A 112,424-nucleotide genomic window follows, 5' to 3' on the forward strand; every position below is an offset into this window, starting at 1 on the left:
CGCACATCGTCGGCCGGCTTGATCAGCACGCCGAGGCCGACATCGTTGCTTTCGTCGGCCTTGGCGATCAGCTCGTCGAGGCCGAGCAGCGGTTTCTGCTCTCCGGTCGCCTTCACCTCTTCGGTTTCGATCACCCAGGGATCGTTTTCGACAAAACCGGTTTCTCTCCAGATCTTCGTCATCATCGCCTCCTTATGCCGCTTCCGCGGCCGAGCCATAGAGCGCGGCCTTGAAAGGCTGCGGCCCGACGCGGCGATAGGCGGCAAGGAAGGTTTCGGAAGCATCGAGGCGCAGGCCGAGATAGGTGTCGACGATCGTCTCGATCGCGTCCGTCACCCGGTCCGGCTCGAAGCCGCGCCCGATGATCTCGCCGATCGACGTATGTTCGTCACCGGAACCGCCGAGCGTGATCTGGTAGAGTTCGGCGCCCTTCTTCTCCACACCGAGCAGGCCGATATGGCCGACATGGTGGTGGCCGCAGGCATTGATGCAGCCGGAGATCTTGATCTTCAGCTCGCCGATCTCGGCCTGGCGTTCGGGATTGCCGAAGCGGCGGGAGATTTCCTGCGCGACCGGGATGGAGCGCGCATTGGCGAGCGCGCAGTAGTCCAGCCCAGGACAGGCAATGATATCGGTGATCAGCCCGGCATTGGCCTCCGCCAGGTTGATGGCGACGAGGCCGCGATAGACGGCTTCGAGATCGGCAAGCGCCACATGCGGCAGGATGAGGTTCTGCTCGTGGCTGACGCGGATTTCGTCGAAGGCATATTCCTCGGCGAGATCGGCGACGGCCTCCATCTGCGCGTCGGTGGCGTCGCCCGGAATACCGCCGATCGGCTTCAGCGAGATCGTCACCATGCCGTAATCGGGATTCTTGTGCGGCTGCACATTCTGCTGGACCCAGCGGGCAAAGGCCGGATCGGCCTTCTTCCAGCGGGCAAGGTTTTCCCAGCCCTCGGCGCGCTCGGGCAGAGCGGGCGGCGCGAAATAGGCGGCGATCGCCTCGACATCCTGTTCCGGCAGCTTGAGCTCGCTGTCCTTCAGTGCGGCGAATTCGGCCTCCACCTGGCGCGCCAGCTCCTCGGCGCCGGTCTCGTGCACGAGGATCTTGATGCGGGCCTTATACTTGTTGTCGCGGCGGCCGTGCAGATTGTACACGCGCACGATCGCCGTGGTGTAGGAGAGCAGGTCTTCCTCGGGCAGGAAGTCGCGGATCAGCTTGGCGATCATCGGCGTGCGGCCCTGGCCACCGCCGACATAAACTGCAAAACCGATTTCGCCCTTGTCGTTCTTCTTCAGGTGCAGGCCGATGTCATGAACCTGGATGGCCGCGCGGTCGCGCTCGGCGCCGGTGACGGCGATCTTGAATTTGCGCGGCAGGAAGGAGAATTCCGGATGGACCGACGACCACTGGCGCAGGATTTCCGCATAGGGCCTGGGATCGGCGACTTCGTCGGCGGCTGCACCGGCAAAGTGGTCGGCCGTCACGTTTCTGATGCAGTTGCCCGAAGTCTGCAGCGCATGCATCTCGACGCTTGCTAGGTCGGCCAGCGCATCGGGGATTTCCGACAGCTTCGGCCAGTTGAACTGCAGGTTCTGGCGGGTGGTGAAGTGGCCATAGCCGCGGTCATAGGTGCGGGCAATATGGGCGAGCATGCGCATCTGGCGCGCGCTCAGCGTGCCGTAGGGAATGGCGATGCGCAGCATGTAGGCATGAAGCTGCAGGTAGACGCCGTTCATCAGGCGCAGCGGCTTGAAAGCATCCTCGGCAAGCTCGCCGGAAAGGCGGCGCTCAACCTGGTCGCGGAACTGCTCGACGCGCTCGGTGACAAAGGCATGATCAAATTCGTCGTAACGGTACATCGTCTTCCTCAGACTGCAATGAATTCGGGATCGGCGGGAGCGTAGCCCGGTGCATATTCCATGGTCGGGCCCTGCGCGCGGATGCGCTCGCGGAGGCGAAGCGGCCAGAGAATGCCGTTGGTTTCCTGAACTTCGACAACGGCGACGTCAACAACCTCGTTGTCGGCATAGGACTTCTTGCCGATTGCCTCCAATGCTTCGACGGCTTCGTTGTGACGGGCGACGAGCGCCTCCTGCAGCGAGGTCGACCACTTGCCGTTCGCGTCCAGCCAGACGGCAATGCCATCCGTCAGCCGGTTGGCGGTCAGAACCTTGTCTACCATATTCAGCTCCTTGCAAATTCCTCGAGCCGGGCGTTCGCACGCACCAGCGGCTCGGACAGTTCGAAATTGGCGCCCGCGACCGCATCGCCGATAATGACCATGACCGGGCCGGTCAACTCATCGCGGTGCTGCAGATCGGGCAGATCGGCAAGCGTGCCATGCAGCAGGCGGCGCTCGGTACGGCTGGCGTTCTCGATAACGGCGACCGTCGTTTCGGCGGGAATGCCAGCCTGCATCAGCCGTTCGGCGACGGAGGCGGCAACGGTGCGGCCCATATAGACGGCGATCGTCGCGCCGGAGACGGCAAGGCTCGCCCAATCGGGCAGCACATCGCCGGTCAGATCATGGCCGGTGGTGAAAACAAGCGAGGAGGCGACGCCGCGCAGCGTCAGCGGCAGTTCGAAATCAGCGGCGGCGGCGAAAGCCGAGGTGATGCCGGGCACGACTTCATACGTAATACCGGCGGCGCGCAATGCGGCCATTTCTTCCCCTGCCCGGCCATAGACCAGCGGATCGCCCGACTTGAGCCGGACGACGCGCCTGCCCTGACGGCCGAGCTCGACCAGCAGCTCGTTGATCTCTTCCTGCGACTTCGAGTGGCAGCCCTTGCGCTTGCCGACCGAAAGCCGCTCGGCGTCGCGGCGGCCCATATCGACGATCGCCTGCGGCACGAGCGCGTCAAAGACGATGACATCGGCTTCCATCATCACGCGCTGGGCGCGCAGCGTCAGCAGATCCTCGGCCCCCGGACCGGCGCCGACCAGCCAGACGTGGCCGGCGGCGACCTTGTCCATCGCGCCCAGTAACCGGTCGGCGGCCTGGCGGGCCTGCGGCAGGTTGCCGTTGGCGACCGCATCGGCAACAGCGCCCGAGAAGAAACGGCGCCAGAAGACGCGGCGGGAAACGCCACGCGGAATGAGCTGCTCGACGGCCTTGCGATAGCTCGTCGCCAACGCCGCCAGGCGCCCGAGTGAGGGGGAAAGAAGCTGGTCGATCTGCGCGCGGATCATTTGCGCCAGAACCGGCCCCGCCCCTTCCGTGCCGATTGCAACGGCAACAGGGGCGCGATTGACCAGCGCCGGGGTGAAGAAATCGCAGTAATCGGGCTGATCGACGGCGTTGGCCGGAATTTTCGCGGCACGGGCGGCATCGACGATCTCGCGGTCTTCGGCTTCATTGCCGGTGGCGGCGAAGACGAGCGCGGCCCCTTCGACCTGCTCGGCGGAAAAGCCGGCGCGCACGGTTTCGATGCGATTGGCGATGAGGAAGGCATGATAATCGGCTTCCGGCCTCCCAGCATAAGCGACGATCCGCGCCCGCGTATTCAGGAGCAGCCGCACCTTGGCAAAAGCTTCGTCGCCATTGCCGAAGACAGCCGTCTTCTGGCCTTCCACGCGAAAGAAGGCGGGAAATACCGAAAGCTGTTCAGTCCTGGGAGGCATCATCAATCCACTTCGAAGTTGCCAGAATATGCCCTTGATCGACAAGGGATTGAAGAAACAGAAATTCGAAAGCCCGAGCATGCGCGTATTCTTTTGCTCGTCCTCTCAATGATTTGAGAAAAGTCACCCATGCTGACCAAAACAGCACACCCCGCGCATTTGCTGCAGCGCAGTGTAAAGCCTGTGGCAAATGACGTCCACCGGCGTTTGGCGCATTTCACTCGGGCCGCCAAGACGGTAGACTGGGAGAAAACCGGAGATATCCATGCCTGACAAGACGATCGCCTCTCGCCTGCTTTCGGTCATCGAGGACGATATCCTGCCACTGACCGAGCGCGGCGTTTCCTTGGGCAACAAGGTGTTCGGCGCGGCGATCCTGCGCAAGTCCGATCTGTCGCTCGTCGTCGCCGAGACCAATAACGAGTTGGAGAATCCGCTCTGGCACGGCGAGGTGCACACGCTGAAGCGCTTCTACGAGCTTGGCGACACGCCGGCGACCAAGGATCTGATCTTCCTTTCGACGCACGAACCCTGCACCATGTGCATGTCGGCGATCACTTGGGCAGGTTTCGACAATTTCTATTATTTCTTCAGCCATGAGGATTCCCGTGATGCCTTCGCCATTCCGCACGATCTGAAGATACTGAAGGAAGTCTTCGGGCTTGAACCTGGCGGCTATCGCAGGCAGAACGCCTTCTGGAACAGCTTTGCCATCGCCGATCTCGTCGAGACCGAAGAGGCCCAGCTAAAGACCGCGCTGAAGGCGCAGACCGCGCGCATCAAGGCACGTTATGACGCGCTTTCCACCACCTACCAGTCGTCGAAGAGCGCCAACGACATTCCTCTTAACTGAGGCTCTCAACCGAGGCACCATGGAACCTTCCAAAGACATTTCGCGGCTGATCGAGATCATGGCGGCGCTGCGCCATCCCGAGACCGGCTGCCCCTGGGACATCGAGCAGAATTTCCAGACGATCAAGCCCTATACGATCGAGGAAGCCTATGAGGTCTCCGACGCGATCGAGCGCGGCGATATGGACGATCTCTGCGACGAGCTGGGCGACCTGCTGCTGCAGGTGGTCTTCCATGCCCGCATGGCCGAGGAGGCCGGCGAATTTTCCTTCGGCGACGTGGTCAACGCCATCACCACCAAGATGATCCGCCGCCACCCGCATGTCTTCGCCCGCTCGGCAGCCGATACACCAGACGCCGTGAAAATCCAGTGGGATGAAATCAAGCAGGCGGAAAAACGCGAGCGCGCCGAGCGCCGGGCAAGACGCGGCATCACCGAGGACTTCAAAGGCGGTTTCTTGGGCTCCGTCCAGCGCAGCTTCCCGGCCTTGACGGAAGCGCTGAAGCTGCAGGAACGCGCCGCCAAGGTGGGATTCGACTGGTCCGCCCCCGAGCCGATCCTCGACAAGATCGAGGAGGAGATCGACGAGCTAAGGGTGGCACTGCGGGACGGCGACCGGGCAAAGGTTAGCGACGAACTCGGCGACCTGATCTTCGCCGTCGTCAATATCGGCCGGCATGTGAAGGCCGATCCGGAACAGGCGCTGCGGGGAACCAATACAAAATTCAGGCGTCGATTCAATCACATCGAGAATGTTCTTGATGCGGAAGGTGAGACGCTGGAGGCGGCCAGCCTAGAGCGGATGGAGGAGATCTGGCAGGCGGCGAAGGCGATCGAAAGAGCGCTCGTGGCTGGGTAGGTCAGGCTGAGTCTGGCGAGGAGCCAACTCCACTCTCCGTCGTCCTCGGCCTTGAGCCGAGGACCCATGCCACGACTGTTGGCGGATGCGGCGTGGACGCTCGGCTCAAGGCCGAGCATGACGGAGGGTAGGTAAAGTCGCCGGAGATAGATCGCCTAAGTGCAAGCGAAGGCCAATGAATGGCGTGCCGTGCGCGCCCTCATCCGACCCTTCGGCCACCGACCGGGGTCGAGCCACAGGTCTCGACCCGTCCTTCGGACCCCCGCTGGGGAGAAGGGGTAGCTCACCGCTCCCAATCCTCGCGCTGCGGCTTCGGGCCGTTGCCGATGCGGCGTTCGAGTTCGGCGGCTTCGGTTTCGGAGAGGCGCAGATCAAGCGTGATCGAGCCGTCCTCATTGTCCTCGCGACCATCGACGATCGCGTGGTCGTAGAGCCAGGGCAGCAGCGCCAGCTTGTCGACGGGAAGGCGGATCGTGGTTTCGGTCATCACGCCGGACAGCCTGCGGCTGATCTCTTCCATCAGCGTGTCGACGCCCTCGCCGCTGACGGCCGAGACCGCCACCACGTTGCTGGCGCCGGCGGCCTTCTGCACCATGGTGTCGTGCACCTCTGGCTCCAGCCGGTCGATCTTGTTCCAAACTTCAATCAGCCGTTTGCCAGCTTCGGCCTCGTCGATGCCGAGGTCGTTCAGGATGCGCATCACATCGGCGCTCTGCGCCGGGTTGTCGACATCCGACATATCGCGAACATGCAGGATGAGATCGGCTTCCAGCACCTCTTCCAGCGTCGCGCGGAAGGCAGCGACGAGGTGGGTCGGCAGATCGGAGATGAAGCCGACGGTGTCGGACAGGATGACGGTGCGGCCATGCGGCAGCTTCATGCGGCGCAGCGTCGGGTCGAGCGTGGCGAAGAGCATGTCTTCGGCGAGCACGCCCGCGCCCGTGATGCGGTTGAACAGCGTCGATTTGCCGGCATTGGTATAGCCGACGAGCGCCACGATCGGGTGCGGCACCTTGCGGCGCTTGGCGCGGTGGAGCTGTCGGGTGCGAACGACCTGCTCCAGCTCGCGCTCGAGCTTGATGATGCGATCCTGCAAGAGTCGCCGGTCGGCTTCGATCTGGGTTTCGCCGGGACCGCCCATGAAGCCGCCGCCGCCGCGCTGGCGTTCAAGGTGGGTCCAGCTTCTGACCAGCCGGCCCTTCTGATAGTTCAGGTGGGCGAGATCGACCTGCAGCGTGCCTTCCTTGGTGGAGGCGCGGCGGCCGAAGATTTCGAGGATGAGGCCCGTCCGGTCGATGACCTTGGCGTTCCATTCCTTTTCGAGATTGCGCTGCTGCACCGGCGTCAGCGGATGATCGACGATGACGAGACCGGAATCGCGCTCGTCGAGCAGCGCCTTGATCTCCTCGATCTTGCCGGTACCGAGCAGTGTCGCCGGCCTCGGGTCGTTGACCGGCACGACCTGGCCGTTGACGACATCGAGGTCGATCGCCTGGGCAAGGCCGGTCGCTTCTTCCAGCCGGCTTTCCGGCGTGCGGGTGGAGGCCGATTCGGTCTGGCCGCCGCGACTGCGGGATTTCAGAACCGGCACGACGACGGTCGCGCGCATATCGTCCCTGTGCTTGGCGGCCTCAGGGATGATCGAATCGTTCTTGGTATCGCGTGTCGAAATGACGGCTGATCCTGTTAGGACGCTGCTTCTTCACTCTCGAACATCTGCATCGGCTGACCCGGCATGATCGTCGAGATCGCATGCTTATACACCAGCTGCGAATGGCCGTCACGGCGAAGGAGAACACAGAAATTGTCAAAAGACGTAACAACGCCCGTGAGTTTCACGCCGTTGATCAGAAAGATTGTCAGGGAAATCTTTTGCTTGCGAACAGTATTGAGAAATAAGTCCTGCAGATTCTGAGAACGTTCCGCCATCGCGCCGCTTCTTTCTTTATTGCCGGCCTGAACTGGCCGGTAGAATATCAATCAACCTCTCCATGCAAGACCGGCGGCACCCTCATTCCACCTGTCCAGCAAATCTTGGTATCAAATCGCAATCTTTTCCGCAACGTCGAAAAAGGCTTCGCGGACTTTCTGCGAGACGCTGCCGGGATGGCCGTTGGCGATGGTCTGGCCATCGACGGAAACGACCGGAAAACAAATACTTGTGGCTGCGGTGAGAAAGACCTCGCGGGCTGCGAGCATCTCGGAAACGGAGAAGTTCCGCTCGGCGATCTTCAATCCCAGCTGGGCGGCCACATCCATCAATGTGGTGCGGGTAATGCCGCGCAGAATGCCGTGTTCGGCCGGGCGCGTCACCAGCGTTCCATCCGAATCGACGATCCAGACATTGGTCGCCGCCCCCTCCTTCACCATGCCGTCGGCATCGACATAGATCGCTTCCTGGGCACCGGCCTCCTTCGCCTGCTGGCGGGCCATGGCGTTCGGCAGCAGACCGACCGACTTGATGTCGACGCGGTCCCAGCGGTTGTCGGTCACGGTGATCGCCTTGATGCCGTTGGCGTTCTTGGCCGCGATGATTTTGGGATCGGTGCTCTTGGCAGTGATGACGAGCGAAGGCGGCGTGCCCTCGGCCGGGAAGACATGATCGCGGCGCGCAACGCCGCGCGTCACCTGCATGTAGAACAGGCCGTTGCGGACATGGTTGCGGCGCAGCGTCTCGCGGATGACCTGCGTCAGCGCCGCCCTGCTCATCGGCCAGGCGATGCGCAGCTCGCCCAGCGAACGGTCGAGACGGTTCAGATGACGGGTGAGGTCGACGATATAACCGTGGCGCACCTCGCAGACCTCGTAGACGCCGTCGGCGAACTGGTAGCCGCGGTCCTCGATATGTACGCTGGCATCGGAATGCTTGACGTAACGGCCGTTCACATAGGCAATTCTCGGCATGGGAAATGGTCTTCCGGGAAGCGATGGAGGGATGCAGCGTCTGATATCAGACGCCGAGCGACTTCAGCTTGCGGTGCAGCGCCGAGCGCTCCATGCCGACGAATTCGGCGGTGCGCGAGATATTGCCGCCGAAGCGGTTGATCTGGGCGATCAGATAATCCTTCTCGAACATCTCGCGGGCTTCGCGCAGCGGCAGCGTCATGATGTGATAGTCGTTCTTGGCCGAGACCTTCGGCAGCATGTCGCCGAGATCGGTCGGCAGCATGTCGGCGGTGATCGGTGCATCCGGGCCGTCGGTGCGGGCAAGGATCATCAGCCGCTCGATATTGTTGCGCAGCTGGCGGATATTGCCCGGCCAATCATGGGCCTGCAGCACGGCCATGGCGTCGTCGCCGATGCGGCGCGGACGGATGCCGGCCTGTTCGGAAATCTGGCGCATCAGTTGATCGACGAGGAAGGGAATGTCCTCGCGCCGTTCGGCCAGCGCCGGCACGCGCACCGGCACGACGGCGAGGCGATGATAGAGATCCTCGCGGAACCAGCCTTCGGCGATGCGGCTTTCGAGATTATAGGCAGTCGAAGAGATGATGCGGACATCGACCTTGACGCGCTTGGAGCCGCCGACACGCTCGAATTGCTGGTCAACCAGCACGCGCAGGATCTTGTTCTGCGTCTCGCGCGGCATTTCGCCGACCTCGTCGAGATAGAGGATACCGCGATGTGCCTCTTCCAGCGCGCCGATCTTGCGCGCCTGGCCCGGCGTACCCTCAGTGCCGAAGAGCGCCACTTCCATGCGATCCGGCGTGATGTTGGCGGCGTTCAGCGCCACGAAAGGGCCGTTGGCGCGCGTCGACTTCTTGTGGATCATCCGCGCCACCAGCTCCTTGCCGGAGCCGGACGCGCCGAGAATCATGATGCGGCTGTTGGTCGGCGAAACCTTCTCGATCGTCTGGCGCAGCTGCGAAACGGCGACCGAGGTGCCGATCAGCTCCAGGGCGTCGCCGGTGCGGCGCTTCAGCTCGGAAACCTCGCGCTTGAGCTTGGAATTTTCCAGAGCCCGTTCGGCGATCAGGATCAGCCGGTCGGCCTTGAAGGGCTTCTCGATGAAATCGAAGGCGCCGCGCTTGATCGCCGAGACGGCCGTTTCGATGTTGCCGTGGCCCGAGATCATCACGACGGGCAGATCGGGGTGGCGGGTCTTGATCTCGTCGAGCAGCGACAGGCCGTCGAGCTTGCTGCCCTGCATCCAGATATCGAGGAAGATCAGCCGCGGCACGCGATCGGAGATCGCCGCCAGTGCGCTGTCGCTGTCATGGGCCGTGCGCGTCTCGTGTCCCTCGTCCGAGAGAATGCCGGAAACGATCTCGCGAATATCGTGCTCGTCATCGACGACGAGAATATCAGAGGCCATAAACGCTTTCCTTGTCATTGGCTGCGGGAGCGGCGGGCGTCGGATCCCGGCGTGGCAGATGCACGCGGATCATGGCCCCTCTTCCCCGGTCAAAATCGGCGGGCGCATCGTGCAACTCGAGCTGCCCGCCATGCTCCTCGATGATCTTCTTGACGATGGCGAGGCCAAGACCCGTGCCCTTCTCGCGCATCGTCATATAGGGTTCCAGAATGCTGTGGCGGTTCTCCACCGGCAGGCCGCGGCCATTGTCGATCACGTCGACGGTGAAGCGGTCGCGGCCGGCGTCGAGTGCTGCACGCACCAGAATTTTGCGTTCGTCGCGTTCGTCGCTCGGGACGGCTTCGATCGCCTCCACGGCATTCTTGATGAGATTGCCGAAAGCCTGGCCGAGCATGCGGCTGTCGAACAGGCCCTCGAGCGGCTGATCGCCGAAATCCTGCTGGAAGGTGACGTGATGGTTGCCCATCTCGCGCAGGAAGATCGCGTCGCGCAAGATATCGCGCAGGTCGCTCGGCTCCTTGGTCGGCTTCGGCATGCGGGCGAACGCGGAGAATTCGTCGACCATGCGGCCGATATCGCCGACCTGGCGGATGATCGTATCCGTGCACTGGTCGAAAACGGCCCGGTCGCCCTGGTCGATCTGCTTGCCGTAGCGGCGCTGGATGCGCTCGGCGGACAGCTGAATCGGCGTCAGCGGGTTCTTGATCTCGTGAGCGATGCGCCGTGCGACATCGCCCCAGGCGGTCGAGCGCTGGGCGATGACGAGGTCGGTGATGTCGTCGAGCGTGATCACGTAGGATTCGCTCATGTCGCGCACTTCCTCGCGGGTGACCTGGACGCTCAGCGTCCTGACCGTGCCGCCGCGCACCAGCGCGATCTGCTTGCGGAGATCGCCGCGATGCCGCACTGCCGCCTCGGTCAGCACCTGATCGACCTCCGGCGCGATGTCGGCGAGTTGCTTGCCGAGCATCTGGTCGGCCGACAGCGACATCAGCGTTTCGGCCGAACTGTTGACGATCGCGATGCGGCGATCCTGCTCGACGCCGATGACAGCGGCAGTGACGCCCGACAGCACGGCTTCGATGAAGCGGCGGCGGTCGTCGACCTCGTCCTTGGCTTCGAGGATCTCATCGCGCTGAGTGCGGATTTCCGAGATCATCTTGTTGAAGGTGCGCGACAGATTGGCGACGTCGCCATCGACGGAATGCACCGGCACGACGATATCCATATTGCCCGAAGCGACGCTGTCGGCCGCCGTGATCAGCAGCCGGATCGGCCGGACGATGCGATCGGCGACGGCAATCGCGGTCCAGATTGCCGCCAAGAGCACGATCAGCGCAAAGCCGATGTAAAGCACGGCGAAGGCGATCTGCAGCGAGAAGCGGTTGGCCTCCATCGAGCGGTATTCGGTGGCGTTCTCCTCCATCATGCGCATGGCGCCCATGACCTTGGGATCGACGGCGCGCACCGTATAGAGGAAGGTGCCCTGGATGGCATCGAGCTTGATAATCGCGCCGACGAGATTGGTAACACCGGGCGGAATCAACGTCGGCTGGCCGGCCGCCGCTTTCTCCAGCGCATCCTGCGGAATGGCCGGCAGCGGCTTTTCGGTGGCGATATCGGCCTGGACGATCACCGAGCCGTCGCGTTCGACGAGGAAGGCGCCGAGCAGGCCGCGGCCCCTCGCCTGGCGCGTCATCAATTCGGCGAAACCCGTCCTGTCGAGGCTGTAGAGCGCGCGGTTGCGCTCGAGGTCGTTGGCCATGGAAACCGTCTGCCCCTGGAGGTAGCTGGCGTTCTCCATCATGTAGGCCTGGCCGATATTGCGCGACGAGCTGACGATCGACTGGGTGCGCAGCGCAAACCAGCGGTCGAGACCAGCATTCAGCGTAATACTGGCAAAGATGGCGACGAGAATCGCCGGCGTGATCGCGACGATCGAAAAGAGCACGACGATGCGGATGTGCAGGCGCGCCGCCGCGCGGCCACGCGTGCGCGCCTTGAGTAGCCTCGCCACTTCGCGGCCGATGAGCGCCAGCAGCGTCAGGACGAAGAAGGAGTTGACGATCACCGAGGTGACGACGACATGCGAGGTCGGCGCGATCGGCGTCAGGCCGAGCAGTACGAAAAGCGTGATCGTGGCGCAGAGAAGCGCACCGCCGGCGAGCACGAGGCCGGGCACGGCAAAAAGGGCACGGCGATCGGTCACCGTCGTCACCGCCTCGCCCGCCGCCGGCGATACCCCATCCTGCGTCATTCGGCCTCTCTTCAGACGGCACTTACCGCCCCGCCATCCGATCGAAATCAAACAACGCCGGCTCAAAAAGCCAGCGCCGCAACGACTCGATCGGGAGCGAAATGTCCAAAACCCTTGCGTGACCTTTAAGCAACGCATTGTGGCGAAAATGCAACGCGGCTTGTCACGTTGTCAAGCCGCGCCTGGCCCTCGGACCGTCACAATGGAGTGTTGCCCAGGGCTATTGTCACGCCGCCTGCCGTGTCCGCCGGCAATCGTCCTCGAACATCGGGGACGGGCAAGGATTTGAACGTCCGGAGATTTCCGCGCCTCCGATGACCGGTTTCAGCGATAGATCGCGCCCCGATGAGTCGGCGCTCAGCCCATGCGTTCCGACGCGTAAGATCCGGGTGAAGCCGGGAAGACGACGGTCTTGTTGCCGTTGATGAACACCCGGCCATGGATGTGGGCGTGGATGGCCCGGGCGAGCACCTGGCTTTCGACGTCGCGGCCGAGGCTAACATAGTCCTCGCCGCTCTGCGCATGGGTGACGCGGACGATGTCCTGCTCGATGATCGGGCCTTCATCGAGGTCTGCGGTGACGTAGTGCGATGTCGCGCCGATGAGCTTCACGCCCCGTTCGAATGCCTGCTTATAGGGATTGGCGCCCTTGAAACTCGGAAGGAAGGAGTGGTGGATGTTGATGATCCTGCCGGACATCTTGCGGCACATATCGTCGGACAGGACCTGCATGTAGCGGGCCAGCACGATCAGTTCGGCGCCCGACTCCTCGACGATCTGCATCTGCTTCGCCTCGGCCTCCGGCTTGTTTTCCCCAGTCACCTTGATGCAGTGGAACGGGATGTCGTGGTTCACGACGACCCGCTGGTAGTCCTTGTGGTTGGAGATCACGCCGACGATGTCGATCGGCAGCGCCCCGATGCGCCAGCGGTAGAGGAGATCGTTCAGGCAGTGTCCGAAGCGGCTCACCATGAGGATCACCTTCTTCTTCTCGCTCTCATCGAAAAATTCGGCGCTCGCCTCGAACTTCCCGGCGATCGGTTCGAAACCTTGACGAAGCTGGTCAAGCGTATGTCCGTCATGCGGCTGGAAGCTGATCCGCATGAAATAGCGTCCAGTATCGGCGTCGTCGAATTGTGCGCTGTCGGAGATGTTGCAGCCGTTCTGGGAGAGATAGCCGGCGATGGCGGCTGTCACGCCGCGGATCGACGGGCATGCGACACGCAGAGCGTAGCGAGGGGCCGTGATGGTCATGTCTATCTCCTTGTTCGTCGTCTCAGGCCGCGGTGATCATCGCGTGATGGCTGCGGAATGCGGTGAGCGTGTTGGACAGCAGGCATGCGATCGTCATCGGGCCGACGCCGCCCGGCACCGGCGTGATGGCGCGCGCGTGGCCGGCTTCGCCATATGCCACGTCGCCGACGATCCGCGATTTTTCGCCGTCCTGGATTCGGTTGATGCCGACGTCGATCACGACGGCGCCGGGCTTGATCCAGTCACCCCGAACCAGGCCCGCCCGACCGGCCGCGACGACAAGAATGTCGGCCGCCCGACAGAGCTCCGCGGCGTTCCTCGTCTGCGAGTGAACGACCGTGACGGTACAGTGGGCATTCATCAGCATCTGCGCCATCGGCTTTCCGACGATGTTGGACTTGCCGACGATGACGGCATGAAGGCCGGAGAGGCTCTCGCCGAGCGTATCCTTGATGAGCATCATGCAGCCGAGCGGGGTGCAGGGAACCAAAGCCGGGTTGCCTGTTGCAAGGCGGCCCGCATTCGACACATGGAAGCCGTCGACATCCTTGTCGGGATTGATGGACTGGATCACGGCGTTCGGATCCAAATGCGCCGGCAGCGGCAACTGAACAAGAATTCCATGCACTTCTGAATCGTTGTTAAGGTGATGCACGAGGTCAAGAAGTTCGCCCTGCGTGGTTTCCTGAGCAAGCCGGTATTCGAATGACTTCATTCCGGCGGCAACCGTCTGACGGTGCTTTGAAGCCACATAAATTGCGCTTGCCGGGTCGTGCCCCACCAGAACGACGGCCAGACCGGGAACGGCTCCAGTCGTTGCCTCCAGCGTTTCGACATCGGCCTTTATGCGCTGCAGGAGCGCTGCTGCGTACTCTTTGCCATCGATGTTTGCGGCGCGTGTGAATCTGTCCATTCCCATGGCGTGCTCCATTGCATCCAAGCTCGAACCGGCGAAATGCCGCGCCCGGAGATGTGGGCGGGGCATTTCCGCATGGGTACGTTGCCCTAGTGGCCGTAGACCGGGAACTTCTCGGTCAGTTCCGCGATCTTGGCCCTGGCGGTTCCGACGATCTCCTCGGTCCTGCCCTCTGTCTCGGCGTCGATGAGATCCGCGATGACATGGCCGAGAACCCGGAATTCCTCTTCCTTCAGGCCACGTGTCGTCGCAGCGGAGGAGCCAAGGCGCATGCCGACCCACTCCGGAGGACGAGGGCTGTCGCCGGGGATCGGGTTCTTGTTGGATGTGATGTTCGCCTTGGCGAGAAGCGTCTCAGCCTGTTTTCCAAGCAGTCCCTTGCTCGACAGATCGAGCAGGATGATGTGGGTATCGGTGCCGCCGGAAACGATGCGAACGCCACGATCCGCAAGCGTTTCGGCGAGAACCTTCGCATTAGCCACGACCTGGCGGGCGTAGAGCTTGAAATCGTCGCGGAGAGCTTCGCCTAGGCAGATCGCCTTGGCGGCTAGAACGTTGCTGTGCAGCGATCCCTGGACGCCGGGAAACACCGCCGCTTGCAGCTTCTTGTACCATTCCTCGTTGTTCGTGAGGATCAGGCCGCCACGCGGACCGCGCAGCGTCTTCGTCGTGGTGCAGGTCACGATGTCAGCATGCGGGAACGGCGAAGGATGGACGCCACCGGCAACGAGGCCGGCGATGTGGGCCATATCCACCAGGAAGTGGGCGCCGACCTTCTTTGCGATCTTCGACATGCGCTCGAAATCGAGTTCGCGCGGATAGGCCGAACCACCTGTTATCAGCAGCTTCGGGCGGATTTCTTCGGCGATGCGTTCCATCTCATCAAGGTCGATGACCTCGTTCTGCGGGTTGACGCTGTAATTGTTGGCATCGAACCAGCGGCCCGACAGGTTCGCCTTCATGCCGTGCGACAGGTGGCCGCCGGCCGCAAGGTCCAGCGAAAGCACCTTTTCGCCCGGCTTCAGCAGCAGGAAGAAGACAGCTAGGTTGGCCTGCGTCCCCGAGTGCGGCTGGACGTTGGCGTAGCCGCAATTGAACAGCTGCTTCGCGCGGTCGATTGCGGCCTGCTCGGCAATGTCGACGAACTGCCCGCCACCGTGAAAACGATTGCCCGGATAGCCTTCGAGTGTCTTGTTGGTGATCTCGTGCCCCAAGGCGTCGAGAACCGCACGGCTGACGATATTCTCCGAAGCGATGAGCTCAATCTGGTTCTGCTGGCGGGCCCGCTCGGACGCGAGGGCATCGGCGACGAGTGGATCGGCATCCTGGACGGTGGTGTTGAAATGCACCCTTGCAGCGTTGGTCATCTGAGTTCTCCAATTCCTCGAATTCGTGAGGCGGAACCTAGATCGATCGAAACACCAGAAAAAGTTAATAATATTTGCTTATACGTTCAGACATGCTAATGATTTCGAGGCTGCGAGGAGGTCGTTATGGATGTCGGACGTCTGCGGGCACTGCGCGAACTGTCGATCCGCAAGACCATGGCGGCGGTGGCAGAAGCTTTACACGTCTCGCCGTCGGCCGTGTCGCAGCAAATCGCTCTTCTTGAAGAAGAGGTTGGCATACGGCTCGTCGAGCGGCGCGGCCGGGGCGTCGTCATGACACCCGCCGGCCAGCAACTGGTGCTGCGGGCAGAGAAGATCCTCATCGAAATCGAATCGGCGAAAGCAGACATCGCCGAATTGAAAAGCGTCGTTTCCGGCGAACTTCGGGTGGCGGCGTTTCCTTCCGTGGCGGCCGCCGTCATTCCGAAGGTCGTCTACGATCTCGCCGAACGGCACCCTCACCTCACCGTCCAGTTCGAAGAAATGGAGCCTGGCGAAAGCGTTGCGGCGCTGCGAAGCTGGCAGACGGATGTCGCGATTATCGATGACCTGAACATACCGACCGGCGCGCTCGATCCCAATATCGAGACGATCTTCCTGATGGAAGACGTCTTCAACGTCATGGTCTCGAGAGATCACAGGCTCTCGGAGCAGCCAACGGTTGGCCTGCATGAGCTTCGCGAGGACCGCTGGGCGATCGACACCGCTTCCGACACCTATACGAGGATGCTGGTGGAGGCCTGTCAGGAAGAGGGCTTCAAGCCCAACATCGTCGCCAGATGCAAAGGTTTCGAAGTAACCATCGCGCTGATCCGGCAGAATTACGGCATCTCGATCCTGCCTGGGCTGCGCGCCAGCTACGATCTCGAAGACGTCTGGGTGTGCAGGCTCGTTCCTGAAATACGCCGAAGGATATTTATCGCCTTCCGGAAAGATGAAAAGCGCAGTCCGGCCCTTCAGGCGTTCCTCGACCGGATGGCCGAGAAGCCGCCGCTGTCTTGACGCCGGGTGCCGGCGCTACGTGCCCCATGCCGACAAACTCCCTCATCGGCTACAAAGCAACAGACTTCCTAATGTATAACCTCAGGAGAATTAAGTAGATTTGAATAGACCCCGCTCCTACTGTCCATCTGCCAATTGATGGGGCTGGGAGCGAGGATCGCACGCAGACCTTGGCCAATAGTGGGAACGACGCAGTCAGAATGGCGATAACGCCTCCAGCGTCTTACCGGACTTCGATCGAGCCATCGCTCATTGATTTGGCGTCACCGTCACTATGCGATCCGAAAGGGGAACCTCGATGAAACTACTCAAAATCCTGACTGCCGGTGTTTTCGCAGGCGTTGCGTTCACGGCGGCCGATGCTTCCGCTTCCGTTCTCGACACGGTCAAGCAGCGCGGTGTGCTCAACTGCGGCACCGATAACACCGCTCCCGGCTTCGGCTATCTCAATACCACGACCGGACAGATGGAAGGGCTCGACGTCGACTTCTGCAAAGCGGTTGCCGCCGGCGTTCTCGGCGACGCCTCCAAGGTCAAGTTCATCACGGTGACCGACAAGAGCCGCTTTGACGCAGTCCTTACCGGCCAGGTCGACGTCGTCTTCGCCCACACCACGATCAAACCGGCGCGCGAATCGTCGATCGCGATCGATTTCCTGCCGATCAACTTCTACGACGGTACCGGCCTCATGGTGAAAACCGATGCCGGGATCAAGGAATTCGCAGACCTCGATGGTGCAACGATCTGCACCACCCAGGGATCGGCCACCGAGACCGTTCTGGCTGCTGCCTTCAAGGCGCGTGGCTGGAAGGACTCCAAGGTCCTGACCTATGAAAACCTCGAGAAGCTTTTCTCCGCTCTCAACTCGGGTCGTTGCAATGCGATGAGCACCGACAAATCAGCCCTTGCCGCCTGGGCGGGGAATGCACCGAAGCCAGCCGACTATCTGATCCTCCCGGATACGCTGGACAAGTCCCCGTTCGGCGGCTTCGTGGCTGCCAACGACTCCAAGTGGCGCAACGCGCTGCGCTGGATCGAATACGGCCTCTTCCAGGCCGAGGAGTCCGGGATCACCCAGGCCAATCTGGCTGAAAAGCTGAAGAGCGAAGATCCCTTCGTTCAGAAGTTCCTCGGCGTCGGCGGTGGCTACGGCAAGGACTTCGGCCTCTCCGACGATTTCATTGCTCAGGCGATTAAAGCCGTCGGCAACTACGGCGAGGCCTATGATCGCAACCTCGGTCCGAAGACCAAGATGTATCTCGACCGCAAGGGCACGCCGAACGCCTTGTGGACGCAGGGTGGCGCAATCTACTCGCCGCTCTGGAACTGATGCCTTCCGGGGGTCGGAACCACAACGTTTCGCCCCCAAGCTCTTGGAGCCTGAACATGACAATCCACGAAACGAGTGCGATCCGCGGCATGGCAGAGAGTGATAGGCTGAGGTCGCGGCGCCTGCGCAATCGCATCCGGCACGAAGCGATCCAGCTCGGAATCGTCGCTCTGGTCGTCGTGCTGCTCGGCATGCTGGCATATGCGGTCAAGGCTGGCCTTGCCGAGAAGGGCATACGGTTCAGCTTCTCGTTTCTTGCCAACACCGCCGGCTTCGATATCAGCGAAGGATGGACGCTGACGTCTGGTGAAGGTTTCGTCCCCAACCTCGCCCAGTTCTCTTCGGAGATGTCGATCGCATCGGCTTTCGTCACAGGCATCTTCAACACCGCGAAAATCGCACTGCTGGCAATCATCCTCAGCACGATCCTCGGAACGATGCTCGGCGTCGGTCGTTTGTCGACCAACTGGGTGGTGCGAAACCTCTGTTTCTGGATCGTCGAGTTCGTCCGCAACACGCCGCTGCTCATACAGCTCGTCTTCTGGTATTTCGCGGTCGTCCTGCACTTTCCGCCAATGGCGTCTGCAGCAAAGCTCTATGGCGGCCTTATCGTCAGCCAGCAGGGCATATACGTCCCCACGCTGTCTTGGACCGGAGGCGCATCCACCCTTCCGCTGATCCTGGTCACCGCCACAGGAGTGTCGGCCTTGGGCGCAATATTCGACCCCGTCCGTGGAGCGCGGCGGATATGCGTCGGCGCGGCGGTCGTCTGCCTCGGGCTGCTGGTCGCGACCGGCGGGATGACCGTGAATTTCCCCGTCGCCAACAAGTTCAAGGCCAGCGGGGGAACCAGCATCAGCCCGGAGATGGCAGCCCTACTGCTTGCCATCGTCGTGAACAGCGCTTCCTTCATTGCCGAAACCGTCCGCGGCGCGATCGACGCTCTTCCGAAGACCCAATGGGAAGCTGCGGGGTCGCTGGGGCTCAGCCGGCGCGACACCGTCAATGACATCATCCTTCCTCAAGTGTTCCGCGTCGTTCTCCCCTCCTTCGGCAATCAGTATATCAGCCTGTCCAAGAACACCGCGCTCGGGATCGCGGTCGGATATCCGGATCTGTTCAACATTTACGGGACGATCGCCAATCAGACCGGCCACAGCCTTGAAGGCATCATCATCGTCATGGCGTCCTACCTAGTCCTCAGTTGGATCATCAGTTCGTCCGTCTACTGGGCGAACCGCCGTCTTAACCCCATGGGAGTGTCGCAATGATCGCCACCTCAATAAAATGGACCCGCCACAACCTGTTCGGAAAGCCTTTCGACGTCGCCCTGTCGCTGCTGGTCATTCCCGGCGCGCTCTGGCTCGCCTATTCGATCCTTGACTGGGCGCTCGCCACGGCAAGGTGGGATATCATCGTGCAGAGCCTGCGGGTGCTGATGATCGGCGTTTTTCCAGCCGATCAGGCGTGGCGCGCATGGACGGCGTCGGCGATCATCGCAGCGACCCTCGGCGCCGGTCTCGGCTGCGTGTTTTCGTTCAAGCCTCACCATGGGCTGGTTCTCTCTCTCGTCCCCTTGTTGATTTTGATCGCCGATCATGGCGATCCGCATAACGTCCTGTCTGCGGCAGGCGTCGTTGCCGCAACCTCGCTGGGATGGGTGCTGACGTCGTATGTGCCATTGTCCAGGAAGGCGATGCCTGCTGCGGCGTTTACGGGCTTCATCGTCGTCGTTGCGGTCATGGCCCCTCCGGGCGTGGAGCTCTGGGGCGGACTTCTTCTCAGCGTCCTGCTGACGCTGGTGACGTCGGTCCTGTCTCTGCCGATCGGCATCCTGCTCGCGTTCGGGCGGCAGAGCCGGCTCTCAAGTCTCAGGATCATCTGCACCTGGTACATCGAGGTCATGCGCTCGGTGCCGCTCATCCTGGTCATCTACTGGATCTGGATCCTCATGCCGGTGCTTGCGCCGCAGTGGGGACTGGCCGACGTTGCGCGCGGCATGATCGGGTTCACGATCTTCTACTCCGCCTACGTCGCCGAATATGTCCGAAGCGGGCTTCAGGCGGTTCCGCGCGCCCAGACCGAGGCGGCAAGGTCTCTCGGCATCAGCGAATTCGACATCAACTGCTCGATCGTTCTGCCACAGGCGCTCCGGGTCGTGGTGGCGCCGCTGGTCGGCAACGTGCTCGACATCTTCAATTCCGCGCCGCTCGTCTTCATCATCGGGCTGACGGATTTTCTCCGCGCGGGGCAGATGATCCTGGCGAACCCGCAATATGGCGACCGGACTTTCGAAGTCCTCTCGTTCCTGCTCGTCACCTATTTCCTGGTCGGCTCGATGATCACCTATGCCGCCAGAAAGCTTGAAGACCATATGGCAACGAGCACCCGCTGAGCTGTTCCAACACGGAGACATCACGATGAACGCCATCGTCGAAATGAAAAGCATGAACAAGTTCTACGGCGCCCACCATGTGCTCAAGGACATCGATCTCGCCGTCACACGCGGTGAAGTCATGGTCATCCTCGGGGCCAGCGGCTCCGGAAAGTCGACCCTCATCCGCTGCGTCAACGGCCTCGAAATGTACCAGAACGGCAGCCTCGTCGTGGACGGCTATGAAATGCCCGTCGAGGCCGACCGGAAGCTTGGCGGAGAAGGCGAACTCGCGGCGATCCGCAAGGGCGTCGGCATGGTATTCCAACAGTTCGGCCTGTTCCCGCACAAAACAGTGCTGGACAATATCACCATTGCGCCGATGCGGGTTCGCAAAAAGTCGCGGGAAGAGGCCGAAGCGACCGCCATGAAGCTCCTCGATCGCGTCGGCCTCAAGGCGCATGCGCACAAGTATCCGGACCATCTGTCCGGCGGCCAGCAGCAGCGCGTGGCCATCGCCCGCTCGCTCGCCATGGAGCCGCATCTCATGCTGTTCGACGAGCCCACGAGCGCGCTTGATCCGGAAATGGTCGGCGAAGTCCTCGACGTCATGCGGGAGCTGGCCACCGAGGGCATGACGATGATGGTGGTGACGCATGAAATGGGGTTCGCAAGAGAGGTCGCCGACCGCGTCGTCTACATCGACCAGGGCTCGATCATCGAGATTGGGAAGCCGGACGAGTTCTTCGACAATCCAAAAAACGACCGGGCTCGCTCTTTCCTCGCCCGCGTCCTAAGACACTGACCAACCGCAGCCCGGCTCACGAATGGAAATGTCCATGAACACGATAATGCCCAGTGATCCCGCTCGCGATGACGTTCTCGCGGGCCGACCGACCCTCTGGCTCAATCCGTTTTACCGGAAACAGGCGATCGATACCTCGGACCTGCCCGTTTCACCGGCCGATGTGCAGAGCGCGCGCCAGAACTGGCAGCGCTTGGCGCCGCTTCTTGCCGAATGCTTTCCGGAACTGAAGGACACGGGCGGCGAGATCCGCTCGGAACTGGTGGAACTCAAGGAACTTCGCGAGGCGCTCGGCTATCGAACGAGAGAGTTCGGCAACGTCTTCATCAAGGCCGACAGCCATCTGCCGGTTGCCGGCTCCATCAAGGCTCGCGGCGGCGTTTACGAGGTTTTCCTCTTTGCCGAAGACCTCGCCCGTCAGAAGGGACTGCTCGGTGACGGCGAGGATATCCGGAAGCTGGCAACCGAAGAGGCCCGCTCGTTATTTTCAGCCTATACCGTGGCGGTGGGCAGCACCGGCAATCTCGGCTTGAGCGTCGGCATCGCCGCGCGCGCGCTCGGCTTCAAGGCCACGGTCCACATGTCGTCCGACGCCAAGGCCTGGAAGGTCGAGCGCCTGCGGAAGCTCGGCGTCGATGTCATCCAGCACGAGGCGGACTACACGACAGCCGTCGAAAACGCCCGCGACATCGCCGACGCCGATCCGACGATCTATTTCGTCGATGACGAACAATCGCGGCATCTGTTCCTCGGTTACAGCGCAGCGGCGTCGGAGCTGGCAACGCAGCTCGACGAGCGTGGGATCACGATCGATGAGGAAAATCCGCTTTTCCTCTACCTGCCCTGCGGCATCGGCGGCGCACCGGGTGGCGTCGCCTTCGGCGCCAAGGCAATCTTCGGCGACCATGTGCACGCCTTCTTCGTCGAGCCGGTTCAGTCGCCCGGCGCCCTCGTCCACATGATGTCGGGTTCGCAGGAGCTGGTGTCGGTCTACGACGTCGGCCTGACCAACAAGACCGAAGCCGACGGCATGGCCGTCGCCCGCATGTCGGCCTTCGTGGCCAAGGTGATGCGCGAGATGCTCGCCGGCGTCTACACGGCCGCCGACGACGATCTGTTCAAGCTGCTTCGCATGGCTTGGATCACCCAAAGGCAGAAGCTGGAGCCTTCGGCCGCCGCCGCCCTGCTCGGCCCGGACTTCCTCTTGCGCCATAAAGAGGGCCGGCGTTTCCAAACCCTGAACGGCATCGAGGAGAAGATGTCGCGGGCGACGCACATCCTCTGGACGACAGGCGGCTCGTTCGTCCCGGAGGAGCAGTTCCAGAACTTCCTCCGTCAGGCGGAAGCTCTCGCTTAGTCCCGCAGGCCGAATGGTGCCACAGGCGCGGTCGGGAACGATCCGCGCCTGTCGACCTGATGCCGCAGCCTTCAGGCCTCTGTTTTCATGCATGTCGTCAGCGCACAGTCTCGCCCGACAGGTTCTAGAATCGACGCGGGCCTTCCGGTTTGTTTCCCACAATCCCGTCGATCCGGTCCAGTACCTCGGGCGTCATCTTCTGCCTGTGGGACAGGGCCGCAAGATTGTCCTGCAACTGGCTGGCGCGCGAGGCGCCGAGAATGACTGTGGAGACGTTGCGATTGGCGAGGCACCACAACAAGGCGAGATGGGTGATCGACAGGCCGATCTCGTCGGCAAGCCTGGCGAGTTCGCCAACTTGTTTGAGCTGGGCGCGGCCGGCGTCGCTGGACCACTTCTCCTTCAGCCATTCGTAGCCCGGCAGGTTCATGCGGCTGTCGGCCGGCACGCCGTTATTGTATTTGCCGGTCAGGACGCCGGAAGCGAGCGGCGACCAGATGGTCGTGCCGAGGCCGATGAGGTCGTAGAGCGGCAGATAATCGGATTCGACCTTCTGGCGTTCGAAGATGTTGTACTGCGGCTGCTCCATGGTCGGCGGCGTGATGCGCAGGTCGCGGGCCACGGCATAGGCTTCCGTCAATTGCTGCGCCGACCATTCCGACGTGCCCCAATAGAGCACCTTGCCCTGGGCGACGAGATCGTGCATCGCCCGGACCGTTTCCTCGATCGGCGTGTCGATGTCGGGGCGATGGCAGAAGTAGAGGTCGAGATAGTCGACCTGCAGCCGCTTCAACGCCGCATGGCAGGCGTCGGTCACATGCTTGCGCGACAGGCCGCGCTGGGTCGGCTTCTGGCCTCCCCAGAAAACCTTGCTCGAGACGACGAAACTATCGCGGCTCCAGCCAAGCGACTTCAGCGCCTCGCCCATCACCAGCTCGGACTTGCCGCTTTCATAGCCTTCGGCATTGTCGAAGAAGTTCACCCCATTGTCGTAGGCAAGCTTCATCAGCTCGACGGCATCGCCTCCTTCGACCTGCCTGCCGAACGTGACCCATGAGCCGAAGGAGAACTCGCTCACCTGCAGGCCCGACTTTCCCAAACGACGATATTCCATCATCCAACTCCCAGACGTTATGAACATGTGCGGGGCAACCGGCGTCGACGTCGCACGAGCGATCCGCGTAATCTATGGCATGAACAAAGATATGCGAGGCTTGGCCCCGCCAAATCGACCGGCATGAAACACGATGTCGCAGCCCGCGTCAGCCCCACTCGTAAAGAAAAAGGGCGCTCCGCGACATCAGTCGGGGCGCCCATGGCATGCGGTCGACGACAGTTGCGGCGGAAATCGACAGCAGCAGCGGCAGATGACGAGATTCGGAACGGATAGGCAACATGGAAGCGAAATTGGGGACGCTTTCGCCTGCCGATCGGCCACGTCATCCACCTGCTATCCACAGCTTATCCACAGGAGCGGCAGCGACGATCTCAGCAACTTCAATGACATTCGGCCGGCGGCAAACAATAGCTCGCAAACACTATGTGACCGTAGAATGACACTGCGCTTTTGTTTGCCGTCGCAGATACAAACCGCCATCCTGCTCGGATACATTCAGTTTGTTCCCGACCGTGGCGGCGGATACTGGGGAGGAGGAGGCGGTGGGCAAACGAGGAGCCCACCGCCTTTTTCAGGCGGTGCGGGAGCTTCTATAAACAGAGACGCCCAATTCCCTGATCTTCTTGCGCAAGGTGTTGCGGTTGAGGCCGAGCAGGTCGGCCGCCTTGATCTGGTTGCCGCGCGTTGCCGTGAGTGCTGCGAGAATCAGCGGATATTCCATTTCGGTCAGCACGCGGTCATAGAGGCCGGGCGGCGGCAGGTTTTCGCCGAAGCCTGCGAAATAGGTGCGCATGTTCTCTTCGACGGCTTGCGCGATCGTCATCGCGCCGTTGCGGATCGGCCCCTTGTCGATCGGGCTGTCGGGCACGTCGGAGCGCAGCTCGGCATCGATGATCTCGCGGGTGATGACGTCCTGCGGATAGAGCGCCATCAGGCGGCGGATGAGATTCTCCAGCTCGCGGACGTTGCCAGGCCAGGCATAGGCCTTCATCAGTTCCAGCGCTTCCTGGTCGAATCGCTTGGAGCCGAGGCCCTCCTTTTCGGCCTGCTGGATGAAATGGCGCACGAGATCGGGAATGTCCTCGGCGCGGTCGCGCAACGGCGGCAGGCGCAGCGGCACGACGTTGAGGCGGTAATAGAGGTCTTCGCGGAAGAGGCCCTGGTTGATCGCCTGCTTCAGGTCCTTGTTGGTGGCGGCGACGATGCGCACGTCGGTGCGGATCGGCGTGCGGCCGCCGACGGTGGTGTATTCGCCCTGCTGCAGGACGCGCAGAAGCCGGGTTTGCGCATCCATCGGCATGTCGCCGATTTCGTCGAGGAACAGCGTGCCGCCTTCAGCCTGTTCGAAACGGCCGGTCGAGCGGGTCTGCGCGCCGGTGAAGGCGCCCTTCTCATGGCCGAAGAGTTCGGATTCGATCAGGTCGCGCGGGATGGCCGCCATGTTGATCGCGACGAAGGGACCGTTGCGGCGCTTGCCGTAATCATGCAGGGCGCGGGCGACAAGCTCCTTGCCGGTGCCGGATTCACCGGTGATCATCAGCGTCAGGTCCGTCTGCATCAGGCGGGCGAGCACGCGGTAGATTTCCTGCATCGCCGCCGAGCGGCCGACGAGCGGCATGCCGTCCTGCATATCCTCTTCGAGCTTGGCGGGCTTGCGCTTCGGCTCGGCGAGCGCCCGGCCGATGATGCCGATTAGTTCCGTCAAGTCGAAGGGCTTCGGCAGATAATCGTAGGCGCCCTTCTCGGAAGCCTTGATCGCCGTCATGAAAGTGTTCTGCGCGCTCATGACCAGGACCGGCAGATCGGGACGCGCCTTCTTGATGCGCGGCAAGAGGTCGAAGGCGTTTTCGTCAGGCATCACCACATCGGTGACGACAAGATCGCCCTCGCCCGCCGAAATCCAGCGCCAGAGGGTAGCGGCGTTGGAGGTGATGCGAACGTCATAACCGGCGCGGCTCAAAGCCTGGTTGAGCACGGTCCGGATGGCCGCATCATCATCTGCAACGAGGATCGTAGCTGTCATCGAGAAGGTCCTGTCGAGCTTACGGTAGAGGCGTCTTCAAGCGAGGCATCCTTCGATGCCGGCATGAGAACGCGGAATGTCGTGCGGCTGTTCTGGCTGTCGCATTCGATGATGCCGCCGTGATCGCCGATGATCTTGGCGACCAGCGCCAGGCCGAGGCCGCTGCCGTTCGTCTTGGTGGTGATGAAGGGATCGAAGAGATGCGGCAGCAGGTCGGCGGGAACGCCGGGGCCATTGTCGTGAACGCAGAATTCCAGCGGCAGCGAAATCTTTTCGCGTGTGCCGGCAACAGACAGGCGGATGCCGGGGCGATAGGCCGTCGTCAGCAGGATCTCGCCGTCCGGCCGGTCGCCGACCGCTTCGGCGGCGTTCTTCACCAGATTGAGGAAGACCTGGACGAGCTGGTCGCGATTGGCATAGACCGCCGGCAATGACGGGTCGTAGCTTTCGGTAATGCGGATGTTGCGGGCAAAACCGGCCTTGGCGACCGCCTTCACGTGATCGAGCACGGAATGGATATTGACCGGCATGCGGTCGACCGGGCGTTCGTCGGAAAAGACTTCCATGCGGTCGACCAGCGAGACGATGCGGTCGGTCTCGTCGCAGATCAGCCGGGTCAGCGCCCTGTCGTCGTCGAGCGCGGATTGTTCGAGCAGCTGGGCGGCGCCGCGGATGCCGGAGAGCGGGTTCTTGATCTCATGCGCCAGCATCGAGGCAAGACCGGTCACCGAACGGGCAGCAGCGCGATGCGTCAGCTGCCGGTCGATCTTGTCGGCCATCGACCGCTCCTGGAAGACGATGACGACGGCGCCCGGCTCGCTGAGAACGGGGGCGACGTAGAGATCGACGAGCTTGTCCTGGCCGAGCCGGGGCGAGCTCAGGTCGACGCGATATTCGTTGACCGGCGCCTTGCGCTCGCGCACCTGGTCGATCAGGGCGAGCAGCGGGCTGCCGAAGGGAATGAAGGTCGAGATCCGGTAACGCGCCAGATGCGAGGCGCTGGCGCCGAAGAAAGCTTCCGCCTCCCAATTGGCGAAGGCGACGAAGCCGGATTCGTCGACCATGACGACCGGGTTCTGGATGGCGTTCAGCACGGCCATGGCGACGGTTCCGCCGGCGTGATCGGGCGGAGATATCGTATCCTTCGTCATGCCGCCTCCCGGCTGTCGAGCGCACCTGCATCAAGCGCATCGTAAAGGCGCGCGGCAACCTCACGCGGGTCACGCGAGGTCATGATCGCGGCCTTTTCGCTGCCGGCGAGATCGGGGGCGAAGCGCTCCAGATACCAGCCGAGATGCTTGCGGGCATGGCGGATCGCCACCGCCTCGCCGTAGAAATCGAGCATCATCCGGTAGTGTTCAATGGCGATTTCGGCAATCTTGCCCGGCAGCGGCTCTGCCGCGCCAGCGATGACGCCGGCATGCCACGGCCTTCCCTGGCAGCCTCTGCCGATCATGACGGCATCGGCGCCGGAACGGCGCAATATTTCCTGGGCATCGTCAGCGGTCTCCACATCGCCGTTGGCGATCAGCGGAATGGAGATCACCTCGCGGACGGCGCGGATCGCATCCCAATCGGCGCGGCCTTCGTAAAATTGCATGCGGGTGCGCCCATGGATGGTCACAAGCTGGATGCCGGCCGCTTCGGCGCGGCGCGCAATGTCGGGCGCGTTGATCGAATTCTCGTCCCAACCGAGGCGCATCTTCAGCGTCACGGGGATGTCGACGGCCTTGACCGTCGCCTCGATCAGACCGAGCGCATGCTCGGGATCGCGCATCAGCGCCGAGCCGGAATAACCGCCGATCACCTTTTTCGCCGGACAGCCCATATTGATGTCGATGATATCGGCGCCGTGATCGGCGGCGATCTTTGCCGCCTCCGCCATCCAATGCGCCTCGCGGCCCGCAAGCTGCACCATATGCGGCCGGAAGCCGGCGGCTCTCAGCCGCGACCAGGATTCGGCCGTGTCGTTGACCAGCTCGCGGCTCGCCACCATTTCCGTGACCACGAGGCCAGCGCCGAAGCGCCAGGCAAGCTCGCGAAAGGGCATGTCCGTGACGCCGGACATTGGCGCGAGCACGACGCGGTTCCGCACGGAGACAGATCCGATTCGGAAAGGCGCTGCGAGGTCCTTGGAAATCAACTGATTATCTTTCGGGCACACCATAGAACTGCATTATTTTTAGCCATTGTTCCGCGGCTTGCCAAGAGGGCTGGGATCGAAATCGATATTTTTCGGGCAGATGCTGGAAAAGGCCGAAGCAAGACGTTAGAGCACTCGGGTCAATTCCGGATCTTTCGGGGATTTATGCTGCAAATGCCTTCCAAGCAACCAATATCGGCCGGAATTGTCATCGTCGCCGCCGGCCGCGGCGAGCGTGCGGGAGCCCCGACGGAAGGTCCGAAGCAATATCGCATGATCGGCGGCAAGCCAGTTATCGCGCATACGCTTGAAAACTTCGTGACATGGGAACCGGCAACGCAGATCGTCGTCGTCATCCATCCCGACGATGAGGCGCTGTTTGCGAGAGCCTTCCGCCACATCGTTTCGGCAACGCCGATCGAAACGGTGCTCGGTGGCGCAACCCGGCAGCAATCCGTGCTCGCCGGCCTTCGGTATCTCAAGGACAAGCATGTCAGCCATGTGCTGATCCACGATGCCGTGCGCCCCTTCTTCGATCATGTGCTTCTCGACCGCATTGCCGAGAGCCTCGGCGGGGGAGCACCGGCGGTTCTGCCGGTCATGCCCGTCACCGATACGCTGAAACGCGCCGACAGCGCCTGCACCGTGCTGACGACGGTTTCGCGCGAGCAGCTCTACGCGGCGCAGACACCGCAATCCTTCACCTTCGAAGCCATTCTCGACGCGCATGAAAAGGCGGCGGCGAGCGGACGTAGCGATTTTACCGACGACGCCTCGATCGCCGAATGGATGGGCATTCCGGTGACGATCGTCGAAGGCACGACCGACAACGTCAAGCTGACCGTCAAAAGCGATATCGCCAAGGCTGACGACAAGCTGTCGGCGCCGCCGCTTCCCGATGTGCGCACCGGCAACGGTTACGACGTGCACCAGCTCGAAGCCGGCGATGGCGTCACCCTCTGCGGCGTCTTCATTCCGCATGATCAGAAGCTCAAGGGTCACTCCGACGCCGACGTCGCCCTGCATGCGCTGACGGACTCCCTGCTCGCCACCTGCGGCGCCGGCGATATCGGCGACCATTTCCCGCCCTCCGACCCGCAATGGAAGGGTGCGGCCTCGCGCATTTTCATCGAGCATGCCGCCCGGATCGTGCGCGAGCGCGGCGGCACGATCATGAATGCCGATGTCTCGCTGATCGCCGAGGCGCCGAAAATCGGCCCGCATCGCGATGCCATGCGGGCGAAGCTTTCGGAGTATCTCGGCATCGATATCGAGCGCTGCTCAGTCAAGGCGACGACCAACGAGAAGATCGGTTTCGTCGGCCGGCGCGAAGGCATCGCGGCAATCGCCACGGCGACCGTCGTCTATCGCGGGAGGAAATGATGAGCCTGTTTCCCAAGGAGATAATTTCGGCGGCCGACGCGATCATCCGTGATTTCACCGCCGCCCGTGTGATGATCTCCACCGCCGAATCCTGCACTGGCGGGCTGATTGCAGGCGCCTTGACCGAGATTTCCGGCTCATCCGCCGTCGTCGATCGCGGCTTCGTCACCTATACGAACACGGCGAAGATCGAACTGCTCGGGGTGCAGGAGGCAACGCTCATGCGCTTCGGAGCGGTCTCCGAGGAGACCGCGCGGCAGATGGCGCACGGCGCCCTCTTTCGCTCTCGCGCCGACATCGCCGTTGCCGTCACCGGCATTGCCGGCCCCGGCGGCGGATCGGCGGAAAAGCCGGTCGGCCTCGTGCATCTCGTCGCCAAATCGCGCACCGGCGCGCTCATTCACCGAAAAATGCTCTATGGCGACATCGGCCGCAGCGAAGTTCGGCTGGCGACGATCCGGACGGCGCTGGACATGGTGTGCTTGCTCTTTTCAGATAAATAGCCGCTCAAACCGGAGCGTAGATCTTGCTTGCGCGCGTCTCGAAGGCCTCGGTGAACATCCGGAAGGCCCGATCGAACATCGAACCCATCAGAGCGCCGAGGATGCGGCTCTTGAACTCGTAGTCGATGAAAAAATCGATGGTGCAGCCGCCGGACGGCGTCTCGGCGAAGTGCCAGCGATTGTCGAGATATTTGAACGGGCCATCGATATATTTGACCTCAATGACGCGTTCGGCACGGTTCAGCAGCACCTGTGTCGTGAAGGTTTCCCGGATCGCCTTGTAGCCGACTGTCATGTCGGCGACGAGCAGGATCCTGCCATCGCGCTCCCGGCGGCTCTTGACAACCAGCGCCTCGCAGAGCGGCAGGAATTCCGGATAGCGCTCGACATCGGCAACGAGGTCGAACATCTGGTCGGGTGTGTGCGGGACGGAACGGTGCGTTTCGAATTGCGGCATAGGCGGCACTTAAGCGGGCCGGTCCAGAAGATCAAGAAGCTCGCGCATCCGGCGGCGGGATTTTAGCTGGAGAACCGGCACATCGGGGCCGTGTTCGGCGATACCGGCGGCGACGCGCGGGGCAAATTTCTCCTCGAAGGTCCAGATGTAGCGCAGGAACTCCAAATCGACCTTCTCAATGCAACCCGGGGCCATTTCCGGGCGCGTGCGGCCGATCCATTTCGCCCATCGGCTGACGGCGCCCCAGATGCAGAGAAGCCGTGGCATCCGGACCCAGATGGCGAAATCGGTCCGCGGCAGTCGAATATCAAAGGACGAAGGGTTGGTGCCGTCCATAATCCAATGCTCCTCGAGGATGCGCCCGGCGATGATATTTCTCTGCTCGACCCTGTCGCGCGCCACCCAGCCGGGAAGCCAGAACACGTCGCGATCGAGGGAAATGTACGGAAGCCCGAAGCGCGTGGCGATCTTCAGCGAAAGAGTTGATTTCCCACCACCCGAGCAGCCCACGACGAGAATGCGCCGAGCTATACGAATGCCCTTGGCCGCCTGATCAAGGTCGGTGATCTGCTGACGTAGCGGCAACTCCGCTCTTCGGTCCATCACGGGACTTCCTCAGCTGCAAATGCGCCTCTCGTCGCCCTCCCAAGAGCGGCAAGTTCGCTAGCCGCTTCACGTGATCTTATTGTGACGGTGGAATTTACAAGTCCGTAGTCCCGGAGTGCTGTTTCGATCAAGGGCGCGGCGTCCCGCTCGAAATTCCATATATAAACAAGCGCCTCCAATGAGAGGTGTTCAGGGCAGCCGGCCGGCCGTTCGGGACGGCTACGCCCGAAATAACGAAAGACTCTCGAAATCGCTCCATATAGGCATGCATATCTTGGCATACGAAGCCAAATGACGGCCTCGGCCCGTGGCAGACGAAGATGGAATGAACTGAGCCCGGTTCCATCCATGATCCAGCGCTCTTCCGCCACGGCCGTGGCGATAAGGCTATCTATCTCGTCGCGCGGTCTCTTTTTCCAGCCCGGCAGCCAGTAGAAGTCGCGGTCCATGGAGATGTAACGAAGGCCGAGCGCTTCTGAGATCTGTTTTGCAAGCGTGCTCTTTCCGCTGCCGGGGCAGCCGATCACCAGAATACGGTCCGCTTCGGTTAGTGTCGATTTCAATCCGGATGCGACATTCATCGTCGGCCACTCAAAGAAAAACCGCGGCGAAAATCGCCGCGGTTCGATCAAAAAGCAAGGGCCGAACCTTACTCGGCTGCGATCAGCAGCTTTTTCTCCCGCGCCGCCCTCAGCCTTGCGAAATCGTCGCCGGCATGGTGCGAGGAGCGGGTCAGCGGGCTGGAAGCCACCATCAGGAAGCCCTTGCTGTAGGCGACCGTCTCGTAGGACTTGAATTCCTCGGGCGTGACGAAGCTTTCGACCTTGTGGTGCTTGCGGGTCGGCTGCAGGTACTGGCCGATCGTCAGGAAGTCGACATCGGCGGTGCGCAGGTCGTCCATCAGCTGGAGAACTTCATTCCGCTCCTCGCCGAGGCCGACCATGATGCCCGACTTGGTGAACATGGTCGGGTCGAGTTCCTTCACCCGCTGCAGCAGGCGGATGGAATGGAAATAGCGGGCGCCGGGTCGGACCGTGAGGTAGTTGCCGGCAACCGTTTCCATGTTGTGGTTGAAGACGTCGGGCTTGGCGGCGACGACGCGCTCCAAGGCGCCGGGCTTCTTCAGGAAATCCGGTGTCAGGATCTCGATCGTCGTTGCCGGCGAAGCGGCGCGGATCGCCCAGATCACCTTTTCGAAATGTTCGGCGCCGCCGTCCTCCAGATCGTCACGGTCGACCGAGGTGATGACGACGTGGGACAAGCCCATTTCCTTGACCGCCTTGGCGACGTTCTCCGGCTCGGCCATATCGAGCGCGTTCGGCTTGCCGGTGGCAACATTGCAGAAGGCGCAGGCGCGGGTACAGATCTCGCCCATGATCATGAAGGTGGCGTGCTTCTTGTCCCAGCACTCGCCGATATTCGGGCAGCCGGCCTCCTCGCAGACGGTGACGAGCTTGTGCTCCTTCACGATCGCCCGCGTTTCGGCATAGCCCTTGGAGGTCGGCGCCTTGACGCGGATCCAGTCCGGCTTGCGCATGACTTCCGTATCCGGCCGATGCGCCTTTTCCGGATGTCGCACGCGCTTGGCGTCGGGATTGATCGTGTCGAGAATGGTCACCATTGCAGTATCAGCTTTCCGCCGCCCCTACGCGGCCTCGTCTCTAGCGCCGCACCAGCCGCGCAAGGAATATCAGCAGGCAGGCGCCAAGGAAACCCGTCACGAAATAACCGAGACGCCCTCCAACCAGCTGGACATGGAACTGGGCGAGGATCGCGGTGGCGACGACGGAGCCGACGATGCCGAGCACGATGTTGAGGAAAATCCCGTATCGCGCATCCATCAGCTTGCCTGCCAGCCAGCCCGCAAGCCCGCCGATGATGATTGCCGAAATCCAGCCCACGCCTGCCATACCTGCCCTTGCCCCTACGCGACCGCCCTTGCGACCAGAACCACGATAATGGCGCCGACGGTGGCGTGGATGATCTGTACGACCAACGCGTTGTCAATGCCGAGCGAAATGCCGAGCGCACTGAACAGATAGCCGCCGACGAAGGCGCCGATGACGCCGCTGAGCAAGCATCTGATCAGACCACCGCCACCGACGACGAGGCTAGCGAGGAAGCCCGCGACCAGGCCAATCAGCAAAAACACCAGCAACGCCTGCGTCTCCATAGACATGATGATTTCCTTTCATCTTTTCCACCCCGGACAAAGAGGGCGGCTCCGGAAATTATCAAGCGTTCAGCACACGGCCATAGGCATCGAGCACGGCTTCCTTCATCGTCTCGGAGACGGTCGGATGCGGGAAGATGGTGTGCATCAGTTCTTCTTCTGTCGTCTCGAGGTTCATCGCAACGACGAAGCCCTGGATGAGTTCGGTGACTTCAGCGCCGACCATATGGGCGCCGAGAAGCTCACCGGTCTTCTTGTCGAAGATCACCTTCACCATGCCCTGGTCTTCGCCGAGCGCGATTGCCTTGCCATTCGCCGCGAAGGAGAAACGGCCGACGCGGATGTCTCGGCCCAACTCCTTGGCCTTGGCTTCGGTGAGGCCGACGGAGGCGACCTGCGGATTGCAATAGGTGCAGCCCGGAACCTTGCCCTTGTCGGTCGGATGAACATTCGGCAGGCCGGCAATCTTTTCGACGCAGACCACACCCTCATGCTCGGCCTTGTGCGCCAGCATCGGCGGGCCGGCAACGTCGCCGATCGCGTAGATGCCGGCGACATTGGTCTTGCCGTAACCGTCGGTGACGACGCAGCCGCGGTCGGTCTTCACGCCAAGCGCCTCGAGGCCGAGATTTTCGATGTTGCCCTGGACGCCGACGGCGGAGATCATCCGGTCGGCGGTGATCTGCTGCACCTTGCCATCCGACGTCTCGACATGGGCGGTGATGCTGCCGGCACCCTTCTCGACTTTCGTGACCTTGGCGCTGGTGAAGATCTTCAGGCCGCGCTTTTCCAGCTGCTTGCGGGCGATGGCGGTGATTTCCGCATCCTCGACCGGCATGATCGTCGGCATGACTTCAACGACCGTGACGTCGACGCCCATCGAGCGGTAGAAGCTGGCGAACTCGATGCCGATCGCGCCCGAGCCCATGACGATCAGCGACCTCGGCAGCGCATCCGGCTTCAGCGCCTCGAAATAGGTCCAGATCAGCTTGCCGTCCGGCTCGATGCCGGGCAGTGCGCGCGGGCGGGCGCCGGTGGCGATGATGATGTGCTTGGCGGTATAGGTGCCCTCGCCCTTGACGTTCTTCGGCAGCGGATGCTGCGGCTCGACCACAGGCTTCGACGACTTGCCGACGACGATCTCGCCGGGCTTCGTTAACTTCGCCTCGCCCCAGATGATGTCGATCTTGTTCTTCTTCATCAGGAAGCCGACGCCGGCGTTCAGTCGGGCGGAGACGGCGCGCGAGCGGCCGACAACGGCCTTGGCATCCGGCTTGACCGAGCCTTCGAGAACGAGGCCGAAATCCTTGAAGTGGTTGGCGTGATCGAGCACCTCGGCCGAGCGCAGCAGCGCCTTTGTGGGTATGCAGCCCCAGTTCAGGCAGATGCCGCCCATATGCTCGCGCTCGACGATCGCCGTCTTCAGGCCGAGCTGGCTGGCGCGGATGGCGGCGACATAGCCGCCGGGACCGGAGCCAATGATGATGACGTCGTAGGATTCAGCCATGTGTTTCCTGCCCTTTGTTATGCTGCGCTGCGGGTCATGAGCACCCACGCGTGCCTCTTGCTGTTTTCGAAGAGCGGCACGGCATCCGCACGCGCAGCCTCCAAGAATCCGTTTCTTCCATAAAGCGACAAAGCCGCTTCGTTATCGCTTGCGGTGATCAGGCTGACGGGCCGACGATCGGCCCTTTCGATCTGATCCTCCAGCAACCTTTTCCCGATGCCGATGCCGCGCAGATGGCGATACACGCCGAGACTGCCAATGAACCAGCTTCCGACCACCGTCTTTTGCAAGGCGAGCATCGGCTCGGTCGCCGCAATCGTCGCTTCGATATCGCCTATGCCCTCATCCAGCGCATGACCGATCGCCACGCCCGCGACTTCGCCATAGGCCTCGGCGATGACGGCATCCCGCCAGCCGCCGACGGCTTCCTCCTCGCTCATCTTCCGCCTGCCGCATTCCAGCGGCGTGTCGCTAGCGCCATTCGCCACATCGGCGAACCACAGCCAGGAGGCAACACCGTGCGAGGCGATATCCGCCAGGATCGCTAGCTCCGAAGCATCCCGCCGTGACGCCTGCCGCAGCGCGACGAAGGAAGCCATGCTCAGATCCCCAGCATCATCCGGACGATCGATTCCAGCCCGCGTCCGAGCGCACGGGTGTTTTCCGCATCGAGATGAATGCCGTCGATCGGCGTGGTCTTGGCGACGGAATTGCCATCGAAGAAACCGCAGCCGAGTTCGTCGGCGAGATCGCGGTAAAGCGTTGCGAGCTTTGCCGATTCCTCGATGCCGCCGGGAAAGGATGCGGCGAAGGGCACGTTACCCGTCGCGCAGATCGCCGGCGGCGCCACGATCAGGATTTCTGGCCCGTCGAACTCGAAAGGCCAGGCATGATTGCGGATCAGCCGCACGAGCCGGCTGATGCCCTGGCAGGCGGCAAAGGCCGAACCAGCCACGACCGGCTTCATGTCGTTGGTGCCGAGCAGGAGGATGACGAGGTCGAGCGGCGCATGCGTCTGCAGAATCGTCGGCAGGACGCGCGCACCGTTGCGGTCGCAATCGGCCAGATGATCGTCGAAAGCGGTGGTGCGACCGTTCAGCCCTTCGGCGATGACGCGCGCCTCGCTTCCGAGCGCTGCCTGAAGCACGCTCGGCCAGCGATTCTTGTACTCATGGCGGCCGATCGTCTCGGCGTCATAACCCCAGGTCAGCGAGTCGCCATAGCAAAGAACGGTCTTGGTCATTTCCGCCTCCGCCGAGCTATCAGACGAGCATGCCCATCGGGTTTTCGATGTAGCCCTTGAAGGCCTGGAGCAGCTCGGCGCCGAGCGCACCGTCGACGCAGCGATGGTCGGTCGACAGGGTGACGGACATCACCGTGGCGATCGCCATTTCGCCGTTCTTGACGACGACCCGCTGCTCGCCGGCGCCGACCGCGAGGATCGTTGCATGCGGCGGATTGACGACGGCGGCAAAGTTCTTCACGCCCATCATGCCCATGTTGGAGACAGAGCTGGTGCCGCCCTGATATTCCTCGGGCTTCAGCTTGCGGTCCTTGGCTCGTTTGCCGAGATCGCGCATCTCGTTGGAGATGACCGACAGCGTCTTCTGCTCGGCCTTGCGGATGATCGGCGTGATCAGGCCGCCGGGGATCGAGACGGCGACGCCGACATCGGCGTGCTTGTGCTTGACCATGTTGCTGTCAGTCCACGACACGTTGGCGTCGGGAACGTCGCGCAGCGCCAGCGCCATGGCCTTGATCACCATGTCGTTGACCGAAAGCTTGTAAGCTGGAGCGTTGTCCTTGCGCGGCGCCGCATCGTTCAGCTGGGCGCGCAGCGCCATCAGAGCATCGAGCTCGCAATCGACGCTGACGTAAAAATGCGGGATCGTCTGCTTGGATTCGACCAGGCGCCGGGCGATCGTCTTGCGCATACCGTCATGCGGCACGAGCTCGTAGGAGCCCGGCTCGAACAGTTTGAGCACGGCGTCGTCGGAAGCGCCCTTCGGTGCGGCGGCGGCCGGTGCCGGAGCAGCAGCCTGCGGAGCAGCGGCAGCGGCGGGAGCAGCCTTGGCACCACCGCCCGCAACGGCGGCTTCGACGTCGCTCTTGACGACGCGGCCATGCGGGCCAGAGCCTGCGACAGCCGAAAGGTCGATGCCGGCTTCCTTGGCGAGCCTGCGGGCAAGCGGCGAAGAGAAGGTGCGGTTGCCGCCAGCGGAAACGGATGCCGGAGCGGCGGCCGGTGCCGGTGCTGCAGCCGGAGCGGCCTCAGCCTTCGCCGGTGCAGCTTCAGCTTTCGGTGCCGGAGCGGCAGAACCCGCGCCGCTTGCGGCAGCGGCATCCTCGCCATCGGCGGCGAGAACGGCGATCAGCGCATTGACCTTGACGCCTTCGGTGCCTGCGGCAACGACCAGCTTGGCGACCGTGCCTTCATCGACGGCTTCAACTTCCATCGTCGCCTTGTCGGTCTCGATCTCGGCGATCACATCGCCTGACTTGACCTTATCGCCTTCCTTGACCAGCCACTTGGCCAGATTGCCTTCTTCCATGGTCGGAGAGAGGGCGGGCATCGTGATATTGATCGGCATCGAGATACCCTCCCCTTATTTGTAGCAAACAGCCTTAACCGCATCGACGACTTCACCGACGTTCGGAAGCGCCAGCTTTTCGAGATTGGCGGCGTAAGGCATCGGCACATCCTTGCCCGCAATCGTCAGGATCGGCGCATCGAGATAGTCGAAGGCCTGCTGCATGACGCGAGTGGCGATTTCGGTGCCGACGGAAGACTGCGGATAGCCTTCCTCGACGGTGACGAGACGGCCGGTCTTCTTCACCGATTCGATGACGGTCGGCAGATCCATCGGGCGGATGGTGCGGAGGTCGATCAGTTCGACATCGATGCCGATCTTTTCGAGTTCGGCGGCGGCCTTCGTCGCATAGGTCATGCCGATGCCGAAGGAAACGACGGTCACGTCCTTGCCCGCACGATGGATGCGGGCCTTGCCGATCGGCAGGACGAAATTGTCGAGCTTCGGCACATCGAAGTGCTGGCCGTAGAGGATCTCGTTTTCGAGGAAGATGACCGGGTTCGGATCGCGGATAGCTGCTTTCAGCAGGCCCTTGGCGTCGGACGCCGTATAAGGCATGACGACCTTCAGGCCGGGGATCGCGCTATACCAGGCGGCATAATCCTGGCTGTGCTGAGCGCCGACGCGGGCTGCCGCGCCGTTCGGGCCGCGGAAGACGATCGGCGCGCCCATCTGGCCGCCGGACATATAAAGCGTCTTGGCGGCGGAATTGATGATGTGGTCGATCGCCTGCATGGCAAAGTTGAAGGTCATGAATTCGACAATCGGGCGAAGGCCGGCCATGGCGGCGCCGACGCCGACGCCGGCAAAGCCGTGTTCGGTGATCGGCGTATCGATGACGCGGCGGGGGCCGAATTCCTGCAGCAACCCTTGAGTGACCTTGTAGGCGCCCTGATATTCGGCGACTTCCTCGCCCATGACGAAGACATCGTCGCTGGCGCGCATTTCTTCGGCCATGGCGTCGCGGAGCGCTTCGCGCACGGTCATCGACACCATCTCGGTACCGGCCGGGATTTCCGGGTCGTTCGGAACGACGGCCTTCGGTTCGGCCGGAAGCGGAGCAGAGGCGGAACCGCTATTCGTCGGCTTCTCTTCCTGAGCGACCGCGGGTGCCGCTGCGGCAGCCGGCTTGGCTGCTGATATATCGGAGGCGGATTCGCCATCCTGCAGTAGCACGGCGATCTTGGTGTTGACCTTGACGCCTTCGGTTCCGGCATCGACCAGCAGCTTGCCGATGACGCCTTCGTCGACGGCTTCGACTTCCATCGTCGCCTTGTCGGTTTCGATTTCGGCAATTACGTCGCCGGAAGTGACCTTGTCACCTTCCTTTTTCAGCCATTTGGACAGCGTGCCTTCTTCCATCGTCGGAGAGAGGGCGGGCATGAGGATATCGATAGGCATGGGTTCCCTCCCCGATTAGAGCAGAATGTCGGTGTAGAGCTCGGATGCATCCGGCTCCGGATCGGCCTGGGCGAAGTCGGCGCTGTCGGCGACGATGTCGCGGACATCCTTGTCGATCGCCTTCAGATCGTCTTCGGAAGCCCAGCCCTTCTCGATGAGGCGTGCCTTCACCTGCTCGATCGGGTCCTGCTCGGAGCGCATCTTCTGCACTTCTTCCTTGGTACGATACTTCGCCGGGTCCGACATGGAGTGGCCGCGATAACGATAGGTCAGCATTTCGAGGATGATCGGACCCTTGCCGGAGCGGCAGTGTTCGAACGCCTCATCGGCGGCGGCCTTGACGGCGCGAACGTCCATGCCGTCGACCTGAATGCCGGGGATGCCGAAGCCGGAGCCGCGAAGCGAATAGTTCGACTGCGCCGTGGCGCGCGCCGTCGAGGTGCCCATGGCGTAACGGTTGTTCTCGACGATATAGACGATCGGCAGCTTCCACAGAGCCGCCATGTTGAAGCTCTCGTAAACCTGGCCCTGGTTGGCCGCACCATCGCCGAAATAGGCGACGGCGACATTGCCGTTGTTACGGTAGCGGTTCGCGAAGGCAAGGCCTGTTCCGAGCGAAACCTGGGCGCCGACGATGCCGTGGCCGCCGTAGAAATGCTTCTCTTTCGAGAACATGTGCATCGAGCCGCCCTTGCCGCGGGAATAGCCGCTGCGACGGCCGGTCAGCTCGGCCATGACGCCGCGCGCTTCCATGCCGGTCGCCAGCATGTGGCCGTGGTCGCGATAGGCGGTGATGACCTGGTCGCCTTCCTTCTGCGCCATCTGCATGCCGACGACGACAGCTTCCTGACCAATATAAAGATGGCAAAAGCCGCCGATGAAGCCCATGCCGTAAAGCTGGCCGGCCTTCTCCTCGAAGCGGCGGATCAGCAGCATCTCGCGATAGGCCTTGAGCTCTTCATCACGATCGAAGTCGGCTACCGGGCCGCCATTCGATGCTTTGACTGTGGATTTTGCTGCAGTTTTGCGGCTGGAAACGGTCGCGGTCTTTCGCGGCGCCATTCAACCCTCCCTATGGGTTTATCGGTTCTCGATGGCGCGTACCATAGGGAAGAAATATGACCACAGCAATGCCATAATTGCATGGCTCATATTCTGAGATAAATTGTTGAAAAGATTACATGAATCGCAATTAACTGAATTCCAGTTAATTGGAATAGTGGTTGAATATGACGATCTCGTCCGCGCGCGACATATTGAGCTGGTAACGCGCCTTTTCGTCCAGCATATCCTTGTCGAGCGAGCCGTCACTCAGGAGCGCGACCTGACTTTCCAGATGTTCGCGCTTCGCCTTCAAGACCGCAAGCTCTTTTTCGCGCTCAATCCGCTGGCGCTCGAACGTCTCCGTCGCGCGCAGGCCGTAATCGCCATGGATGCAATGATAACCGAAGTAGGAGAGGAAGGCGACCGTCATGGCCGGAATGACGAAGCGACCGATTCTTCTCTTCTTATGATGCTTTGTCCACATACACGCATGCTCTTGAACGCATTACCAATTCGTTCAATCTAACGCGCAGAGATTAACCGTTCGTTGACTCTAAAAAACGGGCAATAAAAAACCCCGCGCCTCTCACAAGGCGCAGGGCTCAAGCGATTGAAAATCAGATCCGATCAGCCGCGGATGATCGAACGGCCGGCATATTGGGCCTGGGGGCCGAGGCCTTCTTCGATGCGGATCAGCTGATTGTACTTGGCAAGGCGGTCGGAGCGCGACAGCGAGCCGGTCTTGATCTGGCCGCAGTTGGTGGCGACCGCGAGATCGGCGATGGTCGAATCTTCCGTTTCGCCGGAGCGGTGCGACATGACGGCGGTGTAGGCTGCCTTGTGCGCCGTGTTGACGGCATCCAGCGTTTCCGTCAGCGAACCGATCTGGTTGACCTTGACGAGGATCGAATTGGCGACGCCCATGCGGATGCCGTCACGAAGACGGGCAGAGTTGGTGACGAAGAGATCGTCGCCGACCAGCTGGGTCTTCTTGCCGATCAGGTCGGTCAGCGCCTTCCAGCCGTCCCAGTCGTCTTCGGCCATGCCGTCTTCGATCGAAATGATCGGATACTTGCCGGCGAGTTCGGCCAGATATTCGGCCATGGCGCCCGGCTCGAGCGTGCGGCCTTCGCCTTCGAGAACATACTTGCCGTCCTTGAAGAATTCCGTCGAGGCGCAATCGAGGCCGATATACATGTCGTCGCCGGGCTTGTAGCCGGCTTTCTCGATCGACTTCATGATGAAGTCGAGAGCCTCGGGCGCGCTCTTCAAGCCTGGTGCGAAACCGCCTTCATCGCCGACATTGGTGTTATGGCCCTGTGCGGCAAGTTCCTTGCGCAGCGTATGGAAGACTTCCGAGCCCATGCGGACGGCTTCGCGGATGGAATCCGCACCGACCGGCATGATCATGAATTCCTGGAAGTCGATCGGATTGTCGGCATGCGCGCCGCCGTTGATGATGTTCATCATCGGCACCGGCAGCAGGCTTGCGGAAGCACCGCCGACATAACGGTAGAGCGGCAGGCCGGAAGCCTGGGCGGCAGCCTTGGCGACGGCGAGCGACACGCCGAGGATGGCATTGGCGCCGAGGCGCGACTTGTTCGGCGTGCCGTCGAGCTCGATCATGATGTTGTCGATCTGGATCTGGTTTTCGGCGTCGATACCGCCGATCGCGTCGAAGATCTCGGTGTTGGCAGCCTCGACAGCCTTTTCAACGCCCTTGCCGAGATAGCGCTTACCGCCGTCACGCAGCTCGACCGCCTCATGCGCGCCCGTCGAGGCACCCGAGGGAACGGCCGCGCGGCCCATGCTGCCGTCTTCGAGATAGACATCGACTTCGACGGTGGGGTTGCCACGGCTATCGAGAATCTCGCGGGCGATAATATCGGTGATTGCAGTCATGGGTTCTTCCTGCTCGGTGGGTGATAAGTCGTTCGAAGCCTGTCATAATCGAAGGCGTGCAAATTACAATGCTGCAGTTTCACGCCTCCGGACCAGCGCTCCGATGTGGCCTATAACACGATCATGTCAGCCTGTTGAACATCACGCCTTGGCGATCGCATCAAAGGCCAGCAGCTTTTCGAGGAGCCGCGGCATGTCCTTGAGATAGACCATGTTGGGGCCGTCGGAAGGCGCATTGTCGGGGTCCTGGTGAGTTTCGAGGAAGACGCCCGCAATTCCGGTGGCGACGGCCGCGCGCGCCAGCGTTTCGACGAATTCCCGCTGACCGCCGGAGGAATCGCCCTGCCCGCCCGGCTGTGCCACCGAATGGGTGGCATCGAAGACGACCGGCGCGCCCATCGCCGCCATGATCGGCAGCGAGCGCATGTCGGAGACCAGCGTGTTGTAGCCGAAGGAGGCACCGCGCTCGCACAGCAGCACGTTCGGATTGCCGCTGGCATTGAGCTTCTTCAGGACGTTCTTCATATCCCAGGGAGCGAGAAACTGGCCCTTCTTGACGTTGACGACGCGGCCGGTCTTGGCGGCGGCAATCAGAAGGTCGGTCTGGCGGCAGAGGAAGGCCGGGATCTGCAGGACATCGACGGTCTTTGCCACTTCCGTGCACTGCTCGGCGGTGTGAACATCGGTCAGAACGGGAAACCCGAATTCCTTCTTGAGATCGGCAAAAACCTCCATGCCCTTTTCCAGCCCGATGCCGCGTTCGGCCGAAAGCGACGTGCGGTTCGCCTTGTCAAAGGAGCTCTTGTAAATCAGGCCGATGCCGAGCTTGCCGCAAAGCTCCTTCAGCGTCTCGGCCACCATGAAGGCGTGATCGCGGCTTTCCATCTGGCAGGGGCCGGCGATCAGCGACAGGCGGCCGGTATTGGAAAAGGTGACCTGACCGTTGCCTTCGCCGATCTTGACTTCGGAATTCGTATTGGAGCTCATCGTGGTTCCTCGAAGGCGAAGAGCGTGCCCTGCCCGGGCGCGGGCTTCACCAGAATGCGATTGTTCTTGCGCGTGTAGGTCACCCCGTTAGCAGCCAAATGCGCTTCTGTCACGGCAAGATCGGCGACATTGAAGAGGACGGCCCGCCCGCGCAGGCCGCGTTCGGCGTGCGAAACGGCGATCTCAAAATAAGCTTCCAGCCCTTCCGGCGTCATCAGGTTGATCTTTGCATTCGACGCCGCGATCTTCACGCCGAAGCCGGTTTTCTCGATCGCCGATTGTCCCGCGGCAAGGCCGACGAAAGTTCCGAATGCCGCAGCGTCCGGCGCGCTAAGCGCCACCTCGGCAATGCCTGTGACGCCATTTGCATGCGCCTCCAGCGCGCCGCGATCTGCCGGGAGCGGACTGATACGCTCGACACTGAAGAGGAAGAAGTCAGGTGCGCGCAGGTCAGCGGCAAAGGCGAGCTTGAAGCCGGCGATGCTTTCAGATCCATCCGGCATCGTCATCGGCCGGCTGAACTGCAGCATTTCACCGGCGCTCGATGCCTTGCCAACGAAGTTATGATGATCTCGGCCAGCATCCGCAGTGCCGAAAGCCACCGCCGAAAGCCCCTCATCGCCGCAGCGGAAGCGGAAAGCTTGGTTGCGGGCGATAAACACATTGCCCTTCCGCGCCGATGCCTCGCTCTCCTCGACGCTCGCTACCCCGAGCGGCTCCAGATAGGTCTTGTCGGCAAAGAAGACGCAGGCATTCTCCGTCCCGAAGGGATGGCGCGCATCGGCGGCGACGGTGAAGCCGAGCTTGCCGAGCCTCTCTCGCGCCAGATCGATATTGACGACGGGCAGCACCAAGTGATCCAGCGGATGCGGGTTGGCGGAATGCCTGTTCATGATATCCCCTCCCGAAACAGCTAGAGATGTGCGCCAGTGCTCATCTCAATTCAAGGCCTGCCCGGCGATCCGGCGAATGAAAATAAAAATCTCAACGAGTTGGAGCCAAGTTTTACGGAAATTTAGCTACTTGCGGAACACATATGGAACATATAGTGTCTGTTCTGGATTTGTTTCAATCACGGGGTCTGACGTCGATGCTCACGCGCAAACAACAGGAGCTTCTCCTTTTCATTCATGAGCGCATGAAGGAATCCGGCGTTCCGCCGTCTTTCGACGAGATGAAGGATGCCCTGGATCTGGCTTCCAAGTCCGGCATTCACCGGCTGATCACGGCGCTCGAGGAGCGCGGCTTCATTCGCCGCCTACCGAATCGCGCTCGCGCCCTTGAGGTCATCAAGCTTCCGGAAGCCTACAGCCCCAGCATCCAGCCCCGGCGCGGCTTTTCGCCGAGCGTCATCGAAGGCAGCCTCGGCAAGCCCCAGCCTGTGGCCGCGCCCGCTCCAGCAAAGCCCGTTGCCGATAACGGCAACTCGGTTTCGGTGCCGGTCATGGGCCGCATCGCCGCCGGCGTTCCGATCTCGGCGATCCAGAACAACACCCACGACATCGTCGTTCCAGCCGATATGCTCGGCAATGGCGAGCATTATGCGCTCGAGGTCAAAGGCGATTCGATGATCGATGCCGGCATCTTCGACGGCGACACCGTGATCATTCGCAACGGCAGCACCGCCAATCCCGGCGACATTGTCGTCGCGCTCGTCGACGACGAGGAAGCGACGCTGAAGCGTTTCCGCCGCAAGGGCGCATCGATCGCCCTGGAAGCGGCCAACCCGGCTTACGAGACCCGTATCTTCGGGCCTGATCGCGTCAAGGTTCAGGGCAAGCTCGTCGGTCTCATCCGCCGCTATCACTGACATCGATTACGCCGGATTCGGCGAAATTGCCGGTGCGCCAGTCATAGGCGCGATGGCGCGTCCATGGCCTCGACAGCAGGCCGAATGCGGTGACGGTTTGCGGACCGTCATCCGTAAAGCGCAATTCGACGGAACCGCTCTTGCGGAGCGTCTCTCCGGTGAAAAGCATTGCGCCTGAGCGGCAACGGTCGAAGCGCAGCCGCACCGACGTCACGACGATGTTGCCCACATCGCAGGCCGGACCGAGATAGGCGGCATTGTCGATGACGGTCAGGACCTTTCCACTGGCAAGCCGCGATATGCACCAGGCCTTTTTGACGCAGGAAAAGCGGTTTGTTTCGCCGCCCGTTGCGGCGGCCTGCATCGCGGTCCTCACCTCCTCCTGCTGATCTGCGGAAAGCTTGAGGCGCCGATCTTCTCCTTCCGGAATCGCCGGGCCTTCCAGCATCTTCGGAGGATGATGCGTGGGCAGGACCAATGCTCGCTGCCACTGATCGAAGATGAAATCCGAAGGCTTCGGGCGATTGGAAGCCATAGCGGTCGCCTCCACGACCGCGACCAGAGCGCCATCCTCCGAAATCACCAGATCCGGGGCGCGAGGAGCCGGCAGAAGCAGCAAAACAAGCGTCGAGCCGGCAATGACGGCAGCACCGATATGCCGCAACCGGGTGCGTAGCAGGGTCACGAGCAGGAAGCCGGCGACAGCCACTGCAAAGTACCAGCCGGGCAACCGTCCGACCCCGATGTCGCCGCCCCAGCCGGAAACCGTCTTTGCGACCGCGATCACCAGATCGAGGCCGAATCCAACCACCTTCCAGGGCACGGCATCCAGGCCGAAAGGCATGAGCAGCATCGCCAGCAGCCCGGCCGGCATGACGATGAAGGAGATGATCGGCATCGTCGCGAGATTTGCCGGCAGGCCGTAAGCGGTCAGGCGATGAAAATGCTCGATCGAAAACAGCGCGGTCGAAAAGCCGCCGATCAGCGAGGTCAGGAAGACGCCGATGAAGAACCCCGCCACCGGAACGATGGGCCTGATGATCGGCAATTTCAGAAAGGCGTTTTCCCGGACGCGCCGGTCCTTCCACATCTGATACCCGGAAACCAATGCCAATGTCGCAGCAAAGGACATCTGGAAGCTCGGGCCCAACACCTCGGAGGGCGAAATGGCGATAATGACAAGCGCGGACAGCGCGACATTGCGCAGGCTGATCGACGGCCGGTCGAAGAAGACGGCAATCAGCATCACGGCCATCATGATGAAAGCGCGCTCGGCCGAGACGGCGAAACCGGAGATCAGGAAGTAGGCCGTGACGGCAAGGAGCGCGCCGGCGGCGGCGATCTTCTTCGTCGGATAGGCCTGGGCGACGACGGGAAAGAGGCTGAGCAGCATTCGAAAGCCGACGAAGAAGATGCCAGCGGACAAGGCCATATTGAGACCCGATATGGCGATGATATGGGCAAGGCCAGACTGGCGCAGCGCCTCCGTCGTCTCGTTCGAAATGGCGCGCCGTTCGTCCGTCACGAGGGCGGCCGCAAAAGCGCCGGTGTCGCCGGGCAGCACCGATCTTATGCGATCGCCGATGCCGCTGCGCAGCCGGTAGAGCCATTCGAGCAGCGCCTCGGGCACTGATGCCGCGGCCTGCGGGCCTGCCTGCAAGTCGACCTTCTCAGGCGCGCCGTAGAAGAAACCGTTCGCGCCGATGCCGTCAAAATAGGCGCCGAAGGAGAAATCGTTGAGTTCGGGAAGCGCCGGACCTGACGGCGGCGTCAGCCGCGCCCTGCCGGTAATGATGTCGCCGATCTCGAAGGGTGCGCCGGTGCTGCGGGCGATTGCGGTTACACGCTCCGGCGGCCGCTTCAGCGTCGGCGCCTCGGTGGCGGTGACGGCGAGAATGTAGCGCCATCGCCCGCGGTCGTCGCCCTCGCGCCGCTCGACGCGGCCTGTCACCGTCGTCGTCACGGCGGAATCGAGGATCACCGTCGAGGCTCGCCAGGTCTCCAGCTGCGCTGACAGCATGCCGCAGACCACGAAAGCAAGCGCCAGCAGCATTGCCCGCAAAACCACCCTGCTGCTACCGATCACGAGGATCGCGACCGCCAGCGCCAACAGGCAGAGCAGCAATGCAACGACTGGAAAATCCGATGCCGCGAGAAACCAGAAAGCGGCTCCTGCGCCGAGAAAGACCGGCGAGAACAGCAGCAGGCGGCCATGATCAGCCTCCTCGCCCAGCATGCGAAGGCCGGCACGCAGCGCTCGCGCGGCTGCGGCCGGCAGCCGGTGACGCAACGGCGCCGCCGCCTGCGTTCTTGCCGGCCGCGTCACCACGAGCGCCGAAAGACCTGCGGAATCGGCAGGCCGAGCGCCTGCTTCCGGCCGCAATTCGACTGTCTTCAACCCCTGCATGCGTCGCCCAAAATCACCCGCCAAGGCAGCCAGAATGCAGCGTCCTCTCAAATCCCGCAAGGATAATCGATTGAAATATGAGGGAAAATCGCGAGCACCAAAAGACCAGTCGAATCATCGGCTTCCGCTATGCACGCAGTTCATCGCTGCAGTGCCTAAAAGGTGATGCCGCAATGCACAAAATGGCGTCACGGTAACTTGGCATTAGCTTCGCGATCATATAGCTATCGGTGAGGACGCTTAACCCCTATGGCGCTTTTGTGGCGCCACCGACATTTCGGAGGATCAGTATGACGGATCAAAGCGCTACAATAAAAATCGGTGACAAATCAGTCGACCTCGCCGTCAAAAGCGGCACGATCGGCCCGAGCGTCATCGATATCGGTGCTCTCTACAAGAACACTGCCTCCTTCACGTACGATCCGGGTTTCACCTCGACCGCATCCTGTGAATCGAAAATCACCTACATCGATGGCGATGAGGGCGTTCTGCTGCATCGCGGCTATCCGATCGAGCAGCTTGCAGAACACGGCGACTTCCTGGAAGTCTGCTATCTCCTGCTTTACGGCGAACTGCCGACCGCCGCTCAGAAGAAGGATTTCGATTATCGCGTCACGCACCACACGATGGTGCATGAGCAGATGAGCCGCTTCTTCACCGGCTTCCGCCGCGATGCGCATCCGATGGCCGTCATGTGCGGCTGCGTCGGCGCGCTGTCGGCCTTCTATCACGACTCGACCGACATCACCGATCCGCACCAGCGCATGGTCGCCAGCCTGCGCATGATCGCCAAGATGCCGACGCTGGCCGCCATGGCCTACAAGTACCATATCGGCCAGCCCTTCGTTTACCCGAAGAACGACCTCGACTATGCGTCGAACTTCCTGCGCATGTGCTTTGCCGTTCCTTGCGAGGAATATGTGGTCAATCCGGTGCTTTCCCGCGCCATGGACCGCATCTTCATCCTGCATGCCGATCACGAGCAGAACGCTTCGACCTCGACCGTCCGCCTCGCCGGCTCGTCGGGCGCCAACCCGTTCGCCTGCATTGCAGCTGGCATCGCCTGCCTCTGGGGCCCCGCCCACGGCGGCGCCAACGAAGCGGCGCTCAACATGCTGACGGAGATCGGCACGGTCGACCACATTCCTGAATATATTGCCCGCGCCAAAGACAAGAACGATCCGTTCCGCCTGATGGGCTTCGGTCACCGCGTCTATAAGAACTACGATCCGCGCGCCAAGATCATGCAGAAGACGACGCATGAAGTGCTCGGCGAGCTCGGCATCAAGGACGATCCGCTGCTCGAAGTGGCGATGGAGCTGGAGCGCATCGCGCTCACCGACGAATACTTCATCGAGAAGAAGCTCTATCCGAATATCGACTTCTACTCCGGCATCACGCTGAAGGCGCTGGGCTTCCCCACGACCATGTTCACCGTGCTCTTCGCGCTCGCCCGCACCGTCGGCTGGATCGCGCAGTGGAACGAAATGATCGAGGATCCGGAGCAGCGCATCGGCCGCCCGCGCCAGCTCTATGTCGGCGAACCGAAGCGCGATTACATCCCGGTTTCGAAGCGCTGAAGGCTGACCAAGACAAAAGAAAACCCGGTCAGAGATGGCCGGGTTTTTTATTGGCGAGAACGTCGAGCAATATCTGCGCCGCGTGCTCTCCCGGCGGTCTTTCCGTCTGCATCCGCTGCCACATGAGCTCGTAGCCTTCCTTCATCGCCTTGAGCTGATAGGTGTCGGCCGACAGCCTTTCCATCCAGCGTGCGAGGCTTGCGCCGCGAACGACATCGTTCAGATATTCCGGTACGACCGCATAATCGGCAATCAGGTTCGGCAGGGCGCCGGTCCAGGTCTTGATACTCGATGTCAGCATGCGCATGATCCAATCGACCTTATAGGCGGAAACGACGGGAACATTGGCAAGCGCCAGTTCGAGTATGACAGTTCCGGACGCCGCCATGGCCGCATCGGCTTCAGCGAAGGCCTTCCATTTCGCTTCCGCGCCGACGACGATCTCCGGCTGCACCGCCCATCCCGCCGTCATTTCGCGAACGAGCGCTTGCCTGTGCGGCACGGTGGGCAGAATGAAGCGCTTCGAGCCGTTGCGGGCGACAAGCTCGTTCGTTGCGGCCTCGAAGTAAGGCAGCAGCTTCTTGATCTCGGAGGAACGCGAGCCGGGAAGAAGAAGGATCGGGCCGTTGCCGGGCTGCCTGCCGGCGCGCAGGCGACGGGTCTCCAGCAATGCAGGCTCGGCAGTCAGGCGATGCCCGACATAGGTCGTTGCCGGTCCGCCGAGCGCACGCATCACTGCCGGCTCGAAGGGCAGGACGGCGAGCACGTGATCGACATAGCCGAGCATGCGCGTCGCGCGATATTCCTTCCAGGCCCAGACGCTTGGACAGACATAGTTGACGACAGGCAGATCGGGCAGCGCGGTACGCACGCGCTTGGCCACGCGATGGGTGAAATCCGGGCTGTCGATAATGAGCAGGATATCCGGCCTAGCCTCGATGATACCGGCCGTCGTCCTGCGGATCAGGGTGAACAGCCTCGGCAGCCGGCTCAGCACCTGGGTGATGCCCATGATCGACAGCTCGGAAAAATCAAACAGGGATTTCAAGCCTTCGGCCTGCAGCCCCTCGCCGCCGACGCCGACGAGCTCCACCGGTCCGGCATGAATGCGCTTGAGCGCGGCGATGAGATCGGCGCCGAGCAGATCACCCGAGACCTCGCCGGCGATGACGGCGATCTTCAGCGGCACGCCACTCATTCGAGCCCCCATGCCGGCAGGCCGCGATCGATACCGCAGACGAAAAGCCCGGCCTCATCGGCAGCCTTGATGACGGCGGCGCGATCGAGCACCAGCGACCGCCCGGCCTCGACGGCGATGCCTGCAAGACCGGCTTTGCCAGCATTCAAGACCGTCGAAACGCCGATCGCCGGCAGATCGGCGCGAATATCCTGCTGCGGCTTGCAAAGCTTGACGAGCCCGCCGCGGCGGCGCGGCGAGATGCGCCCGGCGGCTCTGAGACCCGCGACACGTTCCAGCATCTCGTCCGTGCCCTCAAGCCCCTCCAGGGCAACGACGCGCCCGCCGATGCTGACGGCGCCCTGCCCGATATCGAGCCGGCCGAGCGTTTCGGCGGCTTCGGCAGCGCGGGCGATATCGCGGCGATCTTCCTCACCGGGCGCCACCGCGCCGAGAGGACCGATGGAGGCAAGAAGATCAGGAGCGATCTCATGGGCGCCGACGACGCGCCGGCCGTTTCCCTCGATCAGCCGGATCACCATCTGCAGAACCGTATCATCACCGCCAGACAGCAATGTACGGATGGCGGCCGGAACCTTCATCAGGATGCGCAGGGTCGGCCGCACCTCACGCCACTCCGGCCGGCGGCGCACGCTGCCCGACATGACGACGCGGCTGACACCGTAGCGGTTGAAGAGGCTGTCGAGGGCGGCGAAATCGCCGATGCCGACGACCGCGTGGTCATAGCCTTCCCAGCGCCGGTCGCTCTCGTCCTTCAGCGCGACGATAACGGGATTTTCGCCAGCCGCTCGCGCGGCCTCGGCGACATAGGAAGGCAGAAGGCCGCCGCCGGCGATGATCGCCAGCCGGCCCGCCGCGGTGTCGCCTGATAAAGCCACGGGCTAGCCCTTCTGCCCTCGGGTCGGCGAGGACAGGGCGCGATCGCTATCGGCAGCGATGAAATCGAGGATCTGCATCACCTGCTCGCAATCGGCATATTCCTCGCGGATAGCGGCGGCATTTTCACGGACGGAGGCAGTTCCTTCGAAGATCGCCTTATAGGCGCGGCGCACCCTGTGGATGACGGCGCGGTCGATGCCGGCCCGCGTCATGCCGACGACATTGAGACCGCTCAGCAGGCCGGGATTGCCGTTCAGCATACCATAGGGGATGACATCGTAGCTCACCGCCGAAAGGCCGCCGACGAAGGCTTGCCGGCCGACACGGGTGAACTGGTGAACCGCCGAGCCGCCGCCCAGGATGACGCGATCCTCGATGACCACATGGCCGGCGAGCATGACGTTGTTCGACATGATCACGTTGTTGCCGACATGGCAGTCGTGCGCAACGTGGGAATTGGCGAGGAAAAGATTGTTGTCGCCAACGGTCGTCTTGCCGCCAAAATCCGCGGTGCCGGTGTTCATCGTCACGCCTTCACGGATCGTGCAATTGGCGCCGACCGTCAGCGTCGTCTCCTCGCCGCCATGATGCACGCTCTGCGGATCGCCGCCGACGACGGCCATCGGGAAGATGCGCGTACCCTTGCCGATCACGGTCCGGCCGGTGACGACCGCATGCGTCAGAAGCTCGACATTCGCATGCAGGACGACATGCGGCCCGACATGGCAGAAAGGACCGATTTTGACGCCCTCACCGATGACAGCCCCGTCTTCGACGACGGCCATCGGATGAATACGGGCGCTTTCGGCGATATTGCTCATGCCTGATCCTTACGAACGATCATCGCGCCGATATCGGCTTCGGCAACGAGCGCGCCGTCGACCTTGGCGTCGCAATGGAATTTCCAGATATTGCCGCGCTGCTTGTGCTTCTTGACGTGGAACTCGACACGGTCGCCGGGCACGACGGGCTTGCGGAAGCGCGCATTTTCGATGGTCATGAAGTAGACGAGGTTGCCAGGCTGACCTTCCTTCTTGGCGCAGATCGCGCCTGCCGTCTGAGCCATGCCCTCGATCAGCAGAACCCCAGGCATGATCGGCGCTTCCGGAAAATGGCCGGTGAAATGCGGTTCGTTCACCGTGACGTTCTTGATGCCGATCGCCGTGTTGTCGCCGTCGATCTCGATGATCTTGTCGACCATGAGAAACGGGTAACGATGCGGCAGCAGCTTCATGATCTCGGTGATATCAGCCGAAGAAAGCGTCGTCGTGGCTTCCTCAGTCATCTTGCTTGCCTCCAGGGTTCCTTCCGCGCAACTTGGACTTCGACACCTGTTGCGCAGCCTCTCTCAGATAGTCTTTTAGCGGACGTGCCGGCACACCGCCATATTGTCCGCCGGCGGCAAGGTCAGTCATGATACCGCTTTTGGCAGCGATCTGCACGCCGTCCCCGATGGTCACATGCCCCTTGATGCCGGCCTGGCCGCCGATCTGCACGCCGTTGCCGATCTTGGTGCTACCGGCGATGCCGACCTGCGCGACGATGGCGCAATGGCGCCCCATCTGGACGTTGTGGCCGATCTGCACCTGATTGTCGATCTTGGTGCCCTCGCCGATCACCGTGTCGTCCATGGCGCCGCGGTCGATGGTGGTATTGGCGCCGATCTCGACATTGTCCTGGATGATCACCCGGCCGATCTGGACGATCTTGATCATGCCGCGCGGGCCCGGCGCATAACCGAAACCATCCTGGCCGATGCGGACACCATTGTGGATGATGACGCCGTTGCCGATCAGCGCACAGAGAACGCTCGCGCCGGCCGCGATCGAACAATCCCGGCCGATCTTGACGTTCGGGCCGATGACGCTGTTGGCGCCGATGCGCGTTCCTTCGCCGATTTCGGCATGCGCGCCGATCACGGCCAAAGGCTCGACGATCACACCCTTTTCAAGCTTGGCGCTTGGATCGATTACCGCGCTCGGCGCGATCTCACTTTCACCCGGAATGACGACCGGACGCAATGCCGCGGGATAGAACAGACCGCCGGCCATCGCGAAGGCCGCATGCGGATTGGATGACAGAATGACAGGAAGATGCGGAGGGACGAGATCTACGAGCGCCTTGTCGCAGATCACCGCCGAGGCCTCGCATGTCGCAAATTCCTCGCGGCTGCGGCGCGACAGAATATAGCAAACATCGCCCGCCCGCGCCCTGCTGATCGGGGCCACGGACCTGACGATGACGTCTGCATGATCGGAATTGGCAAGTTCCGCCCCAAGAAACTCTGCAAGCTCAGCGAGCCTCAGACCTTCATGGGGCAGAAAAAAAACGTTTTGCTCCATCGGCAATGCTCCAGAACGGAATTGAGTCTTACAGTTCCGGACTGCCGATATCAGAATTGGTTGTTGATGCCAAACTTGAAGTTCTGCGTCTTGTCGAAGTCTTCCTTGAGGACCGGGATTGCGTAATCCAGACGCAATGCGCCGAAGGGAGACTGCCAGACGACGCCGACACCGACGGAAGCGCGCAGCGAAGCGCTGGTGCCTTCAGCCTGGTCGGCACCAAGAAGATCTACGTCATTGCCGAACAGCGTACCGGCATCGGCGAAGACTGCACCGCGCAGGTTGAAGTCACGCGGGAAGCCCGGCATCGGGAAGGTCGCTTCCGCGGACGCCGTGAAATAGGTCGTGCCGCCGAGCGGGTCATCGTGGGTGCCGGTGATCCGCGGACCGATGCCCTTGTTTTCAAAGCCGCGAATATCGGCATTGGTCAGGGTGAACTGGTCGAAGACGTTCAGATTATCGCCGAAGCCGACGACATAGCCCGCCGAAGCGGAGAGCGAGCCGATGATATCGGCATCGTCTGCGAGCAGGTGATAATAACGCGCCTTGCCATAGATCTTGTAGAACTGCGAGTCGCCGCCGAGGCCGGCAATTTCCTGGGTCGCCGTCGCGTAAATGCCTTCACGCGGCAGGACGGTGTCGTCAAGCGTGTTGTAGGTCAGCGTCTGCGAGACGGAAGAACGCGTCCACGGGCTCTCGTCAACCAGATTGGCGTACGTGGCCGAAAGGTCGGCTGTATCGCCGTCGTACTTCATCTGCTTGTAGTTATAGCGGAAGGTCGTCGCCAGATCCTCGGTGATCGGCGCGGTTACGCGCAGGACGACGCTGGTTTCCTCGTAGTCGTAGTCATCATTGCTCGACGTTTCGCTATGGTTGACGTCGAAGCCGGCCGCCAGGCGGTAGCCGAGGAAATAGGGTTCGGTGAAGCTGACGCCGTAGGCGCGCGAGCCTTCCTGGCCGCCACCGGCCGAGATGCGGATGTACTGACCACGGCCGAGGAAGTTCTTTTCCTCGATCGATGCTTCGAGCAGGAGACCATCGCCACCGGCGGCATAACCTGCACCGACGCCGAACGAACCGGTCGACTGATCCTGCACGTCGACGACGACCACGACGCGATCCGGCGAGCTGCCAGGCTGCGTGGAGATGTTGACGGAGGAGAAGTAACCGAGCGCCTCGAGGCGGCGCTTGGCCTTGGTGATCATCTGCTGATTGAAGGCGTCGCCTTCGCTCATGTCGAATTCGCGGCGGATGACGTAATCGCGGGTGCGGCTGTTGCCGCGGATTTCGATGCGCTCGACATAGGCGCGCTCGCCCTGGTCGACCAGGTATTCGACGCCGATCGTGTTGTTGTTCAGGTCGCGGTTACCGCGCGGCGTGACGCGCGCGAAGGGATAACCGGCAGAGGCCACCTGATCGGAGATGGCCTCGATCGACTTCTGCACTTCCTTGGCGCTGTAGAGCTGGCCTTCCTTCGTGCGCACGAGCGGCAGCAGCTGGTCGGAGCCGACGCCTTCGACGGTCGACTGGACGGTCACCGCTCCGAAATCGTAGCGCTGGCCTTCTTCGATGTTGAAGGTCAGGGTGTATTTGTTGGTCGCTTCGTCGAAGGTGGCATCGGAAGAAACGATGCGCATATCGGCGTAGCCGCGGTTGTAATAGAACTGGCGCAGCGCTTCCTCGTCGGCGTGGAGCTTGTCTTCGTTGTAGACGTCCTTGCGGGTCAGGAACGACAGGAAGTTCGAACGCTTGGTCTGAATGACGGCAGCCAGGCGGCCGGCGCTGTAGGCATTGTTGCCGACGAAATTGATCGCATCGATCTTGGTGCGGTCACCCTCGTTGATGACGAAGGCAAGGTTGACGCGGCCCTCGCCGAGCGGCACCACCTGCGTCGTCACTTCGACTTCGCTGCGGCCGGTAGCGGCGTAGGCATCCTTGATCGACTGGATGTCGGACTGGATCTGGGTGTCGCTGTAGGGGCCGGCAGCATGCGTCTGGACGATCGTCGCGAGCTTATCGTCCTTGATCTTGCGGTTGCCGTTGAAGACGACCTGATTGACGAGCTGGGCTTCCTGGACGTTGACGACCAGCGTGCTTCCGGAAACCGAGATCTTGACGTCCGAGAAGTAGCCGGTGCCGTAGAGCTGCTTGACCGAGTCATCGATATCGGTGTTCGAGAAACTCTTGCCGGGAGCGATGGTGAGGTTCGAGCGGACGGCTTCCGCGCCGACGCGGCTTGCACCGCGCACATCGATGCGCTGGATAACCGCGGCCTCGGCGGCCGTAGCAGAAACGAACGTCACAGCACCTGCGCCCGAAGCAACAACACCAGCAGACAGCGCAACCGCCGATACTGCGTTCAAAAACTTTGAACCAGCCTTCATTTCACCTATTACCTTTTTTCCCTCGTCCCCGTCCCCGGGAAACCCCGATTCCGGTCACGTGTGTCGTTTTACCCGCTTTTGACATACAAGCAAGGGAGGTCGTTAATTTCTGTTTACTTCATTTCCAAGCGTGACCCATTCGCCACTACAGCCTTGAAACATCGTAAATAAATAGTAATTCCCTCGCCTTGCGCGTTTATCCTATCAGCGCGCTAATGTCGTTCCAGGTCGCAAAAACCATCAATGTCAGTACCATCGCCAAGCCGATGCGAAATGCAATTTCCTGAGCACCGGAGCCCAGGGGTTTCCCCCTCACCGCTTCCACCGCATAGAACATCAGGTGGCCGCCATCAAGTACCGGAACCGGCATCAGGTTAAGCAATCCTATCGAAACCGAAAGTACGGCAGCAAGCTGCAACACCGCACCAATACCAAGCGTGGCCATCTGGCCCGAAGCTTGTGCGACGCGGATCGGCCCGCCCAGTTGGTCGGCCCGCATCGATCCGGTCAGCAGATTGCCGATATATTTGAAGGTGCCGGTGACGATATCCCGGGTCTGGATCACGCCCTCGCGCAGCGCCTGAAGCGGCGTGTAGGTCTGCAGGCGGAAGTGGCCGACCTCCTGATTGGTGACGATGCCGATCAGACCCACTTCGATCTTGTTGCCGAACTGATCGGTCATATCGGTCCGTTGCGGCACCATCGGCAGATCGAGTGTCTGGCCGCCGCGATCGATCGTCACGACGATCTTCTGGCTCGGGCGGATGCTGACGTAGCGGCGCACGTCGTCGAAGGTCTCGACCTTGCCGCCGTCAATGGCAACCAGCAGATCGCCGGGGAGGATGCCCGCTGCGGCGGCCGCGCTATCCGGCTTGACCTCGGCCACGACAGGATCGGCGACCGTGCGGCCATAGACCGCGAAAAGAACGGTGAAAATGGCGATCGCCAGCAGAAAGTTGGCGATCGGGCCGGCCGCGACGGTTGCGGCACGTTTCCACAGCTTTGCGCCGGCAAAAGAACGCGCTCTATCCTCCTCGGACATGGCGGCGAGCTTGTCGGTATCGGGCTTGCTCGAGGCATCCTCATCGCCGAAGAACCGGACATAACCGCCGAGAGGAATCACTGAAATCTTCCAGCGTGTTCCGTGCCGGTCGGTAAAGCCGAATATCTCGGGACCGAAGCCGACCGAAAAAGCAAGGATGCGGATGCCGCTCCAGCGCCCGACGAGATAGTGGCCCATCTCATGCACGAAGACGAGCAGCGAGAGCACGAGGATGAAAGGGACGATATAACCCGTCAAAAATCCGAATATGCCGGTCACCGCTTCCATGAGTTCCTTCCGTCAGGCTGCCGCTTCATCACAGGCCGAACAACGCCGCACCAAGCGACGTCATCCCATTCCCCTTTATCAGGGAAAATAGCCCAGCAAGCAAGAACGCCGAAAAGCAGGCAAAAATCAGCCCGTCGACCCGGTCCATGACGCCGCCGTGGCCTGGAATGAGACGGCTGGAATCCTTGACGCCGAATTTTCGCTTGATGAAGGACTCGAAAAGGTCGCCCGATTGACTGCAGACCGACAGAACGAGGGCCACGCCGGCAGCGATGATTTCAGCGCCGGGAACAAGAAAATGGACGAGAAGGACGCCGGCCGCGACTGCCGAAACGGCGCCGCCGATTGCGCCCGACCATGTCTTTCCAGGCGAGATCGAGGGGGCAAGCTTCGGTCCGCGAAGCGTCCTGCCGACGAAATAGGCAAGGATATCGGTGGCCCATACCACAGCGAAGACGAAGAGCATGGCGTAGAGCCCCGGCTGATCGTCGCTTCTGATCGCGGCAAGCGCCACGCCGGTGGCGCCGGCATAAAACAGGCCTGCCGGAAACCAGCGGCTCGTGCCGTGCAGGATGATGAGGGCAATACCGACGGCGGTGACGCCGACCAGCATGCCGGTGGCGAATTCGAAATTGCCGACGAGCACGAGGAAGGCGATTGCCGCCTCGCCGATCCAACCGACGGCATTGGCGACCCAGTCACGCGCGATGCCAGTTATTTTCGTCCACTCATAATAGATCAGCAGGCCGATCACGGCTGCCAGGATGCGGAAGGCAGGACCGCCGTACCAGGTGGCGGCAAGAACGACGACCGCGAGAATCAGTCCTGAAACGATGCGGAGTTTCAGTTCCCGCTGCATCAGGTGCCGACCGCAGCTGCTTGCGACGACACGCCGCCGAAACGCCGGTCGCGGGAAGCGAATTTCTCGAGCGCCGAACGAAAGATCTCGGGGCTGAAGTCCGGCCAATATTCCGGAAGGAAGACGAATTCCGAATAGGCGGCCTGCCAGAGCAGGAAATTGGAAAGCCGCTCCTCGCCGCTGGTGCGAATGATGAGATCCGGATCGGGGATACCAGCAGTGTCGAGACGGGCATCGATAAGCGCCGGGGTGATGTCCTGCGCCCTCAGGCGGCCGGCTTCGACGTCTTTTGCCAGGCTCACCACGGCGCGGGAGATTTCGTCACGCGAGCCGTAATTGAAGGCGATGACCAAAGTCAGCGATGTGTTGTCCTTGGTCGTCTCCTCCGCCTCGAGAAGCAGGCCGAGGATATCGCTGCGCAGGCTGTGACGGTCGCCGATCACCTTGACCCTCACGTTCTGGCGATGAAGTTCGGCGAGGTCGCGGCGGATGAAGGCCTTGAGCAGACCGAGCAGATCCGAAACCTCGGCCTCCGGCCGGCGCCAGTTCTCCGAGGAGAAGGCGAAGAGGGTCAGATATTTTATGCCGGCGGCGCCGGCGGCGCGCACCGTCTCGCGCACCGCTTCGACACCCTTGCGATGGCCCATCGTGCGCGGCAGGCCGCGCTGCTTGGCCCAACGGCCATTGCCGTCCATGATGATGGCAACATGCTCTGGCACAGTTACAAATACAGATTCCGACATTTCCCGTCCGGTCTTTCCAGGCAAAGGCACAGATCCCTTAGACCTGCATGATTTCCTTTTCCTTCTCGCCAAGCAAGCGGTCGATCTCGGAAATCGTCTCGTCCGTCATCTTCTGTACACGTTCGGACTGCGCCCTGCTCTCGTCCTGACCGATTGCGCCGTCCTTCTCGGCCTTTTTAAGGCCGTCCATGCCATCGCGGCGGACATGGCGAATCGCCACCTTGCTCTTTTCGGCGTAATCGTGAGCCACTTTGACCAGCGACTTGCGGCGCTCCTCGTTGAGCTCGGGCAGCGGGATACGCAGGCTTTGGCCGTCAACGATCGGGTTGAGGCCGAGATTGGATTCGCGGATGCCGCGCTCGACGGCGCTGACCATCGACTTGTCCCATACTGAAACCGTGAGCATGCGCGGCTCGGGCACGGTGATGTTTGCGACCTGGTTCAGCGGCACACGCGAACCATAGGCCTCGATCGTCACCGGATCGAGGATGTTGGCCGAAGCGCGGCCGGTGCGCAGCGATGCGATGTCGCTCTTGAATGCGGAAACCGCGCCATCCATGCGGCGCTTCAGTTCCTTGATGTCGATACCTTCACTCATGTCGATGCTCCCGTCCAGATCATGATGCCGAAAGGTGTCCGCGGCTTTCGGACGACATCATGCTCTCTAACTATCAAATGTAGACCATGAATCGGATTTCAGGCCAACCGGACCCAAACCATCATGCTCTAGCGAGACTGCGCCAAAGGCGACGCCGCTTTTATCAGTTGTCGGAGACGATGGTCTTGAGACCACCGCCCGTCAAGATTTCAGCAAAACCGCCTTTCTCGTGGATCGAGAAGACGATGATCGGAATGGAATTCTCCCTGGCGAGCGCCACGGCGGCAACGTCCATCACCGCGAGCCCCTTGTCCAGCACTTCCTGGTGCGTCAGGCGGTCGAAGCGGGTGGCGTCGGGATATTTCTTCGGATCGGCGGTGTAGATGCCGTCCACCTGCGTGCCCTTGAAGATCGCTTGTGCGCCCATTTCGGCGGCGCGGAGTGCCGCGGCGGAATCGGTGGTGAAGAACGGGTTGCCGGTGCCGCCGGCAAAAATCACCACGCGTCCCATCGACAGATGATAGAGGGTCGCGCGCTGGGAAAAGCTCTCGCAGATCTCCGGCATGGAGATTGCCGAAAGCACCACCGTATCGATGTTCAGCTTGCGCAGCGACGTCGCGAGCGCCAGCGCATTGATGATGGTGCCGAGCATGCCCATATGGTCGCCGGTGACCCGGTCGCCGCCCTTGGACGCCACCGCAACCCCGCGGAAAATATTGCCGCCACCGACGACGACGCCGACTTCCACGCCCATATGCCTTGCCTCGGCTATGTCAGATGCGATGCGGTCCGCCACCGCGACATCGATCCCGAAACCCTGGCTACCCATGAGCGCTTCGCCGGAAGCCTTGAGCAGAACGCGTTTATAGACAGGCTCTAAAGACATCTTGGCTCCTCGTAAATTGCCGTGAATGCCCGATACACGAAGGGCACCGCGTTGTCACGCGATGCCCTGGCGTTTTCCCAATTATGGCTGGAAGATCAACCCTTGACGGCAGCCGCGACTTCGGCTGCGAAATCGGTCTCTTCCTTTTCGACGCCTTCGCCGAGGAGAAGACGGGCCATGCCGGCGACTTCGATCGGTGCGCCGACGGCCTTTTCAGCTTCCTTGACGGCGGCTGCGACGGTCAGGTCGGGGTTGATGACGAAAGACTGCGAGAGAAGAGCAACTTCCTCGAAGAACTTGCGCATGCGGCCTTCGACCATCTTCTCGATGATGTTGTCCGGTTTGCCGGAAGCGCGCGACTGCTCGATGAAGACGTTGCGCTCACGCTCGGCGACGGCGGCGTCGACTTCCTCCGGACGGATCGCCAGCGGCGCGGTCGCGGCGATGTGCATGGCAACCTGGCGGCCGATAGCGTTCAGGGCTTCCTTGTCGCCGGTCGACTTCAGGGCGACGAGAACGCCGAGCTTGCCGAGGCCGTCGGAAACGGCATTGTGGATATAGGTGGCGACGACGCCGTCTTCGACGGAGAGCGCGGCCGAGCGGCGCAGGTTCATGTTTTCGCCGATCGTTGCAACCGCATCCTTGATCGTGTCGGAAACGGACTTGCCGGATGCCGGATAGGTCGCGGCAGCGATGGCATCGACCGTGCCGTCAGTGGCAACGGCGACCTTGGCGACGCCGCGCACGAGATCCTGGAAGGCGTCGTTGCGAGCGACGAAGTCGGTTTCGGAGTTGACTTCGACGACGACGGCCTTCGTGCCTGCGCTCGAAACACCGATGAGGCCTTCTGCGGCGGTGCGGCCGGACTTCTTATCGGCCTTAGCGATACCCTTGGCGCGCAGCCAGTCGATCGCCGCTTCCATGTCGCCATTGGTTTCAGCAAGAGCCTTCTTGCAGTCCATCATGCCTGCGCCGGTCTTCTCGCGCAGTTCCTTCACCATTGCAGCCGTAATCTCGCTCATTAGCTTCCTCTTGTCGGTTCACACGGTGGGCCGCTAAGCGCGGCGCGGCACCGGATTGACGCACGAAATGTACCTGTATCTATGACAGCGTGATGAAGACGCGTCACAGCGAAACTTATCTGGCAAAGAGCCTGAAGCCTTTGCCCTGAAACAGGCAAGGCCGCCGAACTTCGATGAGTCGCGAGCGGCCTTCCCCAATCCCTAAAAGCTTTGGCGGAACTTTCGCTCCGCCTACTTTCATCAGCCTTCGGCTGCTTCTTCGAGAGCCGGCTCGACCGGAACTTCGGAGGATGCACCGAGATCGCGGCCAGAGGAGCCCTGCTGACGCGCGATGCCGTCGATGGCGGCGCGGGAGATCAGCTCGCAGTAAAGAGCGATTGCGCGCGATGCGTCGTCGTTGCCCGGGATCGGATAGTCGATCAGGTCGGGATCGCAGTTCGAATCGATGATGGCAACAACCGGGATGCCGAGGCGCTTGGCTTCGTCGATCGCGATCTTTTCCTTGTTGGTGTCGATGATGAACATCAGGTCCGGCGTGCCACCCATATCGCGGATACCGCCGAGAGCCTTGTCGAGCTTTTCGCGCTCGCGCTCGAGGTTCAGACGTTCCTTCTTGGTGAAGCCCTGGGCTTCGCCGCCGAGGATCTCATCGAGCTTGCGCAGGCGCTGGATCGAGTTGGAGATCGTCTTCCAGTTCGTCATCATGCCGCCGAGCCAGCGCGAGTTGACGTAGTACTGGGCCGAGCGCTTGGCGCTGTCGGCAATGATCTCCGACGCCTGGCGCTTGGTGCCGACAAAGAGAACGCGGCCGCCGCGGGCAACGGTGTCGCTGACGACCTGAAGGGCGCGCGACAGCATCGGAACGGTCTGGGCCAGGTCGATGATGTGAATGTTGTTACGGTCGCCGAAGATGTACGGCTTCATCTTCGGGTTCCAGCGATGCGTCTGGTGGCCGAAGTGAACGCCTGCTTCAAGAAGCTGGCGCATAGAAAAATCAGGCAATGCCATGCCTTTATACTCCTTTTCCGGTTGAACCTCCGCAAGGCGAACAGCATCCTCTTCGAGGACGCCACCGGCGGAACAGCCCGGATTTCTCCCAGACGATCCCATGCCTTACGTGTGGAATGCCGGTGCCCATACATTCCGTTCGGCATAAATGCAAGCAAAACATTCCGTTTGGAATATTATACTGAGAAAGCGCCCCGCATTCGCCCACGCGCCCGTCACGCAAAATGGGGAGATGACGAATGCAGGAAACATCCGGCGCCGCGAATGCCGCTGCGAGATGGATCTATGACAGCCGCAGACGGCTCAGTTGCAAGCTTCGGCCTTGCGGTCGAGCAGCTCAAGCTTGGCGAGCTTTCCCGTCAGGACGAAATCGCCGTAATCCATGGTCAGATCGCGGGTAATGCCGTTCTCATAAAGCTTGAAGGACATGCGGTAGACCGGCACCGCATCGGTTTTGGCGTTCTCATTGAAATAGGCGATCGTCACCGGCCAGAAGGCGGCCTTGGAGAAGGCGCCGGCATTGCCGGCATCGGCCTCGTCGGTCACCGGTGTTTCCTGCTTGCCGACGATCGTCGTCGTCACCAGCGACTTATCGCCGTCATCGGAACCATCGAAGACGCGGGCTTCGAAGAAGCGCTTGCCGTCCTTGGCGTTCTGGATCACATCCAGCATATGTTCCGTGGGAAAGCGGCTTTCGGCCAGCTGGAGCTCGCGGCTTGCCGGCTGCTTGAGATCGACCTTGACTCCATCCGGCCGATCTTCGGCTGCGCCGTTGACCTCCTTGTCGAGCTGCTGGTCGGTGAAGGACTTGGTGTCGAAGGTGAATTTGCCGTCCTTCAGGTTCTCGAAGGTCTTCGTCTGCTGGTCGCTGACGCGCACGCTGTCGCCGGTATCGATCTGCGTCACGAAGCGGAAATTGGTGGTGAAGCCCTGGCAATAGTTGCCGTCGAATTCATAGACCATCCGGCCGTACATGGCGGCGATGCCCGAGCGGTCCGAGGCGTCCTTCAGCTCCAGATCGTAGACGGCGCGATGGGCGACGAGGCCGGTCGCAATCGCCGCGCTCGCCGCAGGCGCGCCCGCCCATGCATTGGCGGAAACGCTGGCGAGAAGCAGAGCGGCAAGCGACGATCGGAACATTCATTCACTCCTGTTGGACTCGGCCGCAATGTTATATGAACTCTTTCGGCCAAATCGAGGCTCGAAGCTGTCATATTAAAGATTCTAGTCTTGATGCATAATTTTTGAAACATTGACAACAAAAGCGGAGACGAAAATGTCCAATGAAATTGCAGCGCGCCTCAGTGAGATGGGGATAAACCTGCCCGAGGCCGCAGCCCCTGCCGCAAACTACGTTCCCTATGTCATCAGCGGCAATCTTCTCTACATCTCCGGCCAGCTGCCGCTCGAAGGCGGCAAGGTCGCCGTATCCGGCCATCTCGGCAAGACGGTCGACGTTGCAGGCGGCCAGCGCGCTGCCGAACTCTGCGCCATCAACATCCTCGCCCAGGCGAAGGCGGCACTTGGCGGCGATCTCGGCCGCATCCGGCGCGTCATCAAGCTGAACGGCTTCGTCGCCTCGGCGGCTGATTTCGTCGAGCAGCATCTCGTCATCAACGGCGCGTCGAACCTGATTGCCGGCGTGCTCGGCGAGGCGGGCAAACATGCGCGTGCCGCCGTCGGCATGGCGGCCCTGCCGCTGAACGCCGCCGTCGAGATCGATGCTATCATGGAAATCGCAGAATGACGAATGCGGCCTGGATCAAGGACGTGCCGGTCGCCCATCGCGGCTATCACGACCTCAACAAGCACGTCTGGGAAAACACGCTTTCGGCCTTCTCGCGTGCGGTCGAAGCCGGCTTTGCGATCGAATGCGACCTGCACTACGCCTCCGACGGCGTGCCGATCATCTTTCACGACGAGGATCTGAAGCGCCTGTGCAATCTCAACGGCGACGTTCGCGAGCGCACATCGAGGGAACTTGGCCTGATCGCCGTCGGCGGCACGAGCGACAAGATACCGACGCTCCGTCAGCTCCTCGATCTCGTCCAGGGGAAGGTGCCGCTGGTGCTGGAACTCAAGGGCCGCGAGGCCGATGACGAGGGATTTGCCGAAGCCGTGCTCGAAGTGCTTCAGGACTATGATGGCAAGGTCGCGCTGATGAGCTTCGACCACTGGCTGCTGCGCGATCTGAAGGCGCTCGATGCACCCTACCCGCTCGGACTGACCGCCAACGGCAATACGCCGGAAGAGATCAAAACGCATGCCGCGGCAATGGAGATCGGTCTCGATTTCATCTCCTTTTATTATGGCGACCTACCGAACGTCTTCATCACAGGCGAACGCGAGAAGGGCATTCCCGTGATCACCTGGACGGTGCGCGACGAAGAGGCACGCCGGCGCACGTTCGAAAATGCCGATCAGATGACCTTCGAGGGCTTCGACCCGCGTGTGGCGGTTTGACGCTCGCTTTTTGGCCAAGATCATGCGCAGACTGAGGCAGAGCCGAACCATCTCCCCACAGGCTTCGCATTTGCCCCATGACTGATGAACTATCCATTCGTGTAGAACGCTCCTTCACCGCGATTTCCCCGGAGAGCTGGTCCAGGCTTTCCGGGGCGTCGAAGGACTGCAGTACGCTTGCCTACAACCCGTTCGTTTCCCACGCCTTTTTGTCGGCGCTGGAGGAATCAGGTTCGGCCACTGCCGAAGCCGGCTGGCTCGGGCACCATCTGCTGCTCGAGACCGATCGCGGCGAACTGATCGGCGCCCTGCCCGGCTACCTCAAGAGCCACAGCCAGGGCGAATATGTCTTCGACCATGGCTGGGCCGACGCCTTCGAGCGGGCCGGCGGGCGGTATTACCCGAAGCTTCAGTGCTCGATCCCGTTCACGCCGGCGACCGGGCCGCGCCTTCTCGTCGCCGAAGGGCTGCAGCGGCTGCCGATCCAGAGCGCAATCGCCGAAAGCCTGAAAGAGGTCGTGCGCCGGCTCGGCATCTCCTCGGCCCATATCACTTTCGTGCCTGATGACGAGATCGGCGTCTTCGAGATGGACGGCTATCTGCACCGCACCGATCAGCAGTTCCATTTCATCAATGACGGCTATGCCAATCACGAGGAGTTTCTCGAAACGCTTGCCTCGCGCAAACGCAAGGCCTTGCGCAAGGAGCGCCGGGCCGCGCTCGAAAACGGCATCAGCATCGACTGGCTGACCGGGAAAGACCTGACGGAACACATTTGGGACCAGTTCTTCAAATTCTATATGGACACCGGCGGCCGCAAATGGGGCCGGCCCTACCTCACCCGCAAGTTCTATTCGCTGATCGGCGAGCGCATGGCCGACGACATCCTGCTCGTCATGGCCAAACGTGACGGGCGTTACATCGCCGGCGCGATCAACTTCATCGGCGGCGAAACGCTCTACGGCCGTCACTGGGGCTGCATCGAGGATCATCCCTTCCTGCATTTCGAGGTCTGCTACCACCAGGCGATCGACTTCGCCCTTTCGAAAGGGCTGAAGCGGGTCGAGGCCGGCGCGCAGGGTGAACATAAGCTCGCCCGCGGCTACCTGCCGGTGACGACGCATTCAGCCCATTATGTCGCCCATGCCGGCCTTCGCCGGGCGATCGGCGACTATCTCGCGCGCGAGCGGGCCGATGTCGAGCATATGGGCGAGATCTTGAGCGAGCACAGCCCCTTCCGCAAGGGCGAGCGCCTGCAGGAGGATTGACGCGGCCCCGCCGACCGCGCTACCCGATCAAGCAGAAAACGAGGAGATTTCGCGATGACCAGATCGGCCGCCTATGACGATAACAACATCTTCGCCAAGATCCTGCGCGGAGAGATCCCCTCGCACCGTATCTATGAAGATGAGCATACGGTCGCCTTCATGGATGTCATGCCGCAGGCGCCGGGCCATGTGCTCGTCGTTCCGAAGGCGCCTTCCCGCAATATCCTCGACGCCGATCCTGCGACCCTCGCCCATGCGATCACAGTCGTCCAAAAGGTCGCCAATGCGGTCCAGGACGTCTTTGACGCCGACGGCGTGTTCGTCGCCCAGTTCAACGAACCGGCCGCCGGGCAGACGGTGTTCCACCTGCATTTCCACGTCATCCCTCGCCATGAGGGCGTGGCGCTCAAGCCGCATTCCGGCAAGATGGAGGATGGCGCCGTGCTCGCTGCCAATGCCGAAAAGATCAGGGCCGCGCTGGCGTAAGGCCGATCATCGCCTTAACAAGAAGCTTTCTGCGCACCGACCGTCACGATTTTTGCGGCCAGAAGGGAACCGCAATATGGAATCGATTATCGAGATTGCGACGATAAAAGATGTCGAGCCCTGGGCGCAGCTTCGCGCTGCGCTATGGCCGCATCACTCGCTTGAAGATCATCGAGCCGAGTTGAGCCGGGCGTTTCTTTCAGAAAATGGAGAAGCCATCGGGTTCATCGCTCGCAATGCTGCGAATGAAGCTGTCGGGTTTGCCGAAGCCACTTTGCGGCATGACTATGTGAATGGATGCAGCAGCTCGCCGGTTCTATTCCTCGAAGGAATTTATGTCCGGTCCATCGACAGACGAAAGGGCATCGCACGATTGCTTTGCAATGCCGTTGCCGATTGGGGGAAGTCGCTTGGGTGTGTTGAGTTTGGCTCAGACGCGCTGCTTGAGAATTCCGCCAGCCATGCGATGCATGCCGCTTTGGGATTTGAGGAGACACAGCGCGTCGTGTTCTTCCGAAAGCCACTATAGGCCGGTGCTGCGTTTCCGCGATAATGGCTTATCGCGAAACTCACACGCAGTTAAGGGCCGGGGGAAACCCGGCCCTTTTCCAATTCGGTGACATATCACTTCTTGCGCGGAACCTTCGGAACCGCGCTACCCTTTTTCGGAGCGTCGCGGACCTCCGGCTCGGCCCGCGGGACGGTCTTGGCGCGGGTCTTGCGAGCCGTCTTCGTCTTCAGTTCGCCGTCGTCCTCGTCATCGGCTTCGGGATGCACGACCTCGGCCTCCGGCTTCGGCTTGATCGGGGCCGTATCCGGTATGGCCTCCAGCACGATACCCGGCTTGCCGTCTTCCTTCGGACCGACGGTGACGTTGACGACGCCGCCCTTCTTCAGCTTGCCGAAGAGGATTTCGTTGGCAAGCGGCTTCTTGATGGTGTCCTGGATAACGCGGGCAAGCGGGCGGGCGCCCATCTTCTCGTCGTAACCCTTTTCGGACAGCCAGGCGATCGCGTCCTCGTGCAGGTCGAAGGTGACGTTCCTTTCGGAAAGCTGGGCCTCCAGCTGCATGATGAACTTCTGCACGACCTTGTGAATGACGGCCGTCGGCAGCGCAGCGAAGGGAATGATCGCGTCTAGACGGTTGCGGAACTCCGGCGTGAAGAGACGGGTGAGCGCCTCCTCGTCCTCGCCGGTGCGCTTGGACGAACCGAAGCCGATCGCGGCCTTGGCCATTTCGGACGCGCCCGCATTCGTCGTCATGATCAGGATGACGTTGCGGAAGTCGATCTTCTTGCCGTTATGGTCGGTCAGCGTGCCGTGGTCCATCACCTGCAGCAGGATGTTGTAGATGTCGGGATGCGCCTTCTCGATTTCGTCGAGCAGGACCACGCAATGCGGATGCTGATCGACGCCATCGGTCAGGAGACCACCCTGGTCGAAGCCGACATAGCCGGGAGGTGCGCCGAGCAGACGGGAAACCGTGTGCCGCTCCATATATTCCGACATGTCGAAGCGCAGGAGCTCGACGCCGAGCGACGAAGCCAGCTGCTTTGCCACCTCGGTCTTGCCCACACCGGTCGGGCCGGAGAAGACATAGGCGCCGATCGGCTTGTTCGGCTCACGCAGACCCGCACGCGCCAGCTTGATCGAGGTCGAAAGGGCTTCGATCGCGATATCCTGGCCGTAGACGACCGAGCGGAGTTCCTGCTCGAGATTGGCAAGCACCGCTTCGTCGTCCTTGGAGACAGTCTTCGGCGGAATGCGCGCCATCGTGGCGATGGTCGCCTCGATCTCCTTTTCGGTGATCAGCTTGCGGCGCTTGGAGGGCGGCAGCAGCATCTGGGCCGCACCCGTTTCGTCGATCACGTCGATCGCCTTGTCGGGCAGCTTGCGGTCGGAGATGTAGCGGGCCGACAGCTCAACGGCCGACTTGATGGCGTCGTTCGAGTAGCGCAGGTGGTGATATTCTTCGAAATAGGGCTTCAGGCCCTTCATGATCTCGATCGCATCATTGATCGACGGTTCGCTGACGTCGATCTTCTGGAAGCGACGAACCAGCGCCCGGTCCTTCTCGAAGAACTGACGATATTCCTTGTAGGTGGTCGAACCGATGCAGCGGATCGCGCCCGACGAGAGGGCCGGCTTCAAGAGGTTGGATGCATCCATCGCACCGCCTGAAGTAGCGCCGGCGCCGATCACCGTATGGATTTCATCGATGAAGAGCACGGCGCCCGGATATTCTTCCAGTTCCTTGACCACCTGCTTCAGACGCTCTTCGAAATCGCCGCGGTAGCGCGTTCCGGCAAGCAGCGTGCCCATGTCGAGCGAGAAGATTGTCGCATCGGCGAGTGCTTCGGGAACCTTGCCTTCGACGATGCGCTTGGCGAGGCCTTCGGCGATCGCCGTCTTGCCGACACCCGGATCACCGACGTAGAGCGGATTGTTCTTCGAACGGCGGCACAGAATCTGAATGGTGCGGCTCACCTCTGCGTGACGGCCGATCAACGGATCGATCTTGCCGCCCTTGGCCTTCTCATTGAGATTGACGCAATAAGCCTTGAGCGCATCCTGCTGCTTCTTGGGTCCGCCCTCTTCCTCGCCGCCGCGTGCGGTCGGCTTGCTTTCCGATTCTTCCTCGGCGCCGCGCGGCGGACGGGAGTCCGAAGCGCCCGGCCGCTTGCCGATGCCGTGGGAGATATAGTTGACCGCATCGTAGCGGGTCATCTCCTGCTCCTGCAGGAAATAGGCGGCATGGCTCTCGCGCTCGGCAAAGATCGCGACGAGCACGTTGGCGCCGGTCACTTCCTCGCGGCCGGAAGACTGCACGTGGATGACGGCGCGCTGGATGACACGCTGGAAACCGGAGGTTGGCTTCGAATCCTCGTCATATCCGGTGATCAGGTTGGAAAGTTCGTTATCGACATATTCGACGAGCGTCTTGCGCAGCGCGTCGAGATCGACATTGCAGGCGCCCATGACCGCGGCCGCATCGGCATCGTCGATCAGGGCGAGCAGCAGATGCTCGAGCGTGGCATATTCATGATGCCGCTCGTTGGCAAAGGTCAGTGCCTGATGGAGCGCCTTCTCTAAGCTAGGCGAAAATGTTGGCACGTTGAGATCCTCACTTCTTTTCCATGACGCATTGCAGCGGATGCTGGTGCTGCCGGGCGAAGTCCATCACCTGGCTGACCTTCGTTTCCGCTACCTCGTATGTGAATATTCCGCATTCGCCGACGCCGTGGTTGTGGACATGCAGCATGATGCGGGTGGCACTTTCACGATCCTTCTGAAAAAAACGCTCCAGAATATGAATGACGAATTCCATGGGAGTGTAGTCGTCATTCAAAAGCAGTACGCGGTAGAGGTTGGGCTTCTTGGTCTTCGGCTTGGTGCGCGTGATGACCGAGGTTCCGCGATTTCCGTTGTCCCCGTTCCTTTCGCTGTCGTTCTGCATCCGGATCGGCTTTGCGATCATTGTCATTCATTCCTCGATCAATCCGGCAGAGCATGGGAGGGTGCTTTTCCCGCCGAATATCTGAAACACTAACTTAGTTCATAATGGGCCGATTTTAAGCCCCCTGTCAGACACTGCAATCAAGAAATGCCGGCATGCACGGGAAAGACTAAAAAAGTCCCCGGCCGATCTCAGGCGGACGCAGCAATGAAAGTGGAAACAAAAAAAGACCGGCTACAGATGCGTAGCCGGTCTTCGTTTTTCAATATGTAGCGGAGGTTGCGCTACCGAATTTACATCATGCAGCGGCGGGTGTCGCCGGCTGCGGCGATTTCGGCGACTTGACGGCGGTAGCCGCAGCAGCGATCGGCGCCTCATAAGGTTTGTAGGCGGATTTCGCGAGATCGGCATACATTTCGCCGAGCTTCGTCGTTTCGGAGACGAAGTTTTCATAGGCGGACTTGACGTAGCTCGTCTGCAGTTCGAAAGCGGCCTCGAAGCTCTTGGCGCCGGCCAGCGTTTCGAAATGCGTCACCGCGTCCTGAAAGGACTTCTTCGAATATTCGGCGGCTTCGGTGGCGATCGCCTGAAAGCCCCTCGCCGTGTCGGAATAGGTTCTCAGGGCCGTATCGACGGCTTCCTTGCTCTTCCTGTTGGCATCGTCGAAGTTGAACATGACCGTCCTCCGTTGGGCTGTTGGGGTGGCGGCAGGGTAGCTGCAACGCACAAATAGTCAAGTAGTCTTGTGCGATGCAAAACACTAAAAAGTTGCATGACGATTATAAAACAAAGCCTGCGCGCCGGGGCACGTACTTCTTTAATTGATTTTGCTAATATATATCAGAATGCCACAACCGGAGGCTTCAAATAAATTTTCACTCGACGGCGAAAAAACGAAAAAAGGCCGGGCGGATCGCGCCGCCCGGCCTTCTTGAAGCTTTCGAACGCGATTAAAGATCGACGTCGAGAATGGCCATCGAAAAGTTGTAGGAGCGGTCACCGTCCTCATCATCGACGTAGACGACGCCCAGAAATTCTTCGCCGAGATAAACTTCCGCAGAATCATTCTTGCGCGGACGCGCCTTGACGACGATCTGCGGGTTGAGCGTACGTTTGAAATAGGCGTCGAGCTTCTTGATTTCTTCTGGCTTCACTCTGTCATCTCCGTAAGCGGTCTTGATTGGCCGCTTCTTGCACAGGAAAAGCAGCGGTGTAAAGGCAAGGTTGCCACTTGGCGTGGTCTGTCCCCGCCCGGTTCCCGCCGACTTCCTATTCCTTTTCCAATGGCGCTCAGATATCGGCGCCGATCACCTGGTCCATGTTGCGCGACGGCTCGGAACAACCAGCTTCGCCGACGACCTTGGCCGGAACGCCTGCGACCGTCTTCTTCGGCGGCACCGCCTTGAGCACGACGGAACCGGCGGCAACGCGCGAGCAATAGCCGATCTCGATATTGCCGAGGATCTTCGCGCCGGCGCCGATCATGACGCCGCTGCCGATCTTCGGGTGGCGGTCGGCGCCTTCCTTGCCCGTGCCGCCAAGCGTGACGCCATGCAGGATCGAGACGTTGTCGCCGATGACCGCCGTCTCGCCGACGACGAGGCCCGTCGCATGATCGAGAAAGATGCCCTTGCCGATACGCGCCGCCGGATTGATGTCGGTCTGGAAGACGCTGGAGGAGCGGCTTTGCAGATAAAGCGCGAAATCGCGCCGGCCGCGGTTCAGGAGCCAATGAGCCAGACGGTGCGTCTGCAGCGCATGGAAGCCCTTGAAATAGAGCACCGCCTCCATGAAGCGCAGGCAGGCGGGATCGCGGTCGTAGACGGCCTGGATATCGACGCGCAGGATGGAGCTCCACTCCGGCCAGTCGAGGAGCATTTCCTCAAAGGTCTGGCGAAGCAGGTTCGCCTGCATATCGGGATGATCTAGACGTTCGCAGATCCGATGGATGACGCATTCCTCAAGCGAACGGTAGTTGATGACAGTCGAATACAGGAAGGCGGCGAGAACCGGGTCGTTTTCGGCCGCGATCCGTGCTTCCTCGCGCAGGCTGTCCCAGATGGGATCCATCACCTTCAAGGGATGGCCAGCCTCAAAAGCACGAATGTCTGTCTTTGCGACCATCGCCGCTCTCCTTGCTGCCAACAGGAATGCCGTTTTCGGAATGCCAATATATAGAGGAAAACGCCAATAACATAAATGGGTGCCGCCGCCATGGTTTTTTAGCATGGCTGTTCGCCATCACGATCATGTCACCGGCGATGTCACCCCTCGGCGACCTTTGCGTAGAAGGCCAGCACCGCCTGCTTGAAAACCTTGTCGCCGACGGCGAGCATATGATCGCGGCCGGGAATATCGAGCGCTTCGGCATTCGGCATCAGCGCCGCCAGTTCCTGCGGCGAGCCGGCGATATCATCCTTCGTGCCGACGCCGATCAGAGTGGGCATGTCTAGCCTGCCCATGTCCGATCGGGCGACGAGATCACGCGAGCCGCGAATGCAGACGGCAAGGGCGACGCGGTCGCTCTTCGTCTGCTCGGCGAAGGCGCGGAACATCCGGCCGCGGGTATGCGTCACCTCGTCGAGCGAGGGAGCAAGCAGCGCATCGGCGATCGGGTCCCAGTCGCCGACGCCGTCGGTCATGCCGATGCCGAGGCCGCCGAGCACAAGGGACCGGACACGATGCGGATTGGCGAGCGCCGTAAAGACCGAAATGCGCGCGCCCATCGAATAGCCCATGATATTGGCCTCCGGGATGCCGAGGTGATCGAGCAAGGCGATCGCATCGCCGGCCATGACCCAGGGGCGATAGGCTTCGGCGTCGTGCGGCTTGTCGCTTGCGCCATGACCGCGATTGTCGATGGCGATCACCCGATAGCCGGCATCCCCCAACGTCTTCAGCCAGCCCGGATGCACCCAGTTGACGTTCGCCGTCGAGGCGAAACCGTGGATCAACAAGACAGGCACGCCGGACGGATCGCCTTCGTCGAAAAAGGCAAGTTTCAATCCGTCGTGGGCGAAGCTTGAAAAGGCAGGCGTGTTCAGGTTCATCGGGTCTTCCTTTTTGGCGTGACCATAATCGAGCCGCCAGTCAGCGTGAAGCCAAAACTGTGCCCAAAAACTGTGACCGGCGCGGCGCTTTGGCTCTACACATTTGCGGCGAAGGCTTATAAAGTCCGCCCACATTTCTAAGCATTCGGAGAGCAATATGGCCGGCCACAACATCCCCCACTTCCAGAATGACGGCGGTCACCGCGTTATCGAAGTCGGCGTCAAGGAATTCATGTGCACCGGCGCTTCGGCTCCCTTCGACCACCCGCATATCTTCATCGACATGGGCGACGACAACGAGAAGGTCTGTTCCTACTGCTCGACGCTCTATCGCTTCAATTCTTCGCTCAAGCCCAGCCAGACCAATCCGGCCGGTTGCGTCTTTCACGTGAAGGCGGCGTAATCCGTCCAGAATCTGGATCGGACAGACAATGCCTGCCGAACATGCCGCCATCATCGGCGCCGGTATATCAGGACTGGCCGCGGCCCTTTCGCTTTCGCGTCGCGGCATCAGCTCGGAAATCTTCGAGCAGGCAGGCGAATTGACCGAGGTCGGCGCCGGGCTGCAGGTATCGCCGAATGCTTCCCGCATCCTTGACGAACTCGGCATTCTGGAAGGGCTGTCGAAGATCTGGCTCGAGCCGGACACGATCCGGCTGATATCGGGCAGTTCGCTGCGCCAGCTCGCGGCGGTGCCGTCGGGCAAATTCGCGCGGGAACGCTGGGGGGCGCCCTATGGCGTCCTGCATCGCACGACATTGCAGAAGGCCCTGCTGGCAGCGGTCGAGGCCGATCCGCTTTGTCGGCTTCATCTCGGCGTGCGGTTCGAGGCAGGCCTGCCGCCGCTGGAGCGCGCCGCCGATCTCGTCATCGGCGCGGACGGCGTCTGGTCAAAGCTCCGGCAATCCGTTCCCGGCAGCCCCTCGCCGCGTTTTTCCGGCAATATCGCCTACCGCTTCACCATTGCCGGAGCGGAAGCGCCCGCCTTTCTCGATCCGACATCCGTCTCGGCGTTCCTCGGCGGCTCGGCGCATCTCGTCAGCTATCCCTTGAAGGAAACCGGCAGCTTCAACATGGTGGCGATCACCGCCGGCAACCTCACGCCGCAGACCTGGCAAAGCGAGCCGACGGCCGAGCAGCGCGCGCAGCTGCGGAAGCGTCTTTCCGGCTGGAACGCCGCCATCCTGTCGCTGTTCGAAAGACAGGCGAACCTGACCTTCTGGCCGCTGTTCGAAACCACCGCAGGCGCGTGGCACGACGGCCGAAGGACGGTGCTGATCGGCGACGCCGCCCATGCGATGATGCCATTTGCCGCGCAGGGCGCGGCCATGGCAATCGAAGACGCTTACGAGCTTGCCGGCTTTCTTTCGGACCGCCCGATATCGGAAGCGCTGGCGCTTTTCGAAAAACATCGCGCGCCGCGCATCGCAAGGCTTCGCCAGCGCGGCGCCTTCAACCAGTTCGCCTATCATGCCAAGGGGCCGATCCGGATCGGCCGCGATCTCGTGCTCGGCCTCAAACCGCCGCCAAGCCTGGCGGCGGATCTCGACTGGATCTACGGCTACAAGGCCGTGCGCCTGCCCTAAAGCGCCGCGGTCAGACGGCGCTTGCGGCGGCAAAACCCCGTTCGATGTCGGCCTTGAGGTCTTCCACATCCTCGATGCCGATCTGCAGACGGATGACCGGGCCTTCCGTCGGCGCCTTGGCGACCTTGCGGTCGTTGAGGTTGGCGTGCAAAGCGAGGCTTTCGAAGCCGCCCCAGGAATAGCCGAGACCGAAAATCTGAAGCGCATCGAGGAAGGCGTGCGCCTTCACCCTGGACTTCTCGGGATTGCCAGCGGCAAGCACGAAGGAGAAGATGCCGCTCGCACCCTTGAAGTCGCGCTTCCAGATATGGTGGGAGGGAAAACTCGGCAGGGCCGGATGCAGCACGCGGGCAACGTCCTCCCTGCCCTCCAGCCATTCGGCGATCGCGAGCGCGCTTTCATAATGCCGCTCGAGGCGCAGGCCCATGGTGCGCAGTCCGCGCAGGATCTGATAGGCATCGTCGGGAGCGCCGCAAATGCCAAGCACGCCGTTCGCCTCCTTCAGCCGCTCCCAGTGCTCGGCATTGGCCGAAACCGTTCCGAGCAGGATATCGGAATGACCGGACGGATATTTCGTCGCCGCATGGATGGAAATGTCGACGCCGTGGTCGAGCGGCCTGAAATAGAGCGGCGTCGCCCAGGTATTGTCCATCATGACGACGGCGCGATGGCGATGCGCAACCGCCGAGATCGCCGGAATATCCTGCATCTCGAAGGTATTGGATCCGGGCGCCTCGGTGTGGACGATCTTGGTGTTCGGCCGGAACAGCGCTTCGATGCCGGCGCCGATCGACGGGTCATAATATTCGACCTCGACGCCGAGACGCTTCAGCATCGTATCGCAGAAATGACGCGTCGGGCCGTAAACCGAATCGACGACGAGCGCATGGTCGCCGGTGGCGACGAAACCCAGGAACGGAATGGTGACGGCCGCAAGGCCCGACGGAACGAGGATCGTGCCGGCCGAACCTTCAAGCGCGTCGATCGCCTCGCAGAGCGCATCCGTCGTCGGCGTGCCGCGGGTGGCGTAAGTGTATTTTTGCGCTCGCGTCTCCATCGTGCGGGCATTCGGAAACAGCACCGTCGAAGCATGCACGACCGGCGGATTGACGAAGCCGTGATAATCGAAGGGATCGTTGCCGATATGGGTCAGGCGGGTGTTGATGCCGGCGTTCTGCAGCAAACTGTCTTTATCTTTCATGTCGGAAATGGCCTTTGGCGAAGGAGCGCGAAAGCGAACATTTGGACGCCTCGCCGGTTCCGGTCAACCCCTCGAGGACAGCGAACAGGCAACGCGCGTTTTCACGAAAATTTGGATTTTCGCGTTATTTTTCCGCAAGCGGACGCCTATTTGGTAGCCAGCAGCCCAGGAATGCGGCGCAATATACCAAAATCCCGAAATTTGCCGCAATTATTGATGGCGACACTTGACCATGGTGACATTTGCGACTGTGATAGAGTCACTCGCGCCGGGAGGGTGTCGAGACAATGGGGGCGGCAGAGTTTTTCGCCGGAACTCCCCACAAGAAAAGATAAGACAACGGAAAAGGTTGGGAAAAAAATGAAGAACAAGCTTCTGTCGGCCGCGATCGGCGCAGCAGTTTTCGCTCTTGGCACCTCGGCTGCTTCAGCCACGACCCTTGGAGATGTAAAGGCAAAGGGTTTCATTCAGTGCGGCGTCAACACCGGTCTCGCCGGCTTTGCCGCGCCTGACGCTTCCGGCAATTGGGCCGGCTTCGACGTCGACTTCTGCAAGGCTGTCGCCGCTGCCGTCTTCGGCGACCCCACCAAGGTGAAGTTCACCCCCTTGAGCGCCGCCAATCGCTTTCCGGCTCTTCAGTCCGGCGAAATCGACGTGCTCGCCCGTAACACGACCTGGTCGATCAACCGCGACACCGCTCTCGGCCTGAACTTCCGTTTCGTCAACTACTATGACGGCCAGGGCTTCATGGTCCGCAAGAGCCTGAACGTGAAGTCGGCGCTCGAACTCTCCGGCGCGTCCGTCTGCGTGCAGTCGGGCACGACCACGGAACTCAACCTCGCCGACTACTTCAAGGCGAACAACCTTCAGTACAACCCCGTCGTCTTCGAAAAGCTGGACGAGGTCAATGCCGCCTATGATGCCGGCCGCTGCGACGTCTACACGACCGACCAGTCCGGTCTCTATTCGCTGCGCCTGACGCTGAAGAACCCGGACGAACATACGATCCTGCCGGAAATCATCTCCAAGGAGCCGCTCGCTCCGGCCGTTCGCCAGGGTGACGACCAGTGGTTCGATATCGTCAGCTGGGTCGGCTATGCCATGATCAATGCCGAAGAATTCGGCATCACTCAGGCGAATGTCGACGACATGAAGAACTCGCCGAACCCTGACATCAAGCGCTTCTTGGGCGTCGAGGCCGATACCAAGATCGGCACCGATCTCGGCCTGACCAACGACTGGGCCTACAACATCGTCAAGAACGTCGGCAATTACGGCGAAACCTTCGAACGCAACATCGGCCAGGGCAGCCAGCTGAAGATCGCACGCGGTCTTAACGCTCTCTGGAACAAGGGCGGCATTCAGTACGCACCGCCGGTTCGCTGATCGGCATCAGGCATGAAAGCCGGAAGGGCGGGCGACCGCCTTTCCTCCTCCTATAAAAAAGCTCCGAAAAGGAGCGCATAACGTGGGGAATTGGCCAGGTATGACGCACCAGATTGCGGGTTCAACACCTATACCCAGGAGTGGCTGGAGTTTTCAGTCCGCCCTCTACGACCCGAGAGTTCGGGGTATCTTCTTCCAAGTTCTTACCATCGTGTTGCTGGTCACCTTCGTGTGGTGGGTCGCGCACAACACTGCCGTCAATCTGGCGCGCGCCAACATCGCATCGGGCTTCGGCTTCCTGAACGGCCGCGCCGGCTTCGAAGTCGGCCAGTCGCTGATCGCCTATTCAAGCGATTCGACCTACGGCCGGGCGCTGCTGGTCGGCCTGCTGAACACGCTGCTGATCGCCGTTACCGGCATCATCACCGCTACCATCATCGGCTTCATCGTCGGCGTTGGCCGTCTGTCGCGGAATTGGCTGATTGCCAAGCTGTGCACGGTTTATGTGGAAGTATTTCGCAATATTCCGCCGCTGCTCGTGATCTTCTTCTGGTATTCGGGCGTTCTGGCGGTTCTGCCAAACGCGCGCGAGTCGCTGCATCTGCCTTTCGGATCGTATCTCAACAATCGCGGCCTTTCCTTCCCCAAGCCGATTTTCGGCGAAGCTTTCTGGCTCGTCGGCGTCGTCTTCGTCATCGCGATCGTCGCCGTCATCGTGACGGCTCGATGGGCGCATCGCCGGCAGGCAGCAACGGGTCAGCCCTTCCATACGATCTGGGTTTCGACCGGACTGCTGATCGGCCTGCCGCTTGTTGCGTTCCTGCTCGCAGGCATGCCGCTTTCCTTCGATTATCCGATCGCGGGCAAATTCAACCTCACCGGCGGTTCCATCGTCGGGCCGGAGTTCATGTCCCTCTTCCTGGCGCTTTCCTTCTATACCGCCGCCTTCATCGCCGAGATCGTGCGCGCGGGCATTCGCGGTGTGCCGAAGGGACAGACGGAAGCTGCGGCCGCACTTGGGGTGCATCCCTCGTCGATCACTCGCCTCGTCGTGATCCCGCAGGCCTTTCGCATCATCATTCCGCCGCTGAGCAGCCAGTATCTCAATCTCACCAAGAACTCGTCACTGGCGATCGCCATCGGTTTTGCCGATCTCGTCGCGGTCGGCAGCACGACGCTGAACCAGACCGGTCAGTCCGTCGAGGTGATTCTCATCTGGATGGTCATCTATCTCAGCCTCAGTATCGTGACCTCGCTGTTCATGAACTGGTTCAATGCCAAGATGGCGCTGGTGGAGAGATAAATGAGCAACAGTTTCGTCAGAACCGCCATGCTGGCGCCGGAGCCGCCTCCCGCGGGAGAAAAGGGTGCCGGAGCCTGGATCCGCCGCAACCTGCTTGCGACACCGACGGACATGGTCCTTACCATCGTGGCCCTGGTCTTTCTTTCCTGGGCTCTCTTTCATGCGATCGACTGGCTCTTCGTGCAGGCGGTCTGGACCGGGTCGGATCGCACCTTCTGCGCCACGACCGTTCAGGGCGGCATTCAGCCGGACGGTTGGAATGGTGCATGTTGGGCCTTCATCAACGCCAAGTTCGACCAGATCATCTACGGTGGCTACCCGATCGACGAACGTTGGCGGCCGACACTGGTCGGCATTCTCTTCGTACTCCTGCTGGTTCCGATGCTCATCCCTTCGGCGCCGCGCAAGGGCCTGAACGCCATTCTGCTCTTCATCGTGCTGCCGATCGTTTCCTTCGTTCTGCTGTACGGTGGATTCGGCCTGGAAGTCGTCGAGACTCCGCGTTGGGGCGGACTGATGGTGACGCTGGTGCTCTCCTTCGTCGGCATCGCGGTCTCCTTCCCACTCGGCATTATCCTGGCGCTCGGAAGGCGCTCGCAGATGCCTGTTATCCGTACGGTCTGCATCATCTTCATCGAAGTCGTCCGCGGCGTGCCCCTAATTACCGTCCTCTTCATGGCGAGCGTCATGCTGCCGCTTTTCCTGCCGGCCGGCTGGACGGTCGACAAGCTCCTGCGCGCGATCATCGGCGTATCGATCTTCGCCTCCGCCTATATGGCTGAGGTTATCCGCGGCGGTCTGCAAGCAATTCCCAAGGGTCAGTTCGAGGGTGCGGATTCGCTCGGCCTCGGCTACTGGCAGAAGATGCGGCTGATCATCCTGCCGCAGGCGATCAAGCTGGTGATCCCGGGCATCGTCAACACTTTCATCGGCATGTTCAAGGATACCTCCCTGGTGTCGATCATCAGCATGTATGACCTGCTCGGCATCGTTCGCTTCTTCTTCACCGATCCGAATTGGGCAACCGCAGTAACGCCGCTGACGGGACTGATCTTCGCCGGCTTCGCCTTCTGGCTTTTCTGCTTCGGCATGTCGCGCTATTCGGCGTTCATCGAACGTCACCTCGACACCGGCCACAAACGATAAAATGAGGGAAAACAATCATGGCTGAAGCTCCAGCTAAAAAGCTCACCGTTTCCGCAACGGAAGTGGCGATCGAAATCATCAACATGAACAAGTGGTACGGTGATTTCCATGTGCTGCGCGACATCAATCTGAAGGTCATGCGCGGCGAGCGCATCGTCATTGCCGGCCCGTCGGGTTCCGGCAAGTCGACGATGATCCGCTGCATCAACCGCCTGGAAGAGCACCAGAAGGGCAAGATTATCGTCGACGGCACCGAGCTCACCAACGATCTGAAGAAGATCGACGAGGTCAGGCGCGAAGTCGGCATGGTGTTCCAGCACTTCAACCTCTTCCCGCATCTAACGATCCTGGAAAACTGCACGCTGGCGCCGATCTGGGTGCGCAAGATGCCGAAGAAGCAGGCGGAAGAAATCGCCATGCACTTCCTCAAGCGCGTCAAGATCCCGGAGCAGGCCAACAAGTACCCGGGCCAGCTCTCCGGCGGCCAGCAGCAGCGCGTGGCGATCGCCCGCTCGCTGTGCATGAACCCGAAGATCATGCTGTTCGACGAGCCGACCTCGGCGCTCGACCCTGAAATGATCAAGGAAGTGCTCGACACCATGGTGGGCCTTGCCGAAGAAGGCATGACCATGCTCTGCGTCACCCATGAAATGGGCTTTGCCCGCCAGGTCGCCAACCGCGTCATCTTCATGGACCAGGGGCAGATCGTCGAACAGAATTCGCCGGCCGAATTCTTCGACAATCCCCAGCACGAGCGCACCAAGCTGTTCCTCAGCCAGATACTGCACTGAGAAAGCGTCCGAAGCTTTTGAAGACCCGCCGAGCCAAGACTCGGCGGGTTTTTCATTTTCAGCGGGAAGCCGACACACGCAGCAGGCTGCAGAGACCGGCAAGACCGGAATCAGCGCCGCCAGAGGAAATGTCGACGCAACGGATGAGCATCTTGCGCCGCTGGTCGGCAGGCATTTCACGGAAGGCCTCGAGGGTGCGGGCCTGTGAGGCGCTGACGGCGCCATCAGGCTCAGCAGTTGTTCCTATACGCCCAGCCTCGTTCACGTCGCCAATGGCAAGATTGGCGTTCACGCCGCTTCCGCCACCAACTGACGCCGTGGCTTTGGCATCGATGCCATTGGAGCCGCCGGTCCGGGCGTTGATATCGGCGTTGACGCCGCGACCGCCGCCGAGCCTGGCTTTGGCGCGGGTCCCGAGACCGTCGCCGCCGCCGATTCCGGCATTGACGTCGGCATCGATACCGCGACTGCCGCCGACGCTGGCGTTCGCATCCGTGTTGATGCCGCTTGAGCCGCCGATGGACGCATTGGCCGTTGCATCAACGCCGTTTCCGCCGCCGAGCGAAGCCCCGACATCGGCGCTGGCGGCATTCCCCGCGTTCACAGACACGCCGATGTCGAGCGCATGTGCCTGACCTGCCGGCATGGCAAGGGCCGCGCACACGGATGCAAGCAGGGCAACCGGCAGTCTAAGGTGCATGTGGGTCATGATCTTCCTCCGTTTCCATGTGCCGAACAGTGTCCGGCAGCCGAAAATCGAGGAACGCGCGTGCCTTCGATCGATCGGACGCCTGCTCTCCAGGACGTCCATGCCAAGCCAACGTGAAGGAGTAATCAATGTTTCCTGTCGGCGCTTCTCGAACCGTCGTGACGACCGAAAATAACCAATAGTGGTTATCACAAGGCAAGCGGCGCGGAAACGACTGTGCCAAAAGCAGACATCCGAGGCAAATCCCGGCCTATATCGCGGCCCTGTCGAAAGTCTGAAGGATTGGCGCCAGGATCGCTTCCAATAGGACGACAGCCGGATCGATCACACTGGCCGCGGTTATGTCGATCTCTTCTCCCTCCACTGAGGTGGCAAAAATAAACTTCCGCTCTTCTGGATATGGCTTGCTGGAACGCCATGTTCAGCATGTCCTAATTTACGAAGCCGGAGGTTCACGAATGGGCATTTTCGACAAAATCAAACATGCAATCTTTGGAGAAGCCAAAGCTGCCGAGCCCGCTGCCGCCAGCGCGCCGAAGGCAGAGCCGGTCCAGGCTCCCGTCTCACCGTCGCCCGCGCCCAGCCAGGCGCCGACGGCTTCTCCGGCGCAGAGTAAGGCGCCCCCGACCCCGGCAGCAGCAACAGTCGATATCGTCCCCATCCTCGACGCCGCCGTGAAGAAAAACGGCCAGAAACTCGACTGGCGCCACTCGATCGTGGACCTGATGAAGGCTGTCGGGATGGATGCGAGCCTCGCCGAACGCAAGGAACTCGCCGCCGAACTCGGCTATACCGGCGACACAAACGATTCCGCGAAGATGAATATGTGGCTGCACAAGGCACTGATGAAGCGGCTCTCGGAAAATGGCGGCAAGGTTCCGGCCGATCTCCTGGATTGAGTGATGACGGATGGCTGCCGCCGTTTTCGGCCGCAACCATCCGGCCATAGAGGCTCGGACATGCAAATTCTCATTTTCCGGCCGCACGACCAAAAGTCACGCGCCAATGCGGATGCTATTCACAAGTCTCCTTGCTCATAAACGCAGGAACCAATAATATCGTACTCGATTACTTCGTATGAGCGACACGGGAGACTGTCCAATGAGATTGATGGCAGCAGTTGGTCTTACGCTTAGCCTGGGCTGTATTTCGGCCGCAGAATCCCCTTCAAACTATCAGTCCTATCATGGCGGCATCCGGGTCGACACCGACCCCGTGCTCCTTGCACGATACGACAAGGCGCTTCAACGCTGCGTGCCGGAAGCAAGCTCATTGCGCAGAGGCTCACCGGATCCACAGAGCCTGGAATACAATGCGGCGCTGAGAAGCTGCCTCTACAGGTACAGCTTCGTCGATAGAGGCGTCTACGCCTATCCCATCCCCAAGGTCTATTTCGATCATTTCCTGGATCGCTGAGAAGAAGCTCTCGGCTACGACATCAGCAATTTATTCCACCTTTCAGCGAAATTAGTATGATTTCGCGCTTGCCCTTTTGTGCGCCGCGCGAATCGAAATAAACATCAGGCGCCATCAATTGTAATTAGACTAGAGGACAATATTAAATGCGCGCTCGTACCGTAACAATAATGATTGCCATTGGACTTCTGACCGCATGCGTCCCAACGCGTCAGGACTACGAAGCTTACGTCACATTGCTGCAAGGCAGTTCAAGGGCAAGAAGTGAAGTCGTGAAAGACTGCGCGAAGGGATTTGATGCGAATGGCCGCCGCGGTGCAGGACTTGTGACAAGCGTTTCGGACAAGGACGCTCCAAGGGTTGCGTGCGAGCGATTTGTTGCAGCCCTGGTTTCGGGCCGCCTTACCTATGACGATGTTGTCGACGTCAGACAGCATCGATTCACGCGAAAGGTAATCAAGATCTTTCAGGGCCGCTAAGCACGCGGCGGCTTGCAGCGCCCGGCTTGCAAGCCGCCGAGAGACCGTCCAGCGGATCCGCTGTTAGCGTTGGATTGAAATATCAGCCATGAGTTGCACTTTGTCGTATAGTGGTCATAGGACGGCCGCGACAACGTCGGTCCGCATCCGCATGAGAGCGTGGTTTAAATCACCTACGTCTTCAGTATGAACAACGAAAAGATGGCGACCCCTGCAGGAATCGAACCTGCGACAACCTGCTTAGAAGGCAGGTGCTCTATCCAGCTGAGCTAAGGGGCCGTCTGCTGGCCGCGCTTGGGAAGCGCGACCGGATGCGGCATATGTGGACGAGAAATCTCAGTGCGTCCAGGGCTGCGTACGGGTATAACGGAAATTGTCCGGATAGGCGACGACCTGGCGGGCCGGATCTTTCGGCGCGATGACACGGTATTCGATGCCGTTGCGCTGGGCGTAGGCTTCCGCAAGCGCCTGCGTCTCGAAGGTGAGCTTCACCTGCTGGCGCGTGTCGCGGGAGGAAGTGTAGCCCATCATCGGATCGATCTTGCGCGGCGACTCCTGATCGAATTCGAGCACCCAAAGATGGGTCTTTGCCTTGCCGGACTGCATGGCGGTCTTGGCTGGACGATAGATCTTGGCAGACATGACTGCGGCGTCTCCGAAAATAGGGTCTCGATCCCGTTGCCGGGCCTTTGCTTCACCACGAAGGGATAATGCAAAGAGATGAATTTTGCTTATCCGCGAATCCCCGGTTTTTCAAGAAAAAAGGCGGCTGGTGATACAGGCGCAGATTTCGCCTTGTGGCAGGCGGCGGCGTGGTGAAAAGTCAGTCTTGGCCGCTGAATCCGCTGGGGATATGTTGCCCATCCCGGCCCCGCAACACCTTGAAATGCGGGAGATTCGCGGGTCGAGTTCCCGAATGTTACCGGCTGTCTCATGTTGTGATTGTAACGAGATTGCCGCACACAACGCTCGGCACTAGTTTACGCCCCAGTCGGGTTCAGCGGATTTTGCAGTTATGATGAGACGTTCGGCAGAGTTCAATGCGATTGTGATCGGCGCTGTCATTACGGCCTTCTTCTACGTTGCCATCAGCTACGCACAATATATCGGCTTGATCGGTCAGGGCTGAGACGTCCGATCGCGCCTTGAGCGCTAAACAGGTCGCATCACCAAGATTTTCTGTGGGGCATCCATATCCCGGCGAGGAATCTCCTGGCCGGGCAGGTTTTATGGGTTGCGACAGCAAAGCGAACCGTGTATTCCCCCTGCCATTCACGGCACGGAGTGTAGCGCAGTCTGGTAGCGCATCTGGTTTGGGACCAGAGGGTCGGGAGTTCGAATCTCTCCACTCCGACCATTCAATATCCTGATATTGTTGAATTCCTTGAGGGCCGCGCGCTCACGCGCCGCCGTCACTTCGCCTTGGTCGTCGTGGCGCTTACGATCCTGTCGCCGGTTTTAATCCCGAGCTTGGCGACGATGCCGGCGTTGAGTTCGACGACGTATTTCACCTCGCCCATCGAATCGATGACGTCGCGCGAATAGGGTTTGGCGTTTTCCTTGATGTGGCGGATAGTGCCGGTGTCGTCGGCAAAAAGCATGTCGAGCGGCAGGATGGTGTTTTCCATCCACATGCCGACGCGCCGCGACTGGCCGAAATCGAAGATCATGCCGGCGTCATCGGCCATCGCCTTGCGGAACATCAAGCCGCGCGCACGCTGATCGGCTGACGAGGCGACCTCGACGGTGAAATGCAGCGTCTTGCCCGCGGCGGTCTGGATGAGCAGCGGCTCCTTGTCGAACCGAATCTCCTCCTGGGCCAAAGCCGGCAGGGCGGCGGCCATGAAAAAAAGCGCCAGAATGGCGCTTCTTATCGCATGAAACAGAATGGAGCCGCGCATATCAGTGCGACCGGCTTGCCGGGCTCGGAACGTCGGGATGGATTTCCGCAGCCATCAGGCCTTTTTCGCCGTCGCCGAAGCGCACGAGGACGACCTGGCCGGGGCGCAGTTCCGTCAGGCCGAAGCGGCGCAGCGTCTCCATGTGCACGAAAATGTCTTCCGTGCCCTCGCCGCGCGTCAGAAAGCCGAAGCCCTTGGTGCGATTGAACCATTTGACAAGCGCACGTTCGAGCCCGCTCGTCGCGGTGACCTGCACATGTGTGCGCACCGGCGGCAGTTGCGAGGGATGAACCGCCGTCGACTGATCCATCGAGAGGATCTTGAAAGCCTGGTAGCCGCGCTCGCGGCGCTGGACGAGGGCGACGATGCGCGTTCCCTCGAGGATCGTCTGGTAACCGTCGCGGCGAAGGCAGGTCACGTGCAGGAGAACGTCCTGCATGCCATTATCCGGGACGATGAAGCCGAAACCCTTGGCAACGTCGAACCACTTGACGACCCCGGTGATTTCAACAAGATCGACCGCCTCGCCCGATAGCTCGTCGAGATCGGAGTATTGGTTCGATGAAATCCTGTCAGCCATGTCGCCAGCCCCTCGAATACGCGTCACACTGTTACGGTTAACTGATTCTTGAAATCAAGATTAACATCTTGGTAACGGATAAGCGCAAGTCCTAGTTTTCGGTTATTCCCAGGTGCACATTTTATAATGATGACTTGCCCGAAGCTGACCACGGCTAGCCGAAAAGGGCCAGCCCCAATAAAGGAGTAAATAGAATGCGTTATCTTCATACTATGGTGCGCGTCAAAGACCTGGACACCTCGCTCGCCTTTTATACCACCCTTTTCGGCCTGGAAGAGATTCGCCGCCATGAAAACGAGAAGGGCCGCTACACCCTGGTTTTCCTGGCCGCCCGCGACGATGTCGATCGTGCACGCAGCGAAAAGGCACCCTGCCTCGAGCTGACCTACAACTGGGATACGGAGGATTATAGCGGAGGACGCAATTTCGGCCACCTCGCCTATGAGGTCGACGATATCTATGCAACCTGCCAGAAGCTGATGGACAACGGCATCACCATCAACCGGCCGCCGCGCGACGGGAACATGGCCTTCGTACGCTCGCCGGACGGCATTTCGATCGAAATCCTGCAGAAGGGCAGCCCTCTTCCGGCCGCCGAACCCTGGGCTTCGATGGGCAATACCGGCGCCTGGTAAGGTTTTTTGCCGCAAGGCTTTTGCGAAGCTTGCGGCTTTTGCGATTTCGGGTCCGGCCGGCGCCTTGGCGCTTGCCGCGATCCGGCCCCACAGGCAATCTCCGACCGACTCGAAGCGGTAAAGGGCGTTTCGGCCCTTTTGCCGCTCAACTGGAGACCGGTCGCTTGCGTAATACTGAGATGCGGATGCCCCTGGCGGGCGCTTTGCTGATCGCCACCTCGGTGCTGGCGCTGGCGGGTTGCGTGTCGAACAAGAAGGCGCTCGATTCCGCCGCAGCCATTCCGGCGGCACCGGCAGCGCAGGCCGCGGCGTCTCAGCCTGCCACCGCAGCACCTGCAGCGACCGCCAAGCGCTCAATTTACACCGATCCCCAACTCGTGAATGTTTCCGGCGCCCAGGCCGCGCCCCAGGTCGCCGCGCAGGATCCGAATGCCGCCGTCCCGCCTGCGGATCCCGCCGCGGCGGCGCCTGCCAACATCGGCGGTCTCGTCATGCAGTCGACCCGGATCAATGCGCAGGCGATGAGCATCTTCTCCGACCGTCAACCGGCGCCGCAGAACAACAGCACTTCCACGATCATTCAGCCGCAGGGCGCAAACGCTTATGCGCCGGTGGACGGCGTTTCGCCCTCGAGGAGCAGCGTCTATAGCCAGCCGCCCGCACTGGAGCTGCCGGCGGAGCCGGTGCCGCCGCAGCAGTCCTCACAGAATACCAGCACGCAGCTTGCGCCGGTTCAAACCGCCTCGCTGGCAACCGGCAGCATTCAATCCTCGACGATGAACGCACTCTACAGCGCCCCGAAGCAGAACCTGCTCGGCAGCCTTTCCGGTCTCCTGCACAAGGCGGCCCTGCCCGGCATGACGCGCATCGCGCCGAATGGGCTGCATCTTCAGAATGACAAGGTCGAGGTCGGCTGCTTCAAACCCGATCTGCTCAATATCATCAAGGCGGCCGAAACCCATTTCGGCCGGCCCGTTGTCGTCACATCAGGCCATCGCGACGAAGAACATAACCGTCTGGTCGGCGGCGCCGACGAATCGATGCACAAAAGCTGCGAAGCCGCCGACATCCAGATCGAGGGCGTCTCGAAATGGGATATTGCCGCCTATATCCGCTCGCTGCCGAACCGTGGCGGCGTCGGCACCTATTGCCACACGGATTCCATCCACGTCGATACCGGCAAAACCCGTGATTGGAACTGGGGCTGCGGCGGTAAACGCGCGCCAGTAGCGACCGCAAGAGCGATCTGATCGCACACGGGCGACAAGGCATAACGCAACGTCAGCTCCACCGCAGATGCCTGCGGCAATGCGCACAAGCTATTGATTCGGCTGTCCTAATCCTCCGCGTTATGCCAGCCGAAATAATTGTCATTATTCTGAAAAAAATCGAATTTGCCGCTTGCGGGATTGAAAGTGCCTGACTATAAGGGCGCCACCACGAAGGAAGCGCCCTTCGTCTATCGGTTAGGACACCAGATTTTCATTCTGGGAAGAGGGGTTCGACTCCCCTAGGGCGTGCCACTCCTCTTCACTATTGAAGCATTCGTGATCTGCTTGCAGATATCGCTTCCCTTTCCTATTTTAACGAAAGCGGCACGCGCCCTTCGTCTATCGGTTAGGACGACAGATTCTCATTCTGTAAAGAGGGGTTCGACTCCCCTAGGGCGTACCAGCTCGGTTAGCGCAATCCGACCTAAGCCATCCTGGAATGCCGGATTTTTTCCGACTGCATACGCTCTCGGCGATGGGGTTTTCCACAGCGGAAAAAAATCGGCGAAAACGGTGATTTTTTCGCGTCTTGGCGCTTGCGGCTTTCGAAGGTGCTGACTATAAGGGCGCCACCACGAAGGAAGCGCCCTTCGTCTATCGGTTAGGACACCAGATTTTCATTCTGGGAAGAGGGGTTCGACTCCCCTAGGGCGTGCCACTTCTCTCTCCAAATTTCATGTCGTTCAGCGCCTTGCGACGCGATCTATTTCGCCGGCGCGGCGTCGCAGACGCGCAACTGGATGCGGCGCGCGCCCTGATAGTGCTCGGCGCCCAGCGAGCCTGCGACGTGCAGGCTGGCGCCGCGGGAATTGAGGAGCAGGCTGCCAAGCGCCGTCTCGGCGGCACGGAAAGCGATGCCGTCGAGTCTCGATCCGTCCATCGCCTCCAGCGTCACCTTCACATGTCTTTCGCCGACCAGGCGCGCGTCGCGCACGCGATGCGCAGGCACGGCAAAAAGCGGTTGCGCATGGCCGGAGCCATAGGGGCCGGCGGCCTCCAGGCGGTCGATGAGCTCCAAGGTGGCGCCGCTCGCACCGATGGCCCCGTCGATCTTCAACGTCTCGTTGGCGACGAGGTTTGCCACCGTCCTTTCCGCCTTCTCCGTGAAGAAAGTCCTCAGCCTGCCGAGATCGGCGCGTTCGACCGTGAGCCCTGCGGCCATGGCATGGCCGCCGCCCTTGACGAGGATGCCTTCTTCGACCGCTGCGCGCACCATCCTGCCCATGTCGAAGCCGTTGATGGAGCGGCCGGAACCGGTGCCGCGGCCGGAAGGATCAAAAGCGATCGCGAAAGCCGGCCGCTTGAACTTCTCCTTCAGGCGCGCCGCGATCAGCCCGACAATGCCGGGATGCCATTTCTCATGGGCCGTGACGATGACGGACGCGCCCTCGCCGTCGCCATATTCGGCCAGCGCCTCGGCTTCCGCCTCCTGCAGCATGAGGGCTTCCATCGCCTGGCGCTCCCGGTTGAGCTCATCGAGGCGCTGCGCGATCATCTCCGCCTCACCGGCATCGTCGAGCGTCAACAGGCGGCTTCCGAGTGCGGCATCGCCGATCCGCCCGCCGGCATTGATGCGCGGGCCAATCAGGAAGCCGAAATGATAGGGCGTGACCGGTCCGGCGAGCCCGGCCTTGCGGAAGAGTGCGGCAAGGCCGGCATTGCTCTGGTGGCGGGCGGCGACCAGCCCCTTCACGACATAAGCGCGGTTGAGGCCCTTCAGCGGCACGACATCGCAAACCGTCGCCAGTGCCACGATATCCAGCCATTGCAGCAGGTCGATCGCCAGGATGCGCTTGTTGCCGGCCGCACGCAGCAGCCTGAGCGTGGCGACCAGCACCATGAAGACCACGCCGGCCGCGCAGAGATGCCCCTGCCCCGACAGATCGTCTTCGCGGTTCGGATTGACCAGCGCATGGCAGGGCGGCAGCTCATGTGTCACCTGGTGGTGATCGATGACGACGACATCGATATTGCGCGCGGCAGCGGCGGCGAGCGCTTCGTGACTGGTGGAGCCGCAATCGACGGTGACGATCAGCCGGGCGCCGTTATCGATCAGCTGATTGATCGCAGCCGGATTGGGTCCGTAACCTTCGAAGACGCGGTCGGGAATATAGATATTGGCCTTGACGCCGAAGTGGCTGAGAAAGCGGAACATCAGCGCCGAGGAAGCCGCACCGTCGACGTCATAATCACCGAAGATCGCGACGTTCTCGCCGCGCTCGATCGCGCTTACGAGGCGCGTCGCGGCCTTTTCGCAATCGGTCAGCTTATGAGGATCGGGCATCAGGCTGCGGATGGTCGGATCGAGGAACTCGATCGCTTCGTCCACCGTCACGCCGCGCCCGGCCAGCACACGGGCGATCAGATCCGGCAGCCCGTGGATCTGCGACATGGCCAGAGCACGGTTCTGCCCGGCCTGATCGAGCCGCGCGACCCAGCGATTATCGAGCGCGGATTTCTCCACGCCGAGAAACGCGCGCTGTACGGGATCGACGAGATCTGCCATGCCAAACTCCGCTGACTTCATCTGCTCTTTCTACAGGAGCAGCGGAGATAACATAGCGACGGGTTTGCAGACACGGATTTTTACCAGAATATCGCCCAGATGATCAGGGCGATGCCGGCCAGTTGCACCAGCAGGAACGAAAACAGCGTCAGCAGAATGGCCCAGTTTCGGCCTTCCCTATCGTCGCCGTCGGTCTCATCCCGAGCCCCCCGGCGAACTTCATGGCGGGCCGGCTTGAGGATTTCCTCCATCGCACCGGGATCGTCCCGCGGCACCTCATCCGTGTAGCCATGCCCCTTCCCGGCATGGCTGTCCTTGCTCATGAAAAATCTCCACCCGGCGACTCACTGTCTTCCTGTTTATTTATATCAATATTTCGGTATCTGTTAATATAGCCTTCCGTTAGGGAAGGTTAGACAAATCACAGTAAGTTTACGGCTAAAAGTTGCGGGAGTTGACCTGATGTGAATAGCCGGAACCGCGTTAATAGGTTGTGCGACGGTCCACACGGTTCCTAGACAGCCATTGGATGACAATCGCCAGAAAACGCGAGGGGAGCTTCGATTGGTCTTTTCAGGAAGCCTGCGTCTCAATACTGCCGAAAAGTAATAATCAAAACGAGCTCAGCGATCGGACGGTCCGATCGCTGAGCGAACGGCGCCCTGAAAATCGACCTCAGAAACGTCTGCCGCTGCGTTGTCATGATGCTTCTCGACGAAGGGCTTCCATCTCCTTGCAATTGACCGCCGTCACAGCGCTGTGACGCGCATTAATGTTAATAATATCAATAATGCAGGATAGATTGACTTCGCTATATTACGAGAGGCTAATTAAGACATAACAGCCATGTGGGAGTTAGCGTAATGAAGAGAGTTCTAGTAGCAGGCGGAGCTGGTTTCATTGGTTCGCATATGTGCGACAAGTTGTTGCTGCGCAGCAATATCAGCAAGCTCGTCGTCGTCGACAATCTCTGGACCGGCCGGGCGGAGAATCTGGCCCACATCAAGGATCCGCGTCTGCATTTCGTGCGCTCCGACGTCGAAACACTTCAGACTTCCGACACGTTCGACGAAATATACCACTTCGCTTCTCCGGCCTCGCCGCCTTGGTACATGAAAGAACCGAAGCGGACGATCTCGGCCAACCTGCTCGGCGCCTTCCGCCTGCTCGACCTCCTGAAGAAGGGCGGCCGCTTCTGCTTCACCTCGTCATCCGAGGTCTATGGCGATCCGCTGGTCTCGCCCCAGCCGGAAAGCTACAAGGGCCAGGTCGATTGCACCGGGCCGCGCTCCTCTTATGACGAAAGCAAGCGCTGCACCGAATCGCTGCTGTTCGAGCTGCAGCGCACCCAGGGCCTCGACGTCCGGGTCGTGCGTCCCTTCAACTGTTATGGGCCGCGCACGCGGCCGGATGACGGCCGGGCCGTCTCCAACTTCATCACCCAGGCGCTGACCGGCCGCTCGATCACCGTCTTCGGCGACGGGCTGCAATCGCGCAGCTGGGGTTATGTCGACGACATCACCGAGGGCTTCGCCCGTTATTTCTGGATGAACGAGACCGATTACCGGGGACCGCTCAATGTCGGCAACGACCGCGAGATCTCGGTGCTCGACGTCGCCAAATATGTCTCCAGCCTGATGGGCGGCGTGCCGATCGTCTTCAAGCCGTCGCCGCCGCAAGATCCGACCAACCGGCGCCCGGATCTGACCAACGCCAAGCACGTGATGCCGGAATGGTCCTGCAAGGTCAGCTATGAAGAAGGTGTGCTGAAGACGCTCGACTGGTTCAGGGCGGAATTGAAGCCTCGCGCCCCGAAAGCCAGCGCTATCGGCGCCCGCAGTCCACGCCAGCGCAAGCCCATGCAACTGAGTGGTTTCTCGAGTCTCTGAGGTGAGCGTGACGATAAGGGGAACGATCCCGCGCGACATGAAAGACGTCGTCTTTCCAATGCCCACCCAATACCTGGGTCCCTCCTCGTATGCAGTCGGTACGGAAGCTCCAACGATCGGCGCCGGGCTCGTGGTGTTCATGTCCGAAGGTCTTCCCGTAGGCCAGGCCTATGTTGAAAGCCCCGAGAATCCGGCTGCCTTGTTTGCGAAGACCGTGCAGCCGGATATCGTCGAAAACGCGCGGCGGGTGACACAGGCGCCGATCGTGAACCGCGATGTCAGCGTTCTCATTTGCACCAAGGATCGGCCTGAAGAACTTGCCCGATGTCTGGCATCCGTGCCGAAGCAGTCGCTCCCTCCGGTCGAGATTATCGTGGTCGACAATGCGTCGGCCGGCGATGCGACGCGTCGTGTCGTGGAGGCAGCCGGCGCCACCTATGTCAGGGAAGACAAGATCGGGCTGGACCATGCCCGCAATGCCGCCGTGCGCGCTGCAAAGACCGAATTTGTCGCATTCACCGACGACGATGTGGTGCTTCACGAACGATGGCTCGAAAATCTGATGAAGGCATTCGATCGACCTGACATTGGATGCGTCACCGGACTTGTCCTGCCTGGAGAGCTTTCCACCCCCGCCCAGCTGATATTCGAAACCCATTGGGGCTTCGGCCGGGGTTATCAGCGCAAGGACTTCGATCAGGATTTCTATCGCCAGCACGAACGATATGGAGCCCCGGTCTGGCTGGTCGGTGCGGGAGCAAGTCAGGCCTTTCGCCGAAAGGTATTCGATGAATCCGGTCTGTTCGACGTCCGGCTGGACATGGGAGCGGCCGGATGCTCCGGCGACTCCGAATTCTGGAATCGCCTCCTCCATCACGGCCAGACCTGCCGCTATGAGCCGACGGCGGTTTCATGGCATTTCCACCGCAAGGAGATGGAAGGGCTGGCGAAACAGATCCACCAATATATGAGCGGCCATGTGGCGGCTCTGCTGGTGCAGTATCAGAACACCGGCAATCGAGGAAATCTGCGCCGCATCTTCGTCTCGCTTCCCGAATATTATTTCAAAAGGTGGAAAAGACGGCTCAGGAAGGGAACGACGTCGCACGACTTTTTTCTGAAGGAAGAGGTTCTGGGCAGCCTGCATGGCGCCTTTTATCTTCTCAGCCGCTGGAAAGTGCAGCCATGGTGACTGCGCCGAGGCCCGCAATTTCATTTCTCATCCCGGCCTTCAACGCCGCTGCTACGTTGGCGGATTGCCTGGGAAGCCTGAAAAATCAGACGATCACAAGCTGGCAGGCAGTGGTGGTGGATGACGGTTCGCGCGATGAAACCTGGGAGGTGCTTGAAAGCCTGGCCAGGACGGACAGCCGGATCACGATCCACCGTCAGCCGAATGGCGGCGCCGCCGCAGCACGCAACGCGGCGGCCGAACTTGCCATTGCCCCCCTGCTCTGCATGCTCGATGCGGACGATTGGCTGGATCCGGCTTTCATCGAAAACATGCTGCCGGTCGCCAAGGACCAATCTCAGCCGCTTATAGCCCATTGCAGCTATCGCCGTGTCACAGCCTACGGCCGGATGCTGAAGATCGAGGACGCGCCCGATCTCACCGGCGATCGTGCAATCTCCGAATTGTCGTCATTCTGTGCCCTCGCCATTCATACGGCCGTTTTTCCGCGCAGCCTTTTCAAGCAAGTCGGCGGCATGGATGCCTCGCTGCAAACCTGCGAAGATTGGGATCTCTGGCTTCGCATGGCGTTCGCCGGGGCTCGCTTCCAATCGGTGGACAAGTGCCTCGCCTTCTACCGCATGAAGGCAGACTCTCTGTCGGCCGATCCGGTCAAGATGGTGCGGGACGCGGTTTTCGTGACGAAAAGGGCGCAGGCGCTGCAAGCGGAACACGGATTGCCGACGCAGCGTGAAGATGCCGCCTGGCTGACGCCGGCGCTCAGCCAGCTTCGGATGCTGGTCTGGGTCGCGGCGGCCAATCTTTGCCCGGAGGACCATCTCACGGAACTGGCGCGGATTCTGCCGGAATTTCCTGATGCTTCAGGTTCCGAGGACCTTATGGCGCTGGTGATCCTTCATGGATTGCAGACGGGACGGCTGGTCCAGACTACCGCTGAATTGGTCGATGTCATCGACGCCTGGGCGCCCACGGTTGCGCATCTCCTCAGCCTGATCGAAAGCCATTCGTTTCCCGGAACGGCACGCAAGATAGAGCAGCTCATTGCCTGGCGACTATCGTCAGAAGCCCTCTCGCGTTCCTTCAGGCTTGGGCGCGTTCAGACGGTCGGCGTCGACGCCAGGCATCTCGCCCCGATTTCGAAGGCAGCCGAAGCCGATACGCTGCTGCTGCAGCTTTCGTCCGGCCAGGAGCATATCGGCACCCATGTCGGACCGCTATGGGGAGATCTGTCCGTCGGCGCGCTCGTGCATCTGATCGTCCGGGAAATGCATGCGGGCAATCGGCTGCCCGCGCCGGTGACATTCGCCTATGCGCGCGATTGGTCTTCCGAAGTCGTCCGCAACTACCGGGGCTTCCTTGGAATCCTTCGCCGGGGAGGAAGACGGCGGGGCCGGCTCCGCCGCCTTGTTCGCTCGACCCACGAGAATGCTCTCATAAAATCCTCGGCGGACGGCGGTAGAAACAACGGTCCGCTTCCTTCCGCGGCAAAGCCGGTTGGCGAGCCGCACAGTGCCGTCGCAGCCGAGCGCCCAGAAAAACAAATCGGAAAAAATGCCGTTCCGTCCGAGGCCGTTTCCAAGGAAGAATATTGGGAGCGCGTCTTCGAACGCCCCGATCCCTGGAACTATCTCTCCGTCTATGAACAGGTCAAATACGAGCAGACACTGAGCCTTGTCCCGGAAGGGATAGGCAGAGCCTTGGAACTTGCGTGTGCGGAGGGGATATTCTCCGCAAAGCTTGCGCGGAAGGTCGCAACACTGACGGCGACGGATATTTCGCGGCGCGCGATCGAAAGAGCATCCCAGAGATGCCGGGAGAGCAGCAACGCCGAATTTCGTGTCCTGGATTTCACAGGTGACGACATTCCGGGTGGGCAGGACCTGATCGTCTGCTCGGAAGTCCTCTACTACATGGACGATGAAAAAGTTCTGGAACGGGTCTGCCGAAAGATCGCCGCAGCCTTGAAGCCGGACGGCTATCTGATCACGGCGCACGCCCATCTCAGGCGTGACGAGCCCGATAGAACCGGTTTCGATTGGAGCAATCCGTTCGGTATCGGCACGATCCGGAAAATTCTTTCAGAACTGCCGGAGCTGGCGCTGGAAGAAACGATCGAGACCGAGCTTTACGCCATTCATCGGTTCCGCAAGCGCGAGACGTCTGCCCACACGATGCGAGTCGAACAGCACGGCGTTCCCCTGGAAAGCGACGTGGCCAAGCACATCATCTGGGGACTTGCCGGCGTCGATCGAGCGGCGGCCTGGTCGAAGGAGACGGCGACGTCGGTCCCGGTGCTGATGTATCACAGGGTCTCTGACGAAGGGCCGGATCGGCTGCGGCGCTACCGGATCGCCCCTGATGCATTCCGGCAGCAGATGCAGTTTCTCCGGCGGCAGGGTTACTACACGCTGACGGCGGATGGTCTGGCCGAACTGCTGCGGGCCGGAAAGCCGATCCAGGGACGACCGGTCGTCCTGACCTTCGATGACGCCTATCTCGATTTCCTTGCAAATGCCTTTCCCATCCTTGCCGAGAACGGCTTCGGCGCGGAAGTTTTCGTGGTGACGGACAGGGTCGGCGGCCGATCGGATTGGGATGCTTCCTACGGGCAACCGGCCCCGCTGATGTCATGGAACGATATCGAGGAGCTTCATCGTCAAGGCATCCGGTTCGGCTCGCATCTGGCCTCCCACAGGCCGGCAAGCGCGTTGGACAACAGCGCGTTGCTCGCCGAAGCAGCCCTTTCCCGCAACATGCTCGAAAATCGCCTTGGTGCTGCGGTGAGTTCCATCGCACTTCCCTACGGCAGCACGGATTTTCGCGTTCCCGGCATTCTGGCCGAGGCTGGTTATGAGATTGGGTTCACCACGAGGCCGGCGAAAGCGGGGCTGTTCGACAATGTGCTGTCGCTTCCGCGCCTGGAGGTTCGTGGCGATCTCCCCATCAAGGCGTTCGCCGAAATGATGGGCCAAGCCGAGGCGTTTATCGGATGAGCGCCATGAACACCGGCACCCCTTTGGTTAGCGTCGTCATTCCCGCATACAATGCGGAAAAGACGCTGGCGCAAACGCTTCGAAGCATATTGGCCCAGACTTACCAACAGCTGGAGATACTCGTCGTGGACGACGGGTCCCGGGACGGCACTTTCGAACTGGCGAAGGAATATGGTCTTTCCGATCCTCGCATCCGCGTTCTTCGCCAGGAGAACGGCGGCGTTGCGCGCGCGCGCAACCACGGTGTCCGGGAGGCACGCGGCAGCTATGTCGCACCGATCGATGCGGATGACCTCTGGCATCCTCGGAAAATCGAGCTGCAGGTGCAGGCGATCGGGACGCTCCCCATGGGCCTCGGCGTCGCCTATAACTGGTATGCGGCGATTGACGGCAACGACGTGATTTTCGGGCATTCGAGACCCGTGCTCCATGAGGGCGATGTCTTCGAAGCGATGGTCAGGGAAAATTTCATCGGGAACGGCAGCACACCCCTTATGCCGCGCGCGGAGGTTCTGGCATGCGGCGGCTATGATGCCGGCCTGCGCGATCAGGGAGCCGAAGGATGCGAGGATCTGAAGCTTTATCTCGCATTGGCGGCAAGACTGCCCTTTGCGCTGGTTCCTGATTTCCTCACCGGATACCGCTTCACCGCCGGCAATATGTCGAGCAACGCCACGCGCATGCTGAAATCCCACGCGCTTGTCATGGCAGACATCAAGCGGCGCCATCCCGCTCTTGCCGACACGGCGACGCTCGCGGAATTCGACACTGCGCGCTGGTATTTCAAGAAGGCGTTTAGCGGCGGCGACTACGGGCAGGCTAGGAAACTGGTGCCCATTCTGGTCCGGGAATTTCCCTCGATGCTTGCCGTCCGCGCCGTCAGGGATCTCTGGCGCTCGGCGAAACGGCAGCGCAGAAGATTGTTGAAGCGTCTGTCCGGTAAATCTCCCGTTTCGCCGAAAGGGGCAGCACCGATAGACGTGGCGCTCCCCGTCAGCGGCACTTCCTTTTACGGCCTCATCGCCGCCGCACCGGCCAGGCAGAATGGCTCCTTCACGGAACCCCGGGCGGACCGTCTATGACGAAGCTACGGAAACCCATTCGCGGCAGACCGGCGAGCGCGTTCAACATCATTGTCGCGGCGCGTTTCCGCGAACTGCTCGAGCTTGTTCCGTCGCTGCGGCTGAAGACCTCGGTCCTGATCGTCATCGGCATCCTGACCGGCCTGTCGGAAATGGTGGGGATCACTTTGCTGGTCAGCCTGGTTTTCGTTCTCAGCCAGCAGGGTCCACTGTCCGGCCCGGCCGTCGCCTGGCTTCCGGCCTTCTTTGGCGGATTCGAATCTTCCGTGACGAAGCCGATGCTGGTGGGCGTCCTGGTATGCGCGATCATCCTCAGGATCGTTCTCGGCTTCGCCAACGAGATCATTGCGAGCACAGTCAGCCATCAGATCAGCGAGAGTATCCGTCAGCGGCTGTATTCAAAGATCCTGACGATCCCATTCCAGCGTTTTCAGCATTATGAGCGCAGCGATCTGATCAATGTGATCGCCACCGAATCCTATTCGGTAGCCTCGGCTCACGCCAGCCTGGTGCGACTTGGGGTCAACCTCGGTACGATTGTCATTTTCGGCGTGGGAATGGTCGTCATGGCATGGCCGATCGCCGTGCTCGCAGTCGTGTTCGGCGTCATCCACAATCTGAGCCTCGGGTTGTTTGCCGCTGCCTATCGGCGTCTCGGTGCCACCAGCCTTTCAGCGGTGGAGGAACTCACCCATCTGACCTGGACGACGCTGCAAACCATGAAGGCGGTCAAGAGTTTCGGGCTGGAACATCGCTACAAGAGCCTGTTCGAGAGCCTATCCCGGAAGGTGGGGGAAACCTGGCGCCGCTCGGACCGGATGGGAGCGGCGACCTCGCTCCTCAGCGAGACGCTGACATTCGGCGTGATCCTGACGATCATCCTCTCCTCACAGTTCCTGCCGGTGGATTTCCAGGCCGCCTTATCCGCGACCATCCTTCTTTACAGGCTTCAGCCGCATATCAAGCAGTTCGATTCGCAGCTGCTGCGCCTGCATGAAATCGAAGCTTCGCTGCAAAACGTGCTCGCGCTGACGGCGGAACAGGACGACGCCAGGAAAATCGCGGGCGGAGCGCAGCTGCCGCATCTGAAACATGAAATCGTCTTCCACGACGTGTCCTTCTTCTACGACGCGGCCAAGATGCCGGCCGTAAACCACGCCAGCTTCTCGATCAAAGCCGGCGAGACGACGGCGCTGACCGGCCCCAGCGGCTCCGGCAAGACGACGATCATCAACATGCTTCTCGATCTCATTCAGCCGACGGATGGCCGAATCACGATCGATGGCCAAGACCTCTCGGCAATCGAACGTTCCAGCTGGCTGCGGCTGCTCGCCGTCGCCGGCCAGGATGTCGAGCTCATGGAAGGCACCGTCCTCGACAATATCAGCTTCCGCCGTGATATCCCCGAGGAGGATGTTCGCTGGGCCGCGGATATGGCCTGCGCGACTGAGTTCATCGAGACCCTGCCCTATGGTTTCGACGAATGGCTGGGGGACGAAGCGATACGGCTTTCGGGCGGCCAGCGGCAGAGGATAGGCTTGGCGCGTGCGCTTGCAAGCCGTCCTGAAATCCTGCTGCTGGACGAAGCCACCAGCGCCCTCGACGAGCCGACCGAAGCGCGCGTGCTTTCCAACCTGCTCAAGGAATACGATTCCCGCACGCTGATCATCGTCAGTCACCGGTCGGCGACCACAGCCTTGATGCAGAACCAGATTCGTCTTCATCCAACCGCGGTTGGGGAGGGGTAGTGGGATGGAAGCCTCCGCTCTCTCTGAAATACCGGTTTCGGTCATCATCCCCGCCTACAATGCGGCGCGCTATATTGCCTCCACACTTCAATCAGTGAGAGAGCAGACACACGCAAAGCTCGAAATTCTCATCATCGACGACGGCTCCACGGACAGCACTCCGGATATCTGTCGTCAGATCGCAGCCGACGATCCCCGGATCCACATCATTTCGACGGAAAATCGAGGCGTGGCCGCAGCGCGTAACATCGGCATCGAGGCGTCGACATCCGATTATGTCGCCTTCGTGGATGCGGATGACCTCTGGCACCCCTCCTATGTCGAGGCCTTGTTATCGGCCCTTCATCCCCTGCCCTCCGACTGGGGCGCCGTATACGCCCTTCACCGCATCATCGATTCCGAGGGCTACTGCACCAAGGCCAGCTCCGGCTTGAGCGCAAGGGGGATGGTCTTGGCCCGTCATCTCATCTTCCGCTTCGTCGGAAACGGCAGCGGCCTGATGATCCGCCGCGCGGTTTATGACGCGGTGGGCGGCTATGACCCGAGCTATGCGGAACGCGGGATCGGCGGCTGTGAGGATCTTGATTACGAGCTACGCGTGGCCGAAGCGTTCAAGATCGAGGCTGTCCCCCTCGGTCTGGTAGGATACCGGATTCATTCGGCCGCCATGTCTTCCGACAGTTCCAGAATGGCCCGATCGCTTCTGGCGGTGTACGAAGGCGCTATGGCCCGCAATCTGCAGCTTCCGCGATGGGTCGTCGATTGCGCCTTCGCCTCGGTTCATCTCTATGCCTTTTCGAAATTCACCGCAGCGAAGAACTGGAAAAATGCGGCCAGTTCGCTGAAGCAGATCTTCCGTTTCAGCCCACGCCTCGCCTGCATCGTCTTCTTCGGCTTGATCCTGTCAAAACTGCGCAGGGCGGCAAACAGGATGCGGTCGAAGCTGGTAACGACCCCAAAAAATCTCATGAGATTCGATCAGCTGGATCCGCACGCGCCTTTAGGTGCCGGCCTGTCGAGCTTTCGAACGAAAAAGCTCTTGATGCAGCTTTCTGAAGTCGATCAGGCGCTCGACATCTCGCACCGCCAGCAGAAACGCGGCAGGTCTTTCACCGGGAATGGGCCGATCGGCGATGGCGACCCATTCGCTCTCTGATATCGAGCGGGTTCTTCCGTCTCCGCCTGAACTCAGCCTTCCTCTTTCGGCCGCTCGATACGAATGACCTGCGGCTCGCCGAAAAGATAACCTTCCGACTTGATAGAGGCGACTGCCCTGCGCACCGACTCTTCGGTCGTCGCGTGGGTGACGAGGATGATCGTCTGGTGGTGCGACGGCGCCAGATGCTGCTTGGAACGCTGGACGATCGATTCCAGCGAGATGTGGTTTTCGGCCATGCGGGTGGCGACGCTCGCAAAGACGCCGGTGCGGTCGAGCACGGTCAGGCGAATGAAATAGCCGCCCTCATGGCTCTGCATCTGCGCCTTTCGATAAGGCTCCAGCGCCTTTGCCGGATGGCCGAGCACCGGCACGCGCTGGGCGCCGGGCTGGCTCTTGGCGATATCGGCGATATCGCCCAGCACCGACGAAGCCGTGGCATTGCCGCCGGCGCCGGGGCCGACCATCAGCAATTCGCCAAGCACATCGGATTCGATCGCCACCGCATTGGTGACGCCGTCGACCTGGGCGATGACCGAATCCACAGGCACCATGGTCGGGTGCACGCGCTGCTCGATGCCGGTATCGGTGCGCTGGGCAACGCCCAGCAGCTTGATGCGGTAGCCGAGTTCGGCCGCAGCATGGATATCCTCGATCGAGATATTGGTGATGCCTTCGAGATAGATGTCGTCGGCCGCGATGCGATTGCCGAAGGCGAGTGTCGTCAGGATGGCAAGCTTGTGGGCCGTGTCATTGCCCTCGATGTCGAAGGCGGGATCGGCCTCGGCATAACCCAGCCGCTGCGCTTCCTTCAGGCATTCGGCGAAGGAAAGCCCCTCCTTCTCCATTTTGGTCAGGATGTAATTGCAGGTGCCGTTCATGATGCCATAGATGCGCGAAACGGCATTGCCGGTCAGCGATTCACGCAGCGCCTTGATGACGGGGATACCGCCGGCGACCGCCGCCTCGAAGTTCAGGAGCGAGCCCTTCTCTTCCGCGATCGTCGCAAGCTCGACGCCGTGATAGGCAAGCAGCGCCTTGTTGGCTGTCACCACATGGAGACCACGCTGCAGTGCCGTACGCACCGAGACGTTGGCCGCCCCTTCGGCGCCCCCCATCAATTCGACGAAGACGTCGATGTCGCCCTTTTCGGCAAGCTCTTCCGGCCGGTCGAACCAGGTGACGCCCGAAAGATTGACGCCGCGATCCCGCGTCTTGTCGCGCGCGGAGACCGCCGTGATCGTGATCGGACGCCCGCAGGTGACGGCAAGCTCGTTGCTCTTCTGCTGAATGATGCGGACAAGCGAGGCGCCAACGGTGCCCAAGCCCGCAATGCCGATTTTGAGGGCATCTGCCATGGATCGATCCTGAAATGTCTGTGTGGCGGCAGCCGCGGAAAGCGGCTGCCGGAGAGTTGGATTAGCGGTGAGCGTTCAGCGAAATGACGTTGTGCATCGTTTCGTCCGCGGTCGACATGAACTTCTTGATGTTGCGCGCAGCCTGGCGGATGCGGTGTTCATTTTCGACAAGCGCCAGACGAACGTAGTCGTCTCCCTGCTCGCCGAAGCCGATGCCCGGGGCAACGGCGACGTCGGCCTTCTCGACCAGCAGCTTGGAAAACTCAAGCGAGCCGAGATGACGGAACTTTTCCGGGATCTTCGCCCAGGCGAACATGGTGGCAGCCGGTGGCGGCACGTCGAAACCGGCCTTGCCGAAGCTTTCGACCATGACGTCGCGGCGACGCTTATAGACGTTGCGGACTTCCGCAATGTCGGAACCATCGCCGTTCAGCGCGTGGGTCGCCGCCACCTGGATCGGCGTGAAGGCGCCGTAGTCGAGGTAGGACTTGACGCGGGTCAAAGCGGCGATCAGCCGCTCGTTGCCGACGGCAAAGCCCATGCGCCAGCCGGGCATGGAGAAGGTCTTCGACATCGAGGTAAACTCGACCGTCACATCCATTGCACCCGGCACTTCGAGAACCGACGGCGGCGGAGCGCCGTCGAAGTAGATCTCGGAATAGGCAAGGTCGGAAAGCACGATGATGTCGTGCTTCTTGGCGAAGGCGACGACGTCCTTGTAGAAATCGAGCGTCGCGACGAGGGCCGTCGGGTTCGAGGGATAGTTGAGGATCAGCGCCAGGGGCTTCGGGATCGAATGCTTGACGGCACGCTCGAGCGGCGGGAAGAAGCTCTCGTCCGGTTCGACCGACATGGAGCGGATCACGCCGCCTGCCATCAGGAAACCGAAGGCGTGGATCGGGTAGGTCGGGTTCGGGCAGAGGATGACGTCGCCGGGCGCGGTGATCGCCTGCGCCATATTGGCGAAGCCTTCCTTGGACCCCAAGGTGGCGACGACCTGGGTATCCGGATTGAGCTTGACGCCGAAACGGCGAGCATAATAGGCAGCCTGGGCGCGGCGCAGGCCCGGAATGCCCTTGGAGGAGGAGTAACGGTGAGTGCGCGGATCCTGCACGACCTCGCACAGCTTGTCGACGATCGACTGGGGAGTGGGAAGGTCAGGGTTTCCCATGCCGAGATCGATGATATCGGCGCCGCCCGCTCGCGCGCTTGCTTTCAAACGGTTGACCTGTTCGAAAACATAAGGCGGCAAACGCCGGACTTTGTGAAACTCTTCCATTTCATTCCCCATGGAAAGGCGGCATTTCGGGCCGCGGTCGAAGTTCGTTCCGTCTCCCGGCGGCTGCGACACGAACTTCAGAATCGCAACGCCGTATTCACATCAGACCCAAGTCACGCGGCAAATCTTTGACGGAAAGGCCGCGCTGGCACGCATTATCGGGAAAATTGCATCTTCCGATCCCTGTCGAAGGCTTTGCGTCCAAATTGCCTGAAAGGCAAGGTTTATTTGGAGATTTCGGAGAGCGTCTCGGTGCCGTGTTCGGCGGCGAGCCGGCGCATCTCGGCGACCTTGGCCTGATATTCGGCTTCCGAGATCGCGCCGGTCTTGCGCCGAGCGGCGAGTGCGGTCAGCTGATGCTGCAATTCGGCCGCCTGCTCGTCGCTCATCTGCACGTTGGCAGCCGTCAGCGGCGCGCCGAAATTCGGATAACCGTCCGGCGACTTCGCAAGCCCGCCTTCGACCGCTTCGCCCTTGGTGGCCGGCATGACGACGGCGGTCGGGGCCGCTCGCTTGGCCGCGGCTGCCGCCTTCTCTTCCGCGGTCAGATTGCATCCGGCAAGCGCCATCGCCGCCGCGGCGCAGATCAGTGCGGTGCGGTTGAAGGTTGCGATGCGCCGGATGCTGTTGTTCGTCATGCCTCAAAAATCCAGTTCTGACTGCTTCGACTGTTAAATTTGTCGCAGCCACAAAGCAATAGCACGAGCCGATGCGGGTGGAACTTGTTTTCTCGCTCGGTCACGATGTACAACAAACGGATAAAAAGAGTGCTGCCGCCGGAGGAAATGGTGACCGACAGCAAGCAGGAGAGTGGCGGCCAGAAGAGTGGCGGCAAAGCCGGTTTCGACGCGACCGATCTCGATCCTTATCTGTTGAAGGATCCAGAGGCCATGACGATGAATTTCGCCCGGGCGCTCGAAAATCTCGGGAAAGCCGCCGCGGCATGGCTTGCGCCGCGCGAGCGCGGCGAGATCGCCGACACCGTTGTCGATCCGATGACCGACATGGTCAAAACGCTCTCCAAGGTCACCGAATACTGGATTTCCGATCCGCGCCGCACCCTTGAGGCGCAGACGCAGCTGATGTCCTCGTTCTTCGGCATCTGGATGCGCTCGATGCAGCGCATGCAGGCCATGCAGGGCGAGCCCTTGCCGCCCGAGCCCGACACCCGCAAGGACAAGCGCTTCGCGGATGAGGACTGGCAGAAGAACCCTTTCTTCGATTTTCTGCGCCAGGCCTATTTCGTCACGACCGATTGGGCCGAGAAGATGGTGTCGGAGACCGATGGCCTCGACGAGCACACCAAGCATAAAGCCGGCTTTTATGTGAAGCAGATCACGGCAGCGCTTTCGCCGACCAATTTCGTCGCCACCAATCCGCAGCTCTATCGCGAGACGATCGCGACCAGCGGCGAAAACCTGGTGCGCGGCATGAAGATGCTCGCTGAGGACATCGCCGCCGGAAACGGCGATCTCCGCATCCGCCAGACCGATATGACCAAATTCGCCGTCGGCCGGGACATGGCGCTGACCCCGGGCAAAGTGATCGCCCAGAACGACATCTGCCAGATCATCCAATACGAGGCATCGACGGAAACAGTGCTGAAGCGGCCGCTGCTGATCTGCCCGCCGTGGATCAACAAGTTCTATATTCTCGACCTCAATCCGCAGAAATCCTTCATCAAATGGTGCGTCGACCAGGGCCAGAGCGTCTTCGTCATTTCCTGGGTGAACCCGGATGCGCGCCACGCCGAGAAGGACTGGGGCGCCTATGCCCGCGAAGGCATCGATTTCGCGCTTGATACAATCGAGAAGGCGACCGGCGAGAAGGAAGTCAACGCCGTCGGCTACTGCGTCGGCGGCACGCTGCTGGCGGCAACGCTGGCATTGCACGCCAAGGAAAAAAACAAGCGCATCAAGACGGCCACGCTCTTCACCACCCAGGTCGATTTCACCCATGCCGGCGATCTCAAGGTTTTCGTCGACGAGGAGCAGCTTGCCGCGCTCGACGCGCATATGAAGTCGGCCGGCTATCTCGACGGTTCGAAGATGTCGATGGCCTTCAACATGCTGCGCGCTTCCGAGCTGATCTGGCCTTATTTCGTCAACAACTACCTCAAGGGCCAGGAGCCCCTGCCCTTCGACCTCTTGTTCTGGAACGCCGATTCGACCCGCATGGCGGCGGCAAATCATGCCTTCTACCTGCGCAACTGCTATCTCAGGAACGCGCTGACACAGAATGAGATGATCCTCGACGGCAAATCCGTGTCGCTGAAGGACGTGAAAATCCCGATCTACAATCTCGCCACCCGCGAGGATCACATCGCCCCCGCCAAGTCCGTCTTCCTCGGCAGCCAGTTCTTCGGCGGCAAGGTGGAATTCGTCGTCACCGGCTCGGGACATATCGCCGGCGTCGTTAATCCGCCCGACAAGAAGAAATATCAATTCTGGACGGGCGGTCCTGCCAAAGGGGACTACGAAAACTGGCTCGAACAGGCGACCGAGACGCCGGGGTCGTGGTGGCCTCATTGGCAGGCCTGGATCGAGACGCAAGATGGCAGACGCGTGCCCGCGCGCAAACCCGGCGGCGATGCGTTGAACGCGATCGAGGAAGCGCCGGGAAGTTACGTGATGGAACGGGCCTGAAAAGGCCACCTATCTCTTTTCGAGACGGCTGCGAAAACAGCCGCGCCGCGTAAACAAATTAGAAACCATAATTCGTCATCCTTGCGAAACAGTCGGCAAGTCGCATTTGGTCTAAATTCGGCCCATTTGCGCCTTTACCGGCCCCGGCGAAGTTTTGTCAGTCAGTGCCGCCGGCCTGCGTAGCGAGTTTGAAAGACGAGTGTAGTATGGCGTTTGCGGTCGGGACGTTGGATAACGTCGCCCCTCTTAGCGGATCTGCTCTGCGTTCGCGCAGATCTCGCGGTTTTCTTTACGGTGTCGTCGGCGCCGGACTTCTGACCTCCACATGGCTGATCGCGACCTTCGCGACAATGCATTCAGTGAGCGTGCCGGCTTCTCCGTCCGACAGCTTCACGCAGCTTGTATCAGCGCCGAAGCTCAAGCCGGCAGCGAAGCCTGAACGACTGATCCATGTGGGCAAAGCCGATCGCCTGGCGGCCTTCGATGCCAAGCCGGTGGTCGCCCTGACGGCCGACCTCATCCATTCGCATGCAAAAAAGACCAATGCTGCCGCGACGGCATCGCTGGCGCTTGCGAAAAACAGCCGACTCCTTACAGCTGGCGAACCGGCGGTCGCCGTTGCCGCCGCGCCCGCCGATACCGCCAAATTCGCCAAGGACGATATCGTCACCTCCTCGCCGGAAGTTGCGCAAGTCGAGACCGATGGGGAAAACGAAGACCGCATCATCATTCCGTCCAAGGAAACTGTCGCAGCCGTCGAACTTCCTTCCCTGCTCGCACTTGCCGATGCGGGATCGAAGCAGATTGCGCCGGCACCGGTCGAGCCGGCGGCACTTTCCGCCAAGACGGCATCGCAGCCGCAGGAAAATCCAGCGCCGGTCGTCGTCGCCGAGGCCGAAGAGCAACAGCCGTTCGATCTCGTGCTGGCGCCGGATGCCGGTTCGGTGCCGCTTCCGATGGCGCGTCCTGATGGACTCATCGGCAAACCGGCGCCGGCCGCCAAGGGTGCTCAGCGCTCTGCCGAGCCTGCGCTTGCCTATGCCCAGCCGAACGCGCCGATCGAAGATGACGAGGACGATGCCGTACCGCGCTACGACAAGCCGCTCTTCTCGCCGAAACTGCGCGCAGGTGTCGCGATCTACGATATCGAAAACAGCACCGTCTATCTGCCGAACGGCGAACGGCTGGAAGCCCATTCCGGACTTGGCAAGATGCGCGACAAGCCGCGCTTCGCCGACAAGAAGATGCGTGGACCGACGCCGCCGCACACCTATGTCCTCACCATGCGCGAGAGCCTTTTCCATGGCGTTGAAGCGATCCGGCTGACGCCGGTCGAGGGCTCGGACGCCATCTTCGATCGCGTCGGCCTGCTTGCCCACACCTATATGCTCGGCAAGAACGGCGATTCCAACGGCTGCGTATCCTTCAAAGATTACAAGCGCTTCCTGGCCGCCTTCAAGCGCGGTGACATCAAGCAGCTCGTGGTCGTGCCGCGGCTGAACAACAAGCCGGGCTCGACGCTCGCCTCGTTGTTTTCGTCACGTAGCTGACCGGCAGGCTACTTCAACCAAACTGCTATTCGCTCCACCGCCTCCGCGATCTCGGCTTGAGAGCCTGCGTAAGACAAACGCAGCGTACGATGCCCTTCCAACGGATCGAAATCGAGGCCCGGCGTTGCGGCGACATTGATTTCGGCGAGCATGCGTTTGGCAAAGCCCATGCTGTCATTGGTGAATCTGGAAATATCGACATAGGCATAGAAGGCGCCGTCCATCGGTGAAGCAGGCGCCAGGCCGATCTGCGGCAGGCGGTCGAGCAGCAGGTTTCGGTTTGCGGCATAACTTGCCTTGACGCCATCGAGCTCTTCATGCGCGCCCAGAGCGGCAGTGGCGGCGATCTGGGAAAGTTCGGGCGGCGAGATATAAAGGCTCTGCGCCACGCGCTCGATCGGCCGGACCAGGCGTTCCGGCAGCACCATCCAGCCGATTCGCCAGCCGGTCATGCAATAATATTTCGAGAAGGAGTTGATGACGATCGCCTCGTCCGTCAGTTCGAGGGCGCTCGCCTCCTCTCCGGCGAAAGTCAGCCCGTGATAGATTTCATCGGAGATGAAGGCGATGGAGTTCGCCGCACAGTAATCGGCAAGCGCCTTCAGCCCGTCGCGGCCGGTCACCGTGCCGGTCGGATTGGCGGGGCTGGCGAGCAGCACGCCTTTCAGCCTCACGCCGCTTTCCCTTTGCGCCGCATCGAGGCTTTCGGGCGTCAGGGTGAAATGGGTTTCGGCCGTTACCGGCACCTCACCAACCTTCAGCCCCAGAGCGCCAAGGATATTGCGATAGGCCGGATAGCCGGGCCTTGCGATCGCGACCGAATCGCCGGCGTCGAAGAGCGACAGGAAGGCGAGATTGAAACCGGCCGAGGAACCTGTCGTGACCGCGATACGCGCCGGATCGATCTCCAGGCCGTGCCGATCCCTGTAGTGGAGGGAAAGCGCCGATTTCAGCCGCGCCGTTCCCAGCGCGTCCGTATAGCCGATCCGCCCTTCAGCAAGCGCTTCGCGCGCAGCTTTGAGAGCAGCCTCAGGCGCGGGATGGGAGGGCTGACCGACCGCCATGGAGATGACGGGATGCCCGCCAGCACGCCGCTTCGTCGCCTCCGCCAATACGTCCATGGCGTGAAAAGGTTCGACTTCGCTGCGTTTCGATATGGAAAACAAGATCGTTTCTCGCTCGGCTTCTTCAATGACGGCCCGACAATTGCCGCAATAATCGGCTCATCACAATCCCGCGATAGCGTCGCGTGGATGAAAATTCCTGTTTGAGCAGAACCGAACGCACCGTACCTTGACGCGACGCATTCAAGTCCATTAACCCGGCGACGGTCTTCTCGATCAGGAGACGATCATACCGCCGATGACGAGGATATCATGGCCTTCTTCCCGAAAACCTTCACCGCCCTAGCGCTTGTCGCATCGATCGCCCTTCCCTTTCCGGCAGCAGCGCTCGACGACCAGCAGAAGAAGGAATTCGGCGAATTCATCAAGCAGTATCTGATCGAGAATCCCGAGATCATGCTCGATGTCCAGGAAGCGCTGCAGAAGAAGCAGGAAGCCGCGCGGCTGGTGAAGGCCAACATGGCGATCGAAGAGAACAGCACCGATATCTTCGAATCGAAGAACGACGTGATTCTCGGCAACCCCAAGGGCGATGTCACGGTCGTCGAATTCTTCGATTATAACTGCAGCTATTGCCGCCATGCGCTTCCCGACATGCAGGCGATGCTGAAGAAGGACAAGAATGTCCGCTTCGTGCTCAAGGAATTCCCGATCCTCGGGCCGGATTCGGTCGCCGCCCACAAGGTCGCCGATGCTTTCCGCAGGGTCGCGCCGGAGAAGTACGCCGATTTCCACATCGCCCTTCTCAGCAGCGAAGGCCGCGCCTCGGAAGACAGCGCGATCTCGGTCGCGGGTACTCTCGGCGTCAGCGAAGACAAGCTTCGCGCCGAGATGGCAAAGAGCCCGAATGACGAAATCGTTCAGGCGACCTACCAGCTCGCCTCCAGCCTCGGCATCAGCGGCACGCCCTCCTATGTGATCGGCACCGAACTCGTGCCGGGTGCAGTCGGGCTCGATGATCTGGAAACCAAGGTCAAGAACATGCGCAGCTGCGGCAAGACCGCCTGCTGAACGGGCGGGCCGCCGGCCGGCCTCTCATCAAATCGCCAAAATCGAAGCGTTTCAGCCATGTGGACAAATGTGGCGCGATTCCCGCCGGCCAATTCGTAAGGGCTTTCATTCGGCCCTCGCGGAGTCTATAGGTTGCCGTCGTGCATTTTACGGAACATTCGATGACGCAAACGATTTTTGTCCTGAACGGCGCCAACCTGAACATGCTGGGTAAAAGAGAACCCGGCATTTATGGCGGCAAGACGCTCAAGGACATCGAGGCGGACTGCAGGGCCGCCGGCCGCGAACTCGGCTTCGATATCGATTTCCGCCAGAGCAACCACGAAGGCACGCTTGTGGACTGGTTCCATGAAGCGGACGAAAAGGCTGCCGGCGTTGCCATCAATGCGGGCGCCTACACGCATACATCGGTTGCGCTCCATGATGCGATCCGCGCTATTTCCATTCCCGTCGTCGAGCTCCACATATCCAACGTCCATGCACGGGAAGAATTCCGCCACAAGTCGATGATCGCCCCGGCATGCAAGGGCGTGATCTGCGGCTTCGGGCCTCACAGCTACATCCTGGCGCTCCACGCGCTGAAGAACATCACGGCATAAAAAGAAGACAGGGCAACACCATGGCTGAAAAGAAATCGGGTATCGATCAGGCACTGATCCGCGATCTCGCCAACATCCTCAACGACACGGATCTGACCGAAATCGAGGTCGAGCAGGACGACCTGCGCATCCGCGTTTCGCGCGCCGGCGCGATGCAATACGTCCAGGCGCCGATCGCAGCACCTGCCTTTGCCGCGCCCGCAGCCGCCCCGGCAGCAGCAACTGCCGCTCCCGCCGCAGCGCCCGGCCGCAACCCGGCCAACGTGGTCAATGCACCGATGGTCGGCACCGTCTATATGGCGCCGGCTCCGGGCGCGCGTCCCTTCATCGAGGTCGGTGCGACCGTCAAGGAGGGCCAGACGCTCATCATCATCGAAGCGATGAAAACGATGAACCAGATCCCTTCGCCGAAATCCGGCAAGGTGACCGAGATCCTCGTCGATGACGGGCATCCCGTCGAATACGGCCAAGCCCTCGTCGTCATCGAATAGGTCGATGCCCATGATTTCGAAAATCCTCATCGCCAATCGCGGGGAAATTGCCCTTCGCGTGCTCCGGGCCTGCAAGGAGCTCGGCATCGCCTGCGTCGTAGTTCATTCCACCGCCGACGCCGATGCCATGCATGTGCGCCTTGCCGACGAAAGTGTCTGCATCGGCCCGCCATCCTCGCGCGAGAGCTATCTGAACATCCACCAGATCGTCGCGGCCTGCGAGATCACTGGGGCCGATGCCGTGCATCCGGGCTATGGCTTTCTGTCGGAGAACGCCAAGTTCGCCGATATCCTCGATGCTCATGGCATTACCTTCATCGGCCCGACGGCGGAGCACATCCGCATCATGGGCGACAAGATCACCGCCAAGACGACGGCGCTGGAACTCGGCATCCCCGTCGTTCCGGGCTCGGACGGCGAAGTGAAGACCGAAGAGGATGCGCTGAGGACGGCCGCCGAAATCGGCTATCCCGTCCTGATCAAGGCGACAGCCGGCGGCGGCGGACGCGGCATGAAGGTCGCCAAGAGCGAAGCCGACCTGATCGAAGCCTGGTCGACGGCGCGCACGGAAGCGGCCGCCGCCTTCGGCAACGATGCCGTCTATATGGAAAAATATCTCGGCAAGCCGCGCCACATCGAGATCCAGGTGTTCGGCGACGGCGAAGGCAACGCCATCCATCTCGGCGAGCGTGACTGCTCGCTGCAGCGCCGCCATCAGAAGGTCTGGGAAGAGGCGAATTCACCGGCGCTCAACGTCGAGCAGCGCATGAAGATCGGCCAGATCTGCGCCGATGCCATGAAGAAGCTGAAATATCGCGGCGCCGGCACGATCGAATTCCTCTACGAAAACGGCGAGTTCTATTTCATCGAAATGAACACCCGCCTGCAGGTAGAGCATCCGATCACGGAAGCGATCACCGGCATCGACCTCGTGCACGAGCAGATCCGCGTCGCTTCCGGCGGCGGTCTGTCGGTGACGCAGGACGAGATCCATTTTTCCGGCCATGCCATCGAATGCCGCATCAATGCCGAGGATCCGCGCACTTTCGTGCCTTCGCCCGGCACGATCACGCATTTCCATGCGCCGGGCGGCCTCGGCGTGCGCATCGATTCCGGCGCCTACCAGGGCTACAAGATCCCGCCCTATTACGACAGCCTCATCGGCAAGCTGATCGTGCACGGCCGCACCCGCGTCGAATGCATGATGCGCCTGCGCCGCGCGCTCGATGAATTCGTGGTCGACGGCATCAAGACGACGCTGCCGCTGTTCCAGGAACTCGTCTCCAACCAGGATATCGCCAACGGCGATTACGACATCCACTGGCTGGAACACCATCTCGCCAACACGCCGGCGGCATAGGACAGGAATGGCAGGACCGCGCAGGAAGTCACCAGGTATTACCCCTGAAATCCTCCTGCGCGCCTATTCCATCGGCCTATTCCCGATGGCCGAATCCGCCGACGACCCGGAGATCTTCTGGGTCGAGCCGGAGCTGCGCGGCGTGCTGCCGCTCGATCGGTTCCACGTGTCGAAGAGCCTCGCCAAGACGGTGCGCCGGCAGCCTTTCGAAATCCGTTTCGATCACGACTTCGATTCCGTGATCGCCGCTTGCGCGGAGGAAACATCCGGCCGCCCGAGCACCTGGATCAACAGCACGATCAGATCGCTCTATTCGACACTCTTCGACATGGGCCATGCCCATACCGTCGAAGCCTGGGACGGTGACAAACTGGTCGGCGGCCTTTACGGCGTCTCGCTCGGTTCGGCCTTCTTCGGCGAAAGCATGTTTTCACGCCGGACGGACGCCTCGAAGATCTGCCTGGTGCATCTCGTCGGCCGGTTGCGGGAAAAAGGCTTCACCCTGCTCGACACGCAGTTCACCACCGAGCATTTGAAAACATTCGGAGCGATCGACGTGCCGAAGGCCGATTATGCCGTTCTGCTGGCCGCAGCAATGGAATCGCCACACCTCAAGTTTTAAACGCAATCGTTTCAGCCCTGCGTTGATTTTTTGGCCGGTCTGAATAGGTTCGGGAACGCAACGGGGGATAGAATTTTGAAACGATATTTTGCTGCGGCGATCCTTTTCGCTTTGTTCACGGGCGAGGCTCGCGCACGCCCTTACCAGGAGATGTTTCCGAACCGGACCGATTTTTCCGAGGCGGAAAAGCCATTGCTGGAAAAACTCGATTTTCAGCAGGGCGCGATCAAGCTGCCCGAAGCGAAGGCGACACTGAACGTGCCTGCCGACTTTTACTATCTCAATCCTGCCGATACGAAAAAAGTGCTCGTCGACATCTGGGGGAATCCGGCGGAAGCGGCCGAAGGCACGCTCGGCATGATTTTCCCGGCGAAATATGCGCCGACCGATGCGGAATCCTGGGGCTCCATCGTCGGCTACAGCGCCGACGGCTACGTCTCGGATGCCGACGCCGCAACGACGAATTACGACGAACTGCTACAGAATATCAAAGATTCGATCAGGGAAAACAACGTCGAGCGCGAGAAGCAGGGTTTCCAAAAGATCACGCTTGTCGGCTGGGCTTCGCCGCCGCATTACGACACATCCGCGCATGCCTTGCATTGGGCCCGCGACCTGATGTTCGGCGATGATCCGCAAGTGCCGCACACACTGAACTATTCCGTGCGCGTACTTGGCCGCGAGGGTGTATTGCAATTCAATTTCGTTGCCGGACTCGCGCAGCTGCCGGAGATCAAGGGCGTCATTCCTACCGTCACGAAGCTCGTGCAGTTCGACAAAGGGAAAGCCTATACGGACTATGTCGACGGCGACAAGATGGCCGCCTATGGCATGGCGGGAATGATCGCTGCCGGTGCGGGCGCCAAGGTCGCTGCGAAAGTCGGGCTGTTGGCCCTTGCCCTAGCCTTCTTCAAAAAGGCCGGCATCCTCGTCGTTGTTGCGCTCGCTGGTGCGCTCCGTTTCGCCAAGGGGCTTTTCACGAGGAATAAAACACCCAACGCATGAGGTTTACGGCTCGGGCCAAGGCGCATCGCATCAATCAGCTGCATGCGCCGCGCTTCCGATATTGGCTGGAGCTAGAGCATCGGATTGAAAATCTGAATCGTTGGATTCCGCTTTGCGACTGATTGTGATTCACTTGGCCAGGAGGTGCATCCATGGCCAAGTCCTATTCTTCAGACCTTCGCTCCCGCGTTGTTGCCTACGTTGAGGCAGGGCATTCCCGCCGCGCGGCGGCTCGCCGCTTTGGCGTCAGTGACAGCTTTGCGGTCAAGCTGCTGCAACGGGTTGCCGCGCATGGCTCTCTTTCTCCCGGTCGCCAGGGGCGCCCTCGCGGCGGGAGGCTTGCCCGGTTTGAGAGGTTCCTCATCGATGCCGTTGAAACGCAGCCCGACATCACCATGCCGGAACTGGCGTTGCGGCTGCTTGCGGAACACAAGATGAAGGCCGATCCGGCGGAACTTTCCCGAT

108 protein-coding genes and 5 tRNA genes (1 of these 113 only partly in view) are annotated in these 112,424 nt (G+C 61.1%); 48 read left to right on the top strand and 65 right to left on the bottom strand.

Annotated features, from left to right (window positions below; translation table 11 throughout):
• The 4 genes in view from ATY76_RS07210 to cysG are tightly spaced (at most 10 nt apart) and all read right to left on the bottom strand, a layout consistent with a single transcriptional unit that may run on beyond the window.
• Positions 1 to 182, bottom strand: partial view of a DUF934 domain-containing protein gene (locus ATY76_RS07210; protein WP_088674096.1) — the beginning only. Its footprint begins 331 nt before the window's first position; only the first 182 of its 513 coding nucleotides appear in the window; its start codon is at positions 180 to 182; its stop codon lies beyond the left edge, outside the window.
• A gap of 10 nt (positions 183 to 192) precedes the next feature.
• On the bottom strand, positions 193 to 1,863 hold the full coding sequence (locus tag ATY76_RS07215) for a nitrite/sulfite reductase (RefSeq protein WP_088674097.1): 1,671 nt from the start codon (positions 1,861 to 1,863) through the stop codon (positions 193 to 195).
• A gap of 8 nt (positions 1,864 to 1,871) precedes the next feature.
• Complete coding sequence (locus tag ATY76_RS07220) at positions 1,872 to 2,186, bottom strand: DUF2849 domain-containing protein (protein WP_049735587.1); 315 nt, start codon at positions 2,184 to 2,186, stop codon at positions 1,872 to 1,874.
• A gap of 2 nt (positions 2,187 to 2,188) precedes the next feature.
• Complete coding sequence (gene cysG / locus ATY76_RS07225; protein WP_088674191.1) at positions 2,189 to 3,628, bottom strand: siroheme synthase CysG; 1,440 nt, start codon at positions 3,626 to 3,628, stop codon at positions 2,189 to 2,191.
• 129 nt (positions 3,629 to 3,757) lie between these two features.
• Here cysG and ATY76_RS33645 point away from each other — a divergent pair, with 129 nt between their 5' ends.
• From ATY76_RS33645 to mazG, 3 genes are read left to right on the top strand one after another with little or no spacing between them, the layout of a single operon-like run.
• Positions 3,758 to 3,901 (top strand): hypothetical protein, encoded by a 144-nt coding sequence (locus ATY76_RS33645; RefSeq protein ID WP_190233611.1) that lies wholly within the window; start codon positions 3,758 to 3,760, stop codon positions 3,899 to 3,901.
• Entirely contained in the window at positions 3,894 to 4,481 is a 588-nt protein-coding gene (locus ATY76_RS07230; protein ID WP_088674098.1) for a nucleoside deaminase, read from the top strand. Before ATY76_RS33645 ends, ATY76_RS07230 begins: the two co-directional genes overlap by 8 nt.
• Positions 4,482 to 4,500: 19 nt before the next feature.
• On the top strand, positions 4,501 to 5,340 hold the full coding sequence (gene mazG, locus ATY76_RS07235) for a nucleoside triphosphate pyrophosphohydrolase (RefSeq protein ID WP_088674099.1): 840 nt from the start codon (positions 4,501 to 4,503) through the stop codon (positions 5,338 to 5,340).
• 283 nt (positions 5,341 to 5,623) lie between these two features.
• Here mazG and hflX read toward each other — a convergent pair whose 3' ends face one another.
• The 8 genes from hflX to glyA form a co-directional block, all read right to left on the bottom strand.
• A complete protein-coding gene (hflX, locus tag ATY76_RS07240; RefSeq protein ID WP_088674100.1) occupies positions 5,624 to 6,949 on the bottom strand; it encodes a GTPase HflX in 1,326 nt (441 codons plus the stop codon).
• A 77-nt stretch (positions 6,950 to 7,026) separates the two neighbouring features.
• A complete protein-coding gene (gene hfq / locus ATY76_RS07245) occupies positions 7,027 to 7,269 on the bottom strand; it encodes an RNA chaperone Hfq (RefSeq protein WP_003539403.1) in 243 nt (80 codons plus the stop codon).
• Positions 7,270 to 7,380: 111 nt separating this feature from the next.
• Complete coding sequence (locus ATY76_RS07250) at positions 7,381 to 8,244, bottom strand: D-amino-acid transaminase (RefSeq protein WP_088674101.1); 864 nt, start codon at positions 8,242 to 8,244, stop codon at positions 7,381 to 7,383.
• A gap of 46 nt (positions 8,245 to 8,290) precedes the next feature.
• The gene (locus ATY76_RS07255) at positions 8,291 to 9,655 is read right to left on the bottom strand and encodes a sigma-54 dependent transcriptional regulator (RefSeq protein WP_004674822.1); all 1,365 of its coding nucleotides are present in this window, start codon (positions 9,653 to 9,655) and stop codon (positions 8,291 to 8,293) included.
• Positions 9,645 to 11,912: a PAS domain-containing sensor histidine kinase gene (locus tag ATY76_RS07260; RefSeq protein ID WP_088674102.1), complete on the bottom strand. Its 2,268-nt coding sequence runs from the start codon at positions 11,910 to 11,912 to the stop codon at positions 9,645 to 9,647. Before ATY76_RS07260 ends, ATY76_RS07255 begins: the two co-directional genes overlap by 11 nt.
• Positions 11,913 to 12,269: 357 nt before the next feature.
• On the bottom strand, positions 12,270 to 13,166 hold the full coding sequence (gene purU / locus ATY76_RS07265; RefSeq protein WP_088674103.1) for a formyltetrahydrofolate deformylase: 897 nt from the start codon (positions 13,164 to 13,166) through the stop codon (positions 12,270 to 12,272).
• Positions 13,167 to 13,188: 22 nt separating this feature from the next.
• Positions 13,189 to 14,085: a bifunctional methylenetetrahydrofolate dehydrogenase/methenyltetrahydrofolate cyclohydrolase FolD gene (gene folD, locus ATY76_RS07270; RefSeq protein WP_088674104.1), complete on the bottom strand. Its 897-nt coding sequence runs from the start codon at positions 14,083 to 14,085 to the stop codon at positions 13,189 to 13,191.
• A gap of 86 nt (positions 14,086 to 14,171) precedes the next feature.
• Complete coding sequence (glyA, locus tag ATY76_RS07275) at positions 14,172 to 15,449, bottom strand: serine hydroxymethyltransferase (RefSeq protein WP_088674105.1); 1,278 nt, start codon at positions 15,447 to 15,449, stop codon at positions 14,172 to 14,174.
• 126 nt (positions 15,450 to 15,575) lie between these two features.
• On the opposite strand from glyA, the gene ATY76_RS07280 reads away from it, so the two are divergent.
• The 6 genes from ATY76_RS07280 (at position 15,576) to ATY76_RS07305 (ending at position 22,338) form a co-directional block, all read left to right on the top strand.
• Positions 15,576 to 16,472, top strand: coding sequence for a LysR family transcriptional regulator (locus ATY76_RS07280; RefSeq protein ID WP_088674106.1), 897 nt, complete (start codon positions 15,576 to 15,578; stop codon positions 16,470 to 16,472).
• Between the two features lie 298 nt (positions 16,473 to 16,770).
• Positions 16,771 to 17,802, top strand: a complete 1,032-nt coding sequence (locus tag ATY76_RS07285) for a transporter substrate-binding domain-containing protein (RefSeq protein ID WP_088674107.1) — start codon at positions 16,771 to 16,773, stop codon at positions 17,800 to 17,802.
• Positions 17,803 to 17,858: 56 nt separating this feature from the next.
• Positions 17,859 to 19,073: an ABC transporter permease subunit gene (locus ATY76_RS07290; RefSeq protein ID WP_088674108.1), complete on the top strand. Its 1,215-nt coding sequence runs from the start codon at positions 17,859 to 17,861 to the stop codon at positions 19,071 to 19,073.
• Positions 19,070 to 20,197: an amino acid ABC transporter permease gene (locus ATY76_RS07295; RefSeq protein ID WP_088674109.1), complete on the top strand. Its 1,128-nt coding sequence runs from the start codon at positions 19,070 to 19,072 to the stop codon at positions 20,195 to 20,197. The genes ATY76_RS07290 and ATY76_RS07295 overlap by 4 nt, the downstream gene beginning before the upstream one ends.
• Before the next feature lie 25 nt (positions 20,198 to 20,222).
• Entirely contained in the window at positions 20,223 to 20,981 is a 759-nt protein-coding gene (locus ATY76_RS07300; protein WP_088674110.1) for an amino acid ABC transporter ATP-binding protein, read from the top strand.
• 34 nt (positions 20,982 to 21,015) lie between these two features.
• On the top strand, positions 21,016 to 22,338 hold the full coding sequence (locus ATY76_RS07305; protein WP_088674111.1) for a D-serine ammonia-lyase: 1,323 nt from the start codon (positions 21,016 to 21,018) through the stop codon (positions 22,336 to 22,338).
• Positions 22,339 to 22,462: 124 nt separating this feature from the next.
• On the opposite strand, the gene ATY76_RS07310 is transcribed toward ATY76_RS07305, so the two are convergent.
• From ATY76_RS07310 to dusB, 4 genes are all read right to left on the bottom strand, one after another.
• On the bottom strand, positions 22,463 to 23,452 hold the full coding sequence (locus ATY76_RS07310) for an aldo/keto reductase (RefSeq protein ID WP_088674112.1): 990 nt from the start codon (positions 23,450 to 23,452) through the stop codon (positions 22,463 to 22,465).
• A gap of 574 nt (positions 23,453 to 24,026) precedes the next feature.
• Positions 24,027 to 25,478 carry a nitrogen regulation protein NR(I) gene (ntrC, locus tag ATY76_RS07320; protein WP_088674113.1) on the bottom strand — a complete coding sequence of 484 codons (1,452 nt, stop codon included), beginning with the start codon at positions 25,476 to 25,478 and terminating at the stop codon, positions 24,027 to 24,029.
• Positions 25,475 to 26,629, bottom strand: coding sequence for a nitrogen regulation protein NR(II) (locus ATY76_RS07325; protein ID WP_088674114.1), 1,155 nt, complete (start codon positions 26,627 to 26,629; stop codon positions 25,475 to 25,477). Before ATY76_RS07325 ends, ntrC begins: the two co-directional genes overlap by 4 nt.
• The gene (dusB, locus tag ATY76_RS07330) at positions 26,626 to 27,645 is read right to left on the bottom strand and encodes a tRNA dihydrouridine synthase DusB (RefSeq protein ID WP_088674115.1); all 1,020 of its coding nucleotides are present in this window, start codon (positions 27,643 to 27,645) and stop codon (positions 26,626 to 26,628) included. Before dusB ends, ATY76_RS07325 begins: the two co-directional genes overlap by 4 nt.
• A gap of 141 nt (positions 27,646 to 27,786) precedes the next feature.
• Between dusB and ATY76_RS07335 the strand changes: the two genes are divergently transcribed.
• Both ATY76_RS07335 and ATY76_RS07340 read left to right on the top strand, forming a co-directional pair.
• Entirely contained in the window at positions 27,787 to 29,004 is a 1,218-nt protein-coding gene (locus ATY76_RS07335) for a bifunctional 2-C-methyl-D-erythritol 4-phosphate cytidylyltransferase/2-C-methyl-D-erythritol 2,4-cyclodiphosphate synthase (protein ID WP_088674116.1), read from the top strand.
• A complete protein-coding gene (locus ATY76_RS07340; protein WP_190233612.1) occupies positions 29,001 to 29,507 on the top strand; it encodes a CinA family protein in 507 nt (168 codons plus the stop codon). The genes ATY76_RS07335 and ATY76_RS07340 overlap by 4 nt, the downstream gene beginning before the upstream one ends.
• Positions 29,508 to 29,511: 4 nt before the next feature.
• On the opposite strand, the gene ATY76_RS07345 is transcribed toward ATY76_RS07340, so the two are convergent.
• The 16 genes from ATY76_RS07345 to ATY76_RS07420 form a co-directional block, all read right to left on the bottom strand.
• Complete coding sequence (locus tag ATY76_RS07345) at positions 29,512 to 29,964, bottom strand: type II toxin-antitoxin system RatA family toxin (protein ID WP_088674118.1); 453 nt, start codon at positions 29,962 to 29,964, stop codon at positions 29,512 to 29,514.
• 9 nt (positions 29,965 to 29,973) lie between these two features.
• Entirely contained in the window at positions 29,974 to 30,570 is a 597-nt protein-coding gene (locus ATY76_RS07350) for an AAA family ATPase (protein WP_190233613.1), read from the bottom strand.
• Positions 30,567 to 31,151 (bottom strand): AAA family ATPase, encoded by a 585-nt coding sequence (locus tag ATY76_RS07355; protein WP_088674120.1) that lies wholly within the window; start codon positions 31,149 to 31,151, stop codon positions 30,567 to 30,569. The genes ATY76_RS07350 and ATY76_RS07355 overlap by 4 nt, the downstream gene beginning before the upstream one ends.
• A 68-nt stretch (positions 31,152 to 31,219) precedes the next feature.
• Positions 31,220 to 32,191, bottom strand: a complete 972-nt coding sequence (gene lipA, locus ATY76_RS07360) for a lipoyl synthase (protein WP_088674121.1) — start codon at positions 32,189 to 32,191, stop codon at positions 31,220 to 31,222.
• Positions 32,192 to 32,231: 40 nt separating this feature from the next.
• Positions 32,232 to 32,480: a GlsB/YeaQ/YmgE family stress response membrane protein gene (locus tag ATY76_RS07365; RefSeq protein ID WP_088674122.1), complete on the bottom strand. Its 249-nt coding sequence runs from the start codon at positions 32,478 to 32,480 to the stop codon at positions 32,232 to 32,234.
• Positions 32,481 to 32,494: 14 nt separating this feature from the next.
• Positions 32,495 to 32,749 (bottom strand): GlsB/YeaQ/YmgE family stress response membrane protein, encoded by a 255-nt coding sequence (locus tag ATY76_RS07370; protein WP_088674123.1) that lies wholly within the window; start codon positions 32,747 to 32,749, stop codon positions 32,495 to 32,497.
• Between the two features lie 55 nt (positions 32,750 to 32,804).
• Positions 32,805 to 34,250, bottom strand: a complete 1,446-nt coding sequence (gene lpdA, locus ATY76_RS07375) for a dihydrolipoyl dehydrogenase (protein ID WP_088674124.1) — start codon at positions 34,248 to 34,250, stop codon at positions 32,805 to 32,807.
• A gap of 17 nt (positions 34,251 to 34,267) precedes the next feature.
• On the bottom strand, positions 34,268 to 34,849 hold the full coding sequence (locus tag ATY76_RS07380; RefSeq protein WP_088674125.1) for a GNAT family N-acetyltransferase: 582 nt from the start codon (positions 34,847 to 34,849) through the stop codon (positions 34,268 to 34,270).
• 2 nt (positions 34,850 to 34,851) lie between these two features.
• On the bottom strand, positions 34,852 to 35,493 hold the full coding sequence (locus ATY76_RS07385) for an SGNH/GDSL hydrolase family protein (RefSeq protein ID WP_012483686.1): 642 nt from the start codon (positions 35,491 to 35,493) through the stop codon (positions 34,852 to 34,854).
• 19 nt (positions 35,494 to 35,512) lie between these two features.
• Positions 35,513 to 36,841, bottom strand: coding sequence for a pyruvate dehydrogenase complex dihydrolipoamide acetyltransferase (locus ATY76_RS07390; protein ID WP_088674126.1), 1,329 nt, complete (start codon positions 36,839 to 36,841; stop codon positions 35,513 to 35,515).
• A gap of 15 nt (positions 36,842 to 36,856) precedes the next feature.
• Positions 36,857 to 38,242 (bottom strand): pyruvate dehydrogenase complex E1 component subunit beta, encoded by a 1,386-nt coding sequence (locus ATY76_RS07395; protein ID WP_088674127.1) that lies wholly within the window; start codon positions 38,240 to 38,242, stop codon positions 36,857 to 36,859.
• A 15-nt stretch (positions 38,243 to 38,257) separates the two neighbouring features.
• Positions 38,258 to 39,304, bottom strand: a complete 1,047-nt coding sequence (gene pdhA / locus ATY76_RS07400) for a pyruvate dehydrogenase (acetyl-transferring) E1 component subunit alpha (protein WP_088674128.1) — start codon at positions 39,302 to 39,304, stop codon at positions 38,258 to 38,260.
• 145 nt (positions 39,305 to 39,449) lie between these two features.
• Positions 39,450 to 39,770 (bottom strand): septum formation initiator family protein, encoded by a 321-nt coding sequence (locus tag ATY76_RS07405; protein ID WP_088674129.1) that lies wholly within the window; start codon positions 39,768 to 39,770, stop codon positions 39,450 to 39,452.
• 143 nt (positions 39,771 to 39,913) lie between these two features.
• Positions 39,914 to 41,188, bottom strand: a complete 1,275-nt coding sequence (gene eno, locus ATY76_RS07410; protein ID WP_088674130.1) for a phosphopyruvate hydratase — start codon at positions 41,186 to 41,188, stop codon at positions 39,914 to 39,916.
• A gap of 141 nt (positions 41,189 to 41,329) precedes the next feature.
• Positions 41,330 to 42,175 (bottom strand): 3-deoxy-8-phosphooctulonate synthase, encoded by an 846-nt coding sequence (gene kdsA, locus ATY76_RS07415; RefSeq protein WP_088674131.1) that lies wholly within the window; start codon positions 42,173 to 42,175, stop codon positions 41,330 to 41,332.
• Positions 42,172 to 43,068, bottom strand: coding sequence for a VOC family protein (locus ATY76_RS07420; protein WP_088674132.1), 897 nt, complete (start codon positions 43,066 to 43,068; stop codon positions 42,172 to 42,174). Before ATY76_RS07420 ends, kdsA begins: the two co-directional genes overlap by 4 nt.
• A gap of 197 nt (positions 43,069 to 43,265) precedes the next feature.
• On the opposite strand from ATY76_RS07420, the gene lexA reads away from it, so the two are divergent.
• A complete protein-coding gene (lexA, locus tag ATY76_RS07425; protein WP_088674192.1) occupies positions 43,266 to 43,985 on the top strand; it encodes a transcriptional repressor LexA in 720 nt (239 codons plus the stop codon).
• On the opposite strand, the gene ATY76_RS07430 is transcribed toward lexA, so the two are convergent.
• Complete coding sequence (locus ATY76_RS07430; RefSeq protein WP_088674133.1) at positions 43,966 to 46,392, bottom strand: ComEC/Rec2 family competence protein; 2,427 nt, start codon at positions 46,390 to 46,392, stop codon at positions 43,966 to 43,968. The genes lexA and ATY76_RS07430 overlap by 20 nt on opposite strands.
• 290 nt (positions 46,393 to 46,682) lie before the next feature.
• Between ATY76_RS07430 and gltA the strand changes: the two genes are divergently transcribed.
• A complete protein-coding gene (gene gltA / locus ATY76_RS07435) occupies positions 46,683 to 47,972 on the top strand; it encodes a citrate synthase (RefSeq protein ID WP_038688692.1) in 1,290 nt (429 codons plus the stop codon).
• Positions 47,973 to 48,000: 28 nt separating this feature from the next.
• Here gltA and lpxB read toward each other — a convergent pair whose 3' ends face one another.
• The 14 genes from lpxB to ATY76_RS07505 form a co-directional block, all read right to left on the bottom strand.
• A complete protein-coding gene (lpxB, locus tag ATY76_RS07440) occupies positions 48,001 to 49,170 on the bottom strand; it encodes a lipid-A-disaccharide synthase (RefSeq protein WP_088674134.1) in 1,170 nt (389 codons plus the stop codon).
• A complete protein-coding gene (locus tag ATY76_RS07445) occupies positions 49,167 to 50,048 on the bottom strand; it encodes an LpxI family protein (RefSeq protein ID WP_088674135.1) in 882 nt (293 codons plus the stop codon). Before ATY76_RS07445 ends, lpxB begins: the two co-directional genes overlap by 4 nt.
• Before the next feature lie 3 nt (positions 50,049 to 50,051).
• The gene (gene lpxA / locus ATY76_RS07450; protein WP_088674136.1) at positions 50,052 to 50,870 is read right to left on the bottom strand and encodes an acyl-ACP--UDP-N-acetylglucosamine O-acyltransferase; all 819 of its coding nucleotides are present in this window, start codon (positions 50,868 to 50,870) and stop codon (positions 50,052 to 50,054) included.
• Positions 50,867 to 51,334 carry a 3-hydroxyacyl-ACP dehydratase FabZ gene (gene fabZ, locus ATY76_RS07455; protein ID WP_088674137.1) on the bottom strand — a complete coding sequence of 156 codons (468 nt, stop codon included), beginning with the start codon at positions 51,332 to 51,334 and terminating at the stop codon, positions 50,867 to 50,869. Before fabZ ends, lpxA begins: the two co-directional genes overlap by 4 nt.
• Complete coding sequence (gene lpxD, locus ATY76_RS07460; protein ID WP_088674138.1) at positions 51,327 to 52,391, bottom strand: UDP-3-O-(3-hydroxymyristoyl)glucosamine N-acyltransferase; 1,065 nt, start codon at positions 52,389 to 52,391, stop codon at positions 51,327 to 51,329. The genes fabZ and lpxD overlap by 8 nt, the downstream gene beginning before the upstream one ends.
• Before the next feature lie 50 nt (positions 52,392 to 52,441).
• The gene (gene bamA / locus ATY76_RS07465; protein ID WP_088674139.1) at positions 52,442 to 54,775 is read right to left on the bottom strand and encodes an outer membrane protein assembly factor BamA; all 2,334 of its coding nucleotides are present in this window, start codon (positions 54,773 to 54,775) and stop codon (positions 52,442 to 52,444) included.
• A gap of 196 nt (positions 54,776 to 54,971) precedes the next feature.
• Positions 54,972 to 56,105: an RIP metalloprotease RseP gene (gene rseP / locus ATY76_RS07470; RefSeq protein WP_088674140.1), complete on the bottom strand. Its 1,134-nt coding sequence runs from the start codon at positions 56,103 to 56,105 to the stop codon at positions 54,972 to 54,974.
• 28 nt (positions 56,106 to 56,133) lie between these two features.
• Positions 56,134 to 56,964, bottom strand: coding sequence for a phosphatidate cytidylyltransferase (locus ATY76_RS07475; RefSeq protein WP_088674141.1), 831 nt, complete (start codon positions 56,962 to 56,964; stop codon positions 56,134 to 56,136).
• Entirely contained in the window at positions 56,964 to 57,707 is a 744-nt protein-coding gene (locus tag ATY76_RS07480) for an isoprenyl transferase (protein WP_088674142.1), read from the bottom strand. Before ATY76_RS07480 ends, ATY76_RS07475 begins: the two co-directional genes overlap by 1 nt.
• Positions 57,708 to 57,744: 37 nt before the next feature.
• Complete coding sequence (gene frr / locus ATY76_RS07485; protein WP_039619546.1) at positions 57,745 to 58,305, bottom strand: ribosome recycling factor; 561 nt, start codon at positions 58,303 to 58,305, stop codon at positions 57,745 to 57,747.
• Positions 58,306 to 58,468: 163 nt separating this feature from the next.
• On the bottom strand, positions 58,469 to 59,191 hold the full coding sequence (pyrH, locus tag ATY76_RS07490) for a UMP kinase (protein ID WP_088674143.1): 723 nt from the start codon (positions 59,189 to 59,191) through the stop codon (positions 58,469 to 58,471).
• 95 nt (positions 59,192 to 59,286) lie between these two features.
• A complete protein-coding gene (gene tsf, locus ATY76_RS07495) occupies positions 59,287 to 60,213 on the bottom strand; it encodes a translation elongation factor Ts (RefSeq protein ID WP_088674144.1) in 927 nt (308 codons plus the stop codon).
• 240 nt (positions 60,214 to 60,453) lie between these two features.
• Positions 60,454 to 61,221, bottom strand: coding sequence for a 30S ribosomal protein S2 (rpsB, locus tag ATY76_RS07500; RefSeq protein ID WP_088674145.1), 768 nt, complete (start codon positions 61,219 to 61,221; stop codon positions 60,454 to 60,456).
• 303 nt (positions 61,222 to 61,524) lie between these two features.
• Positions 61,525 to 62,361, bottom strand: coding sequence for a cell envelope integrity EipB family protein (locus ATY76_RS07505; protein WP_088674146.1), 837 nt, complete (start codon positions 62,359 to 62,361; stop codon positions 61,525 to 61,527).
• Positions 62,362 to 62,497: 136 nt separating this feature from the next.
• On the opposite strand from ATY76_RS07505, the gene ATY76_RS07510 reads away from it, so the two are divergent.
• From ATY76_RS07510 to aac(6'), 5 genes are all read left to right on the top strand, one after another.
• A complete protein-coding gene (locus tag ATY76_RS07510; RefSeq protein ID WP_088674147.1) occupies positions 62,498 to 62,968 on the top strand; it encodes a RidA family protein in 471 nt (156 codons plus the stop codon).
• Complete coding sequence (locus tag ATY76_RS07515; protein ID WP_088674148.1) at positions 62,965 to 63,684, top strand: glycerophosphodiester phosphodiesterase; 720 nt, start codon at positions 62,965 to 62,967, stop codon at positions 63,682 to 63,684. The genes ATY76_RS07510 and ATY76_RS07515 overlap by 4 nt, the downstream gene beginning before the upstream one ends.
• A gap of 77 nt (positions 63,685 to 63,761) precedes the next feature.
• Complete coding sequence (locus ATY76_RS07520) at positions 63,762 to 64,952, top strand: GNAT family N-acetyltransferase (RefSeq protein ID WP_088674149.1); 1,191 nt, start codon at positions 63,762 to 63,764, stop codon at positions 64,950 to 64,952.
• A 54-nt stretch (positions 64,953 to 65,006) separates the two neighbouring features.
• A complete protein-coding gene (locus ATY76_RS07525; RefSeq protein ID WP_088674150.1) occupies positions 65,007 to 65,438 on the top strand; it encodes an HIT family protein in 432 nt (143 codons plus the stop codon).
• Positions 65,439 to 65,514: 76 nt separating this feature from the next.
• On the top strand, positions 65,515 to 65,967 hold the full coding sequence (gene aac(6'), locus ATY76_RS07530; protein ID WP_190233614.1) for an aminoglycoside 6'-N-acetyltransferase: 453 nt from the start codon (positions 65,515 to 65,517) through the stop codon (positions 65,965 to 65,967).
• A 95-nt stretch (positions 65,968 to 66,062) separates the two neighbouring features.
• Here the strand turns inward: aac(6') and clpA are convergent, their stop codons facing one another.
• The 6 genes from clpA to ATY76_RS07560 form a co-directional block, all read right to left on the bottom strand.
• Positions 66,063 to 68,552 (bottom strand): ATP-dependent Clp protease ATP-binding subunit ClpA, encoded by a 2,490-nt coding sequence (gene clpA, locus ATY76_RS07535; protein WP_088674152.1) that lies wholly within the window; start codon positions 68,550 to 68,552, stop codon positions 66,063 to 66,065.
• A gap of 10 nt (positions 68,553 to 68,562) precedes the next feature.
• Positions 68,563 to 68,916: an ATP-dependent Clp protease adapter ClpS gene (gene clpS / locus ATY76_RS07540; RefSeq protein WP_008526939.1), complete on the bottom strand. Its 354-nt coding sequence runs from the start codon at positions 68,914 to 68,916 to the stop codon at positions 68,563 to 68,565.
• A 277-nt stretch (positions 68,917 to 69,193) separates the two neighbouring features.
• On the bottom strand, positions 69,194 to 69,571 hold the full coding sequence (locus tag ATY76_RS07545; RefSeq protein WP_088674153.1) for a phasin family protein: 378 nt from the start codon (positions 69,569 to 69,571) through the stop codon (positions 69,194 to 69,196).
• A 274-nt stretch (positions 69,572 to 69,845) separates the two neighbouring features.
• A complete protein-coding gene (locus tag ATY76_RS07550; RefSeq protein ID WP_008526943.1) occupies positions 69,846 to 70,049 on the bottom strand; it encodes a DUF3126 family protein in 204 nt (67 codons plus the stop codon).
• A gap of 136 nt (positions 70,050 to 70,185) precedes the next feature.
• Complete coding sequence (gene cysE / locus ATY76_RS07555; protein WP_088674154.1) at positions 70,186 to 71,019, bottom strand: serine O-acetyltransferase; 834 nt, start codon at positions 71,017 to 71,019, stop codon at positions 70,186 to 70,188.
• Between the two features lie 140 nt (positions 71,020 to 71,159).
• Entirely contained in the window at positions 71,160 to 71,945 is a 786-nt protein-coding gene (locus tag ATY76_RS07560) for an alpha/beta hydrolase (RefSeq protein ID WP_088674155.1), read from the bottom strand.
• A 157-nt stretch (positions 71,946 to 72,102) separates the two neighbouring features.
• Between ATY76_RS07560 and ATY76_RS07565 the strand changes: the two genes are divergently transcribed.
• On the top strand, positions 72,103 to 72,348 hold the full coding sequence (locus tag ATY76_RS07565) for a zinc-finger domain-containing protein (protein WP_008526950.1): 246 nt from the start codon (positions 72,103 to 72,105) through the stop codon (positions 72,346 to 72,348).
• Between the two features lie 28 nt (positions 72,349 to 72,376).
• The gene (locus ATY76_RS07570) at positions 72,377 to 73,531 is read left to right on the top strand and encodes an FAD-dependent monooxygenase (RefSeq protein ID WP_088674156.1); all 1,155 of its coding nucleotides are present in this window, start codon (positions 72,377 to 72,379) and stop codon (positions 73,529 to 73,531) included.
• A 10-nt stretch (positions 73,532 to 73,541) separates the two neighbouring features.
• Here the strand turns inward: ATY76_RS07570 and ATY76_RS07575 are convergent, their stop codons facing one another.
• Positions 73,542 to 74,732 (bottom strand): cystathionine beta-lyase, encoded by a 1,191-nt coding sequence (locus ATY76_RS07575; RefSeq protein WP_088674157.1) that lies wholly within the window; start codon positions 74,730 to 74,732, stop codon positions 73,542 to 73,544.
• Positions 74,733 to 74,746: 14 nt separating this feature from the next.
• Between ATY76_RS07575 and ATY76_RS33125 the strand changes: the two genes are divergently transcribed.
• The 5 genes from ATY76_RS33125 to ATY76_RS07595 all read left to right on the top strand — a co-directional run bounded on the left by ATY76_RS33125 (position 74,747) and on the right by ATY76_RS07595 (position 79,358).
• On the top strand, positions 74,747 to 74,962 hold the full coding sequence (locus tag ATY76_RS33125; protein ID WP_141104993.1) for a hypothetical protein: 216 nt from the start codon (positions 74,747 to 74,749) through the stop codon (positions 74,960 to 74,962).
• Between the two features lie 130 nt (positions 74,963 to 75,092).
• Positions 75,093 to 76,118 (top strand): amino acid ABC transporter substrate-binding protein, encoded by a 1,026-nt coding sequence (locus tag ATY76_RS07580; RefSeq protein ID WP_088674158.1) that lies wholly within the window; start codon positions 75,093 to 75,095, stop codon positions 76,116 to 76,118.
• A gap of 100 nt (positions 76,119 to 76,218) precedes the next feature.
• Positions 76,219 to 77,421 carry an amino acid ABC transporter permease gene (locus tag ATY76_RS07585; RefSeq protein WP_088674159.1) on the top strand — a complete coding sequence of 401 codons (1,203 nt, stop codon included), beginning with the start codon at positions 76,219 to 76,221 and terminating at the stop codon, positions 77,419 to 77,421.
• Positions 77,422 to 78,567 (top strand): amino acid ABC transporter permease, encoded by a 1,146-nt coding sequence (locus tag ATY76_RS07590; RefSeq protein WP_088674160.1) that lies wholly within the window; start codon positions 77,422 to 77,424, stop codon positions 78,565 to 78,567.
• 17 nt (positions 78,568 to 78,584) lie between these two features.
• Positions 78,585 to 79,358 (top strand): amino acid ABC transporter ATP-binding protein, encoded by a 774-nt coding sequence (locus tag ATY76_RS07595; protein ID WP_064691464.1) that lies wholly within the window; start codon positions 78,585 to 78,587, stop codon positions 79,356 to 79,358.
• 58 nt (positions 79,359 to 79,416) lie between these two features.
• Here ATY76_RS07595 and ATY76_RS07600 read toward each other — a convergent pair whose 3' ends face one another.
• Complete coding sequence (locus tag ATY76_RS07600) at positions 79,417 to 80,067, bottom strand: hypothetical protein (protein ID WP_190233615.1); 651 nt, start codon at positions 80,065 to 80,067, stop codon at positions 79,417 to 79,419.
• 458 nt (positions 80,068 to 80,525) lie between these two features.
• Between ATY76_RS07600 and ATY76_RS07605 the strand changes: the two genes are divergently transcribed.
• Both ATY76_RS07605 and ATY76_RS07610 read left to right on the top strand, forming a co-directional pair.
• Positions 80,526 to 80,966: a DUF3597 domain-containing protein gene (locus ATY76_RS07605; RefSeq protein ID WP_088674161.1), complete on the top strand. Its 441-nt coding sequence runs from the start codon at positions 80,526 to 80,528 to the stop codon at positions 80,964 to 80,966.
• Positions 80,967 to 81,168: 202 nt separating this feature from the next.
• Complete coding sequence (locus ATY76_RS07610; RefSeq protein WP_088674162.1) at positions 81,169 to 81,483, top strand: hypothetical protein; 315 nt, start codon at positions 81,169 to 81,171, stop codon at positions 81,481 to 81,483.
• 681 nt (positions 81,484 to 82,164) lie between these two features.
• On the opposite strand, the gene ATY76_RS07620 is transcribed toward ATY76_RS07610, so the two are convergent.
• Together ATY76_RS07620 and ATY76_RS07625 are read right to left on the bottom strand one after the other, a co-directional pair.
• Positions 82,165 to 82,241, bottom strand: a tRNA-Arg gene (locus ATY76_RS07620).
• Positions 82,242 to 82,298: 57 nt separating this feature from the next.
• Complete coding sequence (locus tag ATY76_RS07625) at positions 82,299 to 82,604, bottom strand: ETC complex I subunit (protein ID WP_088674164.1); 306 nt, start codon at positions 82,602 to 82,604, stop codon at positions 82,299 to 82,301.
• Between the two features lie 638 nt (positions 82,605 to 83,242).
• Here ATY76_RS07625 and ATY76_RS07630 point away from each other — a divergent pair.
• Positions 83,243 to 83,319, top strand: a tRNA-Pro gene (locus ATY76_RS07630).
• A gap of 55 nt (positions 83,320 to 83,374) precedes the next feature.
• On the opposite strand, the gene ATY76_RS07635 is transcribed toward ATY76_RS07630, so the two are convergent.
• Together ATY76_RS07635 and ATY76_RS07640 are read right to left on the bottom strand one after the other, a co-directional pair.
• The gene (locus ATY76_RS07635) at positions 83,375 to 83,863 is read right to left on the bottom strand and encodes a DUF192 domain-containing protein (protein ID WP_088674165.1); all 489 of its coding nucleotides are present in this window, start codon (positions 83,861 to 83,863) and stop codon (positions 83,375 to 83,377) included.
• Between the two features lies 1 nt (position 83,864).
• Complete coding sequence (locus tag ATY76_RS07640) at positions 83,865 to 84,443, bottom strand: cold-shock protein (RefSeq protein ID WP_088674166.1); 579 nt, start codon at positions 84,441 to 84,443, stop codon at positions 83,865 to 83,867.
• Between the two features lie 194 nt (positions 84,444 to 84,637).
• On the opposite strand from ATY76_RS07640, the gene gloA reads away from it, so the two are divergent.
• The 5 genes from gloA (at position 84,638) to ATY76_RS07665 (ending at position 87,007) form a co-directional block, all read left to right on the top strand.
• Complete coding sequence (gloA, locus tag ATY76_RS07645) at positions 84,638 to 85,078, top strand: lactoylglutathione lyase (protein ID WP_088674167.1); 441 nt, start codon at positions 84,638 to 84,640, stop codon at positions 85,076 to 85,078.
• Between the two features lie 164 nt (positions 85,079 to 85,242).
• Positions 85,243 to 86,328 carry a D-Ala-D-Ala carboxypeptidase family metallohydrolase gene (locus ATY76_RS07650; protein ID WP_088674168.1) on the top strand — a complete coding sequence of 362 codons (1,086 nt, stop codon included), beginning with the start codon at positions 85,243 to 85,245 and terminating at the stop codon, positions 86,326 to 86,328.
• A gap of 198 nt (positions 86,329 to 86,526) precedes the next feature.
• Positions 86,527 to 86,601: transfer RNA gene (locus ATY76_RS07655), tRNA-Glu, on the top strand.
• A gap of 76 nt (positions 86,602 to 86,677) precedes the next feature.
• Positions 86,678 to 86,752 (top strand) — tRNA-Glu (locus ATY76_RS07660).
• A 180-nt stretch (positions 86,753 to 86,932) separates the two neighbouring features.
• Positions 86,933 to 87,007 (top strand) — tRNA-Glu (locus ATY76_RS07665).
• Between the two features lie 45 nt (positions 87,008 to 87,052).
• On the opposite strand, the gene recJ is transcribed toward ATY76_RS07665, so the two are convergent.
• A complete protein-coding gene (gene recJ, locus ATY76_RS07670) occupies positions 87,053 to 88,855 on the bottom strand; it encodes a single-stranded-DNA-specific exonuclease RecJ (protein WP_088674193.1) in 1,803 nt (600 codons plus the stop codon).
• An 80-nt stretch (positions 88,856 to 88,935) separates the two neighbouring features.
• Positions 88,936 to 89,178, bottom strand: a complete 243-nt coding sequence (locus ATY76_RS07675) for a hypothetical protein (protein WP_088674169.1) — start codon at positions 89,176 to 89,178, stop codon at positions 88,936 to 88,938.
• Positions 89,179 to 89,718: 540 nt separating this feature from the next.
• Between ATY76_RS07675 and ATY76_RS07680 the strand changes: the two genes are divergently transcribed.
• From ATY76_RS07680 to ATY76_RS07705, 6 genes are read left to right on the top strand one after another with little or no spacing between them, the layout of a single operon-like run.
• Entirely contained in the window at positions 89,719 to 90,744 is a 1,026-nt protein-coding gene (locus ATY76_RS07680; protein ID WP_088674170.1) for an NAD-dependent epimerase/dehydratase family protein, read from the top strand.
• Between the two features lie 37 nt (positions 90,745 to 90,781).
• Positions 90,782 to 91,936 carry a glycosyltransferase gene (locus ATY76_RS07685; RefSeq protein ID WP_088674171.1) on the top strand — a complete coding sequence of 385 codons (1,155 nt, stop codon included), beginning with the start codon at positions 90,782 to 90,784 and terminating at the stop codon, positions 91,934 to 91,936.
• On the top strand, positions 91,930 to 94,929 hold the full coding sequence (locus ATY76_RS07690) for a trifunctional glycosyltransferase/class I SAM-dependent methyltransferase/polysaccharide deacetylase (RefSeq protein WP_088674172.1): 3,000 nt from the start codon (positions 91,930 to 91,932) through the stop codon (positions 94,927 to 94,929). The genes ATY76_RS07685 and ATY76_RS07690 overlap by 7 nt, the downstream gene beginning before the upstream one ends.
• 5 nt (positions 94,930 to 94,934) lie before the next feature.
• On the top strand, positions 94,935 to 96,011 hold the full coding sequence (locus ATY76_RS07695; protein WP_245309750.1) for a glycosyltransferase family 2 protein: 1,077 nt from the start codon (positions 94,935 to 94,937) through the stop codon (positions 96,009 to 96,011).
• The gene (locus ATY76_RS07700; protein WP_088674174.1) at positions 96,008 to 97,759 is read left to right on the top strand and encodes an ABC transporter ATP-binding protein; all 1,752 of its coding nucleotides are present in this window, start codon (positions 96,008 to 96,010) and stop codon (positions 97,757 to 97,759) included. The genes ATY76_RS07695 and ATY76_RS07700 overlap by 4 nt, the downstream gene beginning before the upstream one ends.
• Positions 97,760 to 97,763: 4 nt before the next feature.
• Positions 97,764 to 98,915, top strand: a complete 1,152-nt coding sequence (locus ATY76_RS07705) for a glycosyltransferase family 2 protein (protein ID WP_088674175.1) — start codon at positions 97,764 to 97,766, stop codon at positions 98,913 to 98,915.
• A gap of 32 nt (positions 98,916 to 98,947) precedes the next feature.
• On the opposite strand, the gene ATY76_RS07710 is transcribed toward ATY76_RS07705, so the two are convergent.
• From ATY76_RS07710 to ATY76_RS07720, 3 genes are all read right to left on the bottom strand, one after another.
• On the bottom strand, positions 98,948 to 100,273 hold the full coding sequence (locus ATY76_RS07710) for a homoserine dehydrogenase (protein WP_088674176.1): 1,326 nt from the start codon (positions 100,271 to 100,273) through the stop codon (positions 98,948 to 98,950).
• 61 nt (positions 100,274 to 100,334) lie between these two features.
• Positions 100,335 to 101,552 (bottom strand): LL-diaminopimelate aminotransferase, encoded by a 1,218-nt coding sequence (locus ATY76_RS07715; RefSeq protein ID WP_088674177.1) that lies wholly within the window; start codon positions 101,550 to 101,552, stop codon positions 100,335 to 100,337.
• 224 nt (positions 101,553 to 101,776) lie between these two features.
• Entirely contained in the window at positions 101,777 to 102,190 is a 414-nt protein-coding gene (locus ATY76_RS07720; protein ID WP_088674178.1) for a hypothetical protein, read from the bottom strand.
• 147 nt (positions 102,191 to 102,337) lie between these two features.
• Between ATY76_RS07720 and phaC the strand changes: the two genes are divergently transcribed.
• Both phaC and ATY76_RS07730 read left to right on the top strand, forming a co-directional pair.
• On the top strand, positions 102,338 to 104,197 hold the full coding sequence (gene phaC / locus ATY76_RS07725) for a class I poly(R)-hydroxyalkanoic acid synthase (RefSeq protein WP_245309751.1): 1,860 nt from the start codon (positions 102,338 to 102,340) through the stop codon (positions 104,195 to 104,197).
• A gap of 206 nt (positions 104,198 to 104,403) precedes the next feature.
• Positions 104,404 to 105,747 carry a DUF2778 domain-containing protein gene (locus ATY76_RS07730; protein ID WP_088674180.1) on the top strand — a complete coding sequence of 448 codons (1,344 nt, stop codon included), beginning with the start codon at positions 104,404 to 104,406 and terminating at the stop codon, positions 105,745 to 105,747.
• Positions 105,748 to 105,755: 8 nt separating this feature from the next.
• On the opposite strand, the gene ATY76_RS07735 is transcribed toward ATY76_RS07730, so the two are convergent.
• Positions 105,756 to 106,913, bottom strand: coding sequence for an aminotransferase class I/II-fold pyridoxal phosphate-dependent enzyme (locus ATY76_RS07735; RefSeq protein ID WP_088674181.1), 1,158 nt, complete (start codon positions 106,911 to 106,913; stop codon positions 105,756 to 105,758).
• Between the two features lie 210 nt (positions 106,914 to 107,123).
• On the opposite strand from ATY76_RS07735, the gene ATY76_RS07740 reads away from it, so the two are divergent.
• From ATY76_RS07740 to ATY76_RS07770, 7 genes are all read left to right on the top strand, one after another.
• The gene (locus tag ATY76_RS07740; RefSeq protein WP_088674182.1) at positions 107,124 to 107,882 is read left to right on the top strand and encodes a DsbA family protein; all 759 of its coding nucleotides are present in this window, start codon (positions 107,124 to 107,126) and stop codon (positions 107,880 to 107,882) included.
• A gap of 161 nt (positions 107,883 to 108,043) precedes the next feature.
• On the top strand, positions 108,044 to 108,481 hold the full coding sequence (gene aroQ / locus ATY76_RS07745) for a type II 3-dehydroquinate dehydratase (protein WP_088674183.1): 438 nt from the start codon (positions 108,044 to 108,046) through the stop codon (positions 108,479 to 108,481).
• Between the two features lie 20 nt (positions 108,482 to 108,501).
• Positions 108,502 to 108,972: an acetyl-CoA carboxylase biotin carboxyl carrier protein gene (gene accB, locus ATY76_RS07750; RefSeq protein WP_088674184.1), complete on the top strand. Its 471-nt coding sequence runs from the start codon at positions 108,502 to 108,504 to the stop codon at positions 108,970 to 108,972.
• A gap of 4 nt (positions 108,973 to 108,976) precedes the next feature.
• Entirely contained in the window at positions 108,977 to 110,332 is a 1,356-nt protein-coding gene (gene accC / locus ATY76_RS07755) for an acetyl-CoA carboxylase biotin carboxylase subunit (RefSeq protein WP_190233616.1), read from the top strand.
• Between the two features lie 7 nt (positions 110,333 to 110,339).
• A complete protein-coding gene (aat, locus tag ATY76_RS07760) occupies positions 110,340 to 110,954 on the top strand; it encodes a leucyl/phenylalanyl-tRNA--protein transferase (RefSeq protein ID WP_088674185.1) in 615 nt (204 codons plus the stop codon).
• A gap of 75 nt (positions 110,955 to 111,029) precedes the next feature.
• Positions 111,030 to 111,959 (top strand): DUF2167 domain-containing protein, encoded by a 930-nt coding sequence (locus ATY76_RS07765; protein ID WP_088674186.1) that lies wholly within the window; start codon positions 111,030 to 111,032, stop codon positions 111,957 to 111,959.
• A 152-nt stretch (positions 111,960 to 112,111) separates the two neighbouring features.
• Positions 112,112 to 112,424, top strand: a 313-nt coding sequence (locus tag ATY76_RS07770) for an IS630 transposase-related protein (protein WP_141104994.1), incomplete at its 3' end; no start/stop codon positions are given.

Source organism: Rhizobium sp. R339, from assembly GCF_002211395.1.
Lineage (GTDB): Bacteria > Pseudomonadota > Alphaproteobacteria > Rhizobiales > Rhizobiaceae > Rhizobium.

Excerpts from the sequence above, each read along its gene's own strand:
- ATY76_RS33645 (WP_190233611.1), top strand. The coding sequence starts at position 3,758 with ATGCTGACCAAAACAGCACACCCCGCGCATTTGCTGCAGCGCAGTGTA.
- tsf (WP_088674144.1), bottom strand. The coding sequence starts at position 60,213 with ATGAGCGAGATTACGGCTGCAATGGTGAAGGAACTGCGCGAGAAGACC.
- ATY76_RS07505 (WP_088674146.1), bottom strand. The coding sequence starts at position 62,361 with ATGTTCCGATCGTCGCTTGCCGCTCTGCTTCTCGCCAGCGTTTCCGCC.
- ATY76_RS07220 (WP_049735587.1), bottom strand. The coding sequence starts at position 2,186 with ATGGTAGACAAGGTTCTGACCGCCAACCGGCTGACGGATGGCATTGCC.
- ATY76_RS07255 (WP_004674822.1), bottom strand. The coding sequence starts at position 9,655 with ATGGCCTCTGATATTCTCGTCGTCGATGACGAGCACGATATTCGCGAG.
- cysE (WP_088674154.1), bottom strand. The coding sequence starts at position 71,019 with ATGGTCGCAAAGACAGACATTCGTGCTTTTGAGGCTGGCCATCCCTTG.
- ATY76_RS07575 (WP_088674157.1), bottom strand. The coding sequence starts at position 74,732 with ATGAAAGATAAAGACAGTTTGCTGCAGAACGCCGGCATCAACACCCGC.
- ATY76_RS07705 (WP_088674175.1), top strand. The coding sequence starts at position 97,764 with ATGGAAGCCTCCGCTCTCTCTGAAATACCGGTTTCGGTCATCATCCCC.
- ATY76_RS07370 (WP_088674123.1), bottom strand. The coding sequence starts at position 32,749 with ATGTCTATGGAGACGCAGGCGTTGCTGGTGTTTTTGCTGATTGGCCTG.
- ATY76_RS07720 (WP_088674178.1), bottom strand. The coding sequence starts at position 102,190 with ATGACGAACAACAGCATCCGGCGCATCGCAACCTTCAACCGCACCGCA.
- ATY76_RS07395 (WP_088674127.1), bottom strand. The coding sequence starts at position 38,242 with ATGCCTATCGATATCCTCATGCCCGCCCTCTCTCCGACGATGGAAGAA.
- pyrH (WP_088674143.1), bottom strand. The coding sequence starts at position 59,191 with ATGTCTTTAGAGCCTGTCTATAAACGCGTTCTGCTCAAGGCTTCCGGC.
- ATY76_RS07260 (WP_088674102.1), bottom strand. The coding sequence starts at position 11,912 with ATGACGCAGGATGGGGTATCGCCGGCGGCGGGCGAGGCGGTGACGACG.
- aat (WP_088674185.1), top strand. The coding sequence starts at position 110,340 with ATGGCAGGACCGCGCAGGAAGTCACCAGGTATTACCCCTGAAATCCTC.
- lpxD (WP_088674138.1), bottom strand. The coding sequence starts at position 52,391 with ATGGAGCAAAACGTTTTTTTTCTGCCCCATGAAGGTCTGAGGCTCGCT.
- ATY76_RS07290 (WP_088674108.1), top strand. The coding sequence starts at position 17,859 with ATGACAATCCACGAAACGAGTGCGATCCGCGGCATGGCAGAGAGTGAT.
- ATY76_RS07605 (WP_088674161.1), top strand. The coding sequence starts at position 80,526 with ATGGGCATTTTCGACAAAATCAAACATGCAATCTTTGGAGAAGCCAAA.
- ATY76_RS07285 (WP_088674107.1), top strand. The coding sequence starts at position 16,771 with ATGAAACTACTCAAAATCCTGACTGCCGGTGTTTTCGCAGGCGTTGCG.
- ATY76_RS07545 (WP_088674153.1), bottom strand. The coding sequence starts at position 69,571 with ATGTTCAACTTCGACGATGCCAACAGGAAGAGCAAGGAAGCCGTCGAT.
- ATY76_RS07690 (WP_088674172.1), top strand. The coding sequence starts at position 91,930 with ATGGTGACTGCGCCGAGGCCCGCAATTTCATTTCTCATCCCGGCCTTC.
- ATY76_RS07305 (WP_088674111.1), top strand. The coding sequence starts at position 21,016 with ATGAACACGATAATGCCCAGTGATCCCGCTCGCGATGACGTTCTCGCG.
- ATY76_RS07700 (WP_088674174.1), top strand. The coding sequence starts at position 96,008 with ATGACGAAGCTACGGAAACCCATTCGCGGCAGACCGGCGAGCGCGTTC.
- glyA (WP_088674105.1), bottom strand. The coding sequence starts at position 15,449 with ATGACCAACGCTGCAAGGGTGCATTTCAACACCACCGTCCAGGATGCC.
- recJ (WP_088674193.1), bottom strand. The coding sequence starts at position 88,855 with ATGGCAGATCTCGTCGATCCCGTACAGCGCGCGTTTCTCGGCGTGGAG.
- ATY76_RS07715 (WP_088674177.1), bottom strand. The coding sequence starts at position 101,552 with ATGGAAGAGTTTCACAAAGTCCGGCGTTTGCCGCCTTATGTTTTCGAA.
- ATY76_RS07730 (WP_088674180.1), top strand. The coding sequence starts at position 104,404 with ATGGCGTTTGCGGTCGGGACGTTGGATAACGTCGCCCCTCTTAGCGGA.
- ATY76_RS07430 (WP_088674133.1), bottom strand. The coding sequence starts at position 46,392 with ATGCAGGGGTTGAAGACAGTCGAATTGCGGCCGGAAGCAGGCGCTCGG.
- ATY76_RS07610 (WP_088674162.1), top strand. The coding sequence starts at position 81,169 with ATGAGATTGATGGCAGCAGTTGGTCTTACGCTTAGCCTGGGCTGTATT.
- cysG (WP_088674191.1), bottom strand. The coding sequence starts at position 3,628 with ATGCCTCCCAGGACTGAACAGCTTTCGGTATTTCCCGCCTTCTTTCGC.
- ATY76_RS07600 (WP_190233615.1), bottom strand. The coding sequence starts at position 80,067 with ATGACCCACATGCACCTTAGACTGCCGGTTGCCCTGCTTGCATCCGTG.
- ATY76_RS07525 (WP_088674150.1), top strand. The coding sequence starts at position 65,007 with ATGACCAGATCGGCCGCCTATGACGATAACAACATCTTCGCCAAGATC.
- ATY76_RS07420 (WP_088674132.1), bottom strand. The coding sequence starts at position 43,068 with ATGAACAGGCATTCCGCCAACCCGCATCCGCTGGATCACTTGGTGCTG.
- purU (WP_088674103.1), bottom strand. The coding sequence starts at position 13,166 with ATGACCATCACGGCCCCTCGCTACGCTCTGCGTGTCGCATGCCCGTCG.
- folD (WP_088674104.1), bottom strand. The coding sequence starts at position 14,085 with ATGGGAATGGACAGATTCACACGCGCCGCAAACATCGATGGCAAAGAG.
- ATY76_RS07510 (WP_088674147.1), top strand. The coding sequence starts at position 62,498 with ATGTCCAATGAAATTGCAGCGCGCCTCAGTGAGATGGGGATAAACCTG.
- hfq (WP_003539403.1), bottom strand. The coding sequence starts at position 7,269 with ATGGCGGAACGTTCTCAGAATCTGCAGGACTTATTTCTCAATACTGTT.
- ATY76_RS07515 (WP_088674148.1), top strand. The coding sequence starts at position 62,965 with ATGACGAATGCGGCCTGGATCAAGGACGTGCCGGTCGCCCATCGCGGC.
- ATY76_RS07675 (WP_088674169.1), bottom strand. The coding sequence starts at position 89,178 with ATGAGCAAGGACAGCCATGCCGGGAAGGGGCATGGCTACACGGATGAG.
- ATY76_RS07695 (WP_245309750.1), top strand. The coding sequence starts at position 94,935 with ATGAACACCGGCACCCCTTTGGTTAGCGTCGTCATTCCCGCATACAAT.
- lipA (WP_088674121.1), bottom strand. The coding sequence starts at position 32,191 with ATGGTGACCATTCTCGACACGATCAATCCCGACGCCAAGCGCGTGCGA.
- ATY76_RS07325 (WP_088674114.1), bottom strand. The coding sequence starts at position 26,629 with ATGACGAAGGATACGATATCTCCGCCCGATCACGCCGGCGGAACCGTC.
- ATY76_RS07640 (WP_088674166.1), bottom strand. The coding sequence starts at position 84,443 with ATGGCTGACAGGATTTCATCGAACCAATACTCCGATCTCGACGAGCTA.
- aroQ (WP_088674183.1), top strand. The coding sequence starts at position 108,044 with ATGACGCAAACGATTTTTGTCCTGAACGGCGCCAACCTGAACATGCTG.
- fabZ (WP_088674137.1), bottom strand. The coding sequence starts at position 51,334 with ATGACTGAGGAAGCCACGACGACGCTTTCTTCGGCTGATATCACCGAG.
- ATY76_RS07300 (WP_088674110.1), top strand. The coding sequence starts at position 20,223 with ATGAACGCCATCGTCGAAATGAAAAGCATGAACAAGTTCTACGGCGCC.
- ATY76_RS07280 (WP_088674106.1), top strand. The coding sequence starts at position 15,576 with ATGGATGTCGGACGTCTGCGGGCACTGCGCGAACTGTCGATCCGCAAG.
- pdhA (WP_088674128.1), bottom strand. The coding sequence starts at position 39,304 with ATGGCGCCGCGAAAGACCGCGACCGTTTCCAGCCGCAAAACTGCAGCA.
- eno (WP_088674130.1), bottom strand. The coding sequence starts at position 41,188 with ATGACTGCAATCACCGATATTATCGCCCGCGAGATTCTCGATAGCCGT.
- ATY76_RS07560 (WP_088674155.1), bottom strand. The coding sequence starts at position 71,945 with ATGAACCTGAACACGCCTGCCTTTTCAAGCTTCGCCCACGACGGATTG.
- ATY76_RS07380 (WP_088674125.1), bottom strand. The coding sequence starts at position 34,849 with ATGGCTTCCTTCGTCGCGCTGCGGCAGGCGTCACGGCGGGATGCTTCG.
- rseP (WP_088674140.1), bottom strand. The coding sequence starts at position 56,105 with ATGGAAGCGGTGACCGGCATATTCGGATTTTTGACGGGTTATATCGTC.
- lpxB (WP_088674134.1), bottom strand. The coding sequence starts at position 49,170 with ATGAGTGGCGTGCCGCTGAAGATCGCCGTCATCGCCGGCGAGGTCTCG.
- accB (WP_088674184.1), top strand. The coding sequence starts at position 108,502 with ATGGCTGAAAAGAAATCGGGTATCGATCAGGCACTGATCCGCGATCTC.
- mazG (WP_088674099.1), top strand. The coding sequence starts at position 4,501 with ATGGAACCTTCCAAAGACATTTCGCGGCTGATCGAGATCATGGCGGCG.
- ATY76_RS07565 (WP_008526950.1), top strand. The coding sequence starts at position 72,103 with ATGGCCGGCCACAACATCCCCCACTTCCAGAATGACGGCGGTCACCGC.
- ATY76_RS07590 (WP_088674160.1), top strand. The coding sequence starts at position 77,422 with ATGAGCAACAGTTTCGTCAGAACCGCCATGCTGGCGCCGGAGCCGCCT.
- ATY76_RS07475 (WP_088674141.1), bottom strand. The coding sequence starts at position 56,964 with ATGCAGCGGGAACTGAAACTCCGCATCGTTTCAGGACTGATTCTCGCG.
- kdsA (WP_088674131.1), bottom strand. The coding sequence starts at position 42,175 with ATGAGCTCCAATACGAATTCCGAAGTCAAGATCGGCGAAGGCAACGGT.
- clpS (WP_008526939.1), bottom strand. The coding sequence starts at position 68,916 with ATGATCGCAAAGCCGATCCGGATGCAGAACGACAGCGAAAGGAACGGG.
- gltA (WP_038688692.1), top strand. The coding sequence starts at position 46,683 with ATGACGGATCAAAGCGCTACAATAAAAATCGGTGACAAATCAGTCGAC.
- ATY76_RS07625 (WP_088674164.1), bottom strand. The coding sequence starts at position 82,604 with ATGTCTGCCAAGATCTATCGTCCAGCCAAGACCGCCATGCAGTCCGGC.
- lpdA (WP_088674124.1), bottom strand. The coding sequence starts at position 34,250 with ATGGCTGAATCCTACGACGTCATCATCATTGGCTCCGGTCCCGGCGGC.
- ATY76_RS07595 (WP_064691464.1), top strand. The coding sequence starts at position 78,585 with ATGGCTGAAGCTCCAGCTAAAAAGCTCACCGTTTCCGCAACGGAAGTG.
- ATY76_RS07710 (WP_088674176.1), bottom strand. The coding sequence starts at position 100,273 with ATGGCAGATGCCCTCAAAATCGGCATTGCGGGCTTGGGCACCGTTGGC.
- ATY76_RS07480 (WP_088674142.1), bottom strand. The coding sequence starts at position 57,707 with ATGTCGGAATCTGTATTTGTAACTGTGCCAGAGCATGTTGCCATCATC.
- ATY76_RS07740 (WP_088674182.1), top strand. The coding sequence starts at position 107,124 with ATGGCCTTCTTCCCGAAAACCTTCACCGCCCTAGCGCTTGTCGCATCG.
- hflX (WP_088674100.1), bottom strand. The coding sequence starts at position 6,949 with ATGCGCGCGACCGTCGTCGTGCCGGTTCTGAAATCCCGCAGTCGCGGC.
- ATY76_RS07310 (WP_088674112.1), bottom strand. The coding sequence starts at position 23,452 with ATGGAATATCGTCGTTTGGGAAAGTCGGGCCTGCAGGTGAGCGAGTTC.
- dusB (WP_088674115.1), bottom strand. The coding sequence starts at position 27,645 with ATGGTGTGCCCGAAAGATAATCAGTTGATTTCCAAGGACCTCGCAGCG.
- ATY76_RS07215 (WP_088674097.1), bottom strand. The coding sequence starts at position 1,863 with ATGTACCGTTACGACGAATTTGATCATGCCTTTGTCACCGAGCGCGTC.
- rpsB (WP_088674145.1), bottom strand. The coding sequence starts at position 61,221 with ATGGCATTGCCTGATTTTTCTATGCGCCAGCTTCTTGAAGCAGGCGTT.
- ATY76_RS07520 (WP_088674149.1), top strand. The coding sequence starts at position 63,762 with ATGACTGATGAACTATCCATTCGTGTAGAACGCTCCTTCACCGCGATT.
- bamA (WP_088674139.1), bottom strand. The coding sequence starts at position 54,775 with ATGAAGGCTGGTTCAAAGTTTTTGAACGCAGTATCGGCGGTTGCGCTG.
- ATY76_RS07390 (WP_088674126.1), bottom strand. The coding sequence starts at position 36,841 with ATGCCGATCAATATCACGATGCCCGCCCTCTCTCCGACCATGGAAGAA.
- accC (WP_190233616.1), top strand. The coding sequence starts at position 108,977 with ATGCCCATGATTTCGAAAATCCTCATCGCCAATCGCGGGGAAATTGCC.
- phaC (WP_245309751.1), top strand. The coding sequence starts at position 102,338 with ATGGTGACCGACAGCAAGCAGGAGAGTGGCGGCCAGAAGAGTGGCGGC.
- lexA (WP_088674192.1), top strand. The coding sequence starts at position 43,266 with ATGCTCACGCGCAAACAACAGGAGCTTCTCCTTTTCATTCATGAGCGC.
- frr (WP_039619546.1), bottom strand. The coding sequence starts at position 58,305 with ATGAGTGAAGGTATCGACATCAAGGAACTGAAGCGCCGCATGGATGGC.
- lpxA (WP_088674136.1), bottom strand. The coding sequence starts at position 50,870 with ATGAGCAATATCGCCGAAAGCGCCCGTATTCATCCGATGGCCGTCGTC.
- ATY76_RS07250 (WP_088674101.1), bottom strand. The coding sequence starts at position 8,244 with ATGCCGAGAATTGCCTATGTGAACGGCCGTTACGTCAAGCATTCCGAT.
- ATY76_RS07365 (WP_088674122.1), bottom strand. The coding sequence starts at position 32,480 with ATGGCAGGCGTGGGCTGGATTTCGGCAATCATCATCGGCGGGCTTGCG.
- ATY76_RS07230 (WP_088674098.1), top strand. The coding sequence starts at position 3,894 with ATGCCTGACAAGACGATCGCCTCTCGCCTGCTTTCGGTCATCGAGGAC.
- ATY76_RS07685 (WP_088674171.1), top strand. The coding sequence starts at position 90,782 with ATGAAAGACGTCGTCTTTCCAATGCCCACCCAATACCTGGGTCCCTCC.
- ATY76_RS07580 (WP_088674158.1), top strand. The coding sequence starts at position 75,093 with ATGAAGAACAAGCTTCTGTCGGCCGCGATCGGCGCAGCAGTTTTCGCT.
- ATY76_RS07345 (WP_088674118.1), bottom strand. The coding sequence starts at position 29,964 with ATGCCGCAATTCGAAACGCACCGTTCCGTCCCGCACACACCCGACCAG.
- ATY76_RS07385 (WP_012483686.1), bottom strand. The coding sequence starts at position 35,493 with ATGACCAAGACCGTTCTTTGCTATGGCGACTCGCTGACCTGGGGTTAT.
- ATY76_RS07335 (WP_088674116.1), top strand. The coding sequence starts at position 27,787 with ATGCTGCAAATGCCTTCCAAGCAACCAATATCGGCCGGAATTGTCATC.
- ATY76_RS07405 (WP_088674129.1), bottom strand. The coding sequence starts at position 39,770 with ATGTGGACAAAGCATCATAAGAAGAGAAGAATCGGTCGCTTCGTCATT.
- ATY76_RS07570 (WP_088674156.1), top strand. The coding sequence starts at position 72,377 with ATGCCTGCCGAACATGCCGCCATCATCGGCGCCGGTATATCAGGACTG.
- ATY76_RS07680 (WP_088674170.1), top strand. The coding sequence starts at position 89,719 with ATGAAGAGAGTTCTAGTAGCAGGCGGAGCTGGTTTCATTGGTTCGCAT.
- ATY76_RS07585 (WP_088674159.1), top strand. The coding sequence starts at position 76,219 with ATGACGCACCAGATTGCGGGTTCAACACCTATACCCAGGAGTGGCTGG.
- ntrC (WP_088674113.1), bottom strand. The coding sequence starts at position 25,478 with ATGACAGCTACGATCCTCGTTGCAGATGATGATGCGGCCATCCGGACC.
- ATY76_RS07295 (WP_088674109.1), top strand. The coding sequence starts at position 19,070 with ATGATCGCCACCTCAATAAAATGGACCCGCCACAACCTGTTCGGAAAG.
- ATY76_RS07635 (WP_088674165.1), bottom strand. The coding sequence starts at position 83,863 with ATGCGCGGCTCCATTCTGTTTCATGCGATAAGAAGCGCCATTCTGGCG.
- ATY76_RS07355 (WP_088674120.1), bottom strand. The coding sequence starts at position 31,151 with ATGAATGTCGCATCCGGATTGAAATCGACACTAACCGAAGCGGACCGT.
- gloA (WP_088674167.1), top strand. The coding sequence starts at position 84,638 with ATGCGTTATCTTCATACTATGGTGCGCGTCAAAGACCTGGACACCTCG.
- ATY76_RS07340 (WP_190233612.1), top strand. The coding sequence starts at position 29,001 with ATGATGAGCCTGTTTCCCAAGGAGATAATTTCGGCGGCCGACGCGATC.